The 115,343-nt window shown below is 41.3% G+C and carries 88 protein-coding genes, 3 tRNA genes and 1 pseudogene (2 of these 92 only partly in view); 53 read left to right on the forward strand and 39 right to left on the reverse strand.

The window, feature by feature from the left end; all coding sequences use genetic code 11:
* Positions 1 to 703, forward strand: partial view of a peptidoglycan-binding protein gene (locus IPN35_06150; protein QQS59135.1) — the 3' portion only. Its footprint begins 584 nt before the window's first position; the window shows 703 of its 1,287 coding nt (coding positions 585-1,287); the start codon falls outside the window, past its left edge; it ends in the stop codon at positions 701 to 703.
* On the opposite strand, the gene IPN35_06155 is transcribed toward IPN35_06150, so the two are convergent.
* The 4 genes from IPN35_06155 to trpD all read right to left on the reverse strand — a co-directional run bounded on the left by IPN35_06155 (position 687) and on the right by trpD (position 5,974).
* Positions 687 to 1,667, reverse strand: a complete 981-nt coding sequence (locus IPN35_06155) for a malate dehydrogenase (GenBank protein ID QQS59136.1) — start codon at positions 1,665 to 1,667, stop codon at positions 687 to 689. The genes IPN35_06150 and IPN35_06155 overlap by 17 nt on opposite strands.
* Positions 1,668 to 1,681: 14 nt before the next feature.
* Positions 1,682 to 2,797, reverse strand: coding sequence for an aminotransferase class I/II-fold pyridoxal phosphate-dependent enzyme (locus IPN35_06160; GenBank protein QQS59137.1), 1,116 nt, complete (start codon positions 2,795 to 2,797; stop codon positions 1,682 to 1,684).
* A 754-nt stretch (positions 2,798 to 3,551) separates the two neighbouring features.
* Entirely contained in the window at positions 3,552 to 4,949 is a 1,398-nt protein-coding gene (locus IPN35_06165) for a hypothetical protein (protein QQS59138.1), read from the reverse strand.
* Between the two features lie 2 nt (positions 4,950 to 4,951).
* A complete protein-coding gene (gene trpD, locus IPN35_06170) occupies positions 4,952 to 5,974 on the reverse strand; it encodes an anthranilate phosphoribosyltransferase (protein ID QQS59139.1) in 1,023 nt (340 codons plus the stop codon).
* A 137-nt stretch (positions 5,975 to 6,111) separates the two neighbouring features.
* On the opposite strand from trpD, the gene IPN35_06175 reads away from it, so the two are divergent.
* From IPN35_06175 to IPN35_06200, 6 genes are all read left to right on the forward strand, one after another.
* Complete coding sequence (locus tag IPN35_06175; protein ID QQS59140.1) at positions 6,112 to 6,600, forward strand: ferritin; 489 nt, start codon at positions 6,112 to 6,114, stop codon at positions 6,598 to 6,600.
* 54 nt (positions 6,601 to 6,654) lie between these two features.
* Positions 6,655 to 8,346 carry a tRNA uridine(34) 5-carboxymethylaminomethyl modification radical SAM/GNAT enzyme Elp3 gene (locus tag IPN35_06180; GenBank protein ID QQS59141.1) on the forward strand — a complete coding sequence of 564 codons (1,692 nt, stop codon included), beginning with the start codon at positions 6,655 to 6,657 and terminating at the stop codon, positions 8,344 to 8,346.
* 104 nt (positions 8,347 to 8,450) lie between these two features.
* On the forward strand, positions 8,451 to 9,062 hold the full coding sequence (locus tag IPN35_06185; protein QQS59142.1) for a hypothetical protein: 612 nt from the start codon (positions 8,451 to 8,453) through the stop codon (positions 9,060 to 9,062).
* 40 nt (positions 9,063 to 9,102) lie between these two features.
* Positions 9,103 to 9,744, forward strand: coding sequence for a hypothetical protein (locus IPN35_06190; protein ID QQS59143.1), 642 nt, complete (start codon positions 9,103 to 9,105; stop codon positions 9,742 to 9,744).
* Positions 9,745 to 9,896: 152 nt separating this feature from the next.
* On the forward strand, positions 9,897 to 10,796 hold the full coding sequence (locus IPN35_06195) for a peptidoglycan-binding protein (GenBank protein QQS59144.1): 900 nt from the start codon (positions 9,897 to 9,899) through the stop codon (positions 10,794 to 10,796).
* A 26-nt stretch (positions 10,797 to 10,822) separates the two neighbouring features.
* Complete coding sequence (locus IPN35_06200) at positions 10,823 to 11,131, forward strand: hypothetical protein (GenBank protein QQS59145.1); 309 nt, start codon at positions 10,823 to 10,825, stop codon at positions 11,129 to 11,131.
* 182 nt (positions 11,132 to 11,313) lie between these two features.
* Here IPN35_06200 and pgl read toward each other — a convergent pair whose 3' ends face one another.
* Positions 11,314 to 11,967 (reverse strand): 6-phosphogluconolactonase, encoded by a 654-nt coding sequence (gene pgl, locus IPN35_06205; protein QQS59146.1) that lies wholly within the window; start codon positions 11,965 to 11,967, stop codon positions 11,314 to 11,316.
* Between the two features lie 120 nt (positions 11,968 to 12,087).
* Between pgl and IPN35_06210 the strand changes: the two genes are divergently transcribed.
* Positions 12,088 to 13,482, forward strand: a complete 1,395-nt coding sequence (locus IPN35_06210) for a VanW family protein (GenBank protein QQS59147.1) — start codon at positions 12,088 to 12,090, stop codon at positions 13,480 to 13,482.
* Positions 13,483 to 13,486: 4 nt separating this feature from the next.
* Here IPN35_06210 and xth read toward each other — a convergent pair whose 3' ends face one another.
* Positions 13,487 to 14,263, reverse strand: coding sequence for an exodeoxyribonuclease III (gene xth / locus IPN35_06215; protein ID QQS59148.1), 777 nt, complete (start codon positions 14,261 to 14,263; stop codon positions 13,487 to 13,489).
* A 14-nt stretch (positions 14,264 to 14,277) separates the two neighbouring features.
* Positions 14,278 to 14,475 (reverse strand): hypothetical protein, encoded by a 198-nt coding sequence (locus IPN35_06220; protein ID QQS59149.1) that lies wholly within the window; start codon positions 14,473 to 14,475, stop codon positions 14,278 to 14,280.
* Positions 14,476 to 14,515: 40 nt separating this feature from the next.
* On the opposite strand from IPN35_06220, the gene IPN35_06225 reads away from it, so the two are divergent.
* The 7 genes and pseudogenes from IPN35_06225 to IPN35_06255 all read left to right on the forward strand — a co-directional run bounded on the left by IPN35_06225 (position 14,516) and on the right by IPN35_06255 (position 23,761).
* Entirely contained in the window at positions 14,516 to 14,830 is a 315-nt protein-coding gene (locus IPN35_06225) for an MGMT family protein (protein ID QQS59150.1), read from the forward strand.
* Between the two features lie 236 nt (positions 14,831 to 15,066).
* Complete coding sequence (locus IPN35_06230; GenBank protein QQS59151.1) at positions 15,067 to 16,224, forward strand: 30S ribosomal protein S1; 1,158 nt, start codon at positions 15,067 to 15,069, stop codon at positions 16,222 to 16,224.
* A 611-nt stretch (positions 16,225 to 16,835) separates the two neighbouring features.
* Entirely contained in the window at positions 16,836 to 18,608 is a 1,773-nt protein-coding gene (locus IPN35_06235; GenBank protein QQS59944.1) for an ATP-binding protein, read from the forward strand.
* Between the two features lie 43 nt (positions 18,609 to 18,651).
* Positions 18,652 to 21,153: a type IV secretion system DNA-binding domain-containing protein gene (locus IPN35_06240; GenBank protein ID QQS59152.1), complete on the forward strand. Its 2,502-nt coding sequence runs from the start codon at positions 18,652 to 18,654 to the stop codon at positions 21,151 to 21,153.
* 265 nt (positions 21,154 to 21,418) lie between these two features.
* Positions 21,419 to 21,607, forward strand: a pseudogene (locus IPN35_06245) (transposase).
* Between the two features lie 263 nt (positions 21,608 to 21,870).
* Entirely contained in the window at positions 21,871 to 23,199 is a 1,329-nt protein-coding gene (locus IPN35_06250) for a B12-binding domain-containing radical SAM protein (GenBank protein ID QQS59153.1), read from the forward strand.
* Complete coding sequence (locus tag IPN35_06255) at positions 23,189 to 23,761, forward strand: hypothetical protein (protein QQS59154.1); 573 nt, start codon at positions 23,189 to 23,191, stop codon at positions 23,759 to 23,761. Before IPN35_06250 ends, IPN35_06255 begins: the two co-directional genes overlap by 11 nt.
* A 68-nt stretch (positions 23,762 to 23,829) precedes the next feature.
* On the opposite strand, the gene IPN35_06260 is transcribed toward IPN35_06255, so the two are convergent.
* From IPN35_06260 to IPN35_06270, 3 genes are all read right to left on the reverse strand, one after another.
* Positions 23,830 to 23,904, reverse strand: a tRNA-Gly gene (locus IPN35_06260).
* 83 nt (positions 23,905 to 23,987) lie between these two features.
* Positions 23,988 to 25,082, reverse strand: coding sequence for a redox-regulated ATPase YchF (ychF, locus tag IPN35_06265; GenBank protein ID QQS59155.1), 1,095 nt, complete (start codon positions 25,080 to 25,082; stop codon positions 23,988 to 23,990).
* A 186-nt stretch (positions 25,083 to 25,268) separates the two neighbouring features.
* Complete coding sequence (locus IPN35_06270) at positions 25,269 to 25,604, reverse strand: hypothetical protein (protein QQS59156.1); 336 nt, start codon at positions 25,602 to 25,604, stop codon at positions 25,269 to 25,271.
* 280 nt (positions 25,605 to 25,884) lie between these two features.
* Between IPN35_06270 and tgt the strand changes: the two genes are divergently transcribed.
* From tgt to IPN35_06285, 3 genes are read left to right on the forward strand one after another with little or no spacing between them, the layout of a single operon-like run.
* Positions 25,885 to 27,045 (forward strand): tRNA guanosine(34) transglycosylase Tgt, encoded by a 1,161-nt coding sequence (tgt, locus tag IPN35_06275; GenBank protein ID QQS59157.1) that lies wholly within the window; start codon positions 25,885 to 25,887, stop codon positions 27,043 to 27,045.
* Positions 27,042 to 27,782 (forward strand): HAD-IB family phosphatase, encoded by a 741-nt coding sequence (locus IPN35_06280; protein QQS59158.1) that lies wholly within the window; start codon positions 27,042 to 27,044, stop codon positions 27,780 to 27,782. Before tgt ends, IPN35_06280 begins: the two co-directional genes overlap by 4 nt.
* 18 nt (positions 27,783 to 27,800) lie before the next feature.
* Entirely contained in the window at positions 27,801 to 28,583 is a 783-nt protein-coding gene (locus IPN35_06285) for a hypothetical protein (GenBank protein ID QQS59159.1), read from the forward strand.
* A gap of 63 nt (positions 28,584 to 28,646) precedes the next feature.
* Here IPN35_06285 and IPN35_06290 read toward each other — a convergent pair whose 3' ends face one another.
* Both IPN35_06290 and IPN35_06295 read right to left on the reverse strand, forming a co-directional pair.
* Complete coding sequence (locus IPN35_06290) at positions 28,647 to 31,190, reverse strand: DUF3488 domain-containing protein (protein QQS59160.1); 2,544 nt, start codon at positions 31,188 to 31,190, stop codon at positions 28,647 to 28,649.
* Positions 31,191 to 31,203: 13 nt separating this feature from the next.
* Positions 31,204 to 32,181, reverse strand: coding sequence for a MoxR family ATPase (locus IPN35_06295; GenBank protein ID QQS59161.1), 978 nt, complete (start codon positions 32,179 to 32,181; stop codon positions 31,204 to 31,206).
* 97 nt (positions 32,182 to 32,278) lie between these two features.
* Here IPN35_06295 and IPN35_06300 point away from each other — a divergent pair, with 97 nt between their 5' ends.
* Both IPN35_06300 and IPN35_06305 read left to right on the forward strand, forming a co-directional pair.
* The gene (locus tag IPN35_06300) at positions 32,279 to 32,665 is read left to right on the forward strand and encodes a hypothetical protein (protein ID QQS59162.1); all 387 of its coding nucleotides are present in this window, start codon (positions 32,279 to 32,281) and stop codon (positions 32,663 to 32,665) included.
* Between the two features lie 69 nt (positions 32,666 to 32,734).
* On the forward strand, positions 32,735 to 33,673 hold the full coding sequence (locus tag IPN35_06305; GenBank protein QQS59163.1) for a ribose-phosphate diphosphokinase: 939 nt from the start codon (positions 32,735 to 32,737) through the stop codon (positions 33,671 to 33,673).
* Here the strand turns inward: IPN35_06305 and IPN35_06310 are convergent.
* The 6 genes from IPN35_06310 to IPN35_06335 all read right to left on the reverse strand — a co-directional run bounded on the left by IPN35_06310 (position 33,670) and on the right by IPN35_06335 (position 41,533).
* Positions 33,670 to 34,986, reverse strand: a complete 1,317-nt coding sequence (locus IPN35_06310) for a UDP-N-acetylmuramate--L-alanine ligase (protein ID QQS59164.1) — start codon at positions 34,984 to 34,986, stop codon at positions 33,670 to 33,672. The genes IPN35_06305 and IPN35_06310 overlap by 4 nt on opposite strands.
* Positions 34,983 to 35,528, reverse strand: a complete 546-nt coding sequence (locus IPN35_06315) for a sigma-70 family RNA polymerase sigma factor (GenBank protein QQS59165.1) — start codon at positions 35,526 to 35,528, stop codon at positions 34,983 to 34,985. The genes IPN35_06310 and IPN35_06315 overlap by 4 nt, the downstream gene beginning before the upstream one ends.
* Before the next feature lie 272 nt (positions 35,529 to 35,800).
* Positions 35,801 to 36,361 carry an elongation factor P gene (efp, locus tag IPN35_06320; protein ID QQS59166.1) on the reverse strand — a complete coding sequence of 187 codons (561 nt, stop codon included), beginning with the start codon at positions 36,359 to 36,361 and terminating at the stop codon, positions 35,801 to 35,803.
* Positions 36,362 to 36,465: 104 nt separating this feature from the next.
* Positions 36,466 to 40,131 (reverse strand): hypothetical protein, encoded by a 3,666-nt coding sequence (locus IPN35_06325; GenBank protein ID QQS59167.1) that lies wholly within the window; start codon positions 40,129 to 40,131, stop codon positions 36,466 to 36,468.
* 79 nt (positions 40,132 to 40,210) lie between these two features.
* Positions 40,211 to 41,236 (reverse strand): endolytic transglycosylase MltG, encoded by a 1,026-nt coding sequence (mltG, locus tag IPN35_06330; GenBank protein QQS59168.1) that lies wholly within the window; start codon positions 41,234 to 41,236, stop codon positions 40,211 to 40,213.
* 3 nt (positions 41,237 to 41,239) lie between these two features.
* The gene (locus tag IPN35_06335; GenBank protein QQS59169.1) at positions 41,240 to 41,533 is read right to left on the reverse strand and encodes a YbaB/EbfC family nucleoid-associated protein; all 294 of its coding nucleotides are present in this window, start codon (positions 41,531 to 41,533) and stop codon (positions 41,240 to 41,242) included.
* Positions 41,534 to 41,774: 241 nt separating this feature from the next.
* Here IPN35_06335 and hydE point away from each other — a divergent pair, with 241 nt between their 5' ends.
* The 8 genes from hydE (at position 41,775) to IPN35_06375 (ending at position 49,475) form a co-directional block, all read left to right on the forward strand.
* Positions 41,775 to 42,830, forward strand: coding sequence for a [FeFe] hydrogenase H-cluster radical SAM maturase HydE (gene hydE, locus IPN35_06340; GenBank protein QQS59170.1), 1,056 nt, complete (start codon positions 41,775 to 41,777; stop codon positions 42,828 to 42,830).
* Positions 42,775 to 44,088, forward strand: coding sequence for a [FeFe] hydrogenase H-cluster maturation GTPase HydF (hydF, locus tag IPN35_06345; GenBank protein QQS59171.1), 1,314 nt, complete (start codon positions 42,775 to 42,777; stop codon positions 44,086 to 44,088). The genes hydE and hydF overlap by 56 nt, the downstream gene beginning before the upstream one ends.
* A gap of 45 nt (positions 44,089 to 44,133) precedes the next feature.
* On the forward strand, positions 44,134 to 44,424 hold the full coding sequence (locus tag IPN35_06350) for a YtxH domain-containing protein (protein ID QQS59172.1): 291 nt from the start codon (positions 44,134 to 44,136) through the stop codon (positions 44,422 to 44,424).
* Positions 44,402 to 45,688 carry a 3-phosphoshikimate 1-carboxyvinyltransferase gene (gene aroA / locus IPN35_06355; protein QQS59173.1) on the forward strand — a complete coding sequence of 429 codons (1,287 nt, stop codon included), beginning with the start codon at positions 44,402 to 44,404 and terminating at the stop codon, positions 45,686 to 45,688. The genes IPN35_06350 and aroA overlap by 23 nt, the downstream gene beginning before the upstream one ends.
* Positions 45,685 to 46,230, forward strand: coding sequence for a shikimate kinase (locus IPN35_06360; protein ID QQS59174.1), 546 nt, complete (start codon positions 45,685 to 45,687; stop codon positions 46,228 to 46,230). Before aroA ends, IPN35_06360 begins: the two co-directional genes overlap by 4 nt.
* Position 46,231: 1 nt before the next feature.
* Entirely contained in the window at positions 46,232 to 47,134 is a 903-nt protein-coding gene (gene cysK / locus IPN35_06365) for a cysteine synthase A (GenBank protein ID QQS59175.1), read from the forward strand.
* A gap of 45 nt (positions 47,135 to 47,179) precedes the next feature.
* Positions 47,180 to 47,833 (forward strand): serine acetyltransferase, encoded by a 654-nt coding sequence (locus IPN35_06370; protein ID QQS59176.1) that lies wholly within the window; start codon positions 47,180 to 47,182, stop codon positions 47,831 to 47,833.
* Positions 47,834 to 47,945: 112 nt separating this feature from the next.
* Positions 47,946 to 49,475: a transglycosylase SLT domain-containing protein gene (locus tag IPN35_06375; protein QQS59177.1), complete on the forward strand. Its 1,530-nt coding sequence runs from the start codon at positions 47,946 to 47,948 to the stop codon at positions 49,473 to 49,475.
* Positions 49,476 to 49,478: 3 nt separating this feature from the next.
* Here IPN35_06375 and IPN35_06380 read toward each other — a convergent pair whose 3' ends face one another.
* Positions 49,479 to 50,804: a hypothetical protein gene (locus IPN35_06380; GenBank protein ID QQS59178.1), complete on the reverse strand. Its 1,326-nt coding sequence runs from the start codon at positions 50,802 to 50,804 to the stop codon at positions 49,479 to 49,481.
* 79 nt (positions 50,805 to 50,883) lie between these two features.
* On the opposite strand from IPN35_06380, the gene der reads away from it, so the two are divergent.
* From der to rsmA, 11 genes are all read left to right on the forward strand, one after another.
* Positions 50,884 to 52,353, forward strand: coding sequence for a ribosome biogenesis GTPase Der (gene der, locus IPN35_06385; protein QQS59179.1), 1,470 nt, complete (start codon positions 50,884 to 50,886; stop codon positions 52,351 to 52,353).
* A 362-nt stretch (positions 52,354 to 52,715) separates the two neighbouring features.
* Entirely contained in the window at positions 52,716 to 53,042 is a 327-nt protein-coding gene (locus tag IPN35_06390) for a hypothetical protein (protein QQS59180.1), read from the forward strand.
* Positions 53,039 to 53,605: a hypothetical protein gene (locus IPN35_06395; protein ID QQS59181.1), complete on the forward strand. Its 567-nt coding sequence runs from the start codon at positions 53,039 to 53,041 to the stop codon at positions 53,603 to 53,605. The genes IPN35_06390 and IPN35_06395 overlap by 4 nt, the downstream gene beginning before the upstream one ends.
* Positions 53,606 to 53,633: 28 nt before the next feature.
* Positions 53,634 to 55,433, forward strand: a complete 1,800-nt coding sequence (locus tag IPN35_06400; GenBank protein ID QQS59182.1) for a hypothetical protein — start codon at positions 53,634 to 53,636, stop codon at positions 55,431 to 55,433.
* A gap of 122 nt (positions 55,434 to 55,555) precedes the next feature.
* Entirely contained in the window at positions 55,556 to 56,041 is a 486-nt protein-coding gene (locus IPN35_06405; GenBank protein ID QQS59183.1) for a flavodoxin family protein, read from the forward strand.
* Positions 56,038 to 57,789, forward strand: coding sequence for a 2-oxoacid:acceptor oxidoreductase subunit alpha (locus IPN35_06410; protein ID QQS59184.1), 1,752 nt, complete (start codon positions 56,038 to 56,040; stop codon positions 57,787 to 57,789). Before IPN35_06405 ends, IPN35_06410 begins: the two co-directional genes overlap by 4 nt.
* A gap of 214 nt (positions 57,790 to 58,003) precedes the next feature.
* Positions 58,004 to 58,921 carry a 2-oxoacid ferredoxin oxidoreductase gene (locus IPN35_06415; protein ID QQS59185.1) on the forward strand — a complete coding sequence of 306 codons (918 nt, stop codon included), beginning with the start codon at positions 58,004 to 58,006 and terminating at the stop codon, positions 58,919 to 58,921.
* Between the two features lie 109 nt (positions 58,922 to 59,030).
* Positions 59,031 to 62,453, forward strand: coding sequence for a S8 family peptidase (locus IPN35_06420; GenBank protein QQS59186.1), 3,423 nt, complete (start codon positions 59,031 to 59,033; stop codon positions 62,451 to 62,453).
* A gap of 18 nt (positions 62,454 to 62,471) precedes the next feature.
* Positions 62,472 to 64,328, forward strand: coding sequence for a hypothetical protein (locus tag IPN35_06425; protein QQS59187.1), 1,857 nt, complete (start codon positions 62,472 to 62,474; stop codon positions 64,326 to 64,328).
* A 7-nt stretch (positions 64,329 to 64,335) separates the two neighbouring features.
* The gene (locus tag IPN35_06430; protein QQS59188.1) at positions 64,336 to 66,477 is read left to right on the forward strand and encodes a S8 family serine peptidase; all 2,142 of its coding nucleotides are present in this window, start codon (positions 64,336 to 64,338) and stop codon (positions 66,475 to 66,477) included.
* A 158-nt stretch (positions 66,478 to 66,635) separates the two neighbouring features.
* Complete coding sequence (gene rsmA / locus IPN35_06435; GenBank protein QQS59189.1) at positions 66,636 to 67,466, forward strand: ribosomal RNA small subunit methyltransferase A; 831 nt, start codon at positions 66,636 to 66,638, stop codon at positions 67,464 to 67,466.
* On the opposite strand, the gene IPN35_06440 is transcribed toward rsmA, so the two are convergent.
* Complete coding sequence (locus IPN35_06440; GenBank protein QQS59190.1) at positions 67,463 to 71,215, reverse strand: hypothetical protein; 3,753 nt, start codon at positions 71,213 to 71,215, stop codon at positions 67,463 to 67,465. The genes rsmA and IPN35_06440 overlap by 4 nt on opposite strands.
* A 284-nt stretch (positions 71,216 to 71,499) precedes the next feature.
* Here IPN35_06440 and IPN35_06445 point away from each other — a divergent pair, with 284 nt between their 5' ends.
* Positions 71,500 to 73,404: a hypothetical protein gene (locus IPN35_06445; protein ID QQS59191.1), complete on the forward strand. Its 1,905-nt coding sequence runs from the start codon at positions 71,500 to 71,502 to the stop codon at positions 73,402 to 73,404.
* Between the two features lie 40 nt (positions 73,405 to 73,444).
* On the opposite strand, the gene IPN35_06450 is transcribed toward IPN35_06445, so the two are convergent.
* From IPN35_06450 to IPN35_06460, 3 genes are all read right to left on the reverse strand, one after another.
* A tRNA-Leu gene (locus IPN35_06450) sits at positions 73,445 to 73,530 on the reverse strand.
* Positions 73,531 to 73,586: 56 nt separating this feature from the next.
* A tRNA-Cys gene (locus IPN35_06455) sits at positions 73,587 to 73,661 on the reverse strand.
* The gene (locus IPN35_06460; GenBank protein ID QQS59192.1) at positions 73,662 to 74,237 is read right to left on the reverse strand and encodes a hypothetical protein; all 576 of its coding nucleotides are present in this window, start codon (positions 74,235 to 74,237) and stop codon (positions 73,662 to 73,664) included.
* 125 nt (positions 74,238 to 74,362) lie between these two features.
* Here IPN35_06460 and IPN35_06465 point away from each other — a divergent pair, with 125 nt between their 5' ends.
* Genes IPN35_06465 through IPN35_06475 form a run of 3 tightly spaced genes read left to right on the forward strand, consistent with a single transcriptional unit; the run spans position 74,363 to position 77,022 of the window.
* Positions 74,363 to 75,199: an ABC transporter ATP-binding protein gene (locus IPN35_06465; GenBank protein QQS59193.1), complete on the forward strand. Its 837-nt coding sequence runs from the start codon at positions 74,363 to 74,365 to the stop codon at positions 75,197 to 75,199.
* Between the two features lie 18 nt (positions 75,200 to 75,217).
* The gene (locus IPN35_06470; GenBank protein ID QQS59194.1) at positions 75,218 to 76,027 is read left to right on the forward strand and encodes an ABC transporter permease subunit; all 810 of its coding nucleotides are present in this window, start codon (positions 75,218 to 75,220) and stop codon (positions 76,025 to 76,027) included.
* The gene (locus tag IPN35_06475; protein QQS59195.1) at positions 76,024 to 77,022 is read left to right on the forward strand and encodes a hypothetical protein; all 999 of its coding nucleotides are present in this window, start codon (positions 76,024 to 76,026) and stop codon (positions 77,020 to 77,022) included. The genes IPN35_06470 and IPN35_06475 overlap by 4 nt, the downstream gene beginning before the upstream one ends.
* 74 nt (positions 77,023 to 77,096) lie before the next feature.
* Here IPN35_06475 and IPN35_06480 read toward each other — a convergent pair whose 3' ends face one another.
* Positions 77,097 to 78,386 (reverse strand): adenosylhomocysteinase, encoded by a 1,290-nt coding sequence (locus IPN35_06480; protein QQS59196.1) that lies wholly within the window; start codon positions 78,384 to 78,386, stop codon positions 77,097 to 77,099.
* A 136-nt stretch (positions 78,387 to 78,522) separates the two neighbouring features.
* Between IPN35_06480 and IPN35_06485 the strand changes: the two genes are divergently transcribed.
* Positions 78,523 to 79,611: a mechanosensitive ion channel family protein gene (locus IPN35_06485; GenBank protein ID QQS59197.1), complete on the forward strand. Its 1,089-nt coding sequence runs from the start codon at positions 78,523 to 78,525 to the stop codon at positions 79,609 to 79,611.
* A gap of 23 nt (positions 79,612 to 79,634) precedes the next feature.
* On the opposite strand, the gene IPN35_06490 is transcribed toward IPN35_06485, so the two are convergent.
* The 5 genes from IPN35_06490 to IPN35_06510 form a co-directional block, all read right to left on the reverse strand.
* Positions 79,635 to 82,664, reverse strand: a complete 3,030-nt coding sequence (locus IPN35_06490; GenBank protein ID QQS59198.1) for a tail fiber domain-containing protein — start codon at positions 82,662 to 82,664, stop codon at positions 79,635 to 79,637.
* Between the two features lie 173 nt (positions 82,665 to 82,837).
* Positions 82,838 to 84,718, reverse strand: coding sequence for an ATP-dependent zinc metalloprotease FtsH (gene ftsH / locus IPN35_06495; protein QQS59199.1), 1,881 nt, complete (start codon positions 84,716 to 84,718; stop codon positions 82,838 to 82,840).
* A gap of 113 nt (positions 84,719 to 84,831) precedes the next feature.
* A complete protein-coding gene (locus tag IPN35_06500; protein ID QQS59200.1) occupies positions 84,832 to 87,201 on the reverse strand; it encodes a penicillin-binding protein 2 in 2,370 nt (789 codons plus the stop codon).
* A 55-nt stretch (positions 87,202 to 87,256) separates the two neighbouring features.
* Positions 87,257 to 88,678, reverse strand: coding sequence for an FAD-dependent oxidoreductase (locus tag IPN35_06505; GenBank protein ID QQS59201.1), 1,422 nt, complete (start codon positions 88,676 to 88,678; stop codon positions 87,257 to 87,259).
* A 1-nt stretch (position 88,679) separates the two neighbouring features.
* On the reverse strand, positions 88,680 to 89,234 hold the full coding sequence (locus IPN35_06510) for a hypothetical protein (protein QQS59202.1): 555 nt from the start codon (positions 89,232 to 89,234) through the stop codon (positions 88,680 to 88,682).
* Between the two features lie 497 nt (positions 89,235 to 89,731).
* On the opposite strand from IPN35_06510, the gene IPN35_06515 reads away from it, so the two are divergent.
* Positions 89,732 to 90,310 (forward strand): hypothetical protein, encoded by a 579-nt coding sequence (locus tag IPN35_06515; protein ID QQS59203.1) that lies wholly within the window; start codon positions 89,732 to 89,734, stop codon positions 90,308 to 90,310.
* The gene (gene coaE, locus IPN35_06520) at positions 90,307 to 90,855 is read left to right on the forward strand and encodes a dephospho-CoA kinase (GenBank protein QQS59204.1); all 549 of its coding nucleotides are present in this window, start codon (positions 90,307 to 90,309) and stop codon (positions 90,853 to 90,855) included. Before IPN35_06515 ends, coaE begins: the two co-directional genes overlap by 4 nt.
* Before the next feature lie 26 nt (positions 90,856 to 90,881).
* Here the strand turns inward: coaE and fusA are convergent, their stop codons facing one another.
* The gene (fusA, locus tag IPN35_06525; GenBank protein ID QQS59205.1) at positions 90,882 to 92,972 is read right to left on the reverse strand and encodes an elongation factor G; all 2,091 of its coding nucleotides are present in this window, start codon (positions 92,970 to 92,972) and stop codon (positions 90,882 to 90,884) included.
* Positions 92,973 to 93,955: 983 nt separating this feature from the next.
* Complete coding sequence (locus IPN35_06530) at positions 93,956 to 94,618, reverse strand: hypothetical protein (GenBank protein ID QQS59206.1); 663 nt, start codon at positions 94,616 to 94,618, stop codon at positions 93,956 to 93,958.
* A gap of 203 nt (positions 94,619 to 94,821) precedes the next feature.
* On the opposite strand from IPN35_06530, the gene purD reads away from it, so the two are divergent.
* Both purD and IPN35_06540 read left to right on the forward strand, forming a co-directional pair.
* Positions 94,822 to 96,141 (forward strand): phosphoribosylamine--glycine ligase, encoded by a 1,320-nt coding sequence (purD, locus tag IPN35_06535; GenBank protein ID QQS59207.1) that lies wholly within the window; start codon positions 94,822 to 94,824, stop codon positions 96,139 to 96,141.
* Between the two features lie 150 nt (positions 96,142 to 96,291).
* A complete protein-coding gene (locus IPN35_06540) occupies positions 96,292 to 97,830 on the forward strand; it encodes a DEAD/DEAH box helicase (protein QQS59208.1) in 1,539 nt (512 codons plus the stop codon).
* Positions 97,831 to 98,070: 240 nt separating this feature from the next.
* On the opposite strand, the gene IPN35_06545 is transcribed toward IPN35_06540, so the two are convergent.
* The 3 genes from IPN35_06545 to IPN35_06555 form a co-directional block, all read right to left on the reverse strand.
* A complete protein-coding gene (locus tag IPN35_06545) occupies positions 98,071 to 99,162 on the reverse strand; it encodes a hypothetical protein (protein QQS59209.1) in 1,092 nt (363 codons plus the stop codon).
* Between the two features lie 34 nt (positions 99,163 to 99,196).
* Positions 99,197 to 101,593: a hypothetical protein gene (locus IPN35_06550; protein ID QQS59210.1), complete on the reverse strand. Its 2,397-nt coding sequence runs from the start codon at positions 101,591 to 101,593 to the stop codon at positions 99,197 to 99,199.
* Positions 101,594 to 101,727: 134 nt separating this feature from the next.
* Entirely contained in the window at positions 101,728 to 104,181 is a 2,454-nt protein-coding gene (locus tag IPN35_06555) for a hypothetical protein (GenBank protein QQS59211.1), read from the reverse strand.
* A gap of 174 nt (positions 104,182 to 104,355) precedes the next feature.
* On the opposite strand from IPN35_06555, the gene IPN35_06560 reads away from it, so the two are divergent.
* A complete protein-coding gene (locus IPN35_06560; GenBank protein ID QQS59212.1) occupies positions 104,356 to 105,195 on the forward strand; it encodes a PrsW family intramembrane metalloprotease in 840 nt (279 codons plus the stop codon).
* On the forward strand, positions 105,192 to 107,831 hold the full coding sequence (locus IPN35_06565; GenBank protein QQS59213.1) for a type IV secretion system DNA-binding domain-containing protein: 2,640 nt from the start codon (positions 105,192 to 105,194) through the stop codon (positions 107,829 to 107,831). Before IPN35_06560 ends, IPN35_06565 begins: the two co-directional genes overlap by 4 nt.
* A 32-nt stretch (positions 107,832 to 107,863) precedes the next feature.
* Here the strand turns inward: IPN35_06565 and IPN35_06570 are convergent, their stop codons facing one another.
* Both IPN35_06570 and secD read right to left on the reverse strand, forming a co-directional pair.
* A complete protein-coding gene (locus IPN35_06570; GenBank protein QQS59214.1) occupies positions 107,864 to 108,280 on the reverse strand; it encodes a ribonuclease HI family protein in 417 nt (138 codons plus the stop codon).
* A gap of 57 nt (positions 108,281 to 108,337) precedes the next feature.
* Complete coding sequence (secD, locus tag IPN35_06575; GenBank protein QQS59215.1) at positions 108,338 to 110,332, reverse strand: protein translocase subunit SecD; 1,995 nt, start codon at positions 110,330 to 110,332, stop codon at positions 108,338 to 108,340.
* A gap of 257 nt (positions 110,333 to 110,589) precedes the next feature.
* Between secD and purF the strand changes: the two genes are divergently transcribed.
* Positions 110,590 to 112,098, forward strand: coding sequence for an amidophosphoribosyltransferase (purF, locus tag IPN35_06580; GenBank protein QQS59216.1), 1,509 nt, complete (start codon positions 110,590 to 110,592; stop codon positions 112,096 to 112,098).
* Between the two features lie 61 nt (positions 112,099 to 112,159).
* Here purF and IPN35_06585 read toward each other — a convergent pair whose 3' ends face one another.
* The gene (locus IPN35_06585) at positions 112,160 to 112,315 is read right to left on the reverse strand and encodes a hypothetical protein (protein QQS59217.1); all 156 of its coding nucleotides are present in this window, start codon (positions 112,313 to 112,315) and stop codon (positions 112,160 to 112,162) included.
* A gap of 103 nt (positions 112,316 to 112,418) precedes the next feature.
* Between IPN35_06585 and folE the strand changes: the two genes are divergently transcribed.
* Positions 112,419 to 112,976: a GTP cyclohydrolase I FolE gene (gene folE / locus IPN35_06590; protein ID QQS59218.1), complete on the forward strand. Its 558-nt coding sequence runs from the start codon at positions 112,419 to 112,421 to the stop codon at positions 112,974 to 112,976.
* A gap of 64 nt (positions 112,977 to 113,040) precedes the next feature.
* A complete protein-coding gene (locus IPN35_06595; protein ID QQS59219.1) occupies positions 113,041 to 113,796 on the forward strand; it encodes a hypothetical protein in 756 nt (251 codons plus the stop codon).
* 5 nt (positions 113,797 to 113,801) lie between these two features.
* Here the strand turns inward: IPN35_06595 and IPN35_06600 are convergent, their stop codons facing one another.
* Positions 113,802 to 114,536 (reverse strand): LOG family protein, encoded by a 735-nt coding sequence (locus IPN35_06600; protein ID QQS59220.1) that lies wholly within the window; start codon positions 114,534 to 114,536, stop codon positions 113,802 to 113,804.
* Between the two features lie 61 nt (positions 114,537 to 114,597).
* A protein-coding gene (gene dprA, locus IPN35_06605; GenBank protein QQS59221.1) for a DNA-protecting protein DprA crosses the window boundary here: on the reverse strand, positions 114,598 to 115,343 show its 3' portion. 346 nt of this gene lie beyond the right edge of the window; 746 of the gene's 1,092 nt are visible here — the last part of the coding sequence; its start codon lies beyond the right edge, outside the window; its stop codon occupies positions 114,598 to 114,600.

The raw sequence follows: 115,343 nt of genomic DNA on the forward strand, positions 1-115,343 counted from the left end.
ACTTGGGTTATATTCTGGAGAAGAAAACGGCGTGTTTGATGAAAGAACAGAATCCGCTCTTGTTGATTTTCAACTTTCTTTTGGAGTTATCACCTCAGAAGAGGATTTTGGTGCTGGAAACTATGGACCAAAAACAAAAGAGATACTTTCGCATGTTTTGCAGAAGCAATATCAAGAGAAAATATCCGAGGTTTCCTATTTTACCGAATTTTTTCCAGCAGGACTGTCTACAGGGAGTTCTGGAGAATCTGTTGCACATCTTCAGGAGTTTTTGAAACGATCAGGTTTTTTAGAGTCGCAAGCGAGTGGTAAGTTTGATGAGCAAACAGAAATCGCTGTGAAAAACTTTCAGTTAGTGCACGGTGTTGTGCAAAATCCAGATGAGTGGGGAGCAGGGGTTTTTGGTTTTAAAACACAAGAAGCCCTTTTCCGTCTTCTTGCGGAGCGCAAAGAAAACACTTCGACAGAAAAGGATTTGGGAATAATTGCTACAAATTTTGGAACCCCAAAACCTTTAGAAGAAAAAAAGTCTTCTCCTCATAATGTAGAACCAAACACGAGAAAACCGGAGTTTCTTATTGCGGATTTTTCTCCCATTCCTTCAGTTCAGGAGTCAATGCCAAGAAATGTTGTTGCCGGTTCTGCTTCAAAAAGAGAACAGGTGGCATCGGCAGAGTTTTTACCACCTACAACAGCGCCTTAACCATCTCCCGTTCTTGTACCAATTCGTCTATGGAAGTACGAAAACGTCCTTCTCCAAACGGACTCATAGAAAGCCCTTCTACTACCTGTATTTCTCCGCCTGTGCTTTGAAGGGGAAAACTACACACTAATCCTTCGGGAACGCCATATTCTCCACGACTCAACACCCCCATGCTAAATGATTCTCCTTCTGGTGTAGGAGTTTCAATTCGTCGCACGGAATCGAGAATAGCGTTTGCGGCAGAGGCGGCGGAAGAGGCTCCGCGCGCTTCAATAATTTTTGCGCCACGTTGTTGAATAGTTGTGAGAAAATCATTTTCAAGCCACGAGCGGTTAGTAATAACATCTGGTGCGAGTTTTTCTAATATTCTTGCATTTTCAAAGTCGGGATACTGGGTGCTACTGTGGTTTCCCCAAATGGTCATGTTTTGAATTTCTGCTAGAGAAACATTTGCCTTGTGCGCAAGTTGGTGTTTTGCACGGTTTTCATCGAGTGCGGTCATGGCGAAAAAATGTCGTTCGGGAAGTTTTGGTGCATGCGCACGAGCGATGAGGCAGTTCGTATTGCATGGATTTCCCACAACAAGAACGCGAACATCTGGGCTTGCATTTTCCTGAATTGCTTTTCCTTGATCCACAAAAATTTTCCCATTGATTTCGAGCAAATCTTTTCGCTCCATTCCGGCTTTTCGGGGAACACTTCCTACGAGAATTGCCCAATCTGTGCCAGAAAATCCAATATTCACATCAGAAGTCGTCACCACTTCTTCAAGAAGAGGAAAGGCACAATCATCGAGCTCCATACGAACTCCTTCTAGCGCGGGAAGTGAGCGCTCCAATTCAATAAGTCGAAGGCGAACCGGAGTAGAAGAGCCAAAGAGTTCTCCGCTTGCAATACGAAAAATGAGGGCGTATCCAATTTGCCCTGCGGCTCCGGTAATACTTACGGTTTTAGTGGAATTCATGTGGAGAAGAAATATTAAAGACAAAGAGAGCGAGCTTCAGCAATACCAGAAACAATGCGTTCTAATATGTTTGGAATGTCAGGATCTTCCAAAAAGAGGGGAATACGAACATATCCAGCACTCTCTTCAGGAAGAGCAAGTGGTAAAAACCCTCCGTGATGCGGAATATGGAGTCCAAATTGTTCTTTTGCGATCTGGACGAATTGATCCCAATTATCCAGAGTAATGCCAGAAATTTTTCCTCCCCAAAAATGTCCACCTCGAATATTTCGCTGTTTCGATTCGGGAAGATATTTCTCCATAAGCTCATTGAATTGAGAAACACGTTCTCGCCCATCTGGAAGGACATTCTCTTGTATATGTCGCTCCCAATCGCCATTTTTAAGGAGTTGAAATGTCACCGCTTGTGTGGGAAGAACAGGACTCAGTCGCCAAGAACTTAAGAAGGAGAGAAAATCATCCGTATATCGTTCGGGAATAATAATTCCACCTGTGTGACTCGCCGCATTGATTGTTTTTGACCACGAAAAAGTCTGAAGAACATGATCTTCTACCGGAAGTGGGATAATTGGCTCAAAATAAGAAAGATCAAGGTACGCACCATCGCGAATCACGAGCCAATCATTCTCTTTTGCGATGGTAGAAATCGTCTGTATATTTTCCTCGGTGTGAAAAATTCCGCTCGGATTATCGTACCAAGGGATGGTATAGAACACGCCTTTTTGAGAAGTATTTTTTATTTTCTCTTCAGCTTCTTCTGTGTTTAGTCCCTCGTTTTTCATGGAAATACTTTGCGGAGAAAGCTCAAGTATTTTCGCAATAATGAGTGGTCGATCGTAGACTTCTTTTCCTGCGATATATGCGCCAATTTCTCCTCGTGTTTTGAGGAAAAGGAGAAAATGATTGAGTGCATCCATAGAACCATTACTGATGAATACTCGCTTTTTTTCTACGGAAAATTTTTCCGCTACTTTTTCTCGAAGTGGCTCATAGCCTGCAAAATGTCCGTATTGTAAAAATGCGCTTTCATCTTCTTTTGCGACAGTTTTATAGGCGCGCAAAATGGCGCTTGAGAACTTTCTCATAACAGAAATTGGCGGCAACCCACGGGCAAGAAGAATGGGCTTCATAGGGAGAGGAGAAAACAAATAATATTGTAACGGGCTTGGTTTTGGATATGCAATAATGACAGGTGTTTTTTGGTGTTTTGGTAGTGTCAACGAGAATGAAAAGTAAAATTTGAGATATTTTTTGATACTCCACAAATGTTTGTCTACTCCAAAAATTTAAAAACCATTTTCCATACTTTTCTTTGGGAATCACTGTGACCATGCTTTTGAGAACATCTTGTTCATCAAAATTTTATCTCCGATATCTATCAAAAATGTGTATGCAATCCTATCCTTCGGCGGATATTTTGGTGGTGGCAGAAAATAGAAGAATTTTTGGACAGAAAAGGTTGCGACTCGTCACATTTTTCGATACAATGATTTGAATCTTTTGGAAAAAAGAATTCAGCAAGAAAGGAAAGCGGTTTGACCGCAACACCTACAGAACGTTTTCCTTTCTTCGCTTTCCAAGAAGGTTTTCACCGAAGAGCCACGTGAAAACCCCGCCTCATACAAAAAATGCTCACATGGGCAGAAAGATTTTTCTTTCTCGACTGCATGAGAACGAGCAGGTCGCAGGAACGACCAAAAACACCTCCGGAGGAAGGCAAGAAAAACGAGTCTGGTTCGACTCACCCGTTTCGCGACAAAAGGATTCCCCGCAACAAAACTTTGTTTATCGTTGGCAGGATGGAACCAAAACGCGAAAAACACCAAAACAAAAAAACGCACATCATCTGATGGCGTTTTTTTGTAGGGAAATGATTTTTCCTTTTTAAAAAATGATTGAGTGGTCTCGAAATTCCTTCATTCGTTTTTCATCCCATTCTCCACTTTCATTTTCAATTCCACTTGCTGTATCTGTTCCATCTGCTTCTGTTTTTTCAAGAATCTCCCGAACATTCTCCGGCGTCACTCCTCCTGCCACGAGAAAAGGTTTTGTCATTTTGGGAAGCATATTTGATGGAAATATTTTCCCCGAACCAGGATGCGCGCCATCAAACAAAAAGACATCCGCCACATTTTTCCAAGAAGAAAGCGTTTCTTGAAACGGAAGATTTTCTCCCACAGAAATTCCCTTAATAAGAGAAATAGGGAATCCACAAAAATCATCTGCGGATTCTTGCCCCGAGAGTTGCGCAAAATCGAGGTGGTATTTTTGACATATTTGAAGTACTTCTTCTGGATTTTGATTTTGGAATACACCTACAAAACGTATTTTTTTGCGCGGAAACGCAGAAAGAGTTTCTGCAACGGATGCGGAAATACATCGCTTAGAAGTGGGAACAAAGTTGAGTCCGAGAAGCGGAATATCGAGTTCTTCCGCCAAACGAAATCCTTGTTCTGAACGAACGCCACAAAACTTTATAAGCGGAGCAGGATGCACAAGAAATTGTGTTTTTTTTCGAAGCGCTTCATAAAAATCTTGCTTTTCATCTTCCGCTGCAGAACGAATGAGGTGACTTCCCACAAGAACGCCATTCGCCACGGATTGAACCAAGCGAACATCTGCCCCAGAAAATCCCGAAAGGCTCAAGCATATTCGGTCTTGCGGAATATTACGCGCCAAACGAAATGTTCGTCCAATATCGAGCGAAAAATTGGCAAGATCGCGATTGTTGATGCCAATAATTTTGCAATCGGTGGAGAGTGCTTTGTGAAGGTCTGTTTCATCGGCAATTTCGACAAGTGGTTCCATTCCAAGAGATCGAGAACAGGAGAGGAGACGAAAAAGCTCTTCTTGAGAAAGAAGACGCACAATGAGCAGAACGCTATCCGCACCAAAAAAACGTGCTCTTTGAATTTGCTTTTCCGAAAGAACAAATTCTTTACAAAGAATAGGAGTGGCTTTTGTGGCGGATTTTGCCGCGCGGATATTTTCGTACGATCCTCCAAAAAATGAAGTATCGGCAAGAACAGAAATCGCGGATGCACCACCTATTTCGTATGCTTGGGCAATATTTCCAATATCAGCATTTTTTGGGAGTAACGCACCAGAAACCGGAGAAGCCGGCTTGATTTCTGCAATAAGCCGAGGAATATCATTGTGAACGGATTTTTGGAGTGCCGCGTAAAAATCACGTTCCGCTTGTGGAAGCGATTCAGAAATATCGGGAAGGGCGTTTATCTCTGTGCGTTTCGCCTCTGCAATGGTATCGAGAATATCTGACATACTTACAAAGAAGAAACACAAGAAATCGCCTTCTCTTGGAGCTTTCGAAATACTGCCTCCGCAGAACCGTTTCGGACCGCCTCTTGCGCACGTTGGAAGTTTTTTTGAAGATTCAAATTTCCTTCAAAATCCCCCCCCTCAAATACAGAAAGTGCCACGGCAGTGTTCACGAGTACTAAATGCGCCCGAGAAGAATTCACCTGTTTTTCAAAGAGAAACTCGCGTGCAAATGCGAGATTTTCTTCTCGTCCGCCTCCTTGAATTTCGGAAAAAGAAACCGAAGAAAGCCCGAACATTTCGGGTGTAATAATTGATTCTCCATTTTGAGAAGAGACAATATGCGTTGCTCCTGTCACGGTAACCTCATCGAGTCCATCGGAGCCATGCACAACCATCACCTTTTTTCGTCCCATACCGGTACATGCTTTGAGAAGAAGTGACATATACTCTTTGTTCGAAACGCCTATGAGTTGTGCTTCGGGATTGAGTGGAGAAAGCACCGGACCGAGCAGGTTGAACATTGTCGGCACGCCCATTTCTTTCCGTACAGCGCCAAATGCCGCCATATTTGGGTAACATCGTGGTGCGAAAAAGAATCCGATTCCGACGCTCTCCACACATCCCCGAGATTGTTCCGGTGAGAGATTGATGGGAATATTAAGCACTTCCAAAAGATCAAAACTTCCAAATCGTCCGCTGCTCGCACGATTTCCGTGCTTTGCCACCGGAATTCCTAGTGCTGCCAGCACAAACGCCGAAAGGGTACTTGCGTTTATTCTTGGTAAACCGCTTCCTCCTGTTCCGCAAACATCAATTGCGGGGAACGTTTCCGAAAAATTTCCGAGTATTTGTGCTGCAAAGAATACTTCATCCGCTGAAACTCCCTTTGTGTTTTGTAGTTCGAGGATTTCTCGTTTTTCCGCATCCGAAAGTTCTCCCGAAAAAGATGATTGCAAAAAGAATGCCATCTGTTCTTGCGTAAGAGTGTTTTTAGCAATGAGAGTTTTTCGAATATCAGCAAGCATAATTACGAGAAAATCGTGAGAAAGTATGCCTGTTTTTAGGGCTTCAAAAAAGAGATTATTGATGATTGCGAAACAGGTTGCCCCTTTGTGAGTGGAGGCGTACCCTTTTTTTGGTAGTTTTTCTTTTTCTCCTCAACATGATGAACGCAAAGGTCGCACAGGCAATTAACGACCAAATTAAAAACGAACTTCAGTCGGCATACATTTACCTTTCTATGGCGTCGTGGTGTGTAAAGAAAAATCTTGATGGATTTGCACAGTGGATGAAAGTACAAGCAAAAGAAGAGACCGGGCACGCCATGCGTCTTTTTGAATATCTTCATAATCGTGGAGCAGATGTCGAATTGCAGGCGCTTGAAAAACCACGGAAAGAATGGGGTTCAGTTGCAGACGTTTTTCGTGATGTTTTTGAGCACGAAAAAGAGGTGACCGACTCCATCAATAGACTTGTCGATCTTTCGATTGCAGAAAAAGAACATGCTACCAAAACTATTCTCCACTGGTTTTTGGAAGAACAGGTAGAAGAAGAGTCAACCGCACAAAAAGTGTTGGAGCGACTTGAACTTATTGGCAAAGATCCCGCAGGAATTTTGTTTCTCGATAAAGAAATGGGAGCACGTGCGTAGTGTTTCAAGCTATTATCATTCTCAAGAACACGGTATGTTCATGCCACGCTATTTATGAATTTGAAAAAACAACTTCTCTTGGCGGCACAGCAGGTTGTGCTTCTTGCTTCTCAGAAAAAAGCAAAGACAAAGCAGGCGCTTTCCGTAGCAAAAAACGCCATTTGCCGAGAAATGGGCATCAACACTTTTCCCGATGCGCTCCTCGTTTCTGCGTACGAAACACTCGTAGAAAACGGAACGCTTTCTCCTGTACCCGATCTCCAGAGACTCCTTATGAAACGAGGTATCCGAACGCTTTCTGGCATTGCCCCTATTTCGGTTCTCCTTCCGCCCGGACCATGCAAAAGCGCATGTGTCTATTGCCCACTTGAGCGGTCGGATGTTGGTGGAAAAACTCTTTTTCACAAAGATTCCGAAAAAAAATATGGTCTGCAATCTATTCCAAAGGCATTTCAAAAACCCAGCACTATTGTGATGCCAAAGAGCTATTTAAGTAGTGAACCGGGTGCTATGCGCGCGCTTTTGTCGGGATTTGATCCGTTTTTGCAAATTTCTCGACGAATCGCCGCACTCCGAAAAACAGGACACTCCGCAGAAAAATGCGAGCTCATTGTACAAGGCGGCACGTTTTCCGATTACCCAAAAGCGGTTCGTACTCGATTTCTCACAAGGTGTTATGCGGCGTTTAACGGAAATGCGCGCGCGCGATCACTCTCTGAGGAAATACGAAGAAACGAAACGGCAGATTGTCGAGTAATAGGACTCACGCTCGAAACTCGTCCGGGATGCATTACCCCAGAAGAAATTCGAGACTTGCGAAAACTGGGATGCACGCGCGTAGAAATAGGTGTGCAAACGCTCGATGATACCATTACAAAAACTACGAAACGCCTCCAAACACGAGAAGAAGTGGTGCGTGCCACTGCACTTTTACGCCAAGCAGGACTAAAAATTTGCTACCACATTATGCCAGGGCTTCCCGGTTCCACGCCAGAAAAGGACATCGAAGTCTACCGAGAGGTGTGCGAAAACCCTGATTTTTGTCCAGATCTTGTGAAGATTTACCCGTGTTCTGTGGTGCCGTTTTCAGAACTGGAAAAATGGCATTCCTCGGGAAAATACGTGCCATATTCCGAAGAAACGCTCCGCAATGTCCTTCTCGAAATAAAACGTCTCACTCCGCCATGGATACGCATTTCACGTCTTATTCGCGATATTCCGGGAACCGCAATTTTGGGGGGAAGCAAAACAACAAATCTGCGCCAACTCTTGCAGGAGGAGATGAGGAAAGATGGAAAATATTGTCAGTGCATCCGCTGTCGAGAAATTCGTGGAGGAGAATATGACCCAAAACAAGCCAAATTTGTACAACGGAGTTATTTAGTGGCTGGAGGAATGGAGCATTTCTTGAGCATGGAACTTGCGGATAAAACGCTTCTTGCGCTCTTGCGACTTCGAATTCCGGGCAAAACGGAAAAGGCTCTCTTTCGTGCGCTTGCAAACGCCGGAATTGTGCGTGAGCTTCACACATACGGCTCTGCAATACCCATTGGCGGAGAATCTGGCGGAAAACCTCAACATTCAGGTTTTGGAAAACGACTCTTAGAAGAAGCAGAAAAAATATGTCGTGCGGAAAAATTGCAAGCAATAACCGTTATTGCCGGTGTTGGCGCCCGAGAGTATTATCGAAAACTCGGATTTATTGATGCAGAAACATATGTGAGAAAAGAATTCGAAAAATTGTAACGCTCCTCTTCGAGAAGAGGAAAATATATTTTTCAATAAAAAAATAATTTGACAAGTTTCTATAATAACGATAAAAAGTGAATCCCTTTCTTTTTTTATCGTTCATGTCACCAGAAATATTAGAGATAAAAAATAACGAAACAACAAATACTGTTACTCAGGAAGGTGAAAAATTTGATGGGAAAGCAAGAGCAATTGCACTCTCTGCTCTTATCGCCCTCAGTAGTATTAATGCTTCCGCAGAAGAAAGAGGGCATCCTCTTATTCACAAAGCATCACGAACGCCAGAAGAATTTATTCACTATCTTCAGAAAAATCAAAAAGAATGGGAAAAGGTTCAAACGGAACTGCAAAGAATGGGATATTCGTTTTCTAGCCCTCAAGAAGTTGAAAAATATTTTCGATCAGAAAAATGTAACGGGGAAATTACCCTTAACACCTATACTCCTGATGGAGAACCTTTGAGCAGGACAACAAGAGCGTGTGAATCTGAAGAGTTTCTTTTGACAGATCCTCATACGAAAAGAAGCGTACTCTCAACAGAATGCGGAAATGGAGTTCCGGGAGTACGAGCTCCCGAAACAGTCGTAAAAGAAACAAATAGATTCATTATCAAAATCTTACATTCTGATTGTCGTTATGGTTATAACAGAGATGGAAATATGGTCGAAGCACACTGCAATGGAGCAGGAACCCCTGTAGTGATTGAAAAATAAGTTTTCTCAATTTTTTTCTTTTTTATTTTTTATGAATGTCATGAAAACTCCCGACCATCTTTCTGAAAGGAGAACTGATTCTTCAAGAACGAAAAACAGCATTTTTGATAGTATTCGGAAATCAAATGTTGCCCGTGTTGCCGCTTTTGCAAGTGCTCTTGGAGTTGGAGGTTGCGCTGCAGAGCTCAACGTAGCAAGCGTTCCACTGAAGAACGGAACAATAACTTTTGCTGATCACGCCACTGGAGGCAATATTCTCAAACCAACAGGAAAACAACAGGTCACAGCTTATTCCGAAAGTAAAGAAGATGGGAAAGATGTCATTTTAAAGGCAGATCAGCATGCTTTCGCCGCTATCGGTGCTGCCGTTCTCTCTGCTTTGCCGAGAGCAGTAGGATATGCCATTGGAAATCATGGGCTCAAAACAAAAGTAATGACCAGTGAAATAACTAGTTTGGATAATGGCTCTACTTCCACTTCTAATGCACAACAACACCAGGAACAGGAGCAAGATCAAACCGCCTATGGAGGAGAAGGTGGAGAAGGAGGATCTTCTTATTCTGAAGGAGGAGATGGCTATGGAGGAGCTGCATCTGCGGGATCATCTTCTAGTGCTTTTTCAGAAACCTTAGGCGATTGTGCTGGTCATAGAGGTATGAATTGTAGTGGGTCAGGAGATTGATAAAATAGAGTTATTACTCCAGAAAAAAGCCCTGCATTGCAGGGCTTTTTTCTTTTGCAAATTTTTAGTATAATAAAAAAAAATAAAATATGAATCAACACCATGCTTCTCCCTTTTCGCCACGCTCTTTTGAGTTTTATGAGGAGAGAAGAATGTTTCTTTCACCAGAGTCGCCTCGATTTTCTTTAGAGAGTGGCAATTCGAATTATCTTGAAAAAAAAATAATACTGCTTCCTCATGCTGCGCTTTTAAATGTTCAACAGGCTCTTAGTAATCAAAATTTTAATGGCGGAAATTATAAAAAATCAGATTATGCCAAAAAAATTCAGCAAACCCTTGTTGATTTGGGATACGACATTGGCAAAAGTGGAGCGAGTACGAATGGTGTTGACGGAGACTATGGAAATAACACCAAAAATGCTGTGCGCCAACTTCAAGAAGATCTCAAAAAAACATTCCCCAAGGAGAATATTATCCCCGATGGTCTTTTTGGAAATACAACTGCCTTCTTGGTGCTCACCATGATTCAAAAAGAACAGAAGACAAGAGAAGGAGTGCAGAAAGAACGAGCAGAAATCAAAAAACGTATTACTCCATCAAGTTCTGAAAAAGCAAACACTCGTCCTTATACGAAGGCGCTTCAAGGTCTTGATCTAACAGCAATAGAGAATAACAAAAATCTTGGGAAAAGCATTGTCGATGAAATACGGCAAGGAAAAATCTCAGAAGGAGTTGGTGCAGATGTCTTCATCGGAGATAAAACACAATCAGTCTATTTTTCTGGAGAGAATGGCATTTTTTGCAAACCAGATATGTCACCAAGAGTTTGGAATCTCCGAGAGCCTTGGAAAACGTACATTATCCCCATGAAAAGAGTAGAAGGAAACCTTAGCATTACGAATATGCCAACAGTACAGCCTATTGAAGTGATCACTAATCGTGATCACTCTCACGGAAGAGAGAGTTATGCTTATATGGAAAAAGGCGGAAAAATGAGGAGATTCAACGAATCTGGTAATGAGATTTATCTTCAGGGTGGTTTCAACGGCTAATGCCTCTTCCTTGTCCAAAATGTGGCATGCTTATGATTGAAATTCCCACGCCAAAAAGTGGCGTTCTTTCGTGTTGCGCTTCTTGCGGACACACACAAAACGCCAAGGGAGTGCCTGTTGTTCCTTCCCCCACAAAAACAGAAGAGAAACCTCCCCAGTTAAGAATAACAGCAACAGATATTCCTCCAGAAGTACAAGCACTTTTAGACATGGAACGAGCAAAAATAGACGCCCGTTTTGATGGATATGAAAAAGACGAACAGAAAATATTTGGTCTGCTTCGTGATGTTCCGGGAGCAAATTTTCTGAGCAATCTTCTTTCTCGATTTTTTTGAATCGAAAACAATATTTTGAATCAAGAAAAAGATGACAAAACCATTTGTCATTGTGGATTCTGATCCGCAATTTTTTTTGTCATTCCGTACTCAGTACGGAATCTCAAAAGATCCTGAATTGACCAAAAATGAAGGAGATACCGGATTAAATCCGGCATGACATATATAAGAAAGCCATTCCTCTATTCTTCATAAAAAAACACAAAACAATATGGATGCTTTAATAAATATTTTGCTGGAAATTCTTCTGAAGACAATGACCCAGAAAACCATTCCGTCAGTACTTCTTCTTTCGATTTCCCCTTTAATAACACTATTAATTTTTTCGCATTCAGCAACACAGGAAGCGTAAACGTAATGCGTTGACGCACGGCAAATTGTTCCGTTTCAGAAGTTGTCACCAATTTGTGATCTTCAGAAAGCGCAGGAGAATGGGGGAAAAGTGAAGCGATGTGTCCATCTGGACCAATGCCCAATACGGCAACGTCAAACACGCCTCCTTGTTCTCGAAAAAGAGTTTCATAGTGTTTTGCTCCACAATCGGGAGAAGTTGTTTCTGGCAAAAAGAATCGTGCCGGAACCGGAAACGATTCTCGAATGAGTTTTGCATTTGCATCAGGATGATTGGGCGGAACGCATCGTTCATCTGCCAAAAACACGCTTACCGTTTCCCAAGGAAATACTCGTTTCGCCAATTCCTCATAAACTGGCGCAGGAGTTGATCCGCCAGAAAGCGCAAGAAGAAACGGATCTGGGGTATCTGCAAGAATTTCACGTACGGCACTTTGTACCCATTCTTCTTTCTCTTGAAAGCGGAAAACCTGAGGAGAATTCATACACCTTAAAAAACACCCTCTTTATTCTTTCGATTTCCCTTTTCTTTTTCCAAAAAAAAAGCTTGTCAAAGGCAAAAAAGAAGGTATGATACTCTCCGCGGAGGTTTTTCGCGAAAAAAAATGAGAATCATTATGATTTTTTCTTCAAAAAAGTTTCAATTCCTTTTCTTGGCATCGATATTTTTGAATGTGTTTTCGTATTTCCCCTCTGTTTTTGCGGAGAAAAATACTGATTCTCCTCCACAAGAATGGAATACGACGATCACTTTTTCTCATGAATTTTCCAATTTTCGTCTTCCGCTCACCAAAGTACCAAACTTTTTTCAACGTGAAGAACAGGTCTTTTTTCGAGGACAAGAAATTATTCCCTCAGCTTTCAAATCAATTGCCCCAGAGAATGCAGAAGTCTTTTCTATAGAAGAAGATGGGAATTCTTCTCCTTTTCCAGTAGAAAAACATCTTGGAGAATGGAGAGTCGATCAAAATGCACTTAATGCTTTTCTTGAAGAATATGTGTTGCCACACGTAGAACAAGAGACACAAGATGTTCGGATTTTTCGAGGAGAGGGGGGAGATATTCAGTTTGAAGGTGCCGGCATGTTTGGAAAAGTAGTGGATCGAGAAAAAACACGTATTTTGTTGGAAACTGCTCTTAAAGAGGGAGTGGATCGGGTAGAGCTTCCGGTAACTATTACAAGTCCAAAAATAACCGTTGATGATGAAGAGCTTTCGAAAAGTGGTATTTCTGATCTCGTTTCTGTGGGGGAATCAGATTTTTCGGGAAGCTCGTGGGCGCGTATGCAGAATGTGGAAGTTGGTTCATTACAGTTGAATGGATACCTTATTCCAGAAGGGGAAACAGGAAGCTTTAATGATGCTTTGGGGCCGGTGGACGCTGATCATGGATATCTGCCAGAACTTGTTATTGTTGGGTCACGGCTCGATAAAGAATATGGAGGTGGACTTTGTCAGGTGAGTAGCACCGCCTTTCGTGCGGCACTCCTTGCCGGACTTCCTATTGCCGAACGCTATCCACACTCATTTGCTGTAAGTTATTACGAACCGTGGGGCACAGATGCTACTATTTATCCGGGAAATAAAGACTTCAAATTTGTAAATGATACGAAGGGTGCTATTCTCGTGCAAACCACCATGAATCGAGAAACGAAGAAGCTCCGATTTCATTTCTACGGTACGCGAGACGATCGACAGGTAAAACTTCTTGGTCCGACTATTGGAAGGCACGTCGCGGCGCTCCCTGCTCTTCACCAAACGAGTGAGAAGCTTGCCCCAGGAGAAACGCAATGGCTTTCAAAAGCTGTAGAAGGATTTGATGCGTCATGGACACGAATTATTTTTCGAAAAACATCCGATATAGAATTTGCTTCAAAAGAGAGCGCCGAACCACTCATCTACTCTTTCTTTTCTCGATACCAGCCACGCCGTAATTGGAGCGTCACTGGGGTTTCGCCAGCTTCAGCAGAAGCATCTGATGAAGAGGTATCGGTCATTTAAGTAGTTACCAATCAATTTCTAAGCGTACAGGACAATGATCGGAACCCATTTGTTCACTGAGATATTCAATTCTTTGTATTTTTGAAAATAAGGCTTTGTCCGCAAACACATAGTCGATTCGCCACCCCACATTTCGCGCTCTAGCGCCAGAAAGGAGATGCCACCAAGAGTATTGCGCTACGTTTGGATATTTTTCGCGAAACACGTCCTTCCAATTGTTTTCGATGACACGAGTAACCCATGTTCGCTCTTCTGGCAAAAATCCAATGGAATTTTTGTTTTCTTTGGGACGAGCAATATCAATTTCTTCATGCGCGCAGTTTACGTCTCCTGCCCAGATAACTTCTCGTCCTTCTTCGCGAAGCGCATTCATATACTCGAGAAAGAGATTATAAAAAACAATCTTTTCTTCCCATGCCTGCTCCGATTTTCCTCCGTTCGGAAAGTAGATTCCTAGCACTGTCTTTTTTGAATCAATATCAACTCGAGCAATTCTTCCTTCTGTGTCAGAAAATAACGGCATTCCAGAGGAAAAGGAGGGGTTTTTGCAGAAAGATTTCTTTACCCAAATGCCGGTTCCGGCATACCCTGGTTTTTCCGCAGAATGATAAAACTGATGATATTCTGGGTGTTCGCGGAGTTCAGCAGAGAGTTTTTCTGGTGTTGCTTTTGTTTCTTGCATCAGCAAAATATCGGGACGATATTTTACTAAGAATGGCAAAAGCTCACCTTTTCGCTCAACTGAGCGAATACCGTTGACGTTCCAAGAAATGATAATCATAACCAAGAGAGAGATTAAAGAGTTCTGATGGGAATTTTCTTGGTTTCCCATATGTCGCAAAGAATTCCCAATAAAGAAATCGCACCAAGATAGGTTCTGAGAAAACGCTCAAGATCTTCCGCATTTCCAAAGCTGAGCTTTGATTCTTCGAGTTCTTTTCGCAGTGCGTTCAGATTCACCCTTTTTGAGCTTTCGACCGTAGCAGGGAACATTGACAATACAAAAGCTTCGGCAGTATAACGGAATCGGAATATGACACGAAACAACTTTTCCCTCTCTCGGCTACAATCACTTCTTCAAGAGATTCCAAAAGGAAAGGTAACAACATACGCAGAAATAGCAAAAGCCATGGGAGTTCCTCGCGCCGCGAGAGCAGTGGGAACACTCCTCAGTAAAAACCCAGAGCCAGACACGTTTCCGTGTTATAAAGTGGTGCGGAGCGACGGAAATATTGGCGGATACGCACTCGGAACAGAAGAAAAAAATCGACGACTTTCTGCGGAAGGCATTTCCATTGTTAATGGAAAAATAGTGGATAGAGAAAAAGAAGTGTTTCGATTTTTCTAGCAGTTTTCATTAGGCTTTGTGGCGAACGATCGTAAAATGAGGTATTAAACCATACCAAGACCAAAAGGCTTTTCTTGTTGAAATGTCGTTTTTTTTAATTGACTCGCAACGGAAATATTTGCGAGAATTAATGTCGCGTTTTGTCCACGCTGATCCTTTGCGCGGTTTTCGGGGTTCAGCAACCTTTGGGGGAGGCGTCGTTTGTTTTTTTTTCGAAAAGACCGCTTATTATTTCTATGAAACAAGAAGATTCTGTTATGAATTCCCTTCTTCAGGAGTTCACTTTTCAAATGCCAAAACCCGGAGACGTTGTTTCTGGTGTTATTGTTGCTAAAGAGCCAGGGTATCTCCTTGTTTCTGTTGGCGGTGTTGCGGTAGGAATTATTGCAGGACGTGAGATGCACGATGGCTTTGGTACAACAAAAAAAGTACAAGCAGGAGATGAGATTCAGGCATTTGTGCTTGATGAAGAGAACGAAGAGGGAATGATGATCCTCTCCCTTCGAAAAGCAAGTCAGATGAGAAACTGGGATTATTTTGAAAAATGTCTTGAGAACGGAGAAATTATTGAAGTGGTTGCTAAAGAAGCAAATAAAGGAGGACTCATTTGCGATGCGAATGGTGTTCATGCCTTTTTGCCGGTTTCTCAGCTTGCACCGCAAAATTATCCGCGTGTTGATGGAGCAAATGCACAAGCGATTATCGAGAAGCTCAGAAGCTTTACGGGAAAAAAGTTTTCTGTTCGCGTTATTACCTTTCTTCGAAATGATAAAATTATTGTCTCTGAGCGTGAGGCAATGAGCGAAATCCGCAACAAGGAAATTAAAAACCTAAAGGTGGGAGATGCCGTTAGCGGTGTCATTAACGGTGTTGTGAAGTTTGGTGTCTTTATTACCTTTGGAAATCTTGAAGGGCTCATTCATACTTCTGAACTCAGTTGGGATGCACCACGGAACCATTACGAATTCTTTAAAATAGGAGATGAGGTAAAAGCGCAAGTTATTGGAATTGACGGAGATAAAATCTCCCTTTCTATTAAGCGTCTCCAGAAAGATCCTTGGAAAGAGCTTATTGAAAAATATCCAGAGGGAACCATCACAAAAGGAACAGTGAACAAAGTCACAAATTTTGGACTCTTTGTTACTATCGACGGAAATCTCAATGGACTCGTCCACGTTTCAGAATTTGAAGATCCCGAGCTTCGCCCAGATGAAGTAGGGCGTGTTGGTGATGAGGTCAAAGTGAAGGTGATTGGAATTAATGAAGAAGACCACAATTTGAAGCTTTCTATGAGACTTAAAGTGGAAAAGAAAGAAGAGGAGTCTGATGAAAAAAAGGAAAAAAAAACGAAGAAATCTTCTAAAAAAGAGGAGTCTAGCACAGAAGAGGAATAAGAAGTTTTTTGCTCGATATCAAGAGAAAGTGCTTTCCAGCACTTTTTTTTGTGTAAAATATGAAACAAGCAGTAGAACTCGAAGCGCGAAATATCAAAATCCAAACGCAAACTTTTTGCCATTGGTCTTCAAGTTGAAAAAATGCGAAAAAATTGGTAAGATAGGGGGATAATCTTTTGTCTCACACAAAACAAAAAATCATGCCGGACGAACAAAATCCATATCCTTCTCCTGCGGCAGTTCCTGTTCCAAACATGCGCCCAAATACCCCTTTGGGAGGAGATGCTGTGGGAAATCTTTTTGCAAATAGAAAAAGGTTCAATCCTGAGCAGGACGTATACGGTCAACAAACACCGCAAGTTCCTATTTCTCTTCCCACAAATTCATCTTCGCCAATGGGAGCAGTAGCCCCTTTTCCGCAGGGAGAAAATCAAATAGTACCTTCTCCTTTGCCACCAAATATTCAGCCGGCGATAATTCCCACTCAACTGACCCCACAAAAATCTCATGGAATATTTGGAAGTTTGTTTGGAGGAGAAAAAAAATCTTCTGCTCTGCCAAAGGCTTCCTCAGGAGACCAAAATCAAGGAAAAGAAGGTGAGGGTAAAAATATGAACAAGACAGAATTAATGCGCCTTAAAGAAGCAGAAAAACAATATCGTGAGGGTATGGCAACAATTCGTGATCTCATCGCACCAAGCTCTATGGAGGTAAATTTTCAATGGATTCGCATTGGAGACACCTATGCCAAAACTTTTTTTGTTTACTCCTATCCGCGATACATTGAAGCAAACTGGCTCTCTCCTATTGTGAACTTCGATGTGACCATGGATATTTCTATGTTCATTTATCCGAGTGATTCTGCCGCTATTCTTAAAATGCTTCGTAATAAGGTGGCACAAATGCAGTCGAGCATGCACATGAATCGTGAGAAGGGAATGGTGCGAGATCCTGCTATAGAAGCCGCTCTTGAAGATGCGGAAGAACTTCGGGATCAGCTCCAGCGAGGGCAAGAAAAATTTTTTCACTTTGGACTCTACTTCACTATTTATGCGGATGATCCAGCAAAAATCAAAAAAATTCAGGCCAATTTTGAATCAATTCTTGGGGGAAAATTAGTTTTGACGCGCTCGGCGGATTTACAACAAGAACACGGATTTAACTCCATTCTCCCTATTTGTTCGGATGAACTCGATATTCACCGAAACATGAATACTTCACCTATCTCAACAAGTTTTCCCTTTAGTAGTTCAGAGCTCACGAGTAACGAAGGAATTTTGTACGGACTCAATCGGCACAATGACTCACTCGTTATTTTCGACCGATTTAGTCTCGAAAACGCAAACTCCGTTATTTTCGCGAAATCGGGAGCAGGAAAATCGTATGCGCTCAAGTTGGAGCTGTTGCGATACATGATGATTGGCGCGGATATTATTGTGATTGATCCAGAAAATGAATACGAAAAACTCTGCAATGTGGTCGGAGGATCCATTTTAAAAGTCTCGCTTAATTCCGATAGACGTATCAATCCATTTGATTTACCAAAGCCACTAAAAGACGAAGTTGTCAAACCAGGGGATTTGCTCCGAGCAAACATTATTACGCTCCACGGACTTTTTAACCTTATGCTTGGAAAGCTCACTCCTACAGAAGAAGGGCTTATGGATCGCGCACTCATCAGTACTTACGCACTCCGTGGTATTCGTATGGATACGGAAAACCCAGGAGAAGTTGATCCGCCAACCATGCAAGATTTACAAGAGGTGCTCGAAGGAATGGCAGGTGCAGAATCGCTTGCCGAACGACTCGAAAAATATACTCGTGGAACTTTTTCGGGACTCTTTAATCAACGCACAAATATTGATCTCGATGGTCAGATGGTGGTCTTTCAAATTCGAGATTTGGAGGATAGTCTCCGTTCTGTTGCTATTTTTGTCATTCTCAATTTTATTTGGAACAGAGTGCGAAGCTCTTTAAAACGACGTTTGCTAGTCATTGATGAAGCATGGACGCTTATTCAACATGAGGATTCTGCACGATTTCTGTATGGACTCGTAAAGCGCGCTCGCAAATACTATCTCGGTGTTACTACCATTACTCAGGATGTAGAAGACTTCTTGAAATCCGATTACGGAAAGCCAATTATTAGTAACTCTTCTATGCAACTCCTCTTAAAGCAATCACCGAGCTCCATTGACGCACTCCAGAAGGTCTTTAACTTGACAGAAGGAGAAAAATATTTGCTCCTCAACTCTGGCGTTGGACAGGGAATTTTCTTTGCGGGTATGAAACATGTTGCTATTCAGATTATCGCGAGTTATACAGAAGACAAAATTATTACTACCGACCCAGAAGAACTCCTAAAATCACAATCCGCTGAATGAGAAATGACGACAGGGGAAAAAATATGCGATACTCTTTCTCGATATGAGCACGGTTCTCTTCCTCACTGTTGGCATATTCTTTCTCACAGGAATTGGTCTTTTTGTGTTTCGCATTTTTTTGTTTTTCGCAAAAGATCGTATGCGAGCACTTGATTTGGTCTTTCTTCAGGTACTTATTCCAAAGAAAGACAGTAAAGAAGATCGTGATACAGAGGGGGAACAATTTGGAACCGCAAAAGATGTTACGAAAACGGTTGGTGTAATGACTCAGCTTTTCTCAAGTCTTCATGCACTTCGCGAGAGCACGTTTCGTGAATTTCTCTTTCAGTCAGATTTTTTCACCTGTGAATATTCGGTTATCGGAGGTGAAGTATATATGCATCTCGGTGTTCCGCGCGCGAGTCGGGAGCTCGTGGAAAAGCAAATTACAAGCTATTATCCCGACGCAGTTGTAGAAGAAACACCCGCACCTAATATTTTTACTTCTGGGAACAAAATCGCATGTTGTTCCATGAATCTCTCGAAACAGTACTTCTCCCCCATTCGCACTATTTCGAGGCTTGAGTCAGATTCACTCAATAATATTCTCAACACCCTCAGTAAAATACGTGTAAAAGAAGGAGCCGCCATTCAAATTGTTTGTCGACCTGTTCCAGATTCGTGGCAAGAAAAAGTGGAAAAGGTGGCAGGAGAACTCACAAGTCAAAAGAGTTCCATGCCCATTTTTCAGACACTTAATCCGTTTCGAATTTTGGGTGCGTTTTTCTCTATACTCATTAGCGGTCCATCAGGTGGAGGTGAAGAGACGCCAAAAGTAACAGAGCAAAATGCATTTGTTCAAGAGAAAATAAAGGCAATGGAAGAAAAAGCCTCCAAACCAGGTTTTGATGTCGTTATCCGCCTTGTTACTGCGGCGGCAACCGAGCGTGAAGCGAATTCTCAGCTCACAAATATAAAAGCATCATTTAGTCAATTTAGCGCACCAAATCTCAATGGGTTTTCTTCTTCCACAAAACATTCCCGAAAAAAATTGATGCGCGATTATATTTATCGCAATTTTTCTCGAAACCGGAATGTACTCTTATCTCGCTTTCTCTCCACGGGACAGATTCGACAAATTGTCAGTTCCGATGAACTGGCGGCACTGTTTCACTTTCCCAATGCGCAATACAACAAAATGCCGAATTTGCAATGGCAAACGTTTAAAATTGCTCCCGCACCGCACAATTTGCCAGAAGAAGGGCTCCTTTTAGGATACAACAATTATCGCGGAGAAAAACGCGAAGTACGCATTAAACGAGATGATCGTCGCCGACACTTTTACTGCATTGGAAAATCGGGAACGGGAAAATCAGTAAATCTTGAAAATATGATTCGACAAGACCTCCAAAACGGAGAAGGGGTCTGTGTTGTTGATCCACATGGAGATTTGGTAGAAGCCGTTTTGCCGTATATTCCTCGCGAACGCGCAGATGATGTTATTTTGTTCGATCCGGGAGATTTAGAGCGTCCCATGGGGCTCAACTTGCTCGAAGCGCACACAGAAGAGCAGAAAGAGTTTATTTCTCAAGAGGCGCTTGCCATTTTTATTAAACTCTATGGAGAAGAAATTATGGGTCCGCGTCTCCAACACTACTTTCGAAACGGCGTGTTGACGCTTATGGCAGATGATGAAGACGGCGCTACACTACTTGATATCACCAAGCTCTTTACAGATATAAACTACGAGAAAATGAAAAAGTCAAAGGTGAAAAATCCTGTGGTGAAAAGCTTTTGGGAAAAAGAAATGGCAAAAACCGGGCAACGCGAAAAAGAGGAGATGATTCCCTATTTCGCGAGTAAATTTGGACCATTCATCACGAATGCACAAATTCGAAATATTTTGGGACAGGTAAAATCGGGGTTCGATTTTCGAGATGTCATGGACAATCGAAAGATTCTTCTCGTGAATCTCTCAAAAGGAAAATTAGGGGATTTAAACTCAAAACTCCTCGGAATGATTATGGTGAGTAAAATTCAAATGGCGGCGATGAGTCGGGTAGATACACCAGAAAAAGAACGAAAGGATTTTTACCTGTATGTCGACGAGTTTCAAAATTTTGTGACCGATTCGTTTGCTTCTATTTTGTCGGAAGCCCGAAAATATCGACTCAACTTGATTGTGGCGCATCAGTATATTTCGCAGATTACGCAAAGCAGTGAAGGGGGAAAAGGGAAACACGAAGATTCATCTCTTCGTGATGCGGTGTTTGGAAATGTCGGAAGTATGATGTGTTTTAAGATTGGTGCACACGATGCGGAAACCATGGAAAAAGAGTTTCAACCCGTTTTTTCGCAACAAGATCTTATCAATATTGCAAATTACCAGGCGTATATAAAACTCAACATTAATAACGCCACTAGCCGTGGTTTTTCTCTACAAACCATTTACGATCCTACAGGAGCCGACAATGAAGGTGCAGAAGCATTTCGCCAGCTCTCACGACTCAAGTTTGGACGTGATCGAGAATTTGTGGGTCGGGAAATTGCGCGAAGAGTGATGTAAAGAGAGTAATAGAGGAAGCACAAGGGGGAAAATTTGATTTTAGCACTGGATTAGGGTTGTACTCTGATCCAAAACAGCATTAGTCTTCGAAAGACAGACACTGTTTTTTTAATTTAGATTCCGTGTGTGGAGAGCAATACAACTACACTCCAGCAGAAAATGCGAAAGAGAGGATTGTTGTTGCAAAACTTTAAAATTGATTTATAAACCTATTTCCAACTACAGACCATTTCAGAAATCAATGAGGTTCAATTTAACTTGAAGAGGAAAAAGAGGAAGAGGTGCAACAGGAAAAACACCTGTTGTTGGACTTCTAAAAAGAGATGGAAAAGTCTTTACAAAGATTATTGAGAGATGTGGTGATAGGAGAACACTTCATAGCTTCATTCAGAGAAAAATAGAGACTAAAAGTATTATCCATTCTGACGGTTGGAAAAAGAACCTCTCAAGTTAAATTGAATCAAATAAAAATAGAGCGGGTAATCCTCACGGGCATTAGCCTTACAACCTTACTTCGCTTAAATCTCAAAAGCTTGGAGCCCCTTAATAGATGAGCTTCGAACTATTTTTGTAAATGCGGAAGAACAGATATTTGTTGCACGGATATAGGTTTATGTGAGAATTCAATTTTCAGAATTTATTTCTTGCACATATTTACATATTTATCATAATATTATCTCTAATTTTAAAACTACATAACTAAGACTGATGTACTTATTGTCAACTCCCCTTTGTTTTGAGGATAAGGTCGAAGGATATGATGAAGATTCACTGCCTCCATTGGGATTGGGGTACATAGCAACAAGCTTGCAAAAACATGGTCTTTCTGTTGAATTACATGACGCTGTTGCCTCCAATAAGCCAGTCTCCGATATTATTCGGCAAATTAATGTATCTGGTGTGCGAACAGTTGGTTTAAATGTTTTTACAACAAACTTACATCTTGTAAGAAAAATTGTAGAAGGAGTAAGTGTCCCCGTGCAATTTATCCTGGGTGGTCTATCGACAAAATCTATTTATGGTGAAATCTTTGAGTGGGAAACGTCAAATTCCATTGATATCGTTATGGGTGATGGCGAGATTATTATGCCCGACTTGGTTAATGGTTGCGAATGCGAACCCCCTGTAATGAGCTCAGATACTGATGGACGTCGTCGTCGTTATTTTTCTGTTGATTCAAATTCACATTACTATGTTAATGATATTAATGGTGTTGACTTGAATCGTAGTTTTTTTTCACATGAGCCAATTCATCATCCTGTTCATGGTATTGTTGAGGCGAATATTGTTGCAACAAGAGGATGTATTTATAATTGCGCCTTTTGTTCTGCAGCAAAATCTAAAAATAAGCACATGGGAGTGAGAGAGAGGAGTCCTGTAAATATTAAAAAAGAGGTTTTGGAATTAAAAGATTTTTATGAGGGGCTAAGCTCAGTAAGGGTTTTGGACGACTTATTCCTGAAGAATAGAGGTTCCGTTGAAAATGCCATTAAAATATTTGAGGGTACTGATTTATCCTGGAGGGCCATGGCACATGTTGGGTCATTTCGTAATGTGAATGAAGAGCTCCTTAAAAGACTAAAAGAAAGTGGTTGTTTAGAACTATTTATTGGCATAGAATCAGGTTCTCAAAAAATGCTAAAAATGATTCATAAAACACATAATCTTGATTTGATTTCTAAGACGATTACTAAAATTTTAAACTCAGGCATTTCCGTAAAAGGCTTTTTTATTTATGGATTTCCCGGAGAGACAGAAGAGGATTGCGAAGACACATTTCGCCTTGCATCAAGCCTGAAAGAATCCTCTGATAAATCTGATGGAGACTTCAGGACAAGTGTTTTTAGGTTTAGACCTTATCATGGTACAGAACTATATGATCTTGTTTCTGACTCAGGCACTAACGATGTTGTACATAGAGATTTACCACTAAGTCACCTAAAAAGAAGGCAGCAATTTAATTTTGCCACTCAAAATTACTCTGCATGTTCAGATGAAATCATCGCCCACTATATTTCTGTTACAGACCAGCTCAATGACAGATAGTTTAGATGCGATTAAAAACTGCAAAACATGCTCTTTGCATAAGAATCAGCTTCCAACGCTTGACCCAAGAAGAAGTGCTGATATATTTTGGCTTGGTATATCTGCTAAGCTTTATGATGGTGATGCACAATCACCACTCTCTTCTCAAACATTAACTGGTAGCATTATACAGCGTATTGAGAACAGTCTTCCTCAGCTAAATTTTTACTCTACCAATCTCGTAAAATGCCCTCCTTTAAATGAAAAAGGGAAGCTCAGAAAACCAAATACAGATGAAATAGATGCTTGTTTGAATAATTTCATAATTGAGCGCGATACATTAAAGCCTCGAATAATATTTCTATTGGGGAAATTAGTTGCAAAGAAAGTCCTTAATGTAATTCAAGAAAATTGTGACATAAAATTAGATAATATATTTCAATATCATTTTGCAATTCATGACAAAACTATTTATGTTCCTATTCACCATCCGTCTTACATAGGTGTTTATAAGAGGAAAGATGTAGAATCATACATTTCTTCAATTCAAGAATTAATCATTAAGAGACTGGAAGAAGAGTAGTATAGAATTTACCAAGGCACAAATAGTAAAATCAACTTTTTATGTCGTAAAAATCACCTATAAATTGTTGGAGCGGGTAACGGGAATCGAACCCGTATCTCTGCCATGGCAAGGCAATGTAATAGCCATTATACGATACCCGCACAGAAAAAACCGTACCTCCGGTAGTATACTTTCTTTTTACCGTTTTTCAATCTTTTTTCTTCACTACTCTTTTTGAAGAATATTAGACATTAAATTTAAACAAACACACATCTCCATCATGAATAATAGCTTCTTTTCCTTCACTTCGAACGAGTCCCTTTTCGCGACACGGAGACCATCCACCGTGTTCCACAAAATCTTTCCACCCCACAACATCTGCACGGATAAAGCCTTTTTCAAAATCGGTATGAATTTTTCCTGCCGCCTGTGGCGCTGTTGCTCCCACAGGAATAGTCCATGCTCGTGCTTCTTGCTCGCCGGCAGTAAAGAATCGGGCAAGCCCGAGGCGACTGTGCGCCGCATGTGCGAGTTGCTGTAAACCGGAAGTTTGAATGCCAAAATCTCCCAAAAATTCCTCCGCTTCTTCTGGAGAAAGTCCCGAAAGTTCCGCTTCTATTTTGGCAGAAATGGGAATAAGTTCGTCATGTTCCGAAAGTCCGAGGGTTTCTTTTGCTTGTGCAATATCAAAACTGGCGAGGGCATCTTCTGCAACATTTGCTACAAAAAGAAATGGTTTTACGGTGAGAAAAGAAAATTCTCGAAGAAACGGAGTTTCTTCTTCGGAAAATTCGAGAGCAGAAACGCGTTTTCCCTCGGAAAGCGTTTGGAAAATTTTTTCAAGAACAGCATGTCTTCCAACAGCATCTTTGTCGTTTGATTTTGCCATTCTCTTAGCTTTATCGAGCGATTTTTCCACGGATTGAAGATCGGCAAGAATGAGTTCGGTTTCAATGGTTTCTTTGTCCGATTGCGGATCAATCTTTCCGTGTACATGAACAACATTTCCGTCTTCAAAAAAACGAAGCACCATAGCAACCGCATCACACTCGCGAATATGAGAGAGGAATTGATTCCCAAGTCCCTCGCCTTTACTTGCTCCTTTAACGAGCCCAGCAATATCGACAAACTCAATAGTTTCGGGAACTATTCTCTTTGCCTTTGTTGTTTTTGACAGTGCAGAGAGGCGCTCATCTTCAAGGGCAACAATTCCTACGTTGGGATCGATAGTACAAAATGGAAAATTTGCCGCTGCTGCCGCAGTCGATTTTGTAAGCGCGTTAAAGAGTGTGGATTTTCCCACATTTGGTAAACCGACAAGGGCAATTTGGAGTGGCACGAGGAAAGAAAAATATCGAATGGCATTTTCCGTGTTTTTTCTGCGAAAGACAAACAATTCCCTTTCTCCTTCAAAATTAGGCACAACAACAAAAGGGAATATTGTTTTTCATCTCTGTTTTGTGATCGACACAAAAGAAGCGTGTCGACTATAAAATCTCTTCTAAAATGCTTGTTTTAGGGTTTTCTATAATGAAGATCCATTGTTTTCACATGATTCTATCATTTTTCGAATATCTGGAGAACTCTCTTCTACTATTTTCAAAATGGCATCACAAGATGAGGGATCACCCCCGTTGTTGAGTGCACTTTGTAACGCCTGATTCAAAAGGGGTGCTTGAGTCTTAGACAGAAATATAACAACAGGACCAACAAATTCTCGTATTTGATTTTGACATTTTTCAAACAGTGGTGGGTTTTTGGATAAAATGAGGAGAATTTTTTTGGTTATTATTGCTTTTATAAGTTGCTCAAGGACATTGAGATAATTACCCTGTTGATTGGATTCTTTCATTGATTCCATGGTTGATAAAAAAGAAAATCAGAATCAAAATCGCATTTCTCCCATTTCTTTGTTTTTTTTGAAAAAATGAAGGAAGAAAAAAGAACAGATGTTATCCTCTTCTCTTCTTTTTTAATCTGTCTAGTGTTTTGAGTATATTTTGTGATTGGTGTAAGAAAATGTCATAATGAAGCTATTTTTTTAAAACAGTATTGCCAACAAGAAATGGTGGATAGATCCAAAAACAAGAATAGAGAAAAGAGGTTTCTGTCTCTGGAAAATAGAGTGAAAGAAGGGCACAATGCTTTTTGTGAATTTTTTTCTTCAAAACTCCAACGGAAACGCGCGGCGCGGCGTACTTGAGACTGCCAACGGAAAGGTGGAAACTCCGGCGTTTATGCCTATTGGTACACAAGGCGCGGTAAAAGGGGGTATTGAGCCACGTGATCTTCGGGAGATTGGTGCGGAAATGATGCTCGCAAACACCTTTCATCTCCATTTGCGTCCAGGAGAAGAAACCATAGAAAAACTCGGGGGTATTCAAAAATTTTCTGGCTGGAATAGTCCACTTCTCACGGACTCTGGTGGATTTCAAGTATTCTCTCTTGCCGCCATTCGTAAAATTACTGATGAAGGTGTTCGTTTTCGTGCTCCCACAGATGGACGAGAAGTGTTTTTTACTCCCGAAAAAGTTATGCGTATTGAACACGCATTGGGTGCAGATATTATTATGGCGTTCGATGAATGTCCACCGTATCCTGCAGAGAAGTCTCAGGTAGAGCATGCGGTTCGGCGTACTACGGATTGGGCAAAAAAATGCAAAGTGGAACACGACCGTCTCGTCCAAGAATCTAGAAAAGACCAAGTACTTTTTGGTATTGTACAAGGCGGAGTATTTCCCGAGCTTCGCAGGCAATCCGCAGAAGAGCTTCTAGAACTCAATTTTTCGGGAATGGCGATTGGAGGACTTTCTGTTGGGGAGCCAAACGAAAATATGTATGAAATGTGTGAATTTCTTGCCCCGATTCTTCCCACACAAAAACCGCGATACCTTATGGGGGTTGGTACTCCTATCGATATTATAGAAGCAGTTTCCCGCGGAATTGACATGTTTGACTGTGTTCTTCCAACGCGCAATGGACGACATGGAAAAGCCTACACTTCAAAAGGAGAAACAAATATTCTTCTCGCCCGATACGAGCAAGATAATAATCCCATAGATGAGGAGTGTTCTTGTCCAGTATGTACTCGGTATACTCGGGCGTTTCTGCGACATCTTTTCAAAAGTGGTGAAATTTTGGGAATGCGTCTCCTCTCTCTTCATAATCTTGCGTTTTACCAAAGTTTGATGAGGAATATTCGAAATGCTATTTCATGCAATACTTTTTGGGAGTTTCGGCGGAATGCTATTGCCGCCTTTGGGCAGGGAAAAAAGGAATGTTCTTCCTCCGAAAAATCATGAAAAGAAAAATATTTCTCTTCGACTTTGATTCCACCCTCGTAACGGTGGAGACATTGGATGAACTTCTCAAAAAAGCGCTGGTGAACCATCCCCAAAAAGAGCACCTTTCTGCCGAAATCGAAGCCATTACCAATGCTGGCATGAGCGGAGAGCTTGCTTTTCGGGAGTCACTCGTGAGGCGCATGCAAATCGCTAATATTCATCAGGCGTATATTGATGCGCTTGGACACGATTTCACGCATTTTATAACCGACAGCATTCCAGAAGTCATTCATATTCTTTTAGAGGCAGGACACAAGGTTGTCATTGTTTCTGGTGGGTTTCGCGAGCTTATTCTTCCTGTTGCCGAAATGCTTTGTATTCCCCCAGAAGATTGTTTTGCCAATGAGTTTCAAAAGGAAAATGGAGTCGTAATAGGCGTTGATCTTACAAATCCTCTCTCAGAAAACGGAGGAAAAACAAAAATTTCCGAAAAACTTTTTGCAGAAAATGATGCAATGGAAGTTATTATAATTGGAGATGGAATGAGCGATGCCGAGCCGTTTCTTCAGGGAAAAGCGAGTGAGTTTTGGGGATTTTTTGCAAATGTTCGGCGACCAAAAGTAGAAGAAAAAGCGACAAGATTGTTCTTTTCTGGAGAAGAGTTTTTACAATTTGTGCAAGAAAAATACACAAAAAAAGAGGAGAAAAAAGAACATTTTGACCTTGGGAAAACAATTCGACACAATGACTCTTGATTTTTGTCTTGTTCTTTTATGAAACTCAGACTTCTCTCTGCTTCACTCCTCCTCTTTTCTGCTTGTGCTTCCCCAGAAGAGCAGTCGCCGCCCGATGAGGTGGGACAATTTCCTCCCGATTATGTTGTGTCTTCAGAAGTGGGAGTAGAGGTTTCATCACCAGAGGTTGCAGTAGGAGAAGCTTCTTCAGGAGAAAACCTAGAAATTGATGTGGCATCAGAACTCCTCTCATGTCGAGAAAAAAATACAGAAGTTTCTCTCGAAATAGAGGCAATGACACGAAAGCTCGCTTCTTGCCAAGAAGAGCTCGATAAAAAACCACAAACAATTTCTCCCAAAAGCATTATCCCTACACTGAAAGAATCGCATGCGATTTTGCTTCGCAATGCCCTTCTTGAAACTCCACAAAAAGAATTTGCATTTGATAGCTGTGGAAGACTAGGGACTTTCTTGGGAAGTAGTTGGTTTACTGATTTTTCCACACAGCTTTCGGATGCAAAAATTCGCTTTTCAAACGGTTTTCTTGAAACAGAAGATTTTTTTGGTGGATGCCAGAGTGACACGGGAAGAATGGCGTTTTTCTTGGGTGCCGAGCGAGAAGATGATTATCGTTTTATTGTGATAAAATATGATATTGCCAATAAGTCACTTGAGCCAGCTCTTCTTTTGAACGGGGCGGAAGATGCAGTGGTGACGGAATTTGGAAAGCGAGAAGGTTCTTTTATTAACTTTCCCGCAGATGATGGACGAACACTTCGCTACTATTACGATTCGAATATCGTTATTCAGTCGCCTTCGTGATTTTTAGGGCACTGAAGGAACAAATCCAGTGTTTGACGACAAAGAGAAGGATTCATCATCTCCTCATTTTTTTTCTCGTAGGGCAAGAAGCCATCTCTTTTTAAGTTCTCGAATATCTTTTGTGTTTGGGTTTTTTCTAAAGAGTTCTTTTCTCGTGTGTGCTACGAGTTCGGGAAAAGATTCCTGAAGCGATTCAAGCAAAAAGCTTTTTGCTTGTGATTTTCGAGAAAGCCACAGAAAAAACTGTTCTCGAGGAGTGAGCAACAAATGCTTTCGTACTTTTGGATACCAGCGTCGTCCTAAAAAAACGAAACATATTCCGGCAATGCCCCAGAAAAAAAACGCTTTATTTTCGGAAAGTGTTTTTAGGAATGCCTTTTGTCGTTCCCCTGTATAGCTTACAATATATTCAAACCAACGGAGTTCTATGGTGTCATACCAGCGAACCATCGTCCCCCAAAAACCGCGCTGATGGAGCCATGTCACGGTTTCTTCCGAGATGGGAGTCGCATCCAGCTGAATCCATCCATTCTCTTTATCAAATACTTCTGTCCATGAATGCGCATGAATACCGCGAATTATCCAGGCATTTGCAGTATTGTTGTATTCGCCTCCTCGATACCCATTAACAAATGTTGCTGAGTATCCAAATTCTTGAAGTGTGAGTGTGAGTACCGTGGCAAAATATTCACAGTGACCGCGACGACTTCCGTAGAGAAAATCTTTTAGGGAACTTGCGGTATTGGCAAGAGAATAGGAAAAACCGGCGTCATCGCGAATGTAACGAGTAATGAGAACAGGATCAGATTGAATATCTTTTGGGATGGTTTCCCAAAATGGCTGAAACAAATTTCTTACTGATGGAGAAAGTTTTTTCTCCTCGGAAATAAAAATGGGAAATTCTGCTTCTATCGGTATTCCGTTTTTATTTTTTAAGAGGAGTTTTGTTTCTGCAGAAGAGTACAGAGGGCGCAAGAAATTGATGAGGGTGGAGTCTTCTGCAAATGTATTGGCACGAGCACCAATGATGGAGACGGGGCGAATAGGAGTGAAGAGTGCCTTTTCTCCACTTTTGTGGTAGTAGCGAACATTCCATTCAAAAAGAGTGTCGGAATTACTCTCTTTTTGGGAAAGAAATGGTCTCAGAGAACCCTCTTTTTTTCGCCAACTCTTTCCATCAAATATTTCATATCGTGCGCCACGCCACAGAAGGTTTTGGAGTGCTTTTTGGTCATTTTCTGAAATGCCTTCAATGACTATTTTTTTGGAGTAGTCCTCTTTAATGCTCCGAATATTCTGAAGATCAACTTCTTCATCAAATCCTGTTTTGGTTTCTTTTGTCGTTTTTTCAATGAGAGAAGTATCTTTTGTGCGAGTTCCGTGTGGAAGGAAAAAAAACAAAGTAAAAGTGAGCAAAAGCACTCCTCCGACGAGTGACACCATATCCCTTCTCCTTCGTCGTGGCATTACAAATCGGTTGTATTCGGAAGGAACTTCTCCTGCGGCAGAGAGGGAAAAAAGGAGAACGGCGAGAATGAGAAAGAGGAGAAAGAGGAAGAAAAACCACGCCTCCAAGCTATAGAGCGAAAAGGCAACAAAAACAAAAAGGATAAGGAAAATATAGGTGAGCATGTCTCGTCGTTGACGAGGGAAAAGATGTTTCCAAATAGCAAGAAGAAGGAGGAAATGCACTCCGGCAATAACCGTATCATCACGAATGCCACCTTCTGCAAAGCAGAGGAAAAAGAGGAAGAGTGCTGTCCCATTCATTTCGCGTATTCCTCCACGAGAAAGTTCTCCTCTTTTGGTGAAGAAGAGCACCGTCAATATGCTTATAATTGCCGAAATGGTGAACGACCAGAGTCGCGATTCCCATTGTGCTCCGAGCACTCCGACGAGAATAAGAAGCCACTCAACGGTAATAACTCCGCGAACACTTTTCCATTGCCAGAGTGGCACATTTCCCGAAAGGCGAAAGGTGTTTCCTTCAGTTTTTTCTTTCCGTTTTGGCTTTTCAAGAGGAGAAGGGATCATTTCTCGCACGAACCATGAGTCAGTTTTAGCAGAACGAAGGGCATCAATATGCCGAAATTCTTCTCCGTCCTGAAGAGGTCGAATATGAAAATAGAGCTCTTCTTCTGGTCTTCGAAGAAAAAGATGTACTCCTGCATCTTCTGGTGATGAAAATGGTGGAACGGGAATACGAAGACGAAAAATATCGAGTCTTCCTTGGATAAGAAGTGTTATTTTATCTTCTTTTTCTATCTCGTATTCTAAGGAAGCAGTGGGAGTAAGAATGTTCTTCTTGTTTCCTCGAGAGACAAGAAGAGAAATTCCCGAGAAGATATTTGGATGGAGAAAGCGAATGAAGAGAAGTTTCTCATTCCCTTCTTGTGTCCAGAATACGGATATTTTTTTTCGAAGAACCCATGTTTCCCAAAACGAAAAAAGGAAGAGTGAAAGAACAAACGCGGGAAGGAACATAAGGACTTGAATTCCCTTTGCAAAGGAAATAAACATCAGGAGTATTCCAAGCCCAAGGAGTACTGCTCCCGTTTTCGAAAGCGCTCCCGAAACCGAAAGCCACCGATTAAGACGGGCGAACATGTACGTTCAAAAATTAGGAAAGCCCCCGAAAGATATTTCGATATGCTTCTCGAAGCATCTCCTCAAGCTCTTTTGTGCCGAGTGCCGCGTCTTTTAGGGAAATCCGATGATGAAAAAATGGAACAATAAGATCTTTTCCATCTTCGGGAATGACAAAATCACGTCCAGAAAGAAATGCATGTGCCCGAAGAGCAGAGGTAAACACTCCGAGAGATCGGGGACTCATTCCGTAGCGAAAAAGTTCTGGATTTCGTGACCATTCTGCCATGCGCAAAAGTCGTTCCAAAATGTCATCTGACACAGTCACTCTTTTGACCTGTTCCTGAATGAAGAAAATTTCTTCCTCACTCAGGATAGGGTCAAGTGACATAACACGGTTTTCGAGATTGAGATATTCCTGATTTTGGAGAATGTTTTTTTGGAGTTCTCTATCGGGAAATCCCATTGCTATTGAACATGAAAATCGATCGGATTGCGCTTCAGGAAGAGGATATGTTCCGGCATATTCCACCGGATTTTCTGTGGCAATAACGAGATGAATTTTTGGGAGCGGATAGGTTTTTCCTGCTATTGAGACTTGTCGTTCTTCCATAGCCTCCAAAAAAGCACTCTGTGATTTTGGGTGCATACGATTGATTTCATCAATGAGAACGATTTCTTGAAAAATAGGCCCTTTTTTAATAGAGAATTCCTTGGTGATATGATCGAGGATTTCACCTCCCAGAATATCTTGGGGGAGAGTGTCGCTTGTTCCTTGCAGTCGTGAGAAACTTCGTCCCAAAAGGCGAGCAAATGCCTTAGCGAGGGTGGTTTTTCCTACACCCGGAAGATCGTTAATAAGAATATGCCCTTCAATAAGCAAGGGGATAAAAAGGAGGCGCACGACATACTCTTTGTTAAAAGCGAAGGGAGAAAGGAGAGACTGAAATTTCTGTGTTTTTTTTCGGAGTACCTCTTTCTGCTCTTCTGATCTAGGAGCTGGTGTGTTCATAGTTTTTTTTGTTTCTCACTATTCTACCGGAGAAAGTACTCTTTCACAAGTAGTTGCCTTTTTGTGAAAGATATGATATTCTGAAAACATAATAAATATGGGACTCATGAAAGCCCGATTACTCACTCTCCTTCTCCTCTTCTCGTTCTTCTTTCTTCCCGTTTCCGCTGTACAAGCAGATCGGGGTGATCCTTTTGGAACGAATGTAGGAGGAAATATCGATGCTGCCGTAAATGCTACGCTTCCCGATGCAGTAATTCGCGCTATTAATTATACTCTTCTCTTTTTTGGACTTCTTATTCTTGCTACTTTTATCTATGCCGGTGTTCTCATGGTAACGGCACAAGGGGAAGAGGAACAGGTAAATAAAAGTAAACGAATTATGATTTATGCGGTTATTGGTTCTCTAGTTATTATGTTTTCTTACGCGATTGTTCGAGTGATTACCGGAGCGCATGGTGTTATTGATGGAGGAGGTGCTTAATTTTGATGCTTTTCGAATAGATCTTTTTCTGTCACAATAGGAACAGGTTCTTCTGAGGGAGTTTTACAAATGAATAAAGCACGAATATTTGCCGCGCAATCGAATCCAAGTCTTTCAAAAGAAGTGAGTGAGATGCTGAAGATGCCACTTGGAAAACATACAGTAAAATCTTTTTCGTGTGGAGAGCTTTATGTGAACTACGATGAGACGATTCGGGGATGCAAAGTATTTATTATCGCCACTATTCGTCCGCACCGAATTCATGATGATTTTTTTGAAATTTTTTTGATGTGTGATGCGGCGAGGCAAAGTTTTGCCAAGTCAGTTCATGTGATCATTCCGCATTTTGGCTATTCCCGACAAGACAAAATTCATTCTGCTCGTGAATCTATTTCAATGCGTCTTTGCGCCGATCTCCTTATTAAAAGTGGTGCGGAGCATATTGTTACTCTCCATCTTCATGCTGATCAGAGTATGGGCTTTTTTTCCGTTCCTGTAGATAACCTAAATCCGCGTCGAATGTTTGTAGAATATTTTCGGGAAAAAAATCTGAAAGATGCCATTGTTGTTTCGCCAGATGCTGGAGGTGCCAAGAGTGCTAAAAAATTTGCAGACTTTTTGGGGGTGGAACTTGCCATTCTCCATAAGTCACGTCCAAAGCATAATGAATCGGTTGTAACCCACCTCATTGGTGATGTTCAGGGGAAAACCTGTATTCTCTATGATGATATGATCGACACTGCGGGATCGGTTTGCAACGCCAAAACAGCCCTCCTTCAGAATGACGCAAATCCCGATGTCTATCTTTGTGCAACGCATCCCATATTTTCTGGTCCGGCGGTTGATCGTCTCAATGCCGCAAGTTTTCGAGAAATTGTCGTCACAAACTCTATTCCGGTACCACAGGAGAAAATTACTGGACTGCGACAACTCTCCATTGCTCCTCTTATTGCAGGAGTCATTGCAAATACTATTGAAGAGAAATCGGTGAGTGAACTTTATTTCTAGCTGGAAAAATCGCTTATAAGCTGATCGGCAATCTTGTACACCGGACCTGCCCCCATCGTGATAATAACATCTTCAGGGTGAGATTCGTGATGAAGAAGGGAAACAGTATGAGAGAAGTCTTTTGAATACCGAACCGATACTCCTTGTTGTCGAATTTTCTTCACAAGCATTTCGGCATTTACCGAGGCAACATCTTCTTCTGTATCGCGAACACGGTAAATATCGGGAATGAGCACCTGATCTGCTTCTGAAAAGCTTTGTGAAAATTCATTCAAAAAATCTCGTGTACGCGAGTATTGATGAGGCTCAAAAATAGCCCAAATTTTTTGGGTGGGGTACCGTTCTCGCAATGCACGAAGAGTTGCTCGAATTTCGGTAGGATGATGCGCATAGTCATCATAGACCACTCCTAATGTGCTGATTCCCTTTTTTTGGAAACGACGCCATGTTCCTCGAAACTGAGAAAGCGCACTCCGAATAGCATCGGGACGTATTCCCAACGTATCAGTAAGTGCCAATACAGCGGCGGCATTAGCGCGATTGTGTTCCCCTGGAACAGAGAGCAGAGGAACCTTTGAAAGAAATGTGGCGGTATTAACTCGTGTTCCCGAAAAATCTTGAAAGAGAGAAGAGATTGTTGAATCAGAAAAATTGGCAATAAGTGTGCCATTTTTTGGAAGTCGATTGGAGAAATCACGAAAAGCTGCATAATATCGCTCGGGACTGCCAAAAAAATCGAGATGATCTGGTTCTATGTTCGTCACCACAATGACAGAGGGGGAAATGTGCAGAAAAGATTCATGATATTCACAAGACTCCACAAGGAAAAATCGTTCTTCCGAAGGAAAGCACAGGGGATCTGCTGTGGGAATACGAATATTTCGCTCTTCCCATTCAAAAACTTTTGTGCCCAAAATAACGAGCGGATCAGTGCCGGCGGCTTCAAATGCAAGACCTGCCATCGCAGTTGTTGTTGATTTTCCGTGAGTTCCACAAATAGAAATTGTACGCTTGCTTGAGGAAATGTCTCCAAGAGCGGCAAAATATGATTTCTGAAGAACTCCTCTTTCTCGTGCTACTTCTCGTTCAGGATTCTCTTCTGGAATAGCTTCAGAATAGACGAGTTGATAGATGTCAGAAGGGACATTCTCTTTTTTGTGTTGTCGAAAAAGAGTGACTCCTTCTTTTTCCAAATCTCGAAGAATATCAGAATCGCCTGCATCAGAGCCACTCACTAAAACTCCACGAGAGAGAAAATAGCGTGCAAGTGCGCTCATACCAATGCCACCAATACCAACGAAATGTGCCTTCATGAAGCAGAGAGATATTCCCGAAGCTTTTTAAGTCCTCGAGACTGGAGAATGCGAACAGCTGTTTCACTTTTTCCTAAAATAGCCCCTATTTCTTCATTACTTCTTTCTGAAAAATATTTAAGCGCAATCGCTTGTGATTGCATATCGGGAAGCTGGCGGAGACCAAAAAGAAGTCTCCTTTTTTCAATGTTGAGAGAGGTTTCTCGATCCGCGTGAGAATGCGAAGATTCATCAGAGAAATCTTCCGGGATTTCTTCAGAAGGAATGTTTTTGCGGTAATAATCAATAAGAGCATTTTTTGCGATGCGAAAAAGCCACGCAGAAAACGGCATTCCCTCTCGTTTTTGATAGGAATTTAGATTACGGAGTGTTTTGAGGAAGACATCTGCTGTAATGTCTTCGGCTGTTTCACGAGAAGAAACACGAAAAACAATATACCGATAGATCGGATCTAAAAAATGATCGTAGAGTTTTCCAAACGCTTCACGATCTCCATCTCGTGCTTTGATTACCCAATGATCAATATCTAGCCCTTCAATCACGAGGAAAAAAAACCAACCTCCTTTTTCCCAAAAAAGTGAAACATGAGCAAGGATAATACCTTGCAAAATCTTATATATTGTTTTTAAAAAAGGAAATTCATATTTTGTTTTGTTGTTTCATTTTTAAAATCATCCTTTTTTTGACAGATGTGTTACTTTTGAAAATTGAGAACAGCCAAACACTAAAAAATAAAATATCTCATCTGTTTCATCAAAAAAAACTCTTCTTGAGAGTCTTTTGTGGAATGTTCTCTTAAAAAAATGAAACAGTGTTATTGTACTCGTTTTTGAAAAACTCTCGTTTCGGTATTCATTTGTACTATATCGCCTTCTTCTACAAAAAGGGGAACCTGAATAATCATTCCGTTTTCGAGTGTTGCTGGCTTTGTTCCTCCTTGCGCTGTATCTCCTTTTACTCCAGGAGGAGTCTCTTGAATGAGAAAAGACATGCTTGGGGGAAATTGAATACGAATGGGGGTTTCTCTGAAATGTTGAATATCAACATCTTCTCCCTCCTTTAAAAATACAGAATCTTCTCCGAGTATTTCTTGGGAAAGGGTGAATTGTTCATAGCTTTCGTTGTTCATGAATTCATATCCGTCTCCATTTTTATAGAGATATTGGGCGCGGAAATAGCCAACATCTGCTGGTTGCAATTTTTCATTTCCCTGAAAAGTGCGAGGGATAGTATTACCCGTCTTTAAATTCTTGAGTGTTGTTTTCAGCACTCCCGTTCCGCGCGCTTGTTTGCTGTGTTGGCAATACGTTACGAGAAAAGGCTCATCATCGAGAACAATAGTGTGCCCAACACGAAGCTCACCCAATGAATACATAAAATATTTAAAAATCGAGTGTTATTCTGCCAGAGAGAAGAGAGGACGCAAAGATTTTTTTTCTCGAACGTGTGCTCCTGCTTCCAAAAACCAATAACAACTCTCTATTCACCACCATTTTTTTCTTTTTGAGAAGGTTCTTTGCGCCAAAAGGCAGGAGACAGAAAGAAGCCGATGAGGATAGCAACAATAGTCCCTCCGATACCAATCAAAATAATACGAATAGGAGGGCTTAAGTTTTCGAAAAGGAGATCCCCATATCGTGCTGGAGAAAACATAGGAATGATTGTTTTCGAAATGATGCCGAGTTTTTTTGGAGCATCAGGAAGAGAAAAACGCGTATCAGGCTCATGCCATAGTGGATTTTTAAATGCGATAGAAAAATTGGCTTCTGTTTCTGAGAAGCGGAAACCAATAGCAATATCAGAATAATTGGAGAGTGTTTTTTTGAACGAATCGAATGATGTATTTTCAAGAAAAAAATCGTCAAAAAATGGCTCTGGAATAAGTTGCCCTAGTTTTCGATAACACCCGTCTGCGTCACAAGAAACTTGTTTTTGATTTCCACGAAAGAAAAGGGTGTCGCTGTTTACAATAACATCCCAATCAAAAACTGATTGAGGAATATTTTTATAGTATGAGGAAACATTCTTCATACTCCCATCATGCTCGGGAAGAATTTTTGCCATTTCTATGGCCTCTTGAAGATACCGAATCTGCCGATGAAGTGCTTCGTGTAAAAACGTTTTCCCTGCAGGAGTGTCGAATGTTGCTCCAAATGTCTGGAGAGAAAAATCAGAAAAGCTGAGTATGTTTTCTGGCAAAAATGCTCGTGACCGTTGAAGAGGGAAGGAACTGTTCTTTTGAAGAAGTGTCTCCTGCAGAACATCTTCCTGAAGAGAGAGGAAGAGAGTGTTATTTTGTATACCAAGAAAAAAGGGAGGAAGGAGATTGCTTTTCGGAACCGCAATATACCATGTATTTTCAAACTCCCTTTTTTCTGCCGAGTTATTTTTTGCGATATTTTGCAGAATATTTTCTCCATCCGAGCTTTTTTTGAGAGGAATGGCAACAAAGAAGAGATTCGAAAAACGATCCAAGAGGGGCACAGTCGGTGAGGAGGAGAGAATATTTCCCCATAGGTCTTTTGCATGTACGCCAAAATACACTTCATTTTTTAGAGAGCCGAAAATGCCAACAAGAGAAGGAATAGAAAATCTTTGCGAAAGCCATTCTCGAAATATGCCAGCAGCGGTCTCTCTCCAAGAAGCATCCCCTTCTTCATTGCGCAAGCTCTGCTCTGGAAATGAGTGTCCTAAAAAGCATTCTCCTGTTTCAAGCGCATTGGGATCCAGTCCTCCATCGGATTCCATTTTTTGAGATTCCTCACTGTTGAGGCGAGCAGAAAGGCGATAGCACTGATCCTGAACGCCTGAGTCAGTATTCGGCAAAGAAGTGTATTCATAAGGATTTCCATCTGGATCATGAGGTGTGCTTCCCATGTATCCTGTTTCCACCAGTGTTTCGAGAGAAGATGGATAATATCCATTTTCCGTTTTGTATTTCTGAAGAACCCCATGAAGGACTAAAAGATCATTTTCACGAGTTTCATTGGGAGTATTTCGGAATGCCCCAGAGAAGCCAACACCCATTTCAGCAAGAAGTGTGGAAAAATCGACCGATATTTCTCCTCGAAAAACACTGTCGGTCATTCCAGAATCCTGAATACCAAACCATGATGTTTCTGAGCCAGAAAGGGCATTTTTTACTATATTTCTCGTTTCATTTTCTTGTGAAAAGAAAACGGTATCAAAGGCAATATGATCGGAAATAACTATTCCAACTCCAAGAGACTCCAAATGATTTGCAAAAAGAGATTGAAATGTCTTTCGAAAATGTTCGTATTCTGAAATTTCAGCGCGAGTTGCAGTTTTGAGAGATACGCGTCCGAGCGGGGTGGGGTGAAAAAGGCTTCCCCATGTTTCATGAGCAATAACACCATCTTCTCCAATAGAAAATGCTTCAGGATTCCATACTGACCCCTCTGCGATGTATTTCCGATCTTCCACCTGAGAGAGGGTTACTGGTAATATTCCCTCAAGTTTCCAATATCCCCATACGAGATACTGTAGGGCTTCTTCTGCTGAAAGTACTCGTCGTCTCCTTTGTGATTTTATGTGATACTCAGGATCGGAAATCTTTTTCAAAAATGCTGTCGAAACAATAACTTCTCCATTTCGTCGATTATCGAGCGTTTTTATAATTTTTGAGAAATCCACACTATTTTCCATATTTGGCACAATTCCTCCGTATGCTTTTTTAATACGTTCAAAAAGTGAATCATGTGAAGCAATAACAACATAGCGCCCCATGCGACCAAAGGAATTTTCCCCTGTACGAAAAACGCTTGCCCAAACATCTTCAATGCTTGTTTTTGGTTGTATAATAAGGGCGTAATCGCCTCCCGAAATCCAACTGGTATCTTCAAAAACAAGTGCTACTTCTTGAGAAGAGCGCAAGAGTTCGGGGAGATTTTTTATTCCAAGACGTTTTTCTATTGTTTCTTGTGTCTCAGTAAGTGATGGAATGGGGAGCACTGTTTTTATCGAGTCTGAAAGCGGAGAAATACTGTTGAAAAGTTGCAGAAGATCACTCCCTGATGTAAAAGAAACGACAAGATCATCTTCTGGAATATTGCGAAAGAGAGGATACGCCTTGCTTTTTATTATTTCTGAGGTGGTCTTTTTGGGATACGCTCCTTCGATGTTTTCCAGAGAAACTCGCTCTGGAAGAGTGGTAAGTGAAAGAGAAAATGTTTCGTTCTTCTCTCCAGGCGCAACTTGTGGGCCACACGATTCACCGGAATTTGCGAGAAAGGAAACCTCACGACAGCAGTTAATGTTTGCTTCTTGGAGAACGGTTCCGATTATTTTTGCTGTTTTTTCTCTTTGATTTTCGTCTTCCGAAGAGGCGAGAAGTGTTTGTTTTTTTTCAATGAGAAGGCGGAGCTTTTGGGTAGTTTTTTCGTCAGGAGATTTGGTAAGAAGACGAGAGCAATCTTCCTTTTTAGTGGGTTCTCCTTCAGAAAAATACGTTTCGCAAATATTTGTGAAGTATGAAAAACAGGAGAAAACATACACTGGAGAGGTTTTTTCGGAGATGCCTTTTGTTTGTCCAGAATTGTATGAATATGATAGCTCTCCACTGAACTCAGCAATATTCCGATTCTGACGTGCAAAAAATATGTTTGCCCATTCTTCATTGGGATACTGTAAAAAGTCTTCTAGTGTTTGAGGATAATGCCCAGTGTGCATTCGGAATCGCTCAATAGATTGACGAATGAGAATAAGAACATCTTCTGAGAGGGGAGGCATGCTGAGGGACTCATTTCCAGCTTGACCAGAAGCATCTTGTGTCATTTTTTGGAGGTTTTCGATCCATGAGAACGAATCGCCAAAAAAGTGAAAGAGAGCTCCGGAACGGTCAATTCCAATATTACTGGGGAAGAATGATGAAGGTTTGGCTTCAGATTTCTCTCCAAGACGATATTCAAGCATTCGAATTTCGGTTTCGAGAAGCGCGTTTTCTCCAAAAAGACGGCGTTTTTCGCGAAGCGTCTCAATTTTTTGGTGTTCTTGGGACTGTATTTCTTGATCTCTTTCTTCTGGGGGTATTCCACTTTCTGCCCCCCAAGAAAAGGAAAAGCAAGGGGTTACCAAAAAAAGAAGAATCGTGCCGTAAAAAATTTTCTTTGTCTTTTTGTTTGGCATATCTTCTTATTATAGACATTTTCTCAAAAAAAGAAAATGAATTTCTTTCCTCTTGTTTCATTGGATTTTCTGTTTAGAACTACAAATATTGCTCCTTGTTTTCGGCATGCTCCTCCATGGTGGTGGCGTAATATATATTTCCTTTCATATCGTGAAGATAATACCAATATGAGCTTTCCTCAGGGTTTGCCGCGGCGAGAATGGACGAAAGCCCTGGGTTACAAATTGCCCCAGGAGGAAGTCCCTTGACCGCTCGTGTATTCCATGGATTTTTTGATTGCAGATCATCTATGGTAAGCGCTTCTGTCTTTTTTCCTGTGGCATATCTTGTAGTGGCATCTGCTCCCAAAAGCCAATCGTTATCGAGGCGTTTCCAGAGGATTCCCGAGATTATCGGGCGTTCCTCATCTCCCCTCGATTCTTTCTCGAGAATAGACGCCATTTTTAAAATTTCCCATCCGTTTCGACTGCTTGTTCCAAAGATAGTTTTCGTTCGCTCATCAAACGTGCGGAGAAGCCTTCTCGCAAATGCTTCTGCTGAAAAATTTTCGGGATTTACAAAATAAGTGTCAGGAAAAAAGAATCCTTCTCGGAGCTTTGGATCTGCTGGCAAGAAAGGAAAATCAGAAAAATCACATGTCCTTACGCACTCCAGAAAAGCTCCTTTGGGAGCAAGAGAAAATTCTGCTAAACGAGCATCAATATCGGCGTTGGTAAACCCTTCAGGAATAGTAAAAGAAATTTCTTGAGATACTGCTTTTGTGAGGAGCTCCGTAAGGGCAGGAATGGGCAGATTTTTTGGAAGATAAAATGTTCCTGCTTGAATATTTTCAGCAACCCCCGATCTTTTTGCATAACGCAAAAATGCCCAAGAGGAAGAGATGAGTCCCTCTTCCTGAAGACGAATACTCATATTTGGAAGTGATTCTCCTTTTTCCACTGTAAAAGGAAAAACAGCATCAGAGCTTTCTGGAGATTTGGCAATAAGCATTCGATACTGTACTTCTTGCGCTATAAAAAGAGCACCCATAACAAATATAATGGCGATCATTGTCTTAATGCGCAGACTCATTTTTTGCCGCTGAATATGCTTTTGAGAAAACATGGATTATGCATTGGGAAGTCCCATATTGCCCATGAGCGGTTTCATTTTTTCGGCGGCAATTTCTTGTGCTTTTTTTTGAGCACGTTCAAGTGCAATCTTGAGATTTTTTTCAATACGCCTCTTATTCTCGGGAGCCAAAATGGCATCGTCAAATTCAACAGAAACCACATCTTGTGCGGCATTGACAACTACCAAAACTCCATCTTCTTCTGCTTCTATTTCAATTTCTTTGAGCTTTTTTTTGAGTTCTTTTGCTTTTTTTTGCATCTGGTACATATCTTTCATTTGTCCGAACATAAGTTTTTCAGAGAAAGAAAATTTCTCAAAGAGTGTGCCAAAGGAAAAACAAAGGAGCAAGAAGACTCACGCAAGAAATCACCTTATCTAAGGTTTTTTGGATCACAAATAGCTGAGTCATTTTCAGAGATTTTGTCTGTAGAATATCATGTTTTTGCATTAGGAAAATGACGATTGGGAAACAGTATATTCTCATCAATATCAAAAAAATGTATTGTCTTTCTGAATCGCATTTTTATATATGACCGACCAAGAAATTCGACAGCTTCTTTCTGTTCGAGGAGAAGAGCAAAAAAAGCTTTTTGCTCGGGCAGATACTGTTCGACGAGAATCTATTGGGGAGGAGGTCTATTTTCGGGGAATTATTGAGTTTTCGAACATCTGCGAAAAAAACTGTTTTTACTGCGGTATTCGCCGAGACAACACTAAAACAGAGCGATTTCGCATGACGCATGAAGAAGTTGATCAGTGTCTTCGTTTCATCGACAAATCACAATATGGATCAGTAGTGCTTCAGTCTGGCGAGCTTACGTCAAGAAGTGCGCTCGATTTTGTGCTTCAGATCCTGAAAAACATTCGAAAAGATTTTCCAGAAATGGGTATTACACTTTCGCTTGGCGAACTTCCAAAAGAATTTTATAAAGAACTCAAGGAGGCGGGCGCAGATCGTTATCTCCTTCGCATCGAGACTTCAAATCCAGAGCTTTATCGCAAACTTCATCCTGCAGATCATCTGTTTGAAAGACGAAAGCAGTGTCTCCTCGATCTCAAGGAACTCGGGTTTCAGGTAGGAACGGGAAACATGGTGGGAGTTCCCGAACAAACGATGGATGATCTTGTGAATGATCTTCGATTTTTTCAAGAACTCGATACCGATATGTTTGGGCTTGGTCCGTATGTTTTTCATGAAGATACGCCACTCGGAACTCCAGAAATGAAAGAATGGTGGAAGAAAAAGAAGCATGATATTTTGGATACAACTCTTAATTTTATTGCAGTGCTCCGTCTTTTAATGCCAACAGTAAATATTGCTACCGCTACTGCGCTCGAAGCCATTCATCCTCGTGGTAGAATTTACGCCCTACAAGCAGGAGCAAACGTTTTTATGCCAAGTGTGACTCCCGTGGAATATCGCGGGCTTTACCTTCTCTATCAAAACAAACCTTGTGTGGATGAAAAAGCAGATCAGTGTTCAGGGTGTTCGGTCGCAAAAGTGAAATCCGCAGGGCTTATTCCTGCTCTTGGAAAACGCGGAGACGCACAACATTTTTCTCAACGAAACCGTGGTAAAACGTGAAGAACGAAACATCATTGGTATTGTTGGCAGAACAAACGCCGGAAAATCGAGTTTGCTCAATCTTCTAAGTGGGCAAGAGCACTACGCTATTACCGATAGTACCCCCGGAACTACTGCCGATACAGTAACCACTATCATGGAAGTTCATGGGCTAGGACCATGTAAAATTTTAGATACCGCTGGAGTAGACGAATATTCTGAACTGGGTGAAAAAAAACGGAAAAAATCATACGAAGCATTAGAAGAAGCCGATCTTGTTCTAGTGGTTGTTGACGCAGGGCGCGCCCAAAAAGACGGAGTGAAAATTGAAAAAGAACTTATTGAGCACGCAAAAGAGCGCGGAAAGCAGGTGCTTCTCGTATGGAATACTTTTCAAAATAGCCAAGAAGCCTCCCCAAAAACACAAGAAAAAGAACTCGGTGTTCCAGGAATTTTTCTCTCGGCAAACGATTTTTCAGAGCAGAGTCGGCTTGCCGATTTTTTGAAAGAGCATTTCGAGGTACCCAATCGAGACATCGACCTCCTTCCTAATCTTTCAGAAAAAGGAGTTGTGCTCCTTATTATTCCCATGGATGAAGAAACGCCAACACTTCGACTTCTCCGTCCGCAAGACATGGCGATGGAACGGCTTCTCAGAAACTTCGTTACGCCAGTGCTTTTTCGACTTCATCTCGGCAAAGCACGTAGTGATAATGCGAATGAGGTTCAAGAAGAACAAGCACGATTTTCAGGGCTCATTCAATTTCTGAAGAATGCCCCAGAAGGACTGCAGCTTATTATCACCGATAGCCAAGCATTTGATATTGTTGCAAAATGGGTTCCACAGGAAATTCCTCTTACTTCCTTTTCCGTTATGATGGCGCACTATATGGCGTGTGGAGAAATGGATTTCCTCCTCAAAAGCGTAAATGCCATGGACCTTTTGGAAGATGGCGATACAGTGCTTATCGCCGAATCATGTAACCACAATCGAAAATGTGACGATATTGGCACCGTACAAATTCCGCGGATTATTAAAGAAAAAACTGGAAAAGACGTACAGTTCGAATTTGCATTTGGACGCACATTTCCCGAAGATCTTTCGTCGTACAAAATGGTTATCCACTGTGGCTCGTGTATGACCGATCGGCAAAAGTTTTTTCGAAGAATTCGCATTGCCGAAGAACAAGGAATTCCTCTGACGAATTACGGATTTTTTCTCGCCTACGCACAAAATCCCGAAACGCTTGTAAGAGTGACGAAGTTCTTTCTGAAGTAGATCCTATTCTTGCACCCTTTCCGCTTTCCCTGCATAATCTCTTTCGTGAATGAAGCAGAAAAAACAAGTGGCAAACTCAAAAAATTTCGGAAGAGAATTGATAAGGTTCTCATTGGTTTTGTGGTTGGTGGTGCGGTTGGTTCCATTTTGGGAATGACATTTTCCCCAAAATCGGGGAAAGAAACGCAAAAAATTCTTACGGATAAAAACCGAGAAACTTGGGAACGGATTTCGGACATTTTAGAAGAGCAGAAAAAACAAAAAAAACAGGGTATTTGGCATATGCTTCACAATTTCTTTGTCAAAAAACGTAATGGAGGAGGTACGGAAGATTGAGCCGTTTTCTCACGGAGCATTTGGAACGGTTTATATTCCGGGGAGTAAATCGCTTACTAACCGTGCGCTTTTGCTGTGTGCATTGGCAGACGGAAAAAGTGAGCTCCATTTTCCGCTTCTTTCGGAAGATTCAGAACTTATGCGCGAAGCTCTGAGAAAAATCGGAATTGATATTCAGATTCAGAACGATGTGTGGGAAATCCACGGAACCGGTGGAAAATTTGTTTCTGGAAATCATGAACTTTTTGTGGGAAATGCCGGAACTGTCGCTCGCTTTCTTTCTGCCGCTATGGGACTTAATAGTGGAACCGTTCGCATTTCTGGAAAACCGCGTATGCACGAACGCCCGCTTAAGGATTTGCTAGATGCGCTCAAAGATATTGGGGTGGATATTATTTCAGAAAATGAGAATGGTTGTCTTCCGGTTATTATTTCTGGAGCGGGAAAAATTGCAGGAGGAACAGCAGGAATTTCTGGAGACACCTCGAGTCAATTTCTTTCGGCGCTCCTTCTTGTTGGCGCAAAAACAGAAATGGGCATTCGCATTCAGGTTCGTCCGCCACTTGTTTCTCGTCCATATCTCAGCATGACCATCGCGCTTCTTCAGCAGTTTGGCGTAAAAGTAATATCACATTCAGGATTTGAGTTTTCCGTGGAACCGCAAAATATTCAACCCATTTCTCTTGATATCGAGGGAGATGCGAGTTCTGCGGCACATGTTTTTTCCCTTGCTGTTGCCGCTGGAGGAAATGTGACGATTTCAAATTTTCCGTATCCGAGTTTGCAGGGAGATGCCAGATTTTTGGATATTTTGGAGAAATTTGGCGCGAAAGTAGAACGAACTTTATCGGGTGTTACGGTCAAGAGAATTGAGGAACTCAGGCCTCTTGGAGAAATAGACATGGAAGATATGCCAGATGTTGCGCTTGCAGCGGCAACCTTGGCACCACTTGCTCAAGGAAAAACAAAGATCACCGGACTCTCCACACTCCGCAAAAAAGAGTGTGACCGCCTAGAAGCACTTCGACTGAATTTAGAGAAAATGAATGTTGCGGTACAAACATCAGAAGATAGCATTACCATTGTGGGAAATCCCAAAACAATGATTGGAGCGAAAATCGAAACCTTCGACGATCATCGCATTGCCATGAGTTTTTCGGCTCTTGGAACGCGTATTTCAGGCATGACAATTTGTGATCCGAAATGTGTTGGAAAAACATTTCCCGAGTTTTGGAATGTTTTTGAGTCATTGCGAGCAACATGAGAAATACTGTTCTTATTGGGATGCGTGGCTGTGGAAAATCATCCTTGGGAAAAGTTCTCGCCAAAAAACAAGGGCGACCCTTTATTGACACCGATATTCTTATTGAAAAGGCTTCTGGAAAAAGTATCTCTCAAATAGTATCAGAAAGTGGCTGGGAGGCATTTCGAGATCTTGAAACTACTGTGTGCAAAAAAGTCGGAGAAAAAGAAGGAGCAGTTATTGCGGTTGGTGGCGGAGCAATTTTACGAGAAGAAAATGTTGTCGCCCTCAAGAAAAACGGAGTCCTTGTGTTTTTGAACGTTCCGCTTTCGATTCTCGAATATCGCATTCGAAATGGAAAAAAAGGGCATCGTCCAAGTCTTACTGGAAAAAATATTGCAGAAGAACTTCGAGAAATTTGGGAAGCAAGGAAACAGTATTACCATGAATCTGCGAACATTACTTTTTCTGTTTGCGAGGGGGGAGGAAGTGTTTCTCGGCAAGTAAGAGAACTTTTGACACTCCTGCAATCTTTTGAAAGCATTTGTAAAGAATCTTTTTAATATGCTTCTCTCTTGTGCCACCGACAGTATTGGGAATACGCCACTCATCAGGCTTTCTCGCTTTTTTCCCCAAGGGAATATTTTGGGGAAACTCGAATCGCAAAATCCTGGTGGATCCATAAAAGATCGCATTGCTCTCGCTATGATTATAGATGCTGAAGAGCGTGGTATTTTGTTGCCCGGTGGAACAGTAGTGGAGCCGACAAGTGGAAACACTGGAATAGGACTTGCGTTCGTATGTGCCACGCGCGGATACAAATGCATTCTCACTATGCCTGAAAGTATGAGTATGGAAAGAAGAAAGATGACGAATTTTTTTGGAGCGCAACTCATCATCACTCCTGCAGAAGAAGGTATGCGAGGTGCCATTTTAAAAGCAGAAGAAATTGCACAAGAAAAAGATGTTTTCTATCCAAACCAATTCAGAAACCCAATAAATCCAAAAATTCATGAGAAAACCACTGGTTCAGAGATTTGGAAGGATACCAAGGGAAAGGTGGACATTTTTGTGGCAGGAGTTGGAACGGGAGGAACGATTACTGGGGTGGGGAGATTTCTTCAAAAACAGAATCCAGATATACAACTTATTGCAGTGGAACCAGAAAAAAGCCCGGTGCTTTCGGGTGGTGATTCAGGGGGTCATGGTATTCAGGGAATCGGTGCAGGGTTTGTGCCGAAGATTCTCGATATATCTCTGCTTTTTGCAATAGAAACTATTTCTGAAGAAGAAGCGATTGCCACCTCACAAGAACTCGCCAAAAAAGAAGGGTTTTGTGTTGGCATTTCCACAGGAGCAAATGTTGCCATTGCAAAAAAATATGCTGAAGAAAATCCAGAAAAAACAGTTGTGACCATACTCTGCGATACCGGCGAGCGCTATCTTTCCACTGAACTTTTTGGATGATAGAGCAAAAAACTTCATTCTCTTCTCTGCTATTGTTTTTCTAAAATGAAACTTCCCTTTTTCGTTCGCCAACTCTTCTTTTTTCCGCAAGATTTTGTCGCAGGGTTTCGAAATGATCCCGCGCTTCGCGGAAAATGGTTTGGCGTACTCGAACTGCTTACTTATCCTGGCATTTGGGCGGTGCTGTTCCATCGCATTGCTCACCTTTTGTTTGCCATTCGCATTCCACTTTTTCCAAGAATTCTTTCGCAGATTTCTCGATTTTTAACGGGAATCGAAATTCATCCGGGCGCAAAAATTGGTTCGGGATTTTTTATCGATCACGGTATGGGCGTTGTAATTGGGGAAACCGCGGAAATTGGAAACAATGTCCTCATGTACCACGAGGTTACGCTTGGTGGAACAACGCTCAGTCCCGGAAAGCGACATCCAACTGTAGAAGACGAGGTGCTTATTGGTGCTGGCGCAAAAATATTTGGACCCGTTATCATAGGGAAGCGCTCACAAATTGGCGGAGGTTCAGTCGTTGTGAGTGATGTTCCGGCACATTCTGTTGTGGTCGGAAATCCAGGGCATATCATTCGACAAAACGGAAAACGAACAGCACCGGTGAAAACAGTAGATCAAACCGGACTTCCCGATCCTATTCGGGAACGAATTGAAAAGCTGGAAAGTTCGGTGTTTTCTGGAAAAAAATAGAGATATTTCCTTCATCTCCTTTACGAAAAGAAAAATTTGGAAAGAGTTCCTCTTAAAAAATGTATTGACAAATATTTTTTTAAAAATAAAATACTCAGCTTTTTATTTTCTTATGAAAAATACGTGTGAATCACCAAGCAGAAGAAACTTTTTGGGAACAATCGTAAAAGGAGCAGCAGCTCTTACTATTGGTGGGGCTGTCCAAGAAGGCGTTAAAGAAATTCTTTCGAAATCACCAGAAAATCCCCCTGAACAAGAATCTCCGTATTATACGAAAAGAATAAAAGAAGCATTGAACGAACAACACCGGCGACATTTTGAAACAGTACAAAATGGGAATGCTCACGAACCATATATTCTGGGGTCAAAAACTTCTCGCCTTGAATATGTGATACAAACAGCCAAAGACTCGCCCCTTCCTCCCTACTTTAAAAAAATACTTCCCTTTATTCCATTCCAAGAGTCGAGCTACAGTCTCACAGCAGAAAGTGGAAGTGGAGCAGTTGGAGTATTCCAATTTACACCCGAAACAGCAGAAGAATATAGATTAGAAGATCCAACTGACATAACACAAGCAACTCCTGCAGCAATTTCCTACCTCCAAGAAAAATTACGAATACTTAAATCAAATTCAGATTATCAGACATTGCAATTAGGATACGGTCTTGATGATGAAGAGTTACTTTATCCAGCGACACTCCTTTCCTACAATGCCGGAATAGAACATATAAAAAGAGCGTTCGCTATTATAGCACGAAATCGGAATGAAAAAACTACTGTTGATCGATATAGACAATCGGGAAAATTTGGAATTTTTTGCTATATCACCGACGAATATCGAAAACGATACCAAGAGCTCCAAGCAGGACTTTCGTCAAACCATAGAGGTACAGTGCTTTCGAGTGATATTCAAAATGATGATGAATACGGAAAATTATTTTCTTCTGGGAATTTTCTGGGAAAACATGGAGAGCACTATGTTTACAAAATAGAAGCCTTCGCCAAAAGATATGGAATTGATATTCATGAAAATACACACGAACTGAGCGATGGAATTTTCACCGGTATTAGTGCCATGAGTATGCTCGCTCTTTTAAGACTCAAAGACGTCATTTTGAGCAGAAGGGAATTATTGCAAACACTTCTTCGTGGAGGTCCTGCTATAGGAATAGCAGGACTCGGAGGATATTTGAATCGTAAAACAAACTTCGTTCCAGAAATGGCAAGTATTGCTAAAAATATTTCTCGTTGGACAGAGAGTGCCATCGACAATGCGGATGCTGCCGAAGAAACTCAAGATGTTTTTCCAAAAAATGTAGTAGAAACCGTGCGGAAACGTGCTATTACTATTGCACGACCAGATGACAAAAGTACCATCGAAAGTATTGGTCTTGAAATTCGAAAAAAAAACTATCCCTACCAACAATATATGGGAGATGCTGCACACCAACTTTTAAATGAAGCTGGCGATCTTATTTATAGAGATATTGCAGTATATTTTTATAAAAATGCTCTTTCGTTGGCAGAAGGACAGCAAAACGGAACCTATCCACCTCCGCCGGAAGAAAAAGGAGGAAGAGCAAAAATAGCACAGCGGATTTTCTATTGTAAAAGAGCACTCTCAGGTATTACTAGAGAGTAAAAATTACTCAGTGCTTACAGTGACAGTCGCTCTTTCGAGTCCATCAAAAAAGAGAGTTTCCACGTGTTCCAAATTTTCAGAAGGACGAATATCTCGTTCATACTCAAGAGTTACCGATGAGTCTGGAGCAATATTTTCGAGTTTTGCCATTTCTGTATCGGGAGAAATTTCACACGTTGATTCTGGTTCGCATGCAATGCGAGCAGACTTCCATTCAGAGGAAGTATTATTATCCTGAACATCCAGAAGAACTTCTCCACTGAGTATCTCTTCGCTTGTGTTTTGGATTTCAACACGAAAAGTGATGGGCGTAAAAATATCGAGATACACAATTCCTGCGGGAATAGAGAGCTTTTCCGCAAAGGTTTCCCGATCTTCTGAGGCGGAGAATTGAAACGAAATTTCATCAATATTTTCGGTATTTGGACTATATTCTTCATCAGAAGGTTCTGTAGTTGGTAAAAGCGTAATTTCTACTTTTTGCCATTCTGCTTCTCCATCGAGTTGTACTTGTTCCGTGTACAATGTTTCCTCCGAAACGGGACTCATATCTCGTTCGTAATCGATAAATGCTTCGCCTCCGGGAGGAATACCTTTTAAAACAACACTTCCTTTGGAAGGCGTTCCCGTGCATGATTCTGCTCCTTCACACCACACTTCTTCGTTTTTTGGTACTCCGGCTCTATCTTGCGTGTCGGAGAGAAAAAGAATTTTTGCATCTCCCGAAACTGAACCAGAGTTTTTAACCGTCACCCGAAAATATGCCGGAGTAAATACGCTTAAATACGAATCTTCTGGGCTTAAAGAAGCAGATTTGGTGAACGTTTCTCCGTCATTCGATGTTTCAACCAAAAGAGAGATTTTTGCTTCTTCTTTCGACTGACATACGCCGTTCTCACTTGTTTCACACTCATAAAATGTCACCCACGGAATTTCTTCTACGCAGTAAAATTCAATAATTCCTTTTTCACCATTGAGTGAATAATTTCGGTCAGAGAAAGTATGTTGTCGTTGATCGCCTTTATTCGAAACATATTGCACCGAAATAGCACCTCGTTCGTATGGGCGATTTCCCCCATCATTTTCTGCACACGAAATCCAGTCGATATTGTGCATAGAGCCAGAAATTGAGGCAAAAAGTGATCGGCGCCAATCTTCTCCTTCAAAAAGGTCTTTTAAGAGTGCCTGACGAACAATCTCTTCTGGCGATTCCTCCCAATCATAAAAAAATGGAAGAGCGGCATTCACTCCTCCCAATAGGAGAAAACCTCCCAAGAAAATAAACAGATTTCTCTTCTGAAAAAGAGAGGAAAAAAAACGAAGTTTCATTTATTTTTAATATTTTCCTTTCATGGTACCATAATGTCAAAAAGTATTCAACGAAAACATCTTCCTTCTTCTCTTCGCAATGCCAACTGTTGCTATTATCGGACGACCAAATGTCGGAAAATCGACGCTCTTTAATGAACTCTTAGGGGAGCGACGCGCTATTGAATCGGATATTCCCGGAACCACTCGAGATCGGGTTTTTGGAAATGTTAAAGGGGAAAAAGTTTCTTTTTTACTTGTAGATACTGGTGGGCTTTCGAGTGACATGGGAAATGATATTGAAGAAAATATGAAGAAACAGGCAGAGGAGTCGGTGCAGGGAGCAGACCTCATTTATTTTTGTATCGACAGTCGGGCGGAAATAACATCGGAGGAATGGATGATTGCCGAGATACTTCGCAAAAAAAAGCCAAAACATGTTCCTATTTTCCTTATCTCTACCAAAGCAGAAAAACCATCTGCCTCTCAGGTCGCGTCAGAACTTTATGCGCTTGGCATTTCCCAAGAAGATCCAATATTTATTTCCGCAAAAGAAGGTTACGGAATACGAGAGCTTCTCCAAAAAACCGAAAAGGCTTTACTTCTCGCAGGGTTTTCTCCGAAATCAAAAAATGATGAGGAGGAATACGTTGCAAAAATATCCATTCTCGGTCGTCCTAATGCGGGAAAATCGACACTCGTTAATACGCTCTCAGGGAGAGACGTATCTATTGTTTCTCCTCTCCCTGGTACAACTCGTGACAATGTCGACAGTGTTATTCTTTTTGAAAAGGAACGTTATCTTCTCATCGACACCGCAGGTATTCGAAAAAAATCAAAAATGCACAGAGAAGACCTTGAGCGATTTTCTCGTCTTCGTGCTCTTTCTGCACTTTCTCGGGCAGACGTGGCGATTATACTCATTGATGCTACAGAGGGAATTACTCATCAAGATCAGACCATTGCCGCAGAACTTATTGAAGCGGGAGTGGGAGTAATGATTGCGTTTTCTAAATGGGATATCCGGCGCGATATGATTCGCCAAGAAGTGGCGGATAAATCTGTTTTAGAAGAGCAAAGAACAGGGGAAAAGCCATCTCCCGAAGATCAGGAAAAAGAAGTCAGCAAACTTTCCATCAGTGTTCGTGATCGGTTTTTGCGTCAGGCACAACGAGAATTTCCGTTTTTGAGTTGGGCACCGGTGCTTTTCCTGTCATCAGTAGAAAAAAAGGGGATTCAGGAGGTTTTTAGAAATGCCAAACGTATTATGACAGAGCGAACGCGAACCATTTCCACGGCAAATTTGAATATATTCTTAGAGCAAGCGCTTGCCGCGCATCCTCCGGCGAGTCGTAAAAATATGCGTCTTAAAGTAAAGTATGGAACGCAAATCGGAAAAAATCCTCCTCATTTTGTCTTCTTTGCGAACGATCCTGATGCCGCGCATTTCTCATTTCGTCGCTATATCGAAAACCGTCTTCGAGAGCTCTACGGATTTTGGGGAACCCCTATTCGCGTTGAAATTCGGAAGAAGAGTAATAGTAATCCATACTCAAATTCCAAGTCGTAGTTTTTTGCGCCTCATTCTCCAGCAAGTTCCACGAAAGAATTCTAAACTTTTTTTCTACTTTTTCCGAAATTTTGTAGACGCAGGACCATTGCGAAGCACATGGTCTTCGACACATATGCTCCAGCGGAAGCAGTATTCGTTTTAGACATTAAAAATGACAATAGTTTTATTTCTCCCTCACAAAAAATGAGAGATTCCTTTTTATTTCCCGAATGAAATATTCATCACTCTGTCAGTCCTCTTCATTCACGGCTCAATAAGTGTTTATTTCAGACTCAAATAGAAATTTTCGTAGAATCTAGTATATATCTGAGTTTATCAATGCTCTTGAACTCCTTCTAAAATTTTTTCATACTAAAAATATGGATCCCCATGTGCACAAAATTCTTCAAGATGCCGGCGCCGCAAAAGGACTGACACAAGACGAAGTCTTTATGATGATGACACTCGGAAGTGACGAGCTTCTTTCAAAAGTTATTGAATCCCTTGGAGAAGCCCTAAAAAATAAGGAAATAACGGTAGAAGAGTACCATGAGAGTATTAATGCCCTGAAAAGTCTTTCTGTTCAGTATCGAAATGCTCACCAAGGGTATCTTGAAAAGGTAAAAGAAATAGACGATGAGGAAAGTGTGCAAACAGTGAAAATCCTTCAAGAGAAGCTCGATACCTTTCTTTCTGCTTCCTCATGAGTACTCACGGAGATGCCGTTGAACAGCTCCGTTTTTCTCCAGAAGAGGGTGATGCTAATGTGCAAAGGCTTCGGGAAACCGTAAAAAAGCTAGAAGAAACAGGAAAATTTGATGATTTCCTTAAAACCCTGACCGATCCACAAAAGGAGTTTTTTCTGAAAGCATTGAATGATGATACTTTTGAAAATTTCAACCAAGAAGGAAATCCCATTGAATCGGCGGAAGAGCAAATTTCTTCCGCAGAAACAAAAGAAGCTCTGGCTCACATACTAGAACAGCTCAAAACACTCCCAAAAAAAGCATTGGAGATTCTTCAGAAAACCGCTCATGGTGTATGGGAAACTTGGAAAAATCTTCCACTGCCACTTCGCATTGCAAGCATAATGACGGTTATTATTGGAACTCCTATCGCTGCCATGGAGATACTCGAACTGGTCAATGCTGGATACGCCACACATATTGTACAAGTGCTCAACTCCCTCATTCCAGAGGCGCTTACCCCAGAAATATTAAAACAGGCCTTCAGAGCTATTTCTGCCGCAAATCCTGCAGGAATGGGGTGAGTATCCTTTGTACAATTATCCACACAAAATGCCAGAAGAATACGAACAGCATCTCGAAAATATTCCCAAGGCAGATACAGGGAATCGCCTCAATTCTCTTCGTGAGCTTGTCGACGGCTTAAAAAAACAACACTACGGAAATGATCCTCACAAATGTGCACAAGAGTATGAATCGATTATTAACGATTCTTCGTATCTCGATATTCATAGAGCGCATGCACTGTACTACCAGCAAAATTTGAAAGCGATTGAACAAGGAGTGCGAAAACCAAAAAACGAACACGAAAAGGCTCGTCTTCAGGAATATCAAAAGGTTTTAGAAAATCGTTTTCGGAATCATCTCTTTTATATTCTCGTTGCCTCAAGTATTTCGGAACAAGCAAAAATCGTGCAAGAGCATATTCAGCATGCGCAATCGTGGGGAGTTCTTTCTCAAGAAGATGTAAAAAATATTTTTCAAAATGCTCCAGAGAAAGGTTCTTTAGAGAATATCACTACGATTTTTTCGGAAGGCGACAACAGCCCCTCTCCTCAAGAAAGTCTGCGCCAACTCGAAGCCGCTCAAAAAGCGTATCAGGGACGAGTGGGCGAATGCGCGCCCATTGATCGACAAGGAAAAAAAATGGATTCGTGGAATGAGGTTGCCGAAAATATGGGGGCATCTCTCGAAAAATCACTTTTGGCGCTTCGGATGGTGGAAGCGGAGATTCTCGAAAAAACACGGAATGGACTCATGGAAAAACGAGAAACCATGTCTTTGGAAGTGTTTCAAAAAAGAATGCTTTTCCTTGCAAAAGTTCAACATCAGTTCTTAAATCGTGAGTTTACAAGCCATTTTCAAATAATGGAAAATCTCTACCGATTTGAAAATAACAAGTACAATTCTAAAGAAGCACAAGACATTGAAGAACTTCTTGGAGGAGAAAAGGCGGAACCAGAATTTGACGAACAGTACTACCAGCGACATTTTCCAGAAATTCAAAAAGAGAAACCCAGTTTTTTGACAAAACTTCTTGGGTCTTCAGAAAAGAAAGAAGGAGAAGAAAAGCTAAAAAAAGTAATACAAGAGCAGTCGGAATCTGCCTCTCAGAGTATGAAGGAAAAAGCAGGAGATATTTCCGAGGTGCTTCGCCATCTCGAATCGGGACTCAGTCCGTCTATCCTTCAGAATATTCTCGCTTTTTTGGAACCCTATCTCCATAAAACAGAAGATATTACGCGCGGAGGTTTTCAAAAGCTCCTCAAGAGTCAACTTGATGATATTCCTGTTCTCAGTTTTTTCTCGGAATCTCTTTCTTCTTTTATTATTCAGCATCCCGAAAGAGCAGGAGAGCTTTTGAAAGACATTTACCACAATTTTGATTATGAGAATCTTCAGAAGTTTCAACATTTTTCCTCTGCAATTCAAAACGGAGAAATAGAAGTGCTTCTAAAGAGCGGAAAAAAAGAGGAGGCAGGAGATCTTTTGAATGATTTTTTTGTGTCTGGAGAAAAATTTATTGCCGATTACGGAGCATTTCTTCAAAAACTTTCGGTGAATCTCAACGACAAAGAGGCATCAGCACGGGCTTGGGATTGGTTTCAAAATGCGCTTCTCATCGGAACAGGACTTGGCATTGGTGCTCTTTGGGCAAGCAAAAAGATTGTGGAAAAAACGGGAAAACTGGCAGGAAAAGGAATATGGAAATTGGGCGCACTTACTCTTTCTTCTCAGGGGATCGCTTTTCTTGTCCTTTCTCTCTTTCCGAGGTCGGCAGGAGAAGGTTCTGAGCTTTCTGATGAACACAAGGCTCCTCTTCCTCAGAAAAATCTGGAATCATTGAAATAAAAAGTCAAAAACGGTATTCTTCTGGGAACGCAATATTCTGTTCGCAATAAAAATTCATTCAAAAGTTTTCTTTTATGGTACGTTTTTATTGCTTTTGGAATGTTCATTTCTCACCAAATGATATGAAACAGGGACAAAAGACCGTGCGTATTATTTACGGCACCACAAGTGGCAACACGGAATTGGTATGTGAAATGGTGCAAAAGGTGCTGGAAGAGCGATGTCTTTCAGTAGCAATCGAACGTGTGGAAAAGAGTCAGCCGGAAGATATTTTTCTGGCGGATTGCACTATTTTGGCGTCTTCCACATACGGACATGGTATTTTGCAAGACCATTTCATTCCGTATGCGAAAAAGCTCGAAGTCCTCGATTTTTCTAATCATCTCTTTGCGGTTATTGGACTGGGTGATCCAAAATATGACAGACAATACAATATTGAATCCGCAAATATTTTAGAGCATCTTGTGCAGAATCGAGACGGAACACTTCTGCAACACGCACTTCGCGTGAACGAAATGCCACTTCGCCATCTAGAAGACACCGTGCGAAAATGGGCAGAACATTTGGCGGAAGAAATAAAACACCATCCTCTTTCCCCTTCTTCATGAGTCGACTTGCCCTTCGTATTACCGGATCAAGTGGTTCGGGCCTTGTCGTCAGTGGACTGATCGTCATTGATGCGCTCAAAAGCTTGGGTTTTTTTGTGAATGCGGATCGAGAGTATCCGTCACTCATTAAAGGCGGACACGCAGGGTTTCGCATTGAAACAGATATACATCCAGTTCATTCGCTTTCGTCTTTGGCAGATGTGGTTGTGGCAGTTGACCGAGTGGGGCTTATGGAATATCTGGATGCGGTAAAGCCGGGTGGTATTATGATTCATGATGATGATCGACATGAAGGCATCCATGGGCTTGATGAAAAGGCAAAACGGCGAGGAATCTCTATGAACTATATTCCGGCACGAAAATTGGCACACGAACTCGGAGGAGACATGCGTGTACAAAACATGATTACTATTGGGCTTTTATGGCGTGCATTAGGGCTTCCTATTGACGCTGTTTTAAAAGCCGCGGAAAAACGATTTCGCGATAAACCAAAACTCCTCGAGATTGACCTCAAATGTCTCGAAGCAGGATACCATTTTCGGGGTGCTTCTCCTGTTCCATCTCTTGCTCTTCATGTTCCCAAAAATAAAAAGGATTTCATTGCCATAGATGGAAATGATGCTATTGGAATTGGTGCTATTCATGCTGGTGTTCGGGCGTATTATGCATATCCCATGAGCCCTTCGAGTTCTATTCTGACATATCTCGCCAAAACCGCGCACGAAACGGGCATGCTCGTGAAACAGGCGGAAGATGAAATTACTGTAGTACAAATGGCACTCGGGTCGATGTATGCCGGAACGCGGGCACTTTGCGCTACTTCTGGCGGTGGATACGATTTGATGACCGAAACCGTTTCTCTTTCGGGAATGATTGAGTGTCCACTTGTCGTCGTCATTTGCCAACGTCCAGGACCAGCAACAGGGCTTCCTACTTGGACTGGACAGGGAGATTTAAACCTCGCCATTTTTTCGGCGCACGGTGAATTTCCGCGAATTGTCATTGGTGTGAGCGATCCCGAATCGTGTTTTTTTAGTATTCAACATGCACTCAATTTGGCAGAAAAATATCAGGTTCCTGTCCTCGTCCTTTCAGAAAAAACAGTGTGCGAAACCGTGCGAACCATAGAGCCGTTTCCGCAAAAGACTATTCCCATTGAACGTGGACTTGTGACAGACAAAAAACGACTTACAACACTTGTGCCAAAAGATCGGTTTCGTTTTACCGAGAGTGGCGTTTCCGAGCGATGGATTCCGGGATCAAGCCCAGCGCATTACTACGGCAATAGCGATGAACACCGAGAAGATGGTACGCTTACGGAAGATGCGGATGAAGCCGAAAAAATGATGAATAAGCGCCTTCAAAAACTCGAGACCATTGCCAAGACACTTCCAGAACCCGAAATTTTTGGGAAAAAAACGGAAGCTGATATTTCATTTATCGGGTGGGGAAGCACAAAAAATGTCATGATCGACGTGATTTCTTCCTCCAAAAAAGAGGGGATTTCTGTCAATTATCTCCACTACGAATATCTGTATCCGCTAAAAACAAAAGTGACGGAGCAGTTTTTCGCGTCAAATAAAAATGTATGTTTGCTTGAAGGAAATGCTTTTGGACAACTCGGAATGCTCATTGAACAAAAAACTGGAAAAGAATTCACAAAAAAGTTTTTAAAATACAACGGACGCCAATTCTTTTTCGATGAGGTGATGGATTTTGTACGACTTTCGAAAAAGAAACATGAATAAGAAACCAGAATATCTCTTTAAAACTTTCAATGGCATCATCCTGAACTCGATTCAGGATCTCTTTTGCTGTAAAAGGGGGATTCCGTGTCAAGCACGGAATGACAAGTAGAAAAAAATTGCGGATCACATTCGCAATAATAGAAAATGAAAGAATTCATTTCCCGAGAACAAAAAAGGTATCGAATCGTGCTCAGCATAAATTTTCCCCATTCCCATGAAAACAAACTGCTCTTCTTGTCACAGCTCTCTCGATCAGCTTCTCGAAAAAAAAGAAGTGGCACTTCACTATGAAGAAAGCGAAGAAAAACTCACATGGTGTAGTGGGTGTGGAAATTATGGCATTGAAAAGGCGCTCATTCGCGCGTTGACACTCGAAAATATTGGTTTTCAAGATTGCCTCATTTGTTACGATATTGGGTGCAATGGAAATGGTTCCGACAAAACAAATGCATATACCGTCCACGGATTGCACGGACGTGTGATTCCGCTTTCCGCAGGAGCCGCACTTGCAAACAGTAAACAGAAAGTTATTGCCATTGCTGGAGACGGAGCTACGTTTAGCGAAGGAATTAATCATCTCGTGCATGCTATTCGAAATGATTACCCCGTGACATTTATTTGTCACAACAACGAAAACTATGGACTCACCACGGGGCAAGCTTCTTCTACTACGCGAACAGGAATTCCCATGAATGGTTCTCCCGATGGAGTGGTTGCGCCACCACTCAACATCTGCGAGTTTATTCTTTCGCTTTCTCCCACCTTTGTGGCGAGAGGTTTTTCGGGAGATGTTCCACACACAACAGAAATTCTTCGAGAAGCTTTGCTTCATCCCGGATTTTCCTTTGTAGAAATCATGCAAGTGTGTCCCACATATAACAAATCAACATATCAGGAATGGTTTTGGGATCGCATTTTCTATGTCGATTCAAACCGAAAAGAAGTTTCTGATCGAGAAGTCGCCAGAAAACAGGCACAGAATATTGAAGAGCATATTGCGCTCGGTGTGCTCTACAAAAAGCCAATTCCCAGTTTTTTAGAACGTATTCCACAGAGAAACGGTAAAACAACAACACTTGTTCAAGAAGTAAAACACTATGATATTTCGAATCTTTTGTTGGCTTTTATATAAATTTTTTGAGACACAATTTTCCAGGAAAAATAGAGCGTTTTTCGCGCATAAATTTCCGTTTCATTCTTCTTGAGAAAAATGGTAAAATAGGAGGAAATAAAAAACAAATATGAGCCATTTTCTCCGAAAATCCTTTCTTCCCTTATTTGGAATTGCGACAGTCTTTGTTGCGACTGGAATATTACTTTTTTCAGAAATAGACAATAGTCAAAAAAAAGCCGCTCTTTCCTTGGGTCCTGTTTTTGTGAATGGGAAACAGCAGTATCTCGAAAATGAGGCACTTGTTTTTGTAAAACCAGATTCCAATATAACTCAGAATGCTATTGGAGAAGTTCAGGCGCTTGGAGAACTTTCTGCCGAAGAGGGGAAACAAAAATTTGAAGAAGATGTTTCTGCTCGCCTTCAGAAATATATTGGTGAAGACACAGAGGTGATGGCGAGTGTTCTTTTTTCTCCTGCTTTGCCAGAAGGGAAATTGGGAAGTTTTTCTCTCGGGAATTCCCCAGAAAAAACTGTTATTATGGCACGAGTAAAAAGTAAGACAAAGACAACAAAAGAGCTTCTTGAGTCATTGCAGGGGGACACAGAAATTCTTTCCGCAGAAGCAAATTATCTCTTTTATCAGTTTGATGAAGGAACAACGGATATGGAGAACAACAATGATCAATGGCATATTTTTACAAATAGTTTAGGTGCTGGAGTAGCTGCAGATGGGGTTTGGGAACAAGGTATCACAGGAGAAGGTGTTGTTGTAGCGGTTATCGATTCTGGAGTGGATACCGATCATTTCGATTTGGTGAAAAATATTCTCCCCGGAAAAGATTTTTGTGCTGGAGCAAATTGCGGTTCCGATAATGATCCAAATCCTGAAGAAGGCATGCTTCACGGAACGCATGTTGCAGGAACTATTGCCGCGAGTGGAGATGGTAGCGGTGTAATAGGTGTGGCTCCAAATGCAAAAATTATGCCACTCAAGATTTTTGGAACTCAAGACGGCGCCCCAACATCATCCATTTTTCAGGCAATTGACTATGCCATACAAAATAATGTCGATGTTATTAACATGAGTCTTGGTGCGCAGATGGAATGCCCATCAAACTGGCAAAGTGCCATTGATAAAGCAATAGAAAGTGGAATTACTGTTGTGGTTGCCGCCGGAAATTCGGGGCAATCCGGACCGAGTGCGCAAACTCCGGCGAGTTGCAATGGAGTTATTGCCGTTGGAGCAACGGATATGTCGAAAACCGTTACGTCTTTTTCGAGTTATTTTGAGAACATGGTCGATGTTGTTGCACCCGGAACGTGTGTTTTGAGCACTATTATTGCAGAAATGGACAGTGAAGATGATAACCGTTTTTCTGGAGGAAATTGCCCAACTATTCCCATACCAAAAGGATATGCGCACTTGCCCGGAACCTCTATGGCAACTCCCCATGTTGCCGGAGTAGTCGCACTTATGAAAGAGAAGAATCCAAATCTTTCTCCAGAACAAATAGAAACACTTCTCTGTGAAAATTCTGAAGATTTAGGTCCTTCGGGGAGAGATGAAAAATACGGATGCGGATTTGTTAATGCAGAAAAAATTCTCGCGGCCATTACTACAGGAGGGGATGATGACGAAAATAACGGGGGCGATACTTTTACCGTTTCTCCTACAACTCAATCCATTGCCGTTGGAGCATCCGTCACGAATATTGCTGTTTCCAATAGTGCCAGTGAACACACCTTTACTCTGAATGCCGGAACAACAGGTATCACCAAAAATCAGTGTTCAGACGGATCCACAACATGCGCTCTTACCGCACCAACTGACATCGGAACAGCAACACTCACCGTAAAAAAGACTGGACAAACAGATGCAGTCGCAACGATTATCGTCACGAGTGGTGGTAGCGATTCTGGTGATGACGACGATTCTGGTGATGACGATGATGATTTGAATGATGGGATTCTCCGCGTCTCTCCGCTTTCTCAAGAAATTACCGTAGGATGTATCCCCGATCCAGTTATAGCAACTGGAGGAGGTCCGTATACGATAACCGTTTTTCGGGGATCAACAGGAATGGAGTCCGAAACGTGTGCAGGAGGTTCTTCGGGAGATTGTACTTTGGGAAAAGCTATCCGACCAGGAGTCATGACGGTTTTTATTCGTATGGGTGAACAGGAGATACAATCGAGAATAGAGGTTTTTCCAAAATCTCTCTCTCGGGGGAAACCTTGTCATCTTGCTTCTGAAGAATCCACATTAAAGAGTGCTTCATTGTCAGATGAGACAACTTCTTTAAAGGATGCAGAATTGGAAGATGCTGAGATGTTTCAATTTTTCGCACAATCAGCCGAAGAAGAAAAAGCCGTTACACTCTCGGAGGATACCGATTGTTCTGCCGAACTTTCTGCTCAAGATACTCTTCCTGAGAAAAACTCTCTTTCAAACGCATTTATTGTAGAAGGTTCTGACGGATATGGTTGGCAAAGAGCTCTTATTACTGAGCCAAAGGACACTATTCCTCTTTCGGAAGAGGAGCTTGTTTCTCTTCATGGAACGGCAAATCCCCTCTCTCGTGTTTTTCTTTTTCTCTCTTCCCCAGAACAATCTGGTTTTTCTCCTGCAACTTGTTTGAATGCAGGAGTATCAGACGAATCAGGGTATTTTTCTCTGAGTATTCATCCTCGTCTTTTGTGGGGGAATATTGGCGGCAATGTGCAATTATCAGCTTTTTTCCAAATGAAAGAACATTGGAGTCAAATTCCAGAAGCAGAAAAAAAGGCATCTTCTCCCTTTTCTTCTTTATATCCACGCATACAGGGGTCAAAAACAGAAGATGCTTCGTGTAAAGAAATTTGTTCTGCTGGTATCCAAACAGCTCATGTTTTGAATCCAAAAGATATTGACGATCGACTTTTGGGAGATAATTTTCGAGATGTCGAAGAACAAGAGGTGATCATTGGGAGAATGCCTGGTCGCCATACATTTTCGGGAGGTATTTTTGGAGAAGAATTTCCAGATCCTGAAGCTGTTGGGAACATTGTCCGAAAAGCTGTTCTTATGGAAGGACTGAAACGTGCACTTCTTGGAAATCGAAACGTTAATGGTGTTCAGCCTGGACTCTCATACATTAATAGTGCGCTTCTCGAAAAAGCGGCACAGAGACAAGGAGATTTTTCGCAACGGACTCAAGACATTGCTGTTTCCCTCAAAATGCTTCTTTCTGGAGGAGGAAATGACCGAGAATATGCTTTAACACAGCTTGAAGGTTTTTTGGGAAGAGAACGGAATGTTCGTACGGAACTGGGATACGCCCCTCCGAAAATCATCGAACCATCGGTAAAAATACTTTTTGCAGAAGTCTTTCCAAAAGGAGTGAGTTCTGAAAAAGATTGGGCAAAAGATGCGGTAAGTCTTCTCCGTTTTTGGACAGGTGGACTTACTCCGAAAAGTTGTCTTTTGGAAAATGATCGACTCTTCTCCAAAAACTTTAAAGGTTTTGAGGAGCCTATTCGTACGTGTGAAATGGTATTTCTTACAAAATAATCTTTTTTTATTTCGATCATGAAGATCACAAAAAAAATGCAAAAGATTTCACTTCCAGGAACATTCCTTTTTCTCCTTCTGATTCTTTTTGGAGGAGAAAAAGGAATTGCCGATAATTCTCTGAAAAATATTAACGTCACAGTGGCAGAAGAAGATTCGCCGCTCATCGTTTCTCCTGAATTTCAAGCTGTACAAGTGGGGTGTTCCCCAAAAACCATTCACGCATCTGGCGGATCAGATTATGTTTTTTCCCTTATTCCGAGAACAACTGGCATTGTCAAAGCATCATGTACAAACGGATCAGGAGGATCATGCTCGCTTACGGAAGCAATAACTCCAAATGATGTGGCAGAGCTATCTGTTTCCTCTGATGGGAAGACGGTAAAATCACTTATAGTAACGTATGAAAACTATAATCTCGACAATTTTTTTCAGTGTTTTTTCCCCTGTCTCTTTGCAGGAGGAACCGCAGATCAATGTGCTATTCAGTGTCGTGATGAATTGACTTCTGAAATATCATGTCCCGATACTGGTGGAGATGACAATGACGACAATGACGACAATGACGACAATGACGACAATGATGACGATGACGACAATGACCAATTTCCTCCTCCGCCAGTGGGACCACCACCTCCTCCTTCAGATTTTGTAGTAGATTTTCCTCCTCCTCCATCAGATGCTCTTCCAAATCCTCCAACTGGAAGCACAACTTCGGCTCTTAGTTGTGAAGAATTTCCCGAAATACCGACAGAAGAATCTTTCTATGTACGAGGAGTGCAAGACACTGCATGGCAACGTGCTATTCTTTCTCATCCTGATGGAGAAATACAACTTACCGAAAGAAAGCTTGTTGAAATCAAGGGGACTGCAGAGCCTCATACTGAAGTTTTTGTCTTTCTTTCCTCTGCCGATGCCGAAGGATTTTCTCGAGGAACATGTTTCAGTGCGGGAAAATCCGATATATCGGGACATTTTTCTCTGGAAATAAATCCAAAATTGTTATGGGGAAACATTGGGGATAGCGTAAAAGTTTCGTCTTTTTTTCACATGGAAGAAACGTGGGATCAAATTCCAGAAGAAGACCGAAAAAATCCTTCTGCCATTGCGCCGCTCAATCTTAATGTAAAAGGAAAAATGTTCCTTTCTTCTGAAAATTCTTGCGAAGAAATATGTTCTATAGGTATTCAAAGAGCACATATTCTCAAACCAGAAACTCTTGATTCGCGATTTCTCGGAAAGAATTTCGTTGGTCTTGAAGGAGAAGAAATTCGTATCGGAAGAATGCCAGGATTTCATACTTTTTCTGGTGGAATTACGGGAAGAGAAGTAAATGACGCTCAACAAATGAGTCGTATCATTCGGAAGACTCTTCTTGTAGAAGCTCTAAAACGTGCATTGCTCGGAAATGTAAATACCAATGGCATAGAACCAGGACTTCTCACTCTTCGTGTTGACTCACTCAAGGAGGCAGATCGAAGAGCAGGAAATGTTTCAAAGAAAACGCAAGAAATTGTTTCCGATTTACGGATGCTTCTTGCTGGAAGTGCTGAAGAAAGAACATATGCACTAATTCAGCTCGATAATTTTCTTGGAGAAACCGATGGCATTCAAACTGCCGGAGGATATGTCTCTTTAGAACATATCAATGCTCCTGTGAAGGATCTTCTGTCAGAAATCTTTGTAGAAAATGTCAGTACGGAAGAATCATGGGCAGAGAACGCCTTAGAAATCATCCGTTTTTGGACAGGAAGTACTGAAGAAAATAGCTGTCTTTTGGAGGATGACCAATATTTTTCGGAAAATTTTGAAGGATTTTCCCAGGAAGTTCGACAATGCAATATGGTCTTCCTCTTGAATTCATCTTCTTTTTAGAATCATCATGAAGAATCTCTTTCAAAAATCATTTTTAGGAGTAATAACAACAGGAGTCTTTGTTCTCTCAGGATTTTTTCTGTTGCACACGGGATCACGCACCCCCCTTTCTGCGAGTATCTCTGTGGGAAACACACCAGCACTTGGAAATTATGTGGAAGGAGAAATGCTTGTTGTTTTGCGGGATGACACGCCTCCCTCTGGAGGAGTGGGAACGATGAGTATTGATTCTCCAGAATTTGAAAATGATATTTTTTCTGCGCAACAGGTCGCCGAACAGACACTTTCGAACACCTTTCCAAATGCCAATATCGAGACAAAAATTCTCTTCGATGCTCGAACTGCTCATTTTTCTGAAAACCAAGTGCTCCGAATCGAAGCACTTGAGCAGAATGCTTTTGGAGAATCCTCAGCATTGGAAGATCGTCTTGTTTATGCCACTCTTCGGGATTCCACACAAACAACCCAATCACTTCTCAATAATGTTGCGGCTCTCAAAAATAGCGGACAAGGCGAAAATATTCTCTCTTACCAACCGAACTATATTTACGAACTTCCTCCTGTGGAAAATTTTGAGGAGCTTAGTCCAGATGCTATTACAGAGCAGGGGCTTGGTGGAGAATCGCCAACAACGTTTTGGAATATTTTTTCAAATGATTTTCATGCTGGTATCTCTGCCAATGTCGCATGGAATGAAGGCATAACCGGAGAAGGGGTAACGGTCGCTGTACTTGATACGGGAGTTGATGTTTCGCATCCCGATTTACAGGAAAATATTTGGAAAAATACTGGAGAAACGAGCTGTGTTGATGGCATTGATAACGATGGAAACGGGTATATAGACGACTGTTTTGGCTGGGATATGGGAGGGGACGGAAATGGAGCAGGGGATAATGATCCAACAGGAAGCATTTTTCATGGAACACATGTCGCGGGAATTATAGCCGCAGAAAGAAATGGAATTGGTGCTGTTGGTGTTGCTCCAGATTCAAAAATAATGCCACTCAAAATTTTTGATGATAACGGATTCGCCACCACAGAAAATTTTATGGAGGCTATGGAATATGCATGGAGAAATGGCGCAGACATTATTTCCATTAGTCTCGGGCGAAACGATACTTGTGCAGAGCTCGAACAGACCGCCATCAACAAGGCATTTTCGGCGGGGGTTTTTATAGTGGCGTCCAGTGGAAACGCCGATTTACAACATGGTATGACTCCTCCGTTTCCCAATGCTCCGGCCATTTGTAATAACGTGTTTACTACTGGTGCCACAAATGCCGAAAAAACGAGGGCATCATATTCAAATTATCGTGATGAGAATGATCTTGTTGATGCCATTGTTCCAGGAGGTGAAGGAGAGCATTCTATTACGAGCACCTTTCCTGGTGGTGGATATGGAACTTCTTCTGGAACCTCTATGGCAACGCCTCATGCGGCAGGACTTGCCGCACTCTTACTTCAAGAAGTTCCAGAGCTTTCTCCTGTTCAAGTGAAAAATCGCCTCTGTGAAAGCGCAGAAGATTTGGGAGAAGCCGGAACCGACAAATACTACGGATGTGGATTTTTAAGTACTGCTGTACTCGATTCGCTTCATTCTGTCGCAAATCTTGTTCTTTCTCCAGAGGAAGTAACCATTTCTTCAGAGACTGATCCTCTTTCCTTTACTGCCCAAGGAGGAACTGGACAATATTCATTTCTCCTCGCCAATGGCAGTACTGGCATGACCAAGGAAAATTGTCTGGGAGGAAGTAATCCTGTATGCATTCTTTCACATCCAACGAGATCAGGAATGGCAACACTCACAGTGCTCAGCGGAAACGAATCCGCCGTATCGCTTATTTCCGTTTCCGATTCGGGAAATATTCTCCCCAATTCTTCAAGTAATATTGGTATTACTCCCACAACAAGTAAAAAACTTGTCGCCCCTGGTGATAGGGTGCAATACACTATTCGCTTTCAAAACATGACAGGCACCGATTACCAAACAGTAGAAGTGGTAAGTGATTACGACGAACAGAGTGTTACTCCGGTGAGTAGCTCCATTCCGAGTGGATGCCAAAATTCAAGCGGAAAAATAATATGTTCTGTTGGCGCGCTTTCCGCCGGACAGGAAAAGGTGATTCAATACAGTGTTGATATAAAGTAGTTTTTCCCTTCCGATAAAGGAGTTTTTTTTCTCTGGAGAACTTTCCTGCATCTTTTTTTTCCTAAGATTCTGAATAAAATTTAGGGCGATGTCTTTCTAAAAGAAATTCTCGTGAATATTTTAAGAGCACACCTTCTTGAGGTCTGCTACTCTTTGCTATGACTTTTTATTTACTCCCTATGCGACAACGCCTTACCGACCCACAAGCGATTCGCTCACTTCTCAAAAAATATGGACTCTGGGCAAAAAAGCGGTTTGGGCAAAATTTTCTGGCAGACGAAAATGTGTTGCGCGCTATAGTCGAAGCTGCAGATATTCAGCCAGAAGCCATTATCCTTGAGATTGGTCCGGGATTGGGTGTGCTTACTCGAGAGCTTCTTCCTCGCGCAAAAAAAGTGATTGCCATAGAAATTGACCGCGATATTCTTCCGGCACTTCGAGAAACAACACATTTTTTTCGGGACAGACTTGAGCTTCGAAATGAGCATTTTCTTAACACCATTCTTCCTGAGGTGCCGTACCAAGTGGTTTCGAATATTCCATATCATCTTACGTCTCCCATCATCCGAAAGCTCTTGGTCGAAGCAGGTCATCGTCCCACCTCTCTTACTCTTCTTGTACAAAAAGAAGTTGCCGAGCAAATCTGTAACACGAAAAAAAGCTCTCTTCTTTCACTGTTTGTTGCGGTGTTTGGAGAGGCAAAAATTATTGCTTCCGTTCCTTCATCTTCTTTTTCTCCACCGCCAAAAGTCGATTCTGCTATTCTTCATATCAATGTTTTTGAAACACCACTTCTCATAAGACAACCTGTCCAAAAGGTTTTTTCTACTGCTAAACAAGGATTTAGTCAAAAACGGAAGAAACTCAAAAATCTCTTTCCCGAATCTCTTCTTCGAGCGACAGAAGTTGATCCAGACGCGCGCGCAGAAACTCTTTCTGTTTTTGACTGGGAGCGACTCACAGAAAACATTCGAAAGGAATCTTCTTAGAACTTTTGATGAGACTTGTCTTCCTCCAAGGTTGATGGTGTTTCTTCGTCATCTAAAATTTCTTGCGCCATTTCTTGTTCTTGAAGTTTAGGAGTTTTTACCTCTTCATCTTCGGGAAGGCTTTCTTCATCGAATTCTTCCTGTTTTTCTTTCTGATCACCTTGTTCTGATTTCACCTCCTCTTCTATATTGACAGATTTTTCAGCATCATCTTGCTGTTTTCCTGTTTTTTTGAGGCGAACATTTTCTGATTTTTTTACAATTTTCTTTTCTTCTTTTGCCATTTCTCGAGCGGTTTCTGGTGTATCGCCTGTCGCGGCTACCTCTGGAGAATCATTTTCTTCCAAGAAAGTAATATTGCTTTCAGTAATAGAGTTGTTATTGGTTGCCACAGAATTTTCCACAGGAGAATCGGAAGTATTTGTTTCCTCAGATTCCAGATCTAATATTTCTGATGGATGTGTGTTGAGATTTGTAAATTCACGAGGAGATTCTGGAGAATCTTCTTCGACACTTATTTCGTGAGAGGAATTGCTTTCAGAGGAAATCTCCTCTTCTGTATCGGAAGCAGTAACTTTGGTTTTCTCGGAAAGAGCAGAAGAAGATAAGGAATCATCGTCTTCGAATTCCATTCTCTGTATCTCGGATGATTTGGCATTGAGCATGGCAAACTCGCGAGCAACCTCCGAATCTTCACCTTGGGCGGCAATGCTAGGGGTACTACGAGATTCAGAAGAGGATGATGCATTTTCGCGTTCCACTGGTTCAAAATCTCCTATTCCCTCTACGGTATATGCTTCGGAAGAACCCACTGGATATTCTTCCATACTTTCACTATGAGCAGAGGCATTTGTGTGTCCTCTTTCAACATATTCCGCTTCTTCCACTGGCTCAAAATCTCCTATTCCCTCTACGGTATATGCTTCGGAAGAACCCACTGGATATTCTTCCATACTTTCACTATGAGCAGAGGCATTTGTGTGTCCTCTTTCAACATATTCCGCTTCTTCCACTGGCTCAAAATCTTCCATTCCCTCTACAGTATATGCTTCGGAAGAACCCATAACGGCAGTGCTTTCTGTTGCCGAGGTTCGTTCTTGAGCGGAAAATTCTGCTTCAGTAGATTCTTGGTGTTCTGTTTCAACAGGAGATTGGGAGTTGGAGGAACTTAGCGCATGAGATGAACTTTCTTCTGAATATTCTTCCATTTTTTGATTCGATCCTGTTCCTGCTGTTTCTTCTTTCATTTCCATCTCCATTTCACTATGAGCAGAGGCATTTGTGTGTCCTCTTTCAACATATTCCGCTTCTTCCACTGGCTCAAAATCTTCCATTCCCTCTACGGTATATGCTTCGGAAGAACCCATAGCGGCAGTGCTTTCTGTTGCCGAGGTTTCTGCAAATTCTTCTTCTTGAGAAGGAATTTTGGTCGATTGCGCTTGAGATGTTGATATTGATGAAAGAGAGGATTCTTCTATATCAGAAACTGGTTCAGAGGTATTTGATAGAGAAGCGGACGCCATTTTCTCGGACTGCAAATCTTCCATGCGAATGGCTTCGCCAGTTACTTCTCCGGAGGAAACACTTTGTGCCACCTGTTCGTTTGCTTCTGTTTTTTCTGCGGTGGAAGCCACAGAAGAAACATCTTTTTCCTTCAGGTATGAAGTCGCTCCTTGATCACCCATGGTGGCACGATTTTCAAGTTCTGAGTGTAAAACAACACTTTCTTGATCTGCTCCTTCAGAAACACTTGCAAAAATTGAAGCTGGCGAGTGTTCGAGTCGATCAATAATCTCTTGCGTTTTCATCTCCTGTACAGAAGCAGGAAGAGAAACTTCCGACGTTGTCGTTGTGTTCGTATTGGAGTACGCGGAAGCACTCGATTGTGATGCCGAAATTCCTTGTCCGAGAGAAGACAACTCTTTTTCAGAGATTTCGAGATGAATATTCGCATTTGGAGCAGAAACAGAAATTCCTGTCGGCATTTCTCCTGTTTTTTCTGATAAGAATAAATCCTTTCCAAAATGCGCTTTGCCGTCTTTCTGTGAGAGGAATGTGGGTGCGGGACCACTGGAAATTTTTTCTGGAAATTTGAGATCAAAATGAGAACCAGTACGTATCGCAAGTGCTGGTTTTTCGCCTCCACTTGGTGGAGTTTGTGGTTCGGATTTTTGTGGAAGAAGAGGAGGAAAGAAAGATTTTTTCGGCACCTCGAGTTTATTCTGTTCTCGATTTCCACCACAACAGGAAGAAAGTATTTTTGAGCGTGTGAGCCAAAAAGGAACAATAACAGAAAACCACACCATGAGTATTCCGATAATAAATTTCATAAGTTCTGTGGCGCTTCCCATATTTCCTCCTTCTCCATGAACGACTCCGGGGGCATACATCTGAATATTTGTTGTATTTGAAAGGAAAGACGTTCCCGCGAATCCCTCAAAACTACTCTCAATAGGAATTCCAGTGTGTTGCCAAATAGAAATGGCAATAAAGAGACACATGGCGATAAGCGGGCCAAGAAAAAGCCAACGTCCAAAAAGCCAAATCCAATATCGAAAAACACCACGCGTAAAATGAAAAATGGGAAGAACAGCAAGAAGTGGCGAAAGAATAAGAAAAAACCAAAGAATAACGATACGAAGTGCCAGAATAATCGCTACCAAAATTTCGCCAAGCGCGAGTGCTATCAGTAGAAAACCATGAAAATAGGTTGATTCCTGACGCATATCAACATATCGATCGCCAAGGTCTACAAAGTCATCTACATTTTCGTTTCCTTCTTTCATGGTACGTGGTTGAAGCACCATAGCGCCGGTTCCTACCCACACGTCAGAAATATTTTCGATACGCAAAAAGCGATCATCCGTCATTTCTCGATTAAGGAAGGTGCGTTGAATAATACTGGCACCATCCAACACAAGGCGCATCATTGGCATGGCGAAATTGACGACAATAGCAGAAATAAGAATAAGCGTTGTACTCCTCCGCACTACTTGAGCGGGAATAAGCGCAGAAAAAATCCAAAGTGCGGCGATGCCCATAATCGAAAGAATGATGAGCCCATTGACAATATTCCGAATCACAAGAGCAATTCCTTCTATTTTACTATTTTTGTAGCCCTCATTGGTGATTTCGAGTGTCCAGCCGAGCATGGCGGCAGAACGACGAAAAAATTGTCCAACATTGGTAATAAACTGATCGTAAACACTTACTCCGCCCACCGGAATAGAGCCAATAAGAAGCCGTGACGCTTTTTCATCTTTTGTCACAAAAAATGAAAGCTCTGCTTGAATAGCTCCCACATTTGCCTTTTGATCTTTATCAATATAGAGACGCTTGAGGATGGTGTTATCCGTTGTATCATCTCCACCCTCAAAAGAAACATAATTCTTCGATTTATCGGTGAGGTTCACCTCAATAACTTCTAGTGAATTGAGCTTGTCTTTTGGAATGGCGAATCGAAAATACCCTTCTTGAGGAATGATATATACGTCATCTTTTGTTCCAATTTTTCCATCGTCCCCTGCTTCACGAACATTTTCTTGTCCTACGATTTTATTATTCTCTATACGATACTTCCCATTATCTATTTGCGGACGATATTTGCGAGGAGAGAGAATATCGCATCCTGGACCATCTCCACAAAACTCGGGAAACGTAAAAGAAACTCCTTTGTCTTTTGGAACTTCGTTATGCATCCAACGTGCACCATCTTGATCACGTAGACGAACATTTACCTCAAGTACCATTCCATCTTGGGGATCCCCTTCTGACGCAATAGCAAAATGCGTTCCTGAAAACAGGAAGAAACCTAAGATAAGAAAGAGCCGAAAAATGTGTTTTACTGCACTGATTTTGGTTTTTTATTATTCTATACATTTTACCAAATTTCTTGTCGAAAGACAAACATTCGAAATTCGCGAAAAAAGAGAGTATAATGAAAGAAAAATCTTCAAGAAAACAGATGATACTTCGCTCTCCATTGGCTCAATATTCCTTGCTTTTCCTTGCGACAATACTCCTTTTTTTTCCTTTGTTTTCATACGCAGATGATTCTGAGGACTGTGTGGATATTGTTTCTCATGCGGAAGAAAAGAATTGGAATTATGTTTTTTTTCTTGAGGAAGAGAAAAGCGATGGAGTGCCGAAAATGTGGCAACGAGCCGTGCTCGGAGTAAGCGAAAAAGATTTTAAAGTCAAAGAGGATATTCCTGTAAAAATATGGGGAACCGCCACTCCAGGAGCAAAAGTACAAATCTACTATTGGGAGGTGAAGGGAAAAACTGATGATGAAAGAGATTCTCTTAATCGACCAAGCACATCAACGTGTTCAATGGTAACGGCAAATAATGAAGGAATATTTGTACTTGAGATAAATTCGAGTTTTTTTTGGCGGTATATCGGAAAGAATTTGGCAGTAGATGCTTTCTTTCGTACGAATATTCCCGTTGAAGAGTATCATTCCCGTAATGAAGCGCGTTCTGTTTCTCAGGTGGGAGTGATGGGGCATTTTTTTCCACTGGTTATTTTATCATCTGCCGGAGGAGAAACATCAGAAGAGTGCGAAAATCATCCAAGCTGTTCTGAGAATGGAATGATCCGTTCACGGATACTAAAGAAGAGTAAAATCCCTGAGGTGGCACAATCAACGAGTAATTATTTCTTGAATGATCTCGAAATCAATCGGATTACCGATTCGCATACTTTCTATGCGAATTTTGCTGATGGAACGACAAACGATGCAGATGTTCTTCAGAAGCAGACACACAAGACATTCATCATGGAGATTCTTAAGAGACTTCTTCTCGCCAATAAAAATACCAAGATAGAAGCTCCAGGGCTTGCACGTCTTGATAAAGCGGAGCTCGAACGAGCTATAGAAGAAAATGGGGTTTCAGAAGATGTACATGACGTTGCCACCTTTATCCGCGCTATGCTCACTAGTCCGAACGGAAGAAATGGAAACTCTTCTCTTTCACAATACGACACCAACTCTGTACCAAGAGGAGTATCTTCTTTTTTTGGAGAACTCTCTGCTTTTTTTCACCAAAATACTTTTCTGTTTTTGGAAAAAAAAGACCTCTTCTATCGTGTTAATGGTGAGAATTCACCTCCGCCACCTCCGCCACCTCCATCACTTATTTATCGCGATGAAGCCGCAAGAAAGCTCAAAGAAATAATTGACCAAGTTATTTCTCCAGAGACGATTGACGAATCGCTTTTAAAAGAGCTTTTTCCTCAGCAAAAAACGGATATTGAAAAATGGCAAAATGATTTTTTGGCACTCATGAGTTTTTGGACAGGAAAGCTTGAGGAAAATACATGCCTTTTAAGTGACGATGATGGGCTGGGGAAGAATTTTAAAAGTGTCAATAGTACAGAACCTCTCTGTGAAATTCCTTATGTGAGTGGGGCAACGCCATCTCTTGTGCTCAACATGCCAGAAGCTATCCTTCTCCATCCAGAGTTTCAAAACACCATTCTCTTGTCGGCAAATATAAATTTTCTTCCTCATACGGAGACTTGGTTTTTCCCAAGTGGAAAGAAAGAAACACTCCATTACACCTATTCCTTTTCCGAATCTTCATCACATCTTTCAACGGAAAATGCATTTGTGTGTCTTACGAATTCGGATATTTCCGATTTTTCAAAATATATGGAAAATCAGCTCATGCTTTCTTCACAAGAAAGAGAAGCCCTAGAATACGAGCTCTCTGTGGCAATGGAAGTGCCTTCCGAGCATTATCAAATTTCCTTTGCGAATACCGAAAAAATAGCACAGCACTTTTCTTGGTGGGGAAATGGGAAAAAGCTTCATATCGCTCAACTCTTTTTCCACGCAGAAAAAGGACAATGCTCTGAAACAGTTTTTTCGGCAATATCAAAAACTTCCATTTCGAAGGACAGGGATGGATTTGAAGTAGGAATTTTGCAGTAAAAATGAACGCCTGTTTTTGAAAGACGAACATGAGTAATGGTGGTGCCGGGAGCGAGAATTGAACTCGCACGGAGTTTCCTCCAAGGGATTTTAAGTCCCTCGTGTCTACCATTTCACCATCCCGGCGAGGTGGTCTTTGATTCTTGGCATTTTGATGCCTTATTTTCATTCTCTTGTATTTTTGGAGGCGACGGGCGGGATCGAACCGCCGGATGAAGGCTTTGCAGGCCCCTGCCTTACCACTTGGCTACGTCGCCTTATAAAATGCGAATATTCTTGAGAATGGATTCAATTTCAAAGATCACCTCTTTTTCCGTCTCTTTCGGAGCGCTTCCTGTTGCTACTATCCCCTTTCCATTACGAACAAAAAAAAGTTGCCAGTATCGGTACTCACTTTTGTCGGCTTCTGGTTGAGAAGAAAACTGAAAAAGTATTGCAGGAGAGCCAGAAAGCGTAAGGTGGTCTTCAGAAATTTTCTGAAATCCTAGAAGAGACGCTTCCTCATTATTCCGGCTGATAGCAAAAAATTCAAGTGTAGAAAAATCTTTCGGAATATTTTCTTCGTGAAACACAATATTTGGATACCCGCCAGTAATCGGCTCAATACGTCGAAATGCGGCTATAGCTCGACTTTCTCTCCCTATTTCTGATACAGGAAACTCACGCCATGTTGCCGGAAGTACAAGGGAAAAATTTGGTTTTGTCAGAACTGATGCTCCCAAAAAAAGTGATTCTGTTGCCGATTGTGATGAAGCGTCGTTTTCTGGGCTTCCTGTGCATCCAGAAAAAACGAGGAAAAAGAGGAGAGATATGAGAAAAAATGAGGAGCGCACTATTTTTCATTATTAAAGAGAAATATTTTTTATAATATGTAAAAAAAAATCAAGAAAATATTTATCGGAGAATTCTCTTTTTCCCTCCTTTCTCGTACAATGATTCTTGTCTTTCTTCTTCTTCTGTGATTGTTCTTCAAAATGTTACTAAAAATTTCGGAACAAAAACTGCAGTAAAAAATCTTTCGCTTCATGTTCTTAAGGGGGAGGTGTTTGGTTTTTTGGGTCCGAATGGTGCCGGAAAAACAACAACAATGAAGATGATTCTTGGACTCTTGTGCCCCACAAAGGGAACTATTTCGCTCTTTGGAAAATCAGCGGGAACTATAGCGGCGAAACAAAAAATTGGGTTTCTTCCCGAATTTTCCCATTTTTATCCGCATCTTACTGGAGAGGAATTCCTCCATTTTGTTGGAGAAATATTTGGTCTTTCTCCTGAAGAGCGCTCACAACGAGCAAAACGTCTTTTAAAACTTGTTCATCTTCCGACAGAGGCTTCTCATCGGGCTATTGGAACATATTCTAAGGGGATGCAACAGCGGATTGGCATGGCACAAGCACTTATGAATGATCCTGAAATTATTTTTTTGGATGAGCCCATGAGCGGACTTGATCCTATTGGGCGACGAGAACTCAAAGATATTATTATTTCCCTTAAAAAAGGGGGAAAAACTATTTTTTTCAATTCTCATATTCTTGCGGATGCGGAGGCACTTTGTGATCGTGTTGGTATTATTCACCAGGGGAATCTTCTTCTGGACAAGCCTGTTTCAGAGCTTATTGGGAATGGAATAACCCTTGAGGATGTTTTTGTTGAAACCATCACGGGGAAAAAAAAGGTTTCTCCAGAAAAAGAAAAACCTTCTCGAAAGAATTCTTCTCCTAAAAAAACTTCATCGCTTTCTTCAGAATCGAAGGAAAAGAAAAAGAAAACGAGCACTTTAAAAGCAAAAAAAAAGTAATCCCTTTTTTCATGTCTCATGAGAACACTACTTGCTCTTACAAAAAATACTTTTCGAGAAACTATTCGTGATCGCATTCTTCTTGTTATCGCATTTTTTGGAGTCATTCTTATTTTTGCGAGTCAGCTTCTCTCGACCATTTCTGTGCGTCAGGACGAAAAAATGATTGTTGATTTGGGGCTCGGCATGATTGATGTTTTTGGAATGATTATCACCATATTCGTGGGAACCCAACTCATTTTTCGAGAAATTGATAAGAAAACTATTTTTATCATTCTTAGTAAGCCTGTTCCTCGTTGGACATTTCTTCTTTCGAAATTTTTTGGGCTTGGAGCAATTCTTTTTTTGGTTACTGTTATTATGCTCGTGGTATTTATTGGGGTTATTGCTTTTTCTACAGACCTTATTATTGCGAATAATCACTTCATTCAGCTTGATTTCGTTGGACAACTCGTTCTTATTTCCTCTTTTTCCCTCCTTTCATTTTTACTTCTTCTTGGTGTTGTTATCTTCTTCAGTAGCTTTATGTCACCTATTCTTGCGGCATTTTCTTCACTTACCATTTTTGTTATTGGACATATTACGGACGATATTCGAATGTTCGCGAAATTCAGTCCGTACGAAGATATTTCGCGAGGGTATCAAATATTTTCTGATGTAGTCTACTACGGATTTCCCAATTTCTCAATACTGAATCTGAAAAATTTTATTCTGAATGATATTTTTCCGACCTCAGGTGAGCTCTTTGCCGCCGCCACTGGAGCTGTTTTGTGGATTACCCTTTTTGTTACTGTAGGAACACTCCTTTTTTCCCGAAGAGAATTTTGAGAAGAGGATTTCTTGCCATCGGCACTCTTCTTTTTTGCGTTCTTTGCGGAGCAGGAATTTTGTGGTCGCAAAAAATTGTTTGGTCTTTAACGGAAAACCATTTCTTTGAGCTGGGGAAAAATCCGGGGTACATTCCTTCGGGAGCTCAAATTCGTCCTTTTATTCTTGGATTCGATCACTTTGTGTCAGATCTTTTTTGGATTCGAACCGTACAATATGCTGGAGGAAATTCGGGCGCTTTTGAGTTTGATGCGCTTCCGGAATATCTCAACCTTATTACCGATCTTGATCCGCACTTTGGTTTTGTGTACCGATTTGGGGCACTCGTCTATACGTTGAACGAAAATATTATTTCTCGTGTTCCAGAACTTCTCGAAAAGGGGATTGCGCTTAATGAGGAGTCGCATCCAGATCTTTTGGGACAAATGTACACAGACCTTGGATTTTATACTTATTTTTACGAGAATGATTCGGAAAAAGGCGCAGAGTATTATGAAATTTGCGTTCGAAATGAGGAAAAATATCATTGTCCCCCGTACGCTCGAAATGTCGCTGCTTTTTTGCGAGCGAAAGCAGGAGAGCATGAAATTGCTCTTCACATTTGGCTAGAAAAATTGCTTCAAAAAATAAAAACAGAAGGCGAAATGGTGTTTGATGACGAGACAACACTCGAAATCAAAAAAGTGGAAGAATCCGTTAAGCTTGTTGCGCTTACTTGCGCTGCAAAAAATGTGTTGGAATCGGGAAAAAATATTGAAAATATTCAAGATCTCCTTGGAAAGAAAATCGCCCCTTGTCCAGAGCTTGGAAAAAACTTGTCACCAGAATTTCAAAAAATGCTCCCTCTTTTGGCAGAGCAAAAAGGATACACAAAAGGGCTTATTGATACCGTGAATGAGGAGACGCTCCGAACTCCGTTTCCACACAATCCCTTCGAGTGGGACGCCGAACGCAAAGTTCTCACTGCACGGCAGTGGCAGAAGAAACACAAATAGTTCCTAAAATTTTCAGAAAAACAGAGCTTAAAATCAGCGTTGTTTCTTGTTTGAGAGTGAGTGATTAGAGATTTCTAATATCGATACCATTCCGATTTATACGGTCCTTCTGCTGGAATATCAAGATATTCTGCCTGTTCTTTTGTGAGATGAGTCAGTTTTGCGCCGAGCTTCGAAAGATGAAGTCTCGCAACTTCTTCATCAATTTCTTTCGGAAGACGGTGAACACCAATAGGATATTTTTCACTGTTCGTCCAGAGTTCTATTTGCGCTAGGGTTTGATTGGTAAATGATGCGCTCATAACAAAACTGGGGTGTCCCATTGCGCATCCAAGATTCACGAGTCGTCCCTCAGCGAGCAAAAGGAGGTGTTTTCCATTTGGGAAAATAACTTCGTGAACTTGCGGTTTTATCTCTTTCCACTGAAGATTTCGAATTGATGCGACATCAATTTCATCATCAAAGTGTCCAATGTTACAGAGAATAGCACTATCTTTCATTTGCTCCATGTGCGCACGAGTAATTACATTGGCGCATCCTGTTGCGGTAACAAAAATATCTATTTCAGAGGTTTTTTCTTCCATAGTCACTACTTCATATCCTTCCATGGCGGCTTGAAGCGCGCAAATAGGATCAATTTCCGTAATAAGAACTCGACACCCATTGTTGCGTAAACTTTGCGCGGAGCCCTTTCCTACGTCCCCATATCCTGCTACGAGTGCCGTTTTTCCCGAGAGCATTACATCTGTTGCTCGACGAATGCCATCCACTAAACTTTCTCGACAACCATAGAGATTGTCGAACTTCGACTTTGTCACGGAATCATTCACATTTATCGCTGGAATTTTTAGTGTTCCTTCGTGCTCCATTTTTACTAAACGATGAATTCCTGTTGTTGTTTCTTCGGAAACACCATGGATATTTGTGAGAAGATTTTGGTGTTTTTCATGTATCCATGCTGTTAAGTCGCCTCCATCATCGAGCAAAAGATTTGGTGTCCACTTATTTGATCCAAACACAGTTTTTTCAATGCATTCCCAGTATTCTTCTTCTGTTTCTCCTTTCCAAGCAAACACAGGAATACCAGCCTTTGCCATGGCAGCGGCGGCGTGATCTTGTGTAGAAAAAATATTGCAACTGCTCCAGCGAATATCTGCTCCAAGTTGGACAAGCGTTTCCATAAGCACTGCTGTTTGTATGGTCATATGAATGCATCCGGCAATCCGTGCACCATGCAAAGGTTTTATTGCAGAAAATCGCTTTCGAAGCGCCATGAGCCCCGGCATTTCTTTTTCTGCGAGCAGAATTTCTCTTCGTCCAAAATCCGCCAAAGAAGCATCCGCAATGCAAAAATCATTATTCATTTGATACGAAAAAGAAGACTTCTCCTTTTATAGCAAAAAAGGAAATTCTGGAGAACTGAGTCTATAAAAAGAATCAGATGGATTTACGTTTTGGTACTATTTTTGGCTATAATGAGTGTGATTTTTTATACAAATAATGAATGTCGTTCCGTTTCTCGAATCAATCGAACCAATTCTCGAATCAATCGAACCAACACTCTCATACACGATTTTCGGAAATACTATTGGGGCATATTCCTTTGCCCTTTCCGTATTTATTCTTATTTGGATTGCTATTATTCTTTTTCGAACGGTTATTTTAAAACACCTCCGAATATTTGCAGAAAAGACAGAAGATAAACTTGATGACGAGATTATTACTGTTGTAGAAGGCATTTCTTCGTTCTTTTATTTCTTCCTCGCGTTTTATCTTATGATGAAATCACTTTCTCTTGGTGGTTCATTTCATAAGGCACTTGATGGAATCTTTTTCTTCCTTATTATTCTCGAAGCCGTTCGTTTTGCTCATCTTTTTATCGATATCACCTTTGAGCGATCACTGAAAAAGGACAGTGAGATGGCAAAAAATGGCATGCGTCTCGTTGCTACCATTCTTCTTTGGGTTATTGGTGGACTCATGATTCTCTCGAATCTTGGGTACGATATTACTGCGCTTGCCGCCTCCCTTGGAATTGGTGGTATTGCAGTAGCCCTTGCGGCACAGAATATTTTAGGAGACCTTTTTTCGAGCTTCTCTATTTATTTTGATCGTCCGTTTCAGATTGATGATTTTATTATCGTTGGAAACGACATGGGCGTGGTGAAAAAAATAGGTCTCAAAACAACACGCATTATGACGCTCCGCGGAGAAGAGCTTGTTGTGTCAAATCAAGAGCTCACCTCTACGCGTGTTTTGAATTTTAAAAAGATGAATCGCCGTCGCATTGTGTTCACTTTTGGGGTGGAATACGGAACGCCTACCAAAAAACTTGAGCATATTTCGGAAATGATTCAGAACATTATTCATGATGAAAAACTGACAGAATACGACCGATGCCATTTTTCCTCGTTTGGTGAGAGCAGTTTGACATTTGAGTGTGTCTATTATGTCGATTCTCCAGAATACAACGTCTACATGGATATTCAAGAATCCATTAATCTCGCCATTCTAAAGGCGTTTGAGCAAGAAGGAATTTCCATGGCATTTCCCACAAGAACACTCTATATGCGAACAGAGGAAAAATAACGTCGTTCTTTGTTTGCAATAATTTACTGTTCCAGTTTTTCTATCTTTGAAGAAAGGAGCTCAATCTGTACTTGTTGACGCTCAATCTCCTTCTGCTGTTCCTTTACTGCTTCAATAAGCGGAGCAACAAGAGCAGAGTAATTGACCGACTTCATTCCCTCATTATCTTCTAAAACGAGTTCAGGAAATTCTTTTTCTACTTCTTGCGCAATCACTCCAATTTGTTTTTCTTCTCCTTTTTCTGAATCTTTCCAAAAGTAAGAGACTCCACGAAGATGCAATATTTTTGAGAGAGAATCACTCAATGTCACAATATCTTTTTTGAGACGAATATCAGATGGAGCAACATTCGTTCCACGGATATACCCATTGACATCAAGTTGATAGGCGGGTGAAATTGTTCCAATACCGACATAATTATTAGTACGAAGAATATTGATCACATTACCATTCGTATCACTTCCGAGTGATATGGTATTAGCTCCAACTGCAGGGTTGTAGGAAATAGATCCCTTTGAAACTCCTCCTGAATACAGTTGAATCGCCGTAATTCCTGTTGAAATGCTATCAACAATAAGTTCTGCGCCAGTATTGACGGGGTTATAAATATGGAGTTTTCCCAGTGGGCTTGTGGTTCCAATTCCGACATCTTGTGTATTTCGTTGGACAAAAATACTGGAGGCTTGTTCATTTCCTCCTCCTATTCCCATTCCATCTAGCCCGGGAAGATAACCAATGTTTCCCAAAAAGATTCCATCTGCATAAAATCGAATAGCAGCAGCTTGTGCACTAGAAACAGTCTCGAGAATAAGTTCTGCGCCAGCATTGGCGGGGTTATAAATATGGAGTTTTCCCAGTGGGCTTGTGGTTCCAATTCCTACATTTCCGCTATTATCAATAATCATCCGTTCGGTTCCATTGGTGTCGAAACGAATCTTATTCTCATTGGTACTTTCTTCTACCTGTACTTTGGTGTTGTTATCAGCATCATGAATTTCTTTGAGAGAAACGGCTGAAACAGCTCCATCAACATACTGTTTTGTTGCAGCCCCCAACGCACTTGTCGGATTTCCCGAAAGAAGAAGTTGTCCTGTCATTGTTCCTCCTGAAAGAGAGAGTCTTTGATTCAGAGCAGTATTTAGATCACTCTGACTCGAAAGGCTTCCCGTAATACTTCCCCAGCTTGCTCCGCTTGGCCAAGAAGATCGGCAAGCGCCAGCAATACAAAGTTCTGTTCCTTTTATTCTCCCATTCACATCAAGTGCTTGTGTAGGAGAAGTGGTTCCAATTCCTACTTTTCCATCATTGGTAAAAGTGACACGATTATCTGTATTCCAAAATTGCAAATCGGAAGTGTTTTCGTCTTGATACATTCCCCAGTGAGTCAATTCCCCACTTTGAATATCTATTTCAGCATTTGTTCCAGTATCAGTTTTAACATGGAGTTTGGCATTGGGAGAAGCAGTTCCAATTCCTACGTTTCCCGAGACTCCGCTGTACATAGTTTCTGTTTGTTGCTCAACACACTGCCAATAATATGATGCGTCAGTATACGCACCGGTTGTAATTGCAGTAGCCGTTCCAGAGCTACAGAGGTTTGCTGTTGGTGTTGAGGAGAATGTGCTTTCATGGGCAGATCCGCAGATTCCTGATGCGGAAGCCGATCCACCAATGGGAGCAGGAATAGAACAAATGATAGGATTGGGTGACGGACTTGCAACTGTCCCTCCTGGAAAACGGAACCAATAAATTTCTCTCTGAGAAGGGGTAACCACTACTGATCCACTCTGTTGAGCGGCTGTTTTGTCGATACGGATATCATCTGGATAAATTTTGCCGTAGGTCGCATCAGCACGACTCCACCATCCGGAATTTTGAAAATCAATAGTATAATTCAGCCTGTAGTTTCCTCCTCCGATATTCGTTGCAGTAAGGGTACAATAGGGTGAGGAGTATGTTTGATACGCATGGCAAGAATCTGTCTGCGTTCCTCCGCCCACTACGGTCCAGTCATTATCGCTAACTCCTTCTACGCTTGAGAGACAATTTCCTCCTTCAATACAAATATCCGAACCATTGGTGATTCGAACATTTCCATCGACCACTAATTTTTCTGTGGGAGAAGCAGTTCCAATTCCTACGTTGCCCGAGACTCCGCTGTATATATCACTTCCAGAGAGAATCCAGTTTGTGTCTCCGCCTCCTGCAATCGCACTATCAACATACTGTTTTGTTGCAGCCCCAAACGCACTTGTCGGATTTCCCGAAAGAAGAAGCTGTCCTGTCATTGTTCCTCCCGAAAGAGAGAGTCTATCATTCAGAGCAGTATTTAGATCACTCTGACTCGAAAGGGTTCCCGTGATACTTCCCCAAGTTGCACTTTCTCCTCCAGAACCGCTTTCATCCGAAGCGCACTCCCAAGAAGTTCCGTTGAACTTAATAATCTCCCCAAAATTGCAAGAGAAATTATCATTCACCCCTCCTTCACCGATGGTATCGAGAGCACATTCCCACTGTCCATTTTTATATTTTGGAATCTCCCCTTCTTTGCAGGAAAGATTTTGAATAGCGCCCTGAAGGTCAGGGGCACACTCCCATTCTCCAGAAATTACACTAAACTTAAGAATGGATCCATCAGCACAGTTTGTCATATCTCCACCATCAGTTCTTCCGCCAATTGTGTCTGCGGAACATATCCAAACTCCATTTTTCATCTTTATTATCTCTCCCTCTGAACACGAAAGCCCGCCCCAAAAAACAATATTTGAAATTTGAATACAATTTTCTCCGTTTTCATCACAATATTCGGTGGCCCCTATTTTCCCCTGAACTCCCAGTTTTACATCTGCGGGAAGAATGGTAGTTCCAATGGCAACTCCTCCAGATGTATTGAGAAAAATATCATCACCAGGGGTTTGAATATCTCCAGATCGTTCCCAACTGCTTGCGTTATGAGAGACAATATTCCAATCGTTGGAATAGAGTGGGTCGAGTGTGGATTTTTCATCTGGAGTCCATGCAGAAAGTGTTGATGGAATGCAAATGAATGTCAAAAAAACAAATGGAATACTCCATTTGAATACAAAAAAGAAAAAAAGGGATGTACTTCTCATGAGAAGATGCGAATATATCAGATTACTCTACCTTTTTTTTCTGAAAAAAGAAAGGAGGATATACCGTCCTAAACCCACACTCACAAATGAGATTCAAAGATTTTTTATTTCTTCTATTTTTGCTTTATTTCCCCTTTTGGAGAGGTGGCTTTTTTCTTCATCTTTGCACAAAGTGCTTCAAACTCTTCTCTGTTTAACGTTTCCACCTCGAGAAGCTTTTCGGCAATTATTACCATAGTTTCCTTTTCTTGTGTCAAAAGAGACATGCTCCTTTTGAGACACTCTCGAATAGTTTTTTCGACAAATTCATCAATTTTTTTCAGATATTCCTCAGAAACCCCTTTTACTCCGAAGCTCTCAAAACCAGAGTGATCCTCCGAGTCGGAAAAGCTAACAGGTCCAATTTCTGGTGCCATACCATAGCGAACCGCCATGCTTCTTGCTTTTCGTGTCGCTTTCTTCAGATCATCTGAAACACCTGTTTCATGTTGCCCAAACATAATTTCTTCAGCGGAATATCCTCCAAGAAGTACACAAATTTCATCGAGAAATTTATCACGCGAAATAGAATATTGATCTTCTTCTGGCATTGTCCAAGTCACACCAAGCGCCATTCCACGAGAAACAATAGAGAGCTTATGCACAGGGTCTGCGTTGGGAAGCAAATATGCCATCATTGCGTGCCCTGTTTCATGATAGGCGGTTTTTCGGCGAGCTTCTGGTTTCATAACAAGAGATTTTCTCTCACGTCCCAAGGAAATCTTTTCCATAGAAATACTGAGATCTTTTTGGGTGATATTTTTTCGATTTTCGCGTGCTACCAAAATAGCTGCTTCATTTACAAGGTTTTCAAGATCGGCACCAGAAAAACCAACAGTAATTTTAGCAATATCTCGAAGATTTATGTCTGGAGCAAGAGGCTTGTTTCTCGTGTGTACTTCAATAATTTCTTCTCGAGCCTTTATATCTGGACTATCGATAACAATACGACGATCAAATCGTCCAGGTCGGAGTAATGCTTTATCAAGAACGTCAGGGCGATTGGTTGCCGCCATGACGATGACATTTGTTTCATTATCAAACCCATCCATTTCGGTAAGAATTTGGTTGAGTGTTTGTTCGCGTTCGTCGTGCCCGCCACCAAATCCACTACCACCACGTTGACGACCAACCGCATCAATTTCATCAATAAAAATAATCGCCGGAGCATTCTTTTTTGCTTTTTCAAAGAGGTCACGAACACGACTTGCTCCCACTCCTACGAACATTTCAACAAATTCCGAACCAGAAATAGAGAAAAAAGGGGCGTTAGCTTCACCTGCTACCGCACGAGCGAGTAGTGTTTTTCCTGTTCCAGGAGGACCAACGAGGAGCGCTCCTCGAGGAATTTTTGCTCCAATTTTGACGTATTTTTTTGGATTTTTTAGAAAATCGACGATTTCTGTTAGTTCTTCTTTTGCTTCGTAGGCACCGGCAACATCAGAAAATTTGGTCTTTTTCTTTCGACGGTCAAAAATTTTTGCCTTCGACTGTCCAAACGAAAATGCTCCTCCGGCATTTTTCGCCATGCGGGTCATGAAAAAAACGATAATTCCGAGAATAAGAAAAAGAGGAAGAAAATCAAAGAGAACTCTTTGGAGAATATTTTGTGCCTCTGTGCTTACCACTTCCACTGTTGTTCCTTCGGGAGCATTTAACAAGCCGAGATCGGAAACAGTTTCGTTTGCAAGACGAATAGCCTTCTCTTTTTCATCAGAATCTCGAATGGTGGCAAGCACCGATTCTCCCCTTATCTTGATGGATGAATATTTTCCTGATTCAAAATTTTCACGAAGTTCTGAAATAGGAATTTCTTTCAGGGATGTATCAGATGGAGGTCCAAAAAAATAAGAAAAGAATGTGGCAACAAGAACAACAACGATAAGAATAATCCATGGAGAAGATTTCTTCTTGGGAGATCGTGGAGGAAGTTGTGTGGGAGTTTTTTTAGACATCTCGCTGACTTTATGGAAATGAAAAAATTCAGAGAAGTGAATTCATTCCTATTGTTTCACGTTTTTTTGGGAATCGCAATAAACAGTCTTTTTCTAATTAGTTAGAAAACTTTTTATTCTTCTGGAGGAATATTTCCGTATTCCAATAAAAAAGCCATTATTTCCCGAAAAACAGGTGCGGCAGTCGTCGCCCCCCATGTGTTCTCGGTTCCGTATCGGGGGCGATCAAATTTAACGAGAATAAGAAAACGAGGGTCGTATGCTGGAGCGTAGCCAGCAAAAGAGGTGACAAAACTTCCTTCTCCTGTTTCATACTTTCCGTCTGAACCAGCAATTTGTGATGTTCCTGTTTTTCCGGCTATTTTATATCCTGGAATATGTGCCGTATGTGCGACACCTCTTTCCACAGAAGAAACAAGCATACTGGTAATGGTTGTCGCAGTGTCGGTTGAAATTGCTCTTCGAACAGCGGCTGGTTCAATAATCTCTTTTGTTCCATCGGGATAATCTTTTTCTGAAATAATTTGTGGTTGCATCATTACGCCGCCATTTGCAAGAGCACTCCACGCACGTGCCATTTGGAGAGGCGTTACTGTAAGTCCTTGTCCAAAACTTGCGGTAAGGAGATGTGCATCTGACCAATCTTTTCGAGGAAGCACTTTTCCTTGTTCTTCTTGGTCAAGCTCAATATCAGTGTAATCTCCAAAATTATATTTATCAGTAATAAAGCTGTGCATCACCGCTTTTCCCAAACGAAGAGCCACAAATACCATTCCTACATTTGATGATGTCTCGAGAACGTTTGTCATAGTTTGAATACCATTGTACTTATCTAAAGCAGTTCGAATGGTAAAGCTACCTACCTGCACGGGTCCATCTTCAAGAAATGTGGTTGTGGGAGTCACCTCTCCCGATTCAATGCCCGCCGCCATAATGAGTGGTTTAAATACAGAACCAGGCTCATATACCTCTTGAATGGTGCGATTTACAAACGCTCCTGGTCCAAGACCGTTTTCATAAATATAAAACTCTGGATCAAATTCCAGTTTCCATGCCTCCTCAAATTCTTCAAAAGTAGCGGGCTGATACCGTCCAAATTTGTCTTTTCGAAAGAGAGGTGTTGTTTTAAAAATCGTCTTTGTATCATCAGGTCCTGTTCTCCTAAGAGTGAGAGCATCTGCATATTCATTTGGATTAAACGATGGTGCATTTGCGAGTGCGAGAATTCTTCCGGTTTTAGGTTCCATGACAATAATCTGACCAGAGTCTGCCTTAAACTTTTTTGTGGATTCTTCAAGCACCTCCTCCACCTTTTTTTGAATAACTCGATCAAGAGTGAGAACAAAACTTACGCCATCTTCTGCATTCTTAATGCTCGTTGGATCAACACTTTTTCCAGAAACATCATTTTCACTTCGAATAGAACCAGTTTTTCCCGAAAGGAGGCGATGAAATTTTCCTTCAATACCATACTGTCCCGTTCCTTCACGGTTTACGAATCCAATTACCTGAGAAGCGAGAGTGTTTTCTGGATAGTATCTCCAATGTTCTGGCACAAGTACCACTCCGCGAAAGTAATCGGGTATGGGGTCTTTGTCGAGTTTTTTGGCAAGAATTTCCGCTTTTGATTGCTGGTAGGTTTCGTAGGAGGCGGTTTTTATTTCTTGAATTTTTTCAGAAACTTCGGGGCGAATTTTATTTTTTAATCGAACATATCGAAGGTCTTTTTGTTGTAAAAGGTTTTCAATATTCTCTGTGGGAACATTGAGAAGGGGGCTGAGTGCAGAGGCAATTTTCATGCGGTCTTGCTTTCCCTGAGGAACTTTTGTCGGATCGGCGTACACGAGAAAAGTTTCCCGAGCAATATCAATTCCGGGAAAACCAAATTTTTCTATAGATTCAAGAGTTTCATCAGAGACATCTCTTCCGAGAAGTACAAAATCGACCTTTTCCCGATTAATACGCCGAAATATCTCAAGAGCATAGGCGGCAACTGCCTCATCTTTTGTCGGAAAAACAACTTCTGGAGGACGATAGTTCTTTGAATCTCCTTCTTTTGGAGCATCTTGCTCTACAATTCGAACGCTTCCTTCTGGGCACAATTTTGGATTTTTAAGGCATGCTTCATGATCTTCATTTGTGTAGAGAAGAGGAGCAAGAGTTTTGGCAACAAGTTTTTTATCTGGAGTAACTTTTGGATCAACATAGACGAGGTCGAGCGTAGTATTTGTGGCAAGCTTTACAAGGGTGTTTGTATTTTGATCTCGTACCAAAATTTCTCCACGACGAGCAGGAATTTCAATAAGACCATTCCGCTGACGCAAGGCACGTTCATAGTATGCTTCTCCAGAAACAACCTGAAGCTCAAAAATCCGAAAGAGAATAATGCCAAAAAGAATTCCCGCTCCAATTTGTGCCGCCAAAAGGCGATTGGGAAAGAATTTTTTGGAGAACGACTGCCGATGGGGTTTTCGTCTTCTCATCGTCAAAAAAGATACCAGTTTCAGACTTTAGATGCCAAAGAATGCATCTGTTTTTTTACTTCTTTTTGGTCACAAAATGACACCCGAGTGATTCTTTTCGTTGACATGCCGCCTGAGCAACAAATGTTGCTACTGCAAGCATATTTTTTGTCTCCGTTCCCGTTGGAGTAAGACGAGCAAGATCTTCTTTTGCCTGTTCTTCCCCTTCGGGACTTCGAATAATACCGAGGTATTTCCAGCAGAGGCGTTGAATCTGTTTTCGAATTTCAGTATCTTCCCGAGTTTCGGGAGTAAAGGGGCGAGTTTCAAAATGTCCAGAGTCATCTGGCGGATGTAATTTGTCTTTTCGTACTTGTTCCTGAAAATCCTCAAAAATAAGACGCGAAAATACGAGACCTTCCAGAAGAGAATTACTCGCAAGTCGATTTGCACCATGAACCCCTGAGCAAGCAACCTCTCCTACTGCAGAGAGTTTTTGAAGCGTTGTTCTTCCTCGAAGATCGGTCATTACTCCTCCACAAAAAAAGTGTGCTGCTGGAAGGATGGGGACAATCTCTTGCTCTGGATTAATGTTGTAAAAAGAAAGTCTCTCCGATACCGAGGGGAAATGTCTTTCCCAGAACGATTGTGGTTTTTCCCGAAGATCAAGATAGACAGGAATTCCCCTCTGCTCCGAAAGAAAAATGCTTCTCGATACTTCATCTCGCGGAAGAAGAGGGTCGCAAACCTCCTCTCCAGTAATGGTGACCAGCTTGGCACCCTCTCCACGAAGCGCCTCTGTCAGGAGAAAAAGTGGTGATTCTTCTGCAGAAAGTGCCGTTGGGTGAAACTGCACAAATTCCATATCTTTTATTTCGGCTCCAGAGCGTCTTGCCATGGCAATGCCGTCGCCAGTACACTCCAGCGGACTTGTTGTTTCCGCATAGATTTGTCCTGCTCCACCGGTGGCAAGCACTACTCGACTTGCAAAAAATCGCTGTACTTCTCCTTTTGATATTGCCTCTACTCCAAAAAGTGCACCATCTCGTATGAGAAAGTCTGAAACAAAGGTTTCTTCTTGAACAAAAATGTGATCATTTTTTCGAACAGCTTCTAAGAGTATTTTCATAATAGATTTTCCGGTGTAATCGTGGACATGCCATATTCGATTTTCAGAATGCCCCCCTTCTCGATGCAATGATTCGGAAAACGAAACACCATATCTCCGAAGAAAATCAAGAGCCTCTTTTGCTCCAAGAGCGAGTGCCTCCACTGCCTTTGTAGTATTATGATGTGCTCCCGCAAAGAGAGTATCTTGAAAATGATCTCGAATATCTATTGTGCTTATCCCAGCGGCAATACCACCCTGTGCAAGCGGACTGGATCCGGAAATCTCTTTTCCCTTTGTGAGCACTGTTACTTTTCCCAGTGTAGAAAGACGAAGTGCTGTAGAAATACCAGCGATACCACTTCCAAGAACAAGGAAATCGGTTTTCATGTTACGGGGATAAAGAGGGTGTCTCTCCTGAAAATGCAGAAAGAGATTCTTCCTTCTGTTTTTCTTCTGAAAAACGAAGAAAAGCCACTGTCCAAATAGCTTCAGAAAAAACAAAGAGAATACCACCTATGTATGATGCGATAACGGTAAAAAAAAGAAGAATACAAAGAGAAAGGAGAAGCCCTATTTTTTCTGAGAGAAAAATTGCAAAAAATCCTGTTCCTCCTATGAGAAGCATGGGGAAAAGAAGTACCAAAAGAATATTCAGAAACACTCGCACTTCCACAAGGAGAAAAAGGAGGAAGACATGAAATATTTTCCAGAAATAGGAAAAAACGAGCTGAAAAGAAAGTAAAACAGATTCGAGGGTGTTTTTCCCTCTCAGTATGATCATTTGCGTTGTAAAAGAGAGTAAAAAGAGAATGACTATGCCCACGACTCCAATCAGAAAAAAGGGAAGAAAAAGAAAATCTCCTCTTTGGGAAAGATACCGAAAAAGAAAAGAAAATTCTGTAAAGAAAGTAATGGGGCTTAGTACTTTTTTGAGAATCGCCATCTCAAAAAGAGGAAGGAATCCAGAAAAAGTTTTTGACACTTCTTTTTCTGACTTTTCTCCTCGCCATATACTAGAAATTTTACGAGTCAATATTGCTCTGCAAAGTATCTGCGCAAAAAACCACCCCAAAAAGATGCTCAAAAGAATTCCATAAAAAAGCATGGAGAATAGGTTATTGTGACTGATAATATTCCATATCTTTACGAGAGATAGGAGAATGATTTCCCCACTTCCATTTCTTTGCTCTGGTGATGCGAATGAGTATATTTGATAAAAAATATACCATCCCGTAAGAAAGAGGGAGAGAAACGATGGGATAAAGCCAAATCGAAAAAGTTCCTGTCGATGAAAAACAGTAATGTTCCAAGCTTCAGCAACGATTTTTTTGGGAGATTTCAGAAAAATATGAGAAATTTTATTTTCATCATAAAAAAAAGTAGGGGAAAGTCAATTGAGTTGCGAAAGAGAAAGGGGTTTGAAACAATGTTCAGTGCACTATGGAATGGAATTTTTTCTTTCGGCGACACCTCGAAAACGGAGAGTATGTTCTGTTTGTCGCACATAAGCACTGGATTGAGATTTTTCCAAAAGCAATAAAGACGGCTGTATTCGGTTTTTTGGTGCCGTGGACGGCATGGTTTTTTTTTCCTGCTTTCTTCTGGGGAGCAGTGATTTGGACGATTCTTTTTTGGTGTTGGTTTTTTTATCATTTTGCTGATTGGTACTTTGATGCTTGGGTTGCAACAAATATGTCACTTATTGATATAGAATGGCGTGGAATTTTTCATCACCTCAGTTCTCGTATTCCTTACTCTGAAGTGCGCGAAGTATCTTGGGAAGTAAATGGGTTTTTCGGAACCATACTTGGATTTGGAGATGCCTCTGTTTCCATGACTACCGGAGGGAAAGTGGCTCTTCATAATATTGCTCGTCCCAAACGAGTAGAACTCCAGATTCTTCAAATTCGAGATCAATTTTTATCAGAACAACGCATGGTTGAGTCCGAGGCACTCAAAGGACTTTTGGCGAGTATGGTGGCTTCTCATGTCTCTGAACAAAGAACCTCTTCTTTATGATTCTTGGTATTGTTGGAATGATTGGTTCAGGAAAAAGTACCTATGCAAGGCAATATAATGCCGAACACTTCTCTGGAAAAGCAAAAATTTGTGAGGCAGATAGTATTGGTCACGAAATTCTGAAGAATACTCTTTTTCAGAATCGTCTTCGAAATCAGTTTGGGAATGATATTTTTTCTTCTCTCGGAAATATCGATCGAAATGTATTACGAGAAAAAGCGTGTAGAAGCGCTTCTGCCCTTTCTGATTTAGAGAAAATTGTGCATCCTCTTCTTAAAAAAGAACTCCTTCATATACTTAGACCGTATCGTAAAACAGAAGACGTGCTTTTTATGGTTGTGGCGCTCCCTTTTTCATTGGGTCTTTTTGAATATTTTGATGAATATATTTCTCTTTCTGTTGAAAAGGAAGAGGCATGGATTCGCATTCAGAATCGATCTCCAAATATTTCTCGAAAACAATTTGAAGTATTTTGGAAACGACAAGAGAGGGAATATTCTTTGAGCGATAATTCAAAAAATGAGGGGATTTTTCCCCTCATTTAAGACACAAAAGATTATTTCGTTGTTCTTTATTTTATTCCGCGCTCTTCTCGGATCTTCTCTTCTACATTTTTTGGAACCTTCTCATAATGAGAAAATTCCATGGAGTAGTTAGCACGCCCCTGTGTCATAGAGCGAACATCTGTAGCATAGCCAAACATTTCTGCGAGCGGCACTTTTGCACGAACAACCTTTGCTGTTCCGCGATCGGTCATTTCGTTAATTTGTCCACGTCGAGAATTAATATTTCCCATAACATCTCCCATATATTCTTCGGGAGTCACCACCTCTACCGCCATGATTGGTTCAAGCAAAATGGGACTCGCTATTTTTGCCGCCTTTTGGAAAGCGAGTGATCCAGCTGCCTTAAACGAAAATTCAGACGAGTCGACATCGTGGTAACTTCCATCAGTAAGTTGAACGAGAACATCCACAACAGGGTATCCTGCCACAATTCCACGGGTCATTGCCTCCTTTACTCCCTTATCAACCGCTGGAATAAACTCTTTTGGAATACGTCCTCCCACCACTTTATCTTGAAATTCATATCCCTTCCCTGCTTCTTGTGGGGCAATAGTGATGAGAACGTGACCATACTGTCCGCGTCCTCCCGTTTGCTTTGCATATTTTTCTTCCACACTGACTTCTTTTTGAATTGTTTCTCGGTAAGCAACTTGTGGTTTTCCTACATTTGCTTCCACTTTAAACTCGCGACGAAGTCGGTCCACAATAATATCGAGGTGGAGTTCTCCCATTCCCGAAATAATGGTTTGTCCAGTTTCTTCATCGGTTCGAACACGAAAGGTTGGATCTTCTTCAGTAAGTTTTCCAAGTGAGGTTCCCATTTTCTCTTGATCTGCTTTTGTCTTTGGCTCAATGGCGATAGAAATAACTGGCTCTGGAAAAGTCATTTCCTCAAGAATAACTGCTTTATCAGGATCGCAAAGAGTGTCTCCTGTTCGAACATCTTTAATTCCTACTGCGGCACCAATGCCTCCGGCGGGAACACTTTCGATTTCTTTTCGGGTATTTGCATGCATTTGAACAATACGTCCGACACGTTCCTTATTCCCCGTGCGCGGATTGTAGACGTATGACCCAGATTTCATGACTCCAGAGTAGACCCGGAAAAAACAAAGTTTTCCGATAAACGGATCGGTTGCCACTTTAAACATGATAGCGGCAAGTGGCTCATCATCACTTGGTTTTCGTTGAACATCTGTTTCCGTTTTCTCATCTTTTCCTGTAACTGGCGGAACATCGAGTGGGCTTGGAAGATAGTCGAGTACCGCGTCAAGCGTCTGTTGTACTCCTGTATTTTGCAGTGCCGATCCACAGAGCACCGGATAAACCTTGGTCTGAACGACTCCTTTTCGAATAGCCTTTTTGATCTGTTCCTCAGTAACTTCTTCTCCTCCGAGATATTTCTCCATAAGGTCATCATCAAACTCCGATGCTTTTTCAATGAGTTTTTCGCGATATTCTTCAACCTTATCAACCATGTCTGCCGGCATTTCAATTTCTATAACATCTTCCCCTGCTTTTCCTTCGTAGCGGTAGGCTTTTTTTGTTATGAGATCAACAATTCCTACAAATTCGCTCTCAGCACCAATTGGAAGCTGAATAGCAATAGCATCTGGTGAAAGGCGTTTGTGAATAGAATCAAGCGACATATAAAAATCCGCCCCCATTTTGTCCATTTTGTTTACAAATGCAACGCGCGGAACACGATACTTATCTGCCTGTCGCCATACGGTTTCAGACTGTGGTTCAACCCCCTGCGATCCATCAAAGACTGCTATTCCACCATCAAGCACACGAAGTGAGCGCTCTACCTCTACGGTAAAGTCTACGTGTCCAGGAGTGTCGATAATATTAATGGTATAGAGTGGAAATTGTGACCACGTTCCTTTCCATTCGCAATACGTCGCAGCGGAGGTAATGGTAATTCCTCGCTCTTTTTCTTGTTCCATCCAGTCCATTTGTGAAGCACCATCGTGAGTTTCTCCAATTTTGTGGGTTCGTCCGGCATAAAACAAAATACGCTCAGTAGTAGTGGTTTTTCCCGCATCAATATGCGCAAAAATACCAATATTTCGGTGCCTTGCAAGATCTGCCATAAAAAGAAGGATAAAAAAATGCAAGGCGCATTGTACGAGCTTTTTTTGTCTCTGTCGAGAAGTTTTCGTGAAGCGGAATATTTTTCCGCTTTTCTTCTACTATTTGATAAAATGAAACTATGAGTCAAAAAACAGGTAAAGGGACAGAATTTTCCGGAGATTAAAAAGAGGGAACGTGGTTTTTTAAGTGGAGAGCGTTTTGCGATGTCCTTCTTCCGTTTGTTCTAAAGTGGCTTCAGACATATCACCTCACTATGCTGACGCTTGTGTGGAGTCTTTGTATTATTGTTTTGGGATTTTTGGCGAAATATAACGTTCAATTTCTCTGGTGAATCTTCCTTCTTGTTGTGTTTCAGTACATTACCGATCTTCTCGATGGTGTTGTTGAAGGGTCATGAAACACAGGACTTATTAAGTGGGGATACTATTATGGATCATCTTCTTGATTATTTTTTCCTCTCTTTATTTCTCATTAGTTACGGGTTTCTCTTGCCACATTACTGCAAGTTTCCAATGTTTCTTTTGCAAGCGGTTATCTCTGGATATATGATCCAAGCACTCCTTTCTTTTGCCACGAAAAATACGTTTACTATTAGCTATTTTGGATTTGGTCTTACGAAAATGAGAGTTCCCTTGGCTCTTGAGTAATAGATTTTAGAATTTTCTCAAGATCCTTAGGTTTTATCATATCGATTCTATAAACGGAAGAGCCCTCTTTTCGCCTAATAATTTTGTCAAAAAGTTTGATGGAGAATTCCAAAAAGAGTCGCAAGAACTCGACTTTGTACTGTTTCTCGATGGAAGTGAGAAGGAAAAAAGCGCAACCGAAAAAGACGCTGAGGCATTTCGAAAAACATGGAAACGACCCAAGTAGTATGTGGTAGATGAATATTTGAGGAGTATTTAAAAAAGTCTCCTACAAAAAAACACCTCTTTGTATGTTGAGAGGTGTTTTTTTGATGTTTATGTGTATGTGACGATAGCTATTCTTTCTCGTGATCTTTAGGTTTCTTTCCAAAATTTCCTGCCCAACTCACCACTTGTTCCTTCTTGAAAAATCCATATCCAACACTCGCAAGAAAAATGGCAAGTGCTGCTATAGCAATCCAGAGTCCCGAACCAGTCGCCGCCGCTTTCAGGGCTTCTGTTTCCGATTGTTTAATGGTTTCTGGTGCTGGTGCTGTTTTCATTGATATATCTTCCTCTCTGTGAACGTACATTTTTTGAATTTCAAAATCCCCATCTTTTGTTATTGCCGTAATCGTTACCTTTTTCCCCAAGTAGGAAGCAAGGTCTTTTTTTGTGGAAATAGGAATGATTTCTCCAGAATCGAGGAGCAGTTCATACGAATTTTCTTCCGCAGTAGCCGACTCGCCCGGCATAAGTTGTCCGGTATAATTCATTTCTTCTATTGTTCCATCTGTCGTTTCGGTGATATCAGCATCAATTGGTGGTGGAGGAGGCGGAGGTGGACCCTGAAGAACATAAGACTGGATTCCATACCCACCAGTATCCTCTTGTTTTAAATTTTTTGGTGGTGCTGCAAAAGGATCAAAATCTTCTGCAAATGCAGAAAATGGAGAAAGAACAAGCGAAGCGAGAAAAAAAGTCGCTCCGAGGGGTCTGAAAAAGTGCTGAGTTTTCATCTCGGTTTTTCTAAAAAATTCCTACCATACTAACATCATCTTCTGGAAAAAGCAAATTACAAAAACCCCTTGTTTCGTTTCTTCCTATCATTTGGTGATAAAGAGGGGAATGATAAGAAATAAAGAATGATGATATTTTAAAAAAGAAGAGATGACATTTTTTTCTGACTGTGTCAGAATGGTCGAGAAATTTTGTTATTTTCATGAAAATCCTTGTTGTTGGCAGTGGAGCCCGTGAACATGCTCTCTGTAAGGCTCTTTCCAAAAGTAAGGAACGACCGAGCATTGTTGCATTTTGCGATACACATAATGCAGGAATCGCTCATCTCTCTTCTCGAATAGAAATAGGAGATATTTTGGATATGAAACATCTTCAGAAAATTGCGCAAGAGGAAAAACCAGATTTTGCCATTATTGGACCAGAAAGTCCTATTGCTGAGGGTGCTGCAGATGTACTTGCTGAAATAGGAGTTCCAAGTATTGCTCCCACAAAACGATTGGCACGCATTGAAAGCTCAAAAAGTTTTACTCGAAAACTTATTCATAAGTACGAGATCACCGGAAATCCAAAGTATCAAGTCTTTTTTGAAGAAGAGGGGATGCTAGAATTTGCAAAGGAATGCGGAGAAATAGTAGTAAAGTTTGATGGTCTCGCCGGAGGAAAGGGTGTCCGTGTACAAGGAGACCATTTTTCCACTCTCGAAGAAGGCTTGATCTATGCCAAGGAGTGTATCAAGGAATCGGGAAAAGTTCTTCTTGAGGAAAAACTCGTTGGACAAGAGTTTTCACTCATGTTTTTTAGTGATGGAGAAACCATCGTTCCTATGCCCGTTGTGCAAGACAATAAGCGAGCGCTTGTAGATGATGAGGGACCAAATACAGGAGGAATGGGTTCCATATCAGATGCAAACCATACACTTCCTTTTTTACTTCAGAAGGATATTGATGAGGCAAAGGAAATGACAACGAAAGTGATTGGAGCACTTCAGGCGGAGTGTGAAGAAAAATATAAGGGGATTATTTTTGGTGGTTTTATTGCCACAAAAAATGGAGTTCGTCTTGTAGAATACAATGCTCGATTTGGTGATCCTGAAGCTCTGAATATACTTCCGATTCTTGCAAGTGATTTTGTAAGTGTATGTACTGCTATTCTCGAGGGAAACCTCAAAAAAATGGAAGTAGAATTTTATGAACAAGCAACCGTTTGTAAGTATATTGTCCCAGAGGGGTATCCGGTAAAGCCTGTAAAAGATGTTCCTATTGTTATTGATGATTCAAAAATTCCAGAAGAAGTAGAGCTTTTTTATGGAAATGTTGATGTTCTGGAAGGTCGATTTCTTCTCAAGGGGTCACGCGCAGTGGCGGTGGTTGGGATTGCCGATTCGCTTCCTGAAGCTCAGTATTTAGCAGAGGAAGCAACAAAAGCTGTAGAAGGTCCCGTGTTTCATCGAGAAGATATTGGAACAGGAAGGCTTCTCCGTAAACGAAAGGAAATGATGGATCTTTTGAGAAAAGTGCAATAAGAGAGTTTTTGTTGTGTTGGAAAAAGTGAAAAGTGAGAAATACATAATCTTTTCCTTTACAAAAACAAATAAAAGTCGTTACCATTCTTTGCCCATTCGTCAATGATCAGTGATCACGGACATCTGGTCGATGATTCTTTGTCTTTCTCTATGACCTTTGAACACCTCGGGCTGAAGCCCAATCTTCTGAAGAGTATTTCCGAAATGGGATTTGTAAATCCGAGTCCTGTTCAGGAGCAAGCTATTCCTGTTATTCTCTCTGGAAAAGATATTGTTGCCCAAGCGCATACTGGAACAGGAAAAACTGCCGCATTTGGATTGCCATGTTTGCAAAATATGAAAAAAGGAGAAGGAGCGCAACTGCTCGTTATCACTCCTACGCGTGAACTTGCGCATCAGGTGAGCGATGAACTTTTTGCGTTTGGAAAATATGATGCCGTTCAAACTGTGGTTATTTCTGGTGGAAAATCATATTCACAGCAAATAGGAATGGTTCGAAATGGGGCGCAGGTGGTCGTTGCAACACCAGGTCGCCTTCTTGATCTTTTGAAAACAAAAAAACTCGGCGTATTTTCACCTTCCATGATTGTGCTTGATGAAGCGGATGAAATGCTTGATATGGGTTTTTTAGATGATATTCAAGAAATTTTTTCTTTTCTTCCTGAGAGTCGACAGACTCTTCTCTTTTCCGCAACGATTCCAGCTCCAATTCAGTCATTAGCAAAAAATATTCTTAAGACTCCCGAAATTGTTCGTATTACTAAAAAAGAAGATGGAGCCATCAATAAAGATATTGAAGAGCTTTATTGTGTTATTGATGAGCACGAGCGAGATGATGCACTTGTTCGCATCATGGAGAGCGAGGAGCCAAAAAAGGCGGTAGTGTTTTGTCGAACAAAGAGTGAGGTCGATCGTCTTTCCACTATGCTCATGAGTCGAGGATACCCTGCAAAAGGACTTCATGGAGATATGGAACAGCGACAACGATCATCCGTTATGCAGAGTTTTCAGGGTGGTGCTGTGACCATACTTGTTGCAACGGATGTTGCGGCTCGTGGATTAGATGTTCGAGAGGTGTCGCATGTGATTAATTTTCATATTCCTTTTGAGCCAGAAAGCTATATCCATCGTATTGGGAGAACCGCTCGAGCAGGAGAAAAAGGAAGAGCAATAACACTTGTTACTCCACGAGAATGGCGTGATTTGCGTCGTATTCGACAAAAATCTGGCAGTCAAATGATTCATCGTCCTCTTCCAACAATGGGCGATGTACAAAAGGAAAACGCGAAACGCTTAATGATTGAATTGCAAAATCAAAAGATTCATGAATTTTCTGGCGTATTTTTCGAAGAATTGGTGAATACCATGGGTATTGAACAAGCCGCGCAAAAATTAGTCTCGTATATTTTGCAATCAAATGATGTTCCAGGACCACAATCCATTGGTATTACTGGAGAGCGACTCAATCGTTTTTTCTTTGATATAGAAAATGGAGGCGATGGAAGAGAAGGAAAGCGATCAGGAGGATTTCATGGAAGAGGTAGTGGTGGATACTTCCGAAGAAGTGGAGGGAAACCTTCAGGAGGAGGAAGCGGAAGATATTCAGGGGAAAGTGGAGGAGGGAGAAAACCTTCAGGAAGCGGTGGTGGAAAAGGAGGATTTCGAAAGGGAAAACCAAAAGGGAGATAAGAATCTCCCGAAATATTGAGTAGGTATAGTTTTTTTTGGAGTTTGAGGCATTCTTGTGGACTAGTTTTAACGAAAGCGAATCAGGAGAAGAAAACTGGAACAATAAGGTGGGCGATCGAAAAGGATATAGCGAGGAATCATCAAAAGAAACACAGTTTTTTATTCTTTAGTGGTTTCATTGCAAAAAAACCCCTTCTCTCTGAGAAGGGGTTTTTAAGAAAGCAGAGGGAAGTGGTCTGACTATTGATTCATGTTCTCTGTTTCCATTTGTTCAGAGAGTACTTGTGTAAAAACTTCTTGTGATTGTTGTCCTGCGAGGAATAGGTTACCAATAAAGTATGCGGGGGCTCCGGCAATACCAAGTGCTTGTGCTTCTGCGGCAAGTCGTTGAACAGTTTCTGAATTCTTCCCTTCATTGTAACATGTTTTTTCCTCTTCATTCAGAGAGAGGAGTTCTCCAAGAGCTGATTTCATTTCGTCCATATTTTCTTGCGTGAGTTCCGATGCTCCGGCGGTAATTTCTGTGATTTTGTTGTTGTAATCCTGAGCGATGGCGACAATACTTGTGGGCTCTGCTCCACAGAGAATAGCTTCTGTGGCAAAAGAACTTGGAATGTTATTCACAAATGGCTTCCAAGAGAAGAAGGCACCATTTTGTTCTGCTATTTGCTTGATGGCACTCAGGAATAAGATGGTATCTTCCGAAAACGGATTTGTGTATCCAACAACACTAAGCTTTCCTTTTGCTTCCTCTGGAACAGGAGGAAGTTGTGATGCACTGAGAATTCTTTTGTTCCCAACAGTTCGAAATTCATAGAGATCTTCCGAAATGGGAGCAATGAGTCCGCCTTGGCTTAGCTGTGAAAACGTGGATATTTCCTCTACAGCTTTTGGAAGTACGATGGCAGGAACAACTCCAACTCCTTGGCTTACGAGATTTTTTCCGTTTGTCGAATTGATATCAACACGACGAATGCGGGCAGTGGGAAATGCTGATCCAAAAGAAGCTTCGAGTGCAGAAAGATTGACACAATTCTTACAATTTACATCCGTTAAAAAATAAGCATCAAATACCGGATCCTTCAAGCGAACCCACATCTTTCCGTTTACGACTTCCTTTCCATTTTCCGATCCTTCGAGTTTACTGCTGTTACTCGAAAGAAGGTTTATTCCATCATCAACCGGAGCATCTTGAAGTTGATAGAAAATAACAATATTAAGAACAAGGCTTGCGGCAAGCAAAAAGCCGAAGAATACCAGAACGACCGAATAAGAGAGTGGCTTTTTAAGCGCCTCCATGGTGCTGTTTTTGGACGACGATTTTGTCATCATGTTGTTTGGGAGAAAAACTGATCCGAATTATACATCATCTTTTGTCACTTTTCAATTTTTTTTTGTTCTCGCTACTTTGAATAATATTTTCTAGAAGTGAAATGGGAAGTATTGTGTTTTGTTCTGCAAGCCCCTGATGAAAAAGCACTGTGGAAGGGGTGAGTGCGGGGAGCGAATTTGCCTCAATAACGAGAATATTTCCTGTCGTGCGCTCCAAAAAGGCATCAATGCGAACGTATCCTTCTATTCCCAGTATATTTGCAGTTTTCTCGAAGCGCTTTTTTGTGAGCAATAATGTGTCTGGATGAATCACTTCTTTTGGTGGTGGGGTAATGTTTACTCCGGTTCCGCCCTGAAATTTTTCTTCCACTGAGAGTACTGCACCTTCCGCAACTGTTATGCTTGGAGAGAGCGCATGGTATATTCCTTTGTTTTCAAGAACTCCAGTGGTTACCTCAATCCAGCCAGTTTTTTCTTTTATTTTGAGGGAATGATTGGAAATTCGCAAAGAGTCCGTCTCAATGAATGGCTCAAAGAGGAGTTCTTTTGGAATGGGTGAAGGCATTTCGATTTCTGTCGTCTGATAAAGAAATGTGTGAGGGGGAATATTCTTTATTTCTCCGCGAAGAAGATCTCTGTATTGGATAAACTCTTCTTGTGACGAAAGGCGTAAAACGCCAGAAGAGCATCCATCTGAACGAGGCTTTACAATAACAGTTTTTGATTGTGTTTCGATGATAATCTCCTTCCAGAGGGCAGAAAGATCTTCTCGTGAAAGAGTAAAGAGCCCTTCTGTTTTTTTCGATATCTGTTGCATAGCAAAAATCCCTTCTTTCTCTAGGTTTTTCAGTGCGTTTGCGGTGGCACATTTATCCATACAAAGTTTTGATGTTTTTGAGGAGGAGCCATTATGAAGAATTCCCTTTTCCTTGAGTTTTTCTTGAAGGGTTCCATCTTCCCCAATACCTCCGTGAAGTGCCAAAAAAACAAATGATGTTTGTCCCAAAAATTCATTCATTGAAAGGCGAATGGGGGATGAGAATGGTTCTGTTGTTTCGTGTTTTAGGAGACCAAGGCGCAAAAAAGCATCTCGTTCAAAAAAGCGGATCCGCTCTTCATCCGATTCTGCGTGATGACAGCTTTCTGCAATTTCTTCCACAGTGTGATTGAGCGTAAATGCATAGGGAAGTTTCCACACAGTTTCCTCATCTTTTTCAAGGAGAAATGGAGTTGGTTCAAATTTTTTTGATCGGCGGAGTTTAAGCCACACATTTGTTCCACTCATGAGCGAGACTTGCCGTTCGGACGTATTTCCTCCGAAGAGAACGAAAACGGGAGTTCTTTTCTGATCCTCGTTTTTTTTGTTTTCGGGAAAGGAAATGGAATATCGTTGACATGCGTTTCGTACTATAAAACATAAAACGTCTTGATGACTCATTCCCACACGAGAAGACTGTTGAAAGAGAAAACTATTCTGCTCCATACCGCTTATGGGATTAAAATCAGAAAACCAAATTTCTCCACTCGGAAGAAGAAAACCGTCAAATCGTGCAAAATCGCGAAGTGCAAAAAGGGAAAATATCTGTTCTGCTTGAATCCGAATACGAGCAATTGTTTCTTTATCGTATCGTGGTGGGCAATGGTACCGTACCTGATTTGTAGGAAGGTATTTTCGGCGATAATCAAAAATCTGGTTTCGTGAATAGTCTTGTTCTGTTTCTGTAGGAACAAGCGCAATGGGTTGATGAAACCGGTTCTGTAAAATCAGAACGGTAAATTCTGTTCCCGAGCAAAAGGGCTGAAGAACTGCGCGGGTATCCATGCGTTTTGAAAAAATGGTCTGCACGCTTTCAAGTGCTTCTTCGGGAGAAGTAACAGAAAAAACGCCCACGCTCGAACCACCGCTTGCGGGTTTAATAATGGCACGAGAACACTGATATTTCTTGAAGAATTCTCGAATAATTTTTTCGTGATCATCTCGATAAATCCGCAGAATCTCTGTTGGAAGTGTAAAGAATCCTTCTTCAGAAATTTTGTTATTGCACCGGTATTTATCAAATGCGGTGTAACATGCTTCGGAACCAGAGCCAACAAACGGAATTCGCGCTTCTTCGAGAAATCGTTGAATTTCACCGTCTTCTCCAAAAGGTCCGTGAAGAGCAGGAAATGCAAGATCACAAGTTTTTAAAAATCGTATGAGTCCTTGTTTGGTTAGTGGTTTTGCTTTTTCTTGCAGTTTAAAATCAAAATCGGAAGGAGTATTAGAATAGAGCTGTTCGGGAGAAAGGAGAAAAGCGTTTTTTTTAATGTCAAAATAAACAGGAAGAACCTCAATATTCTCATCCGAAAGATGATCGAGAACAGAGCGCGCAGAATTGAGCGAAACGCCTCGTTCTCGCGATGGGCCTCCACAAAGCACAGCTATTTTCATTTTTTGCAAAAAGAAAGTGTTCAATTTTTCCTTTTTATAAAAACACTTTTAGAAAAAAGAATGCAATAAAAAATATCTTTCTATTATTTTTTGCAATTTTTTTTTGTGATTTCAGTGATGAGAATTCGGTATCCTTATTTCCAAAACTCTTTCAAGAGTTTGGGCATATCCCCCACTTGTACGCGTCGAATGGGAAGTGCTGGTGGAAGAGCAGAGAGTATTTCATCTGTGAAGTTTCCAGAACGAACAAAGTGCCCATCTAGGCAAAACCAGAAGAAGCGTTTGTTTTTTCTGGTGAGCTCTCCCAAAACCTGCCGAAATTTTCGTACAGCTTGGGGAAGTGAAATCTCCAAAAATTCATCCGAAACATTTTCATTTCGTGCTTGTTCCACTGGATCTGGTGGCGGACTAAAAAAGAGGCGATGCTGGATGCATCCATCAAACGGAATTTTTTGAAAATCTACTTTTTGCCAATTCGTATTCGTGGCAATAAGAATTGTTTTTCCGCGAGCACAGAGCGAAGTTACTTTTCCAGAAGAGTGATTTGCCATAACGACTTGAAATCCATTTTTTTCCGCACTTTCCGAAATCATCTGCACAAAATGTTCTGCAATACTCGCACCAGGAAAGAGCGTTAGAATATTTCCCGAACAAAGCGGGAGAATCTCTCGAACTGTTTTGGCTGTTCCAGATGCATCTGAGGTTTTTGAGTTTCCGCCAGAAAGGGGAATAGCGCAGAGTACATTTCGGGAATATTCAAATTCCGAAACACATTCTTCTTGTGTTGTTGGCGGTTGTAATCCAGAACCAAAGAGAAATTTTCCTCCTCTCTGAAGAAATGCATTTCCGACAAAAAGAACTGATTTTTTTCCAGAAAAAGCATTTTCAAATGCAGGAATAAGCGAAATATCTGCGCGTGTTAAAAAAAGGCTGTTGTCTGGATGAATGGTAATAAAACGTAGTTCGTTTTCTGCAAATGGAGGACAGAGAAAATCACTGAGTTCTTTTAGTTTTTTCGATCGCTCGGTTTCTTCTGGAAAAACGGAAAAAATTTCTTTTGCCGCAACACGAAAACCTTCTGAGAGATTTTCGGTTTCTTCATGCTTTACAATATCGGGTGAAAGGATGAGATTTTTTCGAAATGGTCCTTCACCGGTTCGTTCGCGAACAAAGCGTTTGAGAAGCCCAATGCCAAAGAGAAGGCTTTCGGAAAACGAAACCGATTGTGATGAAATTTCTTCAAGCCACCGCTCTAATGCGTTGAGCGAAATGGTTTTTCGGGAAGTGGCATCAAGCGCATCTGCCATGCTATCTGCGTTGAGCACTATCGCATAATCTGCTGGACATTTCGCCGTATCTGAATATTCGCAAAGGTATCGTCCTGGAATTGGTCGCTCCAAAAGCATTCGTTTTGCCGAACAGTCACTCTTGCATTGTACGTGATTGTCCGAGACCCAGTTTTTGGTGACATCCCATTCTTCCCGCAAAAAAGACATATTCGAGAGAATAAGAGAATTTCCGTGATATTTTTCTCGCAGGAGCTTGAGCGTGGCAACAGCTTCTGTTTCAGAAAACATGGTTTTCTTCCTTTTCCATTTCTCAAATGTTGGTTCACAAACCACTTTTTCTGGAGATGCCCAGTAGGTGAATCCCGATATGGTCGGTGCATGAAAAAGACGAGGAACAGAAAGAACAAGAGATGCTTTTGCGTCGTACTCAGTGAATATTCGTCCTATTTCTTTTCCTACTTGTTGTTCGTTGCACTCAAATGGAAGAAGAAAAAGTGAGCGTTCTTCTTGGCGCAGGAGTTCGGTAATACGTTTTGCCGCATTTTTTTCAGAAGAGGAAGCCTTCTCTTTTTCTGGTGATACTTCGGAACTTTTGTAGGAGTCTTCTTCGCCTTCTAAAAAGAGTGAAAGTTGACCCTTCTTCTTTTTTGCAAGAGCTGAGGATGGAGCCTCATGAACATGTTTTTCTTCTGAAGATTTTTTCTCAAAAAATGCCATCTTCCCCATCCACTTGGTTTTTGAAAATATCTCCTGAAAATCTTTTTTAAGTTCTTGTGGAAGTCTTTGAGCAATGGTGACGAGCTCACGAAACAGGAAGAGATTTGCTCGAACATCTGCTAGTGCGCGGTGTGCATCCTCATGTGGAATATCAAATTTTTCTGTGAGAATTTCAAGCGAATAACTTGGTTCGTTTGGCAAAAGAATACTCGAAAGGGGGAATGTATCGAGTACTTCATTTTGAATGCCAAATCCCTTGACGTTCAAAAAATTGGTGTCGAAACGAATATTGTGTCCGCAAATAATATCTGTTGGTTTTAGAAAACTTAAAAAGTCACTTCGCACTTGTTCTATTCCTGGGGCTTTTTTCACCATATCGTTTGTAATACCGGTGAGTCGGGTAATAAAGTCTGAGATGAGTTCTTCTGGATGAACGAGCTCATCAAATACGGCGGTTTCTGTTTGAAAGTCTTCGGAAACACGAACAGCAGAAAGTTCAATAAGTTCCGAATGTTCCGCAACAAGACCGGTCGTTTCGATGTCGAGAAAAAGGAGGTGTTTCATCGACTCGTATTGTGACACGGACATCTGAGCAAGGCAATAATGCGCGAGAAAAGTTTTTGTGTATTTCCGGTCATTTGTACAAAAAAATTCTTGCTGACGAGAGCCTATTTTTTTTCGCTTTCTCTTGAGAAAAACATCAATTTCTGGTATTCTTTCTGGAAAAAAAATATTCTCAAGTAAAGCACATCTCCCATGCCTTCTCTCTCCTCCTTTTTTTTGGCACTCTGTTGCGCCACCATTCCCGTGACGCTGTGGTTTTTTATCTTGCGACGAAAAGGTTCAGAGAAGAATCTTGGGCGTTTTTTTCTCACATTTTTTCTTTCTGGTGTTGGTGCCTTTCTTTTTCTCTGGGCGGAACCACGGTTTATGAGCCACATTCAAAGTACAGGATTCCTTCTTTTTCTCTTTTTTGTGGTTTTTGGTGGCATCATTGAGTATTACAAAAACTCTATTGTGCGCCTTTGTGGAACACGTTTTTTTCGAAATATTGATGATGTTCTTGATCTCAGTTTTGCCGCCGCACTTGGGTTTGCCTTCTTTGAAAATTTTATCGTATTTCTTGGGGCATTTTTATCGCAAGATATGGGACTGGTAAAACTTACAAAATTTCTTTTGCTTCAGGGATTTTTTATTACTCCTATTCATCTTTTTTGCTCGGGGGTGTTTGGCTATTTCTACGGAATGGGGCTTTTTGCGGGGGAAGAGTTGCGAGAGAAAAACAACTCCTCTTTGTCGTTTCGTTTTTTTTCGCCATTGTTCTCATTTTTTTCGCCAGATTCCCAATTTAAGGCGACAAAAATTTTGCAAGGTACCATTCTCTCTATTCTTATCTACGGCATTTTTTACTGGTTTTTGAAGCGTGATTTTTACCTTTCCGATTTTCTCGGTGTCTTTGGATTTTCTTTCCAAATTGACGAACAACTTATCCCCTTTATTGCACTGTTTTATTTTCAAACGGGAACGCTCCTCTTTTTTACGCTTATGGACAAAAAACGCAGATGGGCTTCTCGCGGGCTTCTTCTTCAAAAATGAAATCCTTTTTTCGCATTCTTATTGAATTTTGGTTTTTACTTCCGCTCGCGGTGATGTTTTTTGTGTCGTACGCAAAAGAGATGAGTTTTGAGGAATTTCAAGGAATATTTTCGTATCTTAGAGCGCGTCCATTGGAGTTTCTTATCGATAGTTTTACCATTTGGTTCATGCTCTCTTTTGGTTTTAAGATGATGCGCTGGTGGTATCACGAGCGAAAAGCAGAGGATGAAATTGTGCTTGAAGTAACAGTTCCACGACTCGATTCCAAATCGGACTACGAAAAGAAGCAAGAAAAAGACTTTCGCGAGAAAGTAGCAGTGATGACACAGTTTTTCCGTGCTATTACTGAAATTTCCGAAATGAATCTCTGGAATGATATTAAAAATATTTTGTGGGACTTCGACAAAGTATCGTTTGAAATGGCACTTATTGATCGTCAGCTTCGTTTTTTTGTTGTTGTTGATTCCTATTACCAATCTATTCTCGAAAAGCAGATCACTTCATTTTTTCCTTCTGCCAATATTGAACCGGTTCCCGATTATGAATTTAAAACTCCAACAAATATTGTGAATGGATTTTATCTCCATACCGTTAAAGATTATTGGTTTCCCATTAAGGGAATGAAGGAAATGGAAAACGATCCGCTCAACGATATGGCAAATGTTTTTTCGAAACTCGAAGAAGATGAACGTGCCGTTTTTCAAATGGTTATCAACCCAAGAAGCGATGAGGGATGGCGAAAAAAAGCAGAACGAAAGTCAGAAAAATATTTTAAGCGAGAAAAAGATTTTTTTATTCCTATCCTTTCGAATATCCCTTTTTTGGGAGACATTATCTCCACCATTCTTTCCATTATTATTCCTGGTGGAGAAGATCGTTTTGGTGGAAGTGATGCTCCCGGAGCGAGTTCTGGTGATCACTATATTCGTATGGTGCAGTCGAAAGAAGAGGTGGCAAAGCGTATGGGGGAAAAAGCCGGGCAAGTAGGGTTTGATGTTTCCATTCGTGTTCTTGCGGCGGCAAACACGTGGCAGAGAGTGGAAGAAATTCTCAATAATCTCGTCGTTGGTATGACCATTTATAAAGATGCTTACAGCAACTGGTTTAATAATCGGCGTATTGTTCCGGTGAATATTTTGAATTCTCCACTTATTCTCCATGGTTTTCGTCGGAGGCTTTGCAATTTTTACCTCGGAAGAACTTCCCTTATGGTTCCCGAAGAATTGGCGACTCTCTTCCATTTTCCCGATGCAAAGTACAATCCTATTCCGCTCATTAAATGGTTAAAGTACAAAGTACTTCCCCCTCCTGTAAATCTTCCTCGAGAAGGACTTCTTCTTGGTATGAATCGTTTTCGTGGAGAGGGGCAAAAGGTCTTTATTTCGTATCCCGATCGCTCTCGTCATCACTATATTATTGGAAAATCTGGTTCTGGAAAATCTGCAGTTCTTAGTTTTATGGCGCGACAAGATGCTCAGAATGGAAAGGGATTTTGTGTGGTTGATCCGCATGGGGATCTTATTGAAGATATTCTCCGATATATTCCCAAGGAGCGCGCGCGTGATGTTGTTGTGTTTGATCCAGCAGATATAGAACGTCCTATGGGGCTCAATCTCCTTGAGGCGGCAAGTCCAGAGCAAAAAGATCGTGCGAGCCTGGACGCAATGAATATTTTTATTAAACTTTTCGGGAATGAAATTTTTGGTCCACGTATTCAGCATTATTTTCGCAATGGATGTCTCACACTCATGGACGATGAAGAAGAGGGCGCAACACTTATCGATTTACCACGACTTTTTGTAGATGAAGCGTTTCAGAAGTATAAAGTCAGTAAGTGCCAGAACACAGTGGTGCGACAGTTTTGGGAGAATGAAATGTCAAAAACTGGTGCACGTGAAAAAGAGGAGATGATCCCCTATTTCTCGAGCAAATTCGGTCCCTTTATTACCAATACCACTATGCGGAATATTATTGGGCAGGGAAAATCTGCTTTTGATATTCGCAAGGTGATGGACGAGGGGAAAATTCTTCTCGTAAATCTTTCGAAAGGACGTATTGGCGATATTAATGCTCAGCTTTTGGGACTTATTTTTGTGAATAAAATTTCCATGGCGGCACTTTCACGTGCAGATATACCCGAAGATGAACGGCGTGATTTTTATCTTTATGTTGATGAGTTCCAAAATTTCGCAACAGATGCATTTGCCGATATTCTCTCGGAGGCGCGAAAGTATAAACTCGCGCTCATCATGGCACATCAGTATATTGGACAGCTTCAAAATACATCGGATATGACGTACGAGAAACAACCAAAACTTCGTGACGCCGTTTTTGGAAATGTAGGAACTATGATGAGTTTTAAAGTGGGAGCAGAAGACGCAGAGTATCTCGAAAAGGAATATGCACCAGACCTTTCACAGCAAGATATTATCGGCATTGCAAACTACAAAGCCTACATTAAACTCAATATTGACAATGCTACAAGTCGACCATTTTCACTAGAAACTATTTGGGATACTACAGGAAGTAGTAAAAAAATATCGGAAATCATTAAAGACTATTCGCGTCTCAAATATGGGCGAAAAAAAGAATTTGTTGATCAAGAAATCGAAGCACGTCTTGGAATTATTGAATAGAGATTCGCAGTGTTTATTCGTTTGTTTTTGGCTCATTCTGCTTCATCCATTGCCTCATTTGCTAACTGATCGGCACGCTTATTTTGAGCTCGCGGAACATGCAAAAATGAAATACTTTTAAAGAAATATGCTCTCTTTTGAACTTCTAAAAAAAGCGGTTTCAGATCGGGGTGTTTCACACGATACTGCCCAGAAAGTTGGCGAACAATAAGTTCTGAATCCAAAAAACAATTGAGCGAAAAAATCCCCATTTCTTGTGCTTTTTGAAGTCCTAAAATAAGCGCGGTGTATTCTGCAATATTGTTGGTTGCTCTTCCGAGATATTTTTTTCCGGCGGATATCTCGTTTCCCGAGGCATCCAACAGAACAAAGCCAGCACCTGCATTTCCCGGATTTCCCCTGCTTCCACCATCGGAAAAAAGAGAATAGGTGCATTTTGAAAGATCCATTTTTAGCAAGAAAATTATTCGTCGTTACTCAATTCCATTTGAGATTTTTTGAATTGACTAAAGCTTTGTGAGTAGTGCGGGGTTTCGAGAGATCTTTGTTCCAACAATGGTTTTCATGAACACACGCGTGACAGCAATGGCGGTAAACATAGAGAGTATAATTCCAATGGCAAGCATTGTGGCAAAACCTTTAATCATTGATGTTCCAAAGAGATACAAGATGCCACACACAATAAGTGTTGTTAAATTGGCATCACGAATAGATGTCCACGCGCGATCGAAACCAACAGCAATTGAGGTGGAAAAGTTTTTCCCAGAGCGAAGTTCCTCGCGCATGCGCTCAAAAATGAGAACATTCGCATCTACTGCCATACCAACAGAAAGAATGACACCTGCAATTCCCGAAAGAGTGAGAACAAATTGCGGAAAAAACTTCAATATTCCAACGAGAAGTACAACGTAAACGCAAAGCGAAAAGACAGCAAAAAGCCCAAGTACACGGTAAGAGAAGAGAAGCCAAATAGAGAGCAAAACAAATCCAATGCCTGCACCAAGGAGCGAAGTTTGGAGCGCGTCTATTCCGAGGGAGGCGGCAATTTTTACCTCTCCATCAAGAGCAATTGGCGCTGGAATGGCTCCGGCATTTAAATCACGCGCAAGTGAGATTGCTTCTTTTTGTGCCTCTAAATAATTTAAGCTTCTCTTAAAAGAAATCTGCGCTGTTCCTCCAGAAATTTTCTCTTGAATGATAGGGGCAGAAATAAATTCTCCTCCTACAAAAATTGCCATAGGTTTTCCGACGAGGCGACCTGTAATTTCCTCAAATTTCTGTGCGCCTTCATTTGTAAACTCTATAGAAGTTACCGGAAGACCGGTTTGATCTTGCGATATTTTTGCGATTTTAAAATACTGTCCATCAAGTCCTATTGATTTCCACTGTTCGGGAACAGCCTCGAAAAAAAGTTCGTCATATACGAGTTGTTCTTCTTTTGTGGTGACATCTTGACTCATCACCCTTTTCCTCGCCGCCTCTGTCGCCTCTTTTTTTGTTGTAACTATCTGAAGAACACGAGCAGGGGAGTTTTCATCGACTGCATTTATTAACTTGTACACCACAAACTTTCCTTCTACTTCAAGTACTTCCGAAATCTGATTTGGTTGAACAGTAGTGAGAACTGTTTGACGAGTATCCTCTGGGAGTTCATCTACTGTTTTTTCTCGCACTTCATCTTCCGAAACTTCATCAGCAACAGTTGTAAAATCTTCTCCTGACTCCTTTTTGGTGCGGTCAGTCATCTCTTTTGATTTTAGGAGTGCGATAGAGAATCCCTCAATTGGTCGGAGCTGTTGAGAGAACTGATCAATAGTATAATTTCCTTCTGTAGGAATAAGTTTTGAGAAAACAGTGTTGGGCTCTGCTCCCCAGAGCTCTTCTGCCAAATCTTTTGGGAGTTGATCTTGGTACTTTTTTTGATCGGGATTAAGGGAAATATGATAAAAAGACTCCTCTGCTGTCGGAGCGTATTCAGTTTCAAGTTCTTCAAGCGATGTTCCTTCGATAGCTTTTTGGAGTGCTTCATTTGCAAGCGTTTCGATTTTGTTTTTTTCTGCATCTCCTGTTTCCGTATTTGGTTCCTTAAATTCTAGGTCGATACGTTTCAAGAGTTTTTCTCGCGTTTCGGGGGTATCAATATCTGAAGTGAGTTCCACAAAAATATGTTTTTCGCCATCAAAGTCTGATGCGTAAATATTGAGTTCTCGTGTTCCGTCGGGGTCGATTCGTCGTTGAAGGGTCGACTTAACACCATTTAAAACATCCTCTTCGCGAATATTTTCTCCAGCGGCAATTTTTTCTCGAACTCGACTCATATCTACCTTGAAATCGAGTTGGGATCCTCCTGCTAAATCGAGTCCATAATGAATCTTCTTTCCGAGGAGAAAGTTTTTTGTTTGTTCCGATGGGATGCCTTCTTTCCAATTCTGTGGCATGGCGATTACCCCAGCGAAAAGCACAAGAATACATACAAGAGCTACTCGATACCGATTCCTCATTCGTTCAAGAAAAATATCGAAGGAGATTGTGCCAATTCAATTGGTAAGTTGCAAGAAACAATTTGAGGAACAAAAGCTTCAAATACTGTTTTTTGAAAAAAAAGAGAAAGAATGGGTGTTTCGAAGGATATGTGACAATCTTTTGTCTTTTTCTGCTTTATAAATAAGATTGTGTTCAATAAGAATTTCCCCTTGGGAAAAAAGGTCCATTATGCAAGAATGGAATCGCTTATTTCTTTCATTTTCCAAACACGAGCATGTGTGGGGTTTTTGGGTTCTTTTCTCATCAAGATCACATTGCACAAGATATTTTTGATGCCCTTACGGTGCTTCAGCATCGTGGACAAGATGCCGCTGGTGTCGCCACTTGCGAACAACGTGGTCGATTTCATATGCAAAAAGGATTGGGATTAGTTCGAGATGTTATTCGAACACGACACGTTCGCCAGCTCTTTGGAAATGTTGGTATTGGTCATACGCGCTATCCAACTGCTGGAAAAAGTCATGAAGATGAAGCACAACCGTTTTACGTCAACTCGCCTTACGGTATTATTCTTGCACATAACGGAAATCTTACCAATACAGAGCAACTTGCCAAAGAAGTTTTTGAAACCGACTTTCGGCACCTCGAAACGACTTCCGACTCCGAAGTGCTCCTCAATGTATTTGCCAACGAAATTGCTAAGGGAAAAAGAAGAACTCCGTCTCCAAATGATGTATTTGAGGCTATTTCTCGTACACACGATCGTATTCAGGGGGCATACGCTGTTGTGGGAATTATTGCTAACGTTGGGCTCTTTGCCTTTCGTGATCCGCACGGTATTCGTCCGCTTGTTCTTGGAACACGCGAACATTCTTTTGGTCCGCCGGAGTATGCTATTTCCTCAGAATCGGTTGCCTTTTCTCCGCTCGATTTTAAGTTAGTGGATGATGTTGCCCCAGGGGAAGCAGTGTTTATTGACTGGTCTGGAAAACTGCACCGAAAACAGTGTGCCAGAAATCCAAAACTAAATCCGTGTCTTTTTGAATTTGTGTATCTTGCTCGTCCAGATTCTATTATTGATGGTATTTCCGTATACAAATCGAGGCTCCGACTCGGGGAACTTTTGGGGAAAAAAATACAACGACTTGCTCCAGAGCTCGATGTTGATGTTGTTATTCCTATTCCCGAAAGTGCTCGAACATGTGCTTTGGAGCTCGCACGATCACTCGATTTGAAATATCGAGAAGGCTTTATTAAAAACCGATACATTGGGCGAACGTTTATTATGCCTGGTCAGAAAATCCGAAAAAAATCTGTTCGATATAAGCTTTCCGCAATTGATCTTGAATTTCGTGGAAAGAACGTTCTCTTGGTTGATGATTCTATTGTTCGCGGAACCACTTCAAAAGAAATCATTCGCATGGCTCGCGAAGCAGGCGCAAAGAAAGTGTATTTTGCGAGTGCGGCACCGCCGGTTCGGTATCCAAATGTGTATGGAATTGATATGCCAACTCGCCAAGAACTTGTGGCATACGGAATAACAGAAGATGAAGTAGGAAAGATTATTGGTGCAGACCGACTTTTTTATCAAGATCTTCCCGATCTTATTTCTGCGGCTCGTGAGGGGAATCCGAAAATAGAAATCTTTGATGATTCGTGTTTTAGCGGAAATTATATTACCGGAGATGTGAGTGAAGCATATTTACAGAAAGTGGAGGCAAATCGTGGAATGAGTCGCGGAGAGGAAGATGGGGAAAATCAAAACCCAATGACGCTTTTATAAATCACAAAAAAAGCCCCTCTTTTTGTAGGAGCTTTTTTGTAGTGCAAAAATCTTTTGGATTTTAGGCACACGCAGCATCAACTTCAGCCTCTATTTGCTCAATAATCTCATTAATCTTTGGATCTTGTTCATGATTTTCAGGAGACGGAACAAATCCTCTGACAGCCTCTGCTGTTACTTGGTCTTCTGATTTTGGAATATCACTTTCTGGTTTCATGGTGAATTAAAAAAAGAAATATGCGCACAGCATAACTTTTTTCCCTCTGGTTTTGTCAAAACTTTTTGTTTGTGTTCGAATAGAAAAGATTTTTTTAGAGAAAATGGATATAAAACAGCTTGAAAATCTTTGCAAAGAACTTCTCGAAGGAATTGGAGAAAATACAAATCGAGAAGGACTTCAAGAAACGCCACGTCGATTTGCTCATGCGTGGAAAGAAATGATTTCTGGCTATGGAGAAGAAAGCAAATTGGCAGAAATGTGCACCACGTTTGAAGGGGAAAATTATGATGAAATGATTGTTGTGAAAAACATTGAGTTTCACTCACTTTGCGAACATCATTTACTCCCTATCATTGGTTCCGCAACGGTGGGATACATTCCTGAGAAAAAAATTATTGGTGTTTCAAAAATTCCTCGAATTGTAGAAATTTTCGCTCGGCGCTTGCAAAACCAAGAACGCCTGACCATGCAAATTGCCGATACTCTTGTAGAAGTTCTTCAGCCAAAAGGAGTAGCAGTGCTCATTTCGGCAACTCATCTCTGCATGACTATGAGAGGAGTTCACAAACAAAATTCTGTGATGGAAACCTCAGCCGTTCGTGGAATTTTTCGAAAAGATTCACGAACACGAGCTGAATTTTTTGGAATGGGAAAATAGCGCGGTATTTTTATTGACTTTATTTTTTAGAGTTTTAAAATGAGTTCCATTTTGAGCGAGAAAGATGAAATGGTTCTCTCGTTTTCTTGGCTCTCCAAAAGATGAATCGAGAAAATCGAGAGCATTGGAAGTAGAGATTGTTCGGAACGTTTGTTTTGGATATGCCCCGTCGCTTTTTGCGAATGCTGAACACACGAGAAAAAAAGATCTTTATAAAATTTTTCAAGAAATTAATGATTGGCTCGATCGTGCTTTAGAGGGAGTTTCAGACATACAACCCATTCTCTTCTCCGATCATATTGTCGATCCCAATAAGACGCTACCACCGAGTCTACGGTACCTTTGTAAAGATGGAGTACCAAGTGAAATTGATAAGTTGCGGGTGAAGCTTGGGCAATGTGGACTCAATGGAGAAAAAGTCTTCGTGCCCGTTATTGCAATTCCTGCCAGTAGAATGGATCGTTTTACTGATAAAAACCGACATTTCGCATATCTCGATTTTGATGCGTTTCGTCGTCCTTTCCCAGAAAATAAACAGCCAAAAAATCTCTATCCAACAAGAAAAGAACTCGAAGAAGATCTTCGTCGTTTTGTTCTCCGTTGGTATATCAAGAATTGTACAGATGCTCGTTTCTTTCCAAAAGATATTAATGCTATGGAGATTAGGCTTCCAGCACAAAATCCGAATAACTTTTTATTTCCCATGCCAGACGATGTTCAAGGAAATCAATTCCATTCACTAGACAAAAATCATCTCTTGGCCATTCTCGAAATTCCTGCAGGAGGTGTCGATCCACAGAGACCACTTTGTAAGTACTAATCGTTCTATTCCACTTTTTGTTTTCCCTTTGCGAGATCCGATTTTGGCGGTGCTTCTTTTTTTGTCTCCTCAAGGCGATACGTTTTAAATGCTTGACGTTCTTCAAGAGAGAGTTCTTGATAAGACTCATACTCTGGAAGAATAATATTCATGGCTTCGCTATTATTCTTTACGAGAAAGATATTCTCCATGTCTCCGGGGCTGATATATCCTTTTTCGAGAGGATATTCTCTTACCCATCTTAAAAATCCTTCCCACATATCTCCCATAAGAATAATGGGAATTTTTTTCATGTGTCGTACTTGCGTTAATTGCCATGAATAGGAAAGTTCGAGGCAGGTTCCCACTCCACCTGGCATAACAATAATAACATTTGCCATCGCCATAAAATGGTCGAGCCGATCGGAAAAATGCGTGAAATGTTTTCGGTAATCAAGATGTTTATTAACATTCTCTTCAAACGGAAGGTTAACTGTAAATCCGATAGAGTGTGAATCGTGGCTATTTCGTCCAGCATGATGTCCCGCATTTGCCGCTTCCATAATCCCCGGACCTCCTCCGGTAACAATATCAATATTATGATGTGCTATTTTTCTCGAAAGCTCATAAACTTGCTGATACCGCTCTCCTCCACGTCGTATTCGTGCAGATCCAAAAATAACCACTCGAAAGTGGGCAAGTCGAAGTTCAGATTCTACATCGACAGGAGATACAATAGAGAGAACGGTGTGTGGATCCATAATCTTTTTGAAAAAGGCTTCCCCCTAGAATACCAGAATCTTGGGAAGTTTTCCACAAAACTTATGATTTTGCCCATCGATTTCCTCCAAATTGTGTGACAAAGCCTTTCATTTCTAAAATAGTAAGCGTGGAAGCAAATTGCGCCGAAGAAAATTCGCTTTTGCGCAAAAGATCATCAAAAAGTGTTGGTTCTTCGGGTAATAAATCGTAGACGGTTCGTTCTGCTCCATCCGGTGGAAAAAACTTTTGTACGGCATGTTGTGATTCTATCGCCGGAGCGGCAATTTCTTCTAAAATATCTTCTGGAGTAAGAACGAGCTTTGCTTCCCCTTTTTGAATGAGTCGGTTCGGTCCAAGAGTAGTAGAAGAAGACGGACTTCCCGGAATAGCAAACACCTCACGGTTTTGGTCGAGTGCAAAGCGCGCAGTAATAAGTGAGCCACTTTTTTCTGCTCCCTCCACAACAAGTGTTCCCAAAGAAAGCCCAGAAACAATACGATTTCGCCGAGGAAAATGGTAAGCGTGTGGTGGCGTTCCCGGAGGAAATTCCGAGAGAATAGCACCAGAAGCAAGAATATCTTCTGCAAGTTCGTGGTGTTCTGGCGGATAAATGGTGTCGATACCGCATCCGAGAACGGCAATAGTTCTTCCATTTTCTTGCAAGGTTTTTCGGTGTGCGAGTGCGTCGACACCGCGTGCCAATCCTGAAATAATCGTCATTCCTGCACGAACGAGTCCACTCACCATTCGTTCGGTCATCTGTTTTCCGTGTGCTGAAATACGCCGCGTTCCTACAACTGCTAAAG

The organism is Candidatus Peregrinibacteria bacterium, from assembly GCA_016699755.1.
Classification (GTDB): Bacteria; Patescibacteriota; Gracilibacteria; order CAIRYL01.

What these genes read in the sequence shown, in the direction of transcription:
- IPN35_06370 (QQS59176.1), top strand. Translation starts at nt 47,180, where the DNA reads ATGAAACTTCCCTTTTTCGTTCGCCAACTCTTCTTTTTTCCGCAAGAT.
- IPN35_06550 (QQS59210.1), bottom strand. Translation starts at nt 101,593, where the DNA reads ATGAAAATAGCTGTGCTTTGTGGAGGCCCATCGCGAGAACGAGGCGTT.
- secD (QQS59215.1), bottom strand. Translation starts at nt 110,332, where the DNA reads ATGAGGAATCGGTATCGAGTAGCTCTTGTATGTATTCTTGTGCTTTTC.
- IPN35_06175 (QQS59140.1), top strand. Translation starts at nt 6,112, where the DNA reads ATGATGAACGCAAAGGTCGCACAGGCAATTAACGACCAAATTAAAAAC.
- IPN35_06285 (QQS59159.1), top strand. Translation starts at nt 27,801, where the DNA reads ATGAAACTCAGACTTCTCTCTGCTTCACTCCTCCTCTTTTCTGCTTGT.
- coaE (QQS59204.1), top strand. Translation starts at nt 90,307, where the DNA reads ATGATTCTTGGTATTGTTGGAATGATTGGTTCAGGAAAAAGTACCTAT.
- IPN35_06160 (QQS59137.1), bottom strand. Translation starts at nt 2,797, where the DNA reads ATGAAGCCCATTCTTCTTGCCCGTGGGTTGCCGCCAATTTCTGTTATG.
- IPN35_06155 (QQS59136.1), bottom strand. Translation starts at nt 1,667, where the DNA reads ATGAATTCCACTAAAACCGTAAGTATTACCGGAGCCGCAGGGCAAATT.
- IPN35_06200 (QQS59145.1), top strand. Translation starts at nt 10,823, where the DNA reads ATGCTTATGATTGAAATTCCCACGCCAAAAAGTGGCGTTCTTTCGTGT.
- IPN35_06185 (QQS59142.1), top strand. Translation starts at nt 8,451, where the DNA reads ATGTCACCAGAAATATTAGAGATAAAAAATAACGAAACAACAAATACT.
- IPN35_06440 (QQS59190.1), bottom strand. Translation starts at nt 71,215, where the DNA reads ATGGTACTTGAGGTAAATGTTCGTCTACGTGATCAAGATGGTGCACGT.
- rsmA (QQS59189.1), top strand. Translation starts at nt 66,636, where the DNA reads ATGACTTTTTATTTACTCCCTATGCGACAACGCCTTACCGACCCACAA.
- IPN35_06305 (QQS59163.1), top strand. Translation starts at nt 32,735, where the DNA reads ATGAATAAAGCACGAATATTTGCCGCGCAATCGAATCCAAGTCTTTCA.
- cysK (QQS59175.1), top strand. Translation starts at nt 46,232, where the DNA reads ATGCTTCTCTCTTGTGCCACCGACAGTATTGGGAATACGCCACTCATC.
- IPN35_06255 (QQS59154.1), top strand. Translation starts at nt 23,189, where the DNA reads ATGACAGATAGTTTAGATGCGATTAAAAACTGCAAAACATGCTCTTTG.
- trpD (QQS59139.1), bottom strand. Translation starts at nt 5,974, where the DNA reads ATGCTTGCTGATATTCGAAAAACTCTCATTGCTAAAAACACTCTTACG.
- IPN35_06270 (QQS59156.1), bottom strand. Translation starts at nt 25,604, where the DNA reads ATGGAATCAATGAAAGAATCCAATCAACAGGGTAATTATCTCAATGTC.
- pgl (QQS59146.1), bottom strand. Translation starts at nt 11,967, where the DNA reads ATGAATTCTCCTCAGGTTTTCCGCTTTCAAGAGAAAGAAGAATGGGTA.
- purF (QQS59216.1), top strand. Translation starts at nt 110,590, where the DNA reads ATGTGTGGGGTTTTTGGGTTCTTTTCTCATCAAGATCACATTGCACAA.
- IPN35_06400 (QQS59182.1), top strand. Translation starts at nt 53,634, where the DNA reads ATGCCAGAAGAATACGAACAGCATCTCGAAAATATTCCCAAGGCAGAT.
- IPN35_06420 (QQS59186.1), top strand. Translation starts at nt 59,031, where the DNA reads ATGAGCCATTTTCTCCGAAAATCCTTTCTTCCCTTATTTGGAATTGCG.
- IPN35_06470 (QQS59194.1), top strand. Translation starts at nt 75,218, where the DNA reads ATGAGAACACTACTTGCTCTTACAAAAAATACTTTTCGAGAAACTATT.
- IPN35_06480 (QQS59196.1), bottom strand. Translation starts at nt 78,386, where the DNA reads ATGAATAATGATTTTTGCATTGCGGATGCTTCTTTGGCGGATTTTGGA.
- IPN35_06335 (QQS59169.1), bottom strand. Translation starts at nt 41,533, where the DNA reads ATGTTCGGACAAATGAAAGATATGTACCAGATGCAAAAAAAAGCAAAA.
- mltG (QQS59168.1), bottom strand. Translation starts at nt 41,236, where the DNA reads ATGTTTTCTCAAAAGCATATTCAGCGGCAAAAAATGAGTCTGCGCATT.
- IPN35_06485 (QQS59197.1), top strand. Translation starts at nt 78,523, where the DNA reads ATGAATGTCGTTCCGTTTCTCGAATCAATCGAACCAATTCTCGAATCA.
- IPN35_06165 (QQS59138.1), bottom strand. Translation starts at nt 4,949, where the DNA reads ATGTCAGATATTCTCGATACCATTGCAGAGGCGAAACGCACAGAGATA.
- IPN35_06545 (QQS59209.1), bottom strand. Translation starts at nt 99,162, where the DNA reads ATGATGACAAAATCGTCGTCCAAAAACAGCACCATGGAGGCGCTTAAA.
- folE (QQS59218.1), top strand. Translation starts at nt 112,419, where the DNA reads ATGGATATAAAACAGCTTGAAAATCTTTGCAAAGAACTTCTCGAAGGA.
- purD (QQS59207.1), top strand. Translation starts at nt 94,822, where the DNA reads ATGAAAATCCTTGTTGTTGGCAGTGGAGCCCGTGAACATGCTCTCTGT.
- tgt (QQS59157.1), top strand. Translation starts at nt 25,885, where the DNA reads ATGCTTTTTGTGAATTTTTTTCTTCAAAACTCCAACGGAAACGCGCGG.
- hydE (QQS59170.1), top strand. Translation starts at nt 41,775, where the DNA reads ATGACCGACCAAGAAATTCGACAGCTTCTTTCTGTTCGAGGAGAAGAG.
- IPN35_06530 (QQS59206.1), bottom strand. Translation starts at nt 94,618, where the DNA reads ATGAAAACTCAGCACTTTTTCAGACCCCTCGGAGCGACTTTTTTTCTC.
- IPN35_06430 (QQS59188.1), top strand. Translation starts at nt 64,336, where the DNA reads ATGAAGAATCTCTTTCAAAAATCATTTTTAGGAGTAATAACAACAGGA.
- IPN35_06290 (QQS59160.1), bottom strand. Translation starts at nt 31,190, where the DNA reads ATGTTCGCCCGTCTTAATCGGTGGCTTTCGGTTTCGGGAGCGCTTTCG.
- xth (QQS59148.1), bottom strand. Translation starts at nt 14,263, where the DNA reads ATGATTATCATTTCTTGGAACGTCAACGGTATTCGCTCAGTTGAGCGA.
- IPN35_06235 (QQS59944.1), top strand. Translation starts at nt 16,836, where the DNA reads ATGAACAAGACAGAATTAATGCGCCTTAAAGAAGCAGAAAAACAATAT.
- IPN35_06515 (QQS59203.1), top strand. Translation starts at nt 89,732, where the DNA reads ATGGAATGGAATTTTTTCTTTCGGCGACACCTCGAAAACGGAGAGTAT.
- IPN35_06585 (QQS59217.1), bottom strand. Translation starts at nt 112,315, where the DNA reads ATGAAACCAGAAAGTGATATTCCAAAATCAGAAGACCAAGTAACAGCA.
- IPN35_06220 (QQS59149.1), bottom strand. Translation starts at nt 14,475, where the DNA reads ATGTTCCCTGCTACGGTCGAAAGCTCAAAAAGGGTGAATCTGAACGCA.
- IPN35_06395 (QQS59181.1), top strand. Translation starts at nt 53,039, where the DNA reads ATGAGTACTCACGGAGATGCCGTTGAACAGCTCCGTTTTTCTCCAGAA.
- IPN35_06595 (QQS59219.1), top strand. Translation starts at nt 113,041, where the DNA reads ATGAAATGGTTCTCTCGTTTTCTTGGCTCTCCAAAAGATGAATCGAGA.
- IPN35_06410 (QQS59184.1), top strand. Translation starts at nt 56,038, where the DNA reads ATGAGTCGACTTGCCCTTCGTATTACCGGATCAAGTGGTTCGGGCCTT.
- IPN35_06380 (QQS59178.1), bottom strand. Translation starts at nt 50,804, where the DNA reads ATGAAACTTCGTTTTTTTTCCTCTCTTTTTCAGAAGAGAAATCTGTTT.
- IPN35_06280 (QQS59158.1), top strand. Translation starts at nt 27,042, where the DNA reads ATGAAAAGAAAAATATTTCTCTTCGACTTTGATTCCACCCTCGTAACG.
- IPN35_06425 (QQS59187.1), top strand. Translation starts at nt 62,472, where the DNA reads ATGAAGATCACAAAAAAAATGCAAAAGATTTCACTTCCAGGAACATTC.
- aroA (QQS59173.1), top strand. Translation starts at nt 44,402, where the DNA reads ATGGAGGAGGTACGGAAGATTGAGCCGTTTTCTCACGGAGCATTTGGA.
- IPN35_06565 (QQS59213.1), top strand. Translation starts at nt 105,192, where the DNA reads ATGAAATCCTTTTTTCGCATTCTTATTGAATTTTGGTTTTTACTTCCG.
- der (QQS59179.1), top strand. Translation starts at nt 50,884, where the DNA reads ATGCCAACTGTTGCTATTATCGGACGACCAAATGTCGGAAAATCGACG.
- IPN35_06225 (QQS59150.1), top strand. Translation starts at nt 14,516, where the DNA reads ATGACACGAAACAACTTTTCCCTCTCTCGGCTACAATCACTTCTTCAA.
- efp (QQS59166.1), bottom strand. Translation starts at nt 36,361, where the DNA reads ATGTATTCATTGGGTGAGCTTCGTGTTGGGCACACTATTGTTCTCGAT.
- IPN35_06180 (QQS59141.1), top strand. Translation starts at nt 6,655, where the DNA reads ATGAATTTGAAAAAACAACTTCTCTTGGCGGCACAGCAGGTTGTGCTT.
- IPN35_06360 (QQS59174.1), top strand. Translation starts at nt 45,685, where the DNA reads ATGAGAAATACTGTTCTTATTGGGATGCGTGGCTGTGGAAAATCATCC.
- IPN35_06510 (QQS59202.1), bottom strand. Translation starts at nt 89,234, where the DNA reads ATGGCGATTCTCAAAAAAGTACTAAGCCCCATTACTTTCTTTACAGAA.
- IPN35_06300 (QQS59162.1), top strand. Translation starts at nt 32,279, where the DNA reads ATGGGACTCATGAAAGCCCGATTACTCACTCTCCTTCTCCTCTTCTCG.
- IPN35_06405 (QQS59183.1), top strand. Translation starts at nt 55,556, where the DNA reads ATGAAACAGGGACAAAAGACCGTGCGTATTATTTACGGCACCACAAGT.
- IPN35_06560 (QQS59212.1), top strand. Translation starts at nt 104,356, where the DNA reads ATGCCTTCTCTCTCCTCCTTTTTTTTGGCACTCTGTTGCGCCACCATT.
- ftsH (QQS59199.1), bottom strand. Translation starts at nt 84,718, where the DNA reads ATGTCTAAAAAAACTCCCACACAACTTCCTCCACGATCTCCCAAGAAG.
- IPN35_06375 (QQS59177.1), top strand. Translation starts at nt 47,946, where the DNA reads ATGAAAAATACGTGTGAATCACCAAGCAGAAGAAACTTTTTGGGAACA.
- IPN35_06240 (QQS59152.1), top strand. Translation starts at nt 18,652, where the DNA reads ATGAGCACGGTTCTCTTCCTCACTGTTGGCATATTCTTTCTCACAGGA.
- fusA (QQS59205.1), bottom strand. Translation starts at nt 92,972, where the DNA reads ATGGCAGATCTTGCAAGGCACCGAAATATTGGTATTTTTGCGCATATT.
- IPN35_06295 (QQS59161.1), bottom strand. Translation starts at nt 32,181, where the DNA reads ATGAACACACCAGCTCCTAGATCAGAAGAGCAGAAAGAGGTACTCCGA.
- IPN35_06390 (QQS59180.1), top strand. Translation starts at nt 52,716, where the DNA reads ATGGATCCCCATGTGCACAAAATTCTTCAAGATGCCGGCGCCGCAAAA.
- IPN35_06415 (QQS59185.1), top strand. Translation starts at nt 58,004, where the DNA reads ATGAAAACAAACTGCTCTTCTTGTCACAGCTCTCTCGATCAGCTTCTC.
- IPN35_06310 (QQS59164.1), bottom strand. Translation starts at nt 34,986, where the DNA reads ATGAAGGCACATTTCGTTGGTATTGGTGGCATTGGTATGAGCGCACTT.
- IPN35_06505 (QQS59201.1), bottom strand. Translation starts at nt 88,678, where the DNA reads ATGAAAACCGATTTCCTTGTTCTTGGAAGTGGTATCGCTGGTATTTCT.
- IPN35_06600 (QQS59220.1), bottom strand. Translation starts at nt 114,536, where the DNA reads ATGGATCCACACACCGTTCTCTCTATTGTATCTCCTGTCGATGTAGAA.
- IPN35_06570 (QQS59214.1), bottom strand. Translation starts at nt 108,280, where the DNA reads ATGGATCTTTCAAAATGCACCTATTCTCTTTTTTCCGATGGTGGAAGC.
- IPN35_06195 (QQS59144.1), top strand. Translation starts at nt 9,897, where the DNA reads ATGTTTCTTTCACCAGAGTCGCCTCGATTTTCTTTAGAGAGTGGCAAT.
- IPN35_06210 (QQS59147.1), top strand. Translation starts at nt 12,088, where the DNA reads ATGAGAATCATTATGATTTTTTCTTCAAAAAAGTTTCAATTCCTTTTC.
- IPN35_06325 (QQS59167.1), bottom strand. Translation starts at nt 40,131, where the DNA reads ATGCCAAACAAAAAGACAAAGAAAATTTTTTACGGCACGATTCTTCTT.
- IPN35_06230 (QQS59151.1), top strand. Translation starts at nt 15,067, where the DNA reads ATGAAACAAGAAGATTCTGTTATGAATTCCCTTCTTCAGGAGTTCACT.
- IPN35_06500 (QQS59200.1), bottom strand. Translation starts at nt 87,201, where the DNA reads ATGAGAAGACGAAAACCCCATCGGCAGTCGTTCTCCAAAAAATTCTTT.
- IPN35_06540 (QQS59208.1), top strand. Translation starts at nt 96,292, where the DNA reads ATGACCTTTGAACACCTCGGGCTGAAGCCCAATCTTCTGAAGAGTATT.
- IPN35_06190 (QQS59143.1), top strand. Translation starts at nt 9,103, where the DNA reads ATGAAAACTCCCGACCATCTTTCTGAAAGGAGAACTGATTCTTCAAGA.